We start from the raw sequence: 95,168 nt of genomic DNA, 5'->3' as shown, positions 1-95,168 counted from the left end.
GCCCTCCCCCGCCCCACGCGTCACGATGCCGGATCAGGACAGGGGAATCTTCATGCGAAAATTCGGAATGCTTGCGGCGCTCACGCTGGCACTGCTCGGCACCGCGGCAAACGCCAAAACCACCGTCGTATACGCCGGGCGCGTCATTACCGACGCCGACAAGCCCGCGCAGGGGCCATCGACGATCGTCATCACCGACGATCGCATCACCTCGATCACCCCCGGCCGCGCCGCCGCGCCCGCCGATGCCGAAATCGTCGATCTGGGCGACAAGACGCTGCTCCCCGGCCTGATCGACCTCCACGTCCATCTGACCGGCGATCCCGGCGGCGATTTCCGCAGCGAAGCGGTCGATCCCGACGAGTGGGGCGTCGTCGTCGGCGTCAAAAATGCCGGCATCACCCTGCGCGCCGGGTTCACCACGGTGCGCGAGGCGGGATCGGCGCAATATAGCGCCTTTTCGCTGCGCCGCGGCACCGCCGCGAGGTTCATCACCGGACCGCGGATCATCGCCGCCGGTCCGGCGCTGTCGATCATCGGCGGGCATGGCGACGTCACCGGCTTTCGCGAGGACGTCCATGACGTGCTCGATCAGGGCTATACCTGCACCGGCGCGCTCGAATGCGCCGAAAAGGTGCGCAAGGCATCACGCGCGGGCGCCGACATCATCAAGATCACCGCGACCGGCGGCGTCTTGTCACAGCAAGGCCGCGGGCTGGAGGGGCATTTCACCAGCCCCGAACTGCAAAGCATTGCCGACACCGCCCACTCGCTGGGGCTGAAGGTCATGGCGCACGCGCATGGCGCGCGCGGCATCGAGGCGTCGGCAGCCGCCGGGATCGACACGATCGACCATGGCACCTTCGCCGACGATGCGGCGCTGAAAGTGATGAAGGCGAAGGGCACCTATCTGGTCCCGACGCTGATGGCGTTCGAGGGCATCCGCGAGCGGCTGGGCAAAGGCATCTACACCCCGACGGTCGAGGAAAAGGTCCGCATGACCTTGGGCAGCGTCGGCAAGGCGGTCACCCGCGCCAAGGCGATGGGCGTTCCGGTCGCCTTTGGCACCGACGCCGGCGTGTTCGATCATGGCCGCAACGGCAGCGAGTTTGCGCTGCTGGTCAAGGCCGGACTGACCCCGCGCGAGGCGCTGGCGAGTGCCACGACGGTCGCGGCAAAAGCGCTGTCGATGGACAGCGAGATCGGCCGTCTGGCTCCGGGCATGTCAGCCGACATGATCGCGGTCAGCGGCGATCCGCTGGCCGATGTGACGGTATTGGAAAAGGTCGAGTGGGTGATGGTGCGCGGGCGGGTAGCGGATTGATTGTCCCACCCCGTCATCCCGGCGAAAGCCGGGATCTCGCCGATGCGTTTGTTCGAGAGGGTGAGATCCCGGCCTTCGCCGGGATGACGGAGGTGTTCAAGCCGCGCGCCGCACCGTTCCCCGCGCTGGTGTCACCGCCTTAGTCCCAAGCAACGCATCCATATCGACCGCCTCGGCAAATTTCACCCCGACGCGGTTATCTGTTGACCAGCGTGCCTCTGCATTGATGCTGTTGTCTGGGCCGAACTCCAACGTCAGCGGCGTCCCCGGCGGGACGTTCCACAATCCTTCGATCAGCGCGCCGCGCGGCGACATATTGCGGATAATCGCTTCATACTGATGCCCGCCACTTGCGACCTGGATCGTGCGGAAAATAGTCAGCCGCGGCTCGCGCGCGCTCTTGAAACCTTGCGCCTCGGCGCGTCCGCCGCCATCGCGCAGCAGCGCCAGCACCTCGGCCAGCTCCATCGGGCGCCCATAGATATAGCCTTGGACATGGCTGCACCCCAGCCCGCGGATCAGCGCCAGATCGTCATGCGTCTCGACCCCCTCGGCGGTCGTTTCCATCTTGAGCGCGGTGGCAAGCCCAACGATCGACGAGATGATCGCGGCGTTCATGCTGCTCGGATCGGCTGCGCCCAGCACAAAACTCTGATCAATCTTGATCTTGTCGAACGGCGCCTTCTTCAAATAACCGAGCGCCGAATAGCCGGTGCCGAAATCGTCGAGCGCCAGCCGCACCCCGGTCCGTTTCAATTTCTGGAACATCGCCAGATTTTCGGGGCTCTCGTCGAGGAACACCCCTTCGGTAATCTCGAGCTCCAGCTGTTCGGGGCGGATGCCCGCCGCCGACACCGCGCTCAGAATCGTCGCGGGCAGCTTTTCATTGGCGAACTGGCGCGGCGAGACGTTAACGGCAACCCGGTACCCGGGGCCAAGCAGCGCGATGCTGGCGCAGGCGGTGCGGATGATCCACTCGCCGATCGGCACGATCAGGTTCGATTCCTCGGCGATCGGGATGAATTTCGACGGGCTGATCATGCCCTCGGTCGCGTGATGCCAGCGGATCAGTGCTTCGAACCCGGTGATCCGCTCGCTCTGCACATCGACGATCGGCTGATAGAGAAGCCGCAGCTCGTCCTTGACCAGCGCGTCGCGCAGCGCATCCTCGATCGCCTTGCGCTCGCTCGCCTGATTGTGCATCGCATCGGCATAGAAACGATAGACGCCGCGCCCGGCGTCCTTGGCGGCGTAAAGCGCGAGGTCGGCGTTGCGGACCAGCGCCGACGCAGACACCCCCTGCCCGTCCGACACCGCGATCCCGACCGAACAGCCGATACGCACCTGCTCGCCCTCAATCGAAAAGGGCTTTGCCAGGCTCAGAATGATCGCATTGGCGATCCCCGCCAGCTTTTCAGGCTGGCTCAGCTGCGGCACGACGATCTGGAACTCGTCGCCGCCCAGCCGCCCGACCTGCCCCTTGTCGCCGACAATCTGGGTCAGCCGCCCCGCGACCTGTTGCAACAGCTGGTCGCCGACCGGATGCCCCAGCGTATCGTTCACCGCCTTGAAGCGATCGAGGTCCATCAACAGCAGCGCGCACGGCTGCGGCTGCCCGATATGGCTTTTGAGCGCGCGTTCGAGCAGGTCGGTGATGTGGCGCCGGTTGGCGAGGCCGGTCAGCGTGTCGTAACGCGCCAGCTGGTTGATCTCTCGCTCCGACCTCTTCTTGTCGGTCAAATCGGTGCCGCTGCCGCGAAACCCCTGAAAATTGCCCAGCGCATTGCTGATCGGCTGGCCCGAGATCGACCACCAGCGTTCCTCGCCGACGACCGCGGCCTGCACCGTCAATTCCTTGAACGGGGTGCGCGACGACAGGCTGAAGCCCAGCGTCCGCTCCTCGCTCTCGTCGTTGCCGATGCGTTTGCGGATGATGTCGGTGAACGGTCGGCCGACCAGGTCGGACGGCGCCTGCCCCAGCCGCGCGGCGACGGTCGCCGAAATATAGACGAGTTGGCCGTGGCGATCGGTTTCCCAGAACCAGCCGCGCCCGGCGCGTTCAAAATCGCGCATCAGGTTGAGCGCGCGCTGCTGGTCGCTGACCGACAACCGCTGCGCCCGCGTCGCGCGGCGCTGATGGCGGATGTCTTCGCGCATCATCACGATCAGCAGGCCCAGGAAGACAAACCCCGCGACCGCGAACGGCCAGGACGCGATGCCGATCGCACCGCCCAATGCCGTCGCACCGGCAAAGGCGAAAAAGGCGGGGCGGACGATTGCCACCGCCGAAGCGGCGACAAGCAGCGACCCGATCTGGATCGCGGTGAACGCATCGAAATAATCGCGACCGTCGGGAACCGCGACCGCCGCGAACATCGCGGCGGCATTGAACAGGCTGCCCAGCGCGATCAGCCCCGTGCCGACCATCACCACCGGCCGTAATCTTTGCTGCAGCCATGGGCGCGGCCGGCGCATCGCCTGCCCCATGATCGTCAGCACCAGATCGCAGAACAGGCCCGCCGCCATCACCAGCCATTGCGACGGGTGCATCAGGAAACCGGTAACCCCCGGCGCGAACGCGAAGGTAAAAAACGCCAGAACACGGCTGATCAGCACATAATGCCACAGCTGGGCCACGCGCAGCAGGCGCGTCACGAACTCGGGCGAATCGAACATCGATTCACCGGTCACCAACTCGCCGACCGCCGGCCGGATGATATTACGCCGAACCCCCAATTTCCCGCTTGTCCTGCTCGTCTGGTCCACCCGGTTCAGTGGCCAAATAGAGGTTGCCAAATCCTTACCACGGCGCGGGCGTTTACCCCGTTCTTGTGCCATTATGGACGCTATTCCGTTTCGCATCGCAACTTGTTATAGGGGCTTATGCCCGCCGTCCGCCTGCTCCCGCCCGACCGCTTTTTCGACCGCAGCCAATGGGCGGCGATCACCGCCGCATCGCGCTGGCGGGGCATCTGGCTGGTCGCCCATGCGTGGATCGTCAGCATCGCGCTGGTCGGGATCGCGGCATGGTCGCAAAACCCCGCCGCTTGGGCCCTCGCCGTCGTCTTTGTCGGGGGTCGCCAGCTCGGCCTCGCCATCCTGATGCACGATGCCGCGCACGGCCTGCTGCATCCGGTGCGCAAGACCAACAATTTCCTTGGCCAATGGCTGACCGGCGCCGCGGTCGGATCAGACCTGATCGCCTATCGCACCTATCATCTTCAGCATCACAAATTCACCCAGCAGGTCGAAGACCCCGACCTGTCGCTGTCGAAACCCTTTCCCGCCACCCGCGCCAGTCTGGGCCGCAAGATATTGCGTGATCTGACTGGGCGGACCTTTTTCAAGCAGCGGCTGGCGCAATTCGGCTTTGCGCTCGTCGGGCTGAAAGCCATGCTGCGCGGCGAAGCGGTCGAAAAGGGCCGCGCCAGCACCACCGCGGGAACGCCGTTCAACAAACAGTCCGACGACGGCATGACGTCACCGACGGTCGATATCGCGGGCGCGATGGCGGTGGCGCGCGCGGTCGGGCGCTTCCTGTTCGTCCAGGCGGTGCTACTTGCCGCCTCGCTCGCGCTCTATGGCTGGACGCCCTACCTGCTGTGGCTCGCGGGGCTGGCGACGACCTTCCAGCTTTATCTGCGCATCCGCAACATCGCCGAACATGCCTGCACCACGACCGGCAGCGACGATCCGTTCACCCATGCCCGCACCACCCACGCCGGCTGGCTCGCCCGCGCGACAGTTGCGCCATATTGGGTGAATTATCATTCGGAACACCATCTGTTCATGGGGGTCCCCTGTTACCGGCTGGCCGAAGTGCACGCGATGCTCGGCCGCGCCGGGCGGCACGAATCCATGACGATCGCCCCGGGCTACGCCGCGGTGCTGCGGCAGGTGACCTCAAAACCTTAGTCGGCAGCGACCAAAATTCCGTCCGCAAGCCAGATGCCGAGCCAGTCGGCAACGGTCGCCGCCGCACGATCGCCGGCGACGGCGATCGTGCGGGCGCAAAGAGCGGTGAAGCTGCAACCCGCCGCCAATTGGTCCAGCGCCGCGCCTTCGTCCATCGACAGGCTGCGAAAGCTGGGCTGCTGTCCGCAGCGCCAGATGAGCAGGCGCACCCGGCCGGGGAGCTGGGTCACCGGCGGCGGCTCTCGATCACCGTCAAGGGCGCTCCAGATTGCGGCGCTATTATAACGAAAATCGAGCAGCCGCACCGACGGGTGGAGCGACAGCGCTCTGTCGATCCAGCCGTCACCCAATGCACCGACGCGCGCGGCGTCGAGCGCAGCGACATCCGCCGCGTCGAACGCCGCGCGCAGCGCCCCGTCGAGCATGGCCAGTTCGGCAAGCTCGCCGTCCTCGGGAAAATTCTGAGCGAGAAACGCCGCAAATTCACCGCCATAATAGCGCAGGTTGCGCGTGCTCGATCGATGCGCGGCCACATAGGCGCGCGCCACCCGGCCGAACTGCTCGTCACCCAGATAGGCCAATAGCCGCGCAAAATGATCGGCCAGGACGCCGGTCAGGCTGGCGCGGTAATTGTGGCGATAGATGTCGAGCCGCTGGCGCGCGCCGACGATGTCGTCATCGACGATCAACGCCTCGGCAACGGCGGCACCATCGATCACCCCGGTCAGGAAACGCGCCTGCATCGCGCGCAGCGCCTCAGACATAATAGGGTTCGCACATCCGCGCCGCGACCGCGCGCGCATGGTCGAGTTCGGCGATCAGCGCGGCTAGCGGCGGGATGTCGTCATCGCGCTCGATCATCGTTGCGACCGGCCCGAACAGGCCGCAGGCGTCGGCATATAATTCCCACACTGCATCGCAGACGTCGGCGTCGTGGGTGTCGATGACATAATCACCCATGTCGCTGTGGCCGGCGAGATGGATTTGCTGAACGCGCCCGGCGGGCAGTCCAACCAGATAATCATGCGGATGAAAGCCATGATTGCGCGCACTGACATAGATATTGTTGACGTCGAGAAGCAGCAGGCAATCGGCGCGCGTCGCCATTTCGGCCAGAAACTCCCACTCGCTGCGGTCGGACGCGCGAAAGGTCACATAGCTCGACGGATTTTCGATCAGGATGCGACGGCCCAGATAGTCCTGGACCCGCGAAATATTGTCGATGACGCAATCGAGCGTCGGCGCGTCATAGGGGAGCGGCAACAGATCGTGGCTGTTGTGCGCGTTGATCCCGGTCCAGCACAGATGGTCCGACACCCACAAGGGTTCGACCCGTTCAGCCAAGGCCTTGAGCTCGGCAAGATAGCCTCTGTCGAGCGGTTCGACCGACCCGATCGACAGCGACACGCCGTGCAGGACCATCGGGTAATCGGCGCGGATGGCGTCGAGCATCGCCAGTGGCTTGCCGCCGGGCACCATGAAGTTTTCCGAAATGATCTCGAGCCACTCGACGGGCTGCGGCCCGTCCAGAAAATCGCGATAATGATCGGGGCGCAGGCCAAGGCCGAAGCCCGGGTACGCAAGTGTGTTGCGATCTTTGGTGCCAGGCATCGTTTTGGACATGGATCGCTTTCCGCGCGGCGTCACACGCCGCGCGGAAAGCGACGAGGTCAGCCGATGTCGCCGATGACGCCGCCGGCGGTCAGGCACTTCGCCGCGGCCATCGCCTTGAAGCCCTGGTTCTTGCATTCATTGTGACCCTTACACTCATTGGCGCTGGTCTTGCAGTCGGCGGTGCCTTTGCAACTGTTGACGCCATAGCAATGGACCGTGTCGCTGGCGCCGATGGCGGCACCCGAACTGTTGGCCGGACGATCGGCGGCAAAGGCGGCGCCGGCGAGCGCCAGCGCGGTCGCCGAAGCGGCAATGGCGGCGGCGAATTTGTTGTTGGTCATGATGATCCTCCGAAGACAGGATGGAGGGCAAGACGCGCCTCCATGCTGTGATATTCGGATGGGCGCCAAAGATGTTACAGCCGCGCCGCCTTTATTCGCCGCGGGCGACGAAGCGCGCCCCGGCGCGATCCTTCTCGGTCGTTGCGGGGTCAAAGATCATCCCGTTCATCGCGATATAGACCCCGGGCGGCAAAATCTGCGCCGCCGCCAGCGCAAAGCCGACGTTGAATTCGGCATCGCTGGCGCGCACCGACGCGGGCTGCATCGCCCCCGTCATCACGATCGTCTTGCCCGCTATCCCTGCCAGCGCGCGGCCGGTGAGGACCATCGTATCGGTGCCATGGGTCACCAGGATATGCGGCGCATCGCTCGCCGCGACCGCGGCGCGGATCGCGGCGCGATCCGCATCGTCCAGCTCAAGGCTGTCCTTGCGCATCAATTGCGTCACTCGGTGCGGGACATGGACATTATTTTCGCGGAGCAGGTCGGGGATCGCCGCGGGGCCGATCTGGAACTCGCTGAGCGCATCGAAATAGACTTTGTCGATCGTCCCGCCGGTGGTGAAAATTTCGATCATGCGCATTCGTCCTGGACCGGCAGCGCCGGGGTGCCGTCGGGCGCGACGAAAGGCTGTTTGAAGGTGAAAGCCTCCGCCGTCGGGCCGTTCGCCGCCAGCGTGTCGATCCGCGCGACGCCCTCGGCCACGGACGGACGATGCCCGGCGGGAATCCACCACAGCGCCTGAAACACCGCGATCGGATCGAACCATTCCTTGCGCCGCCGCATGATCGCGAGATGTTCGGGCGCGCGATACACGAAGCCCGCCAGCGCCTCGACGTCGCGCCACACCGACATATTCGCGATGACATGCGGGTCGTCGTTCACCGCGACATCGGTCGCGTCATTGCCCTCGCCGACCAGTCGCCAGACAAAACCGTCGCTCGCTTCCGCAATCGCGTTCACCGCGTCGAGCGCGTCCATGAAGTCACGGTTGGCGACATGATCGGCAGGCAGGCGGAAGCGTGCGATGTTGATCTGCGCCAGCTGGTAACCCGCCATGACGTCCTCCCTCAGGCCAAAGCCTCGGCGATCAACCGCCGCGTATTGTCGATCCCGAACAGCGCGATAAAGCTGCCCATCCGCGGCCCGGCGCTCGATCCGAGCAGCGTTTCATACAGCGCCCTGAACCAATCGCGCAGATTTTCAAAGCCATAGGCTTCGTTCTTGCCAATTTCATACACGATGTTCTGGATGTCATCGGCTCCGGCGTCGGCGGGCAGCGCCGCCAGCTTGGCGTCGAGTTCGGCCAGCGCCGCGCCCTCGCCGCCCGCCGGCTTGCGGCGGTTCAGCGTCGGCGCGACATAGTCGCGGTTATACGCCATCGCATTGTCGATCAGCCGGTCGAGCTCGGGGTAAGTCGCGGCATCGGCGCCGTCGACATATTGGCCCAGGTAGCGCCAGATCTGGTCCTTCGACGCGTCCGCCCCCATCACCCCGACCAGATTGAGCAGCAAGCCAAAGGTCACCGGCAATTCTGTGGCGGGAACATCCTGCCCGCGCGCGACATGGACATGGTGCACCGGATTGCCGAGCTTCTTGTCGGCATCCTGCGCCGGGTAATTGCCGCGCATCTGCAGATATTCGTCGACCGCCTTCGGGATCACCCCGATGTGCAGCTGCTTTGCCGCCTTCGGTTCGCGATAGGCGAAGAACGCCAGGCTCTCTTCGCTGCCATAATCGAGCCATTGATCGAGGCTGAGGCCATTGCCCTTCGACTTCGAGATCTTCTCGCCCTTTTCGTCGAGGAACATCTCGTAAATCAGCCCCTCGGGCTTGCGCCCGCCGAGCGCCTTGGCGATCTTGCCCGACTGGACGCCGCTGTCGGTCAGATCCTTGCCGTACATTTCATAATCGACGCCGAGGGCAACCCAGCGCATCGCCCAGTCGACCTTCCATTGCAGCTTGGCACCGCCGCCCAAAACGCTGTGCGTGATCGTCTGGCCGCCGTCCTCGAACGACACCAGCCCCGCATCGGCATCGACGACGGTCACCGGCACCTGCAGCACGACGCCCGACGTCGGGCTGACCGGCAGGATCGGCGAATAGGTCGCGGCACGCTCGGCGCGCAGCGTCGGCAGCATGATGTCGAGAATGTCCTGATTGTGGCGCAGGACATTCTTCAGCGCATCGTCAAAGGCGCCGCTCGTGTAGCGCTCGGTCGAGCTGACAAACTCATATTCAAAGCCAAAGCGGTCGAGAAACTCGCGCAGCATCGCGTTGTTATGATGCGCGAAACTTTCAAACTTGCCGAACGGATCGGGCACGACGGTCAGCGGCTTGCCGAGATATTCGGTGAGCATCGCGTGGTTCGGGACATTGTCGGGAACCTTGCGCAGCCCGTCCATGTCGTCGCTGAACGCGACGAGCCGCGTCGGCGCGCCGGTCATTTCCTCATAGGCGCGGCGAACCATCGTCGTGCGCAGCACTTCGTTAAACGTGCCGATATGCGGCAGGCCCGACGGACCATAGCCGGTTTCAAACAGCATCGGCGCGCCGCCGGGCTTGCCGTCGGGATAGCGCTTGACCAGCTTGCGCGCTTCTTCAAAGGGCCAGGCCTTGGACGCGAGGGCGGCAGCACGAAATTCGGTCACGACAATCTTCCGGTACACGGGTGGCAGGGGCTCCGCCCTTTCCCGCTTTTGCGCGTTTTTGCAAGCGCGCGATGCGGCGTAAGGGGCGCTAGCCCTGCGCCGCCGGGTCGAGCAGGATCGCCACCGAGCCGCGTTTGCGCCCGGTATCGACATAGGCGTGCGCCGCCGCAATGGCATCGAACGCATAGCTGCCGTCGACCACCGGACGCAGCACGCCGGATGCGGCCAGATCGGCCAGTTGCTGGACATGTTCGGGCGTTTCGGTCGCCGGGCCAGCGATGACGCGCCGCCCTTCGCGCCCCGGCGCCCCGATCGTCGCCAGCATGTCGGGCAATCCCGCCGCGATCGCCACAAACCGTCCGTAGGGGCGCAGCAGCGGCAGCGCATCGCGCGTGGTGATGCTGCCGGCGGTTTCGACGATGACGTTATAGGCGCCCGGATCGCCGAGGAAGTCGGTGGTGGCATAGTCGATCACCGCCTCCGCCCCCAGATCGCGCACCAGATCGGCGTTGCGCGCGCTGCACACCGCGGTGATATGCGCGCCGCGGTGGCGCGCGAGTTGGACTAGCGCCGACCCCACCGCTCCCGATGCCCCGATCACCAGCACCCGGTCGCCCGGCGCCACCGCCGCGACGTCAAGGAAATGCAGCGCGGTGCTGCCCCCGAAACACAGCGTCGCCGCCTTGGCAAAGCTCAGGCCTTCGGGCTTGGGCGCGATCGGTCCGGCTTCCGCGACGCAGCGATATTCGGCGTGGCACCCCATTGCCCCGCCCGGAAACGCCATCACCGCGTCGCCGGGGCGGTAGCGGGTGACGCCCGCGCCCACGGCATCGACGACCCCCGCGACCTCGGTCCCCAAAATCGGCTGCCGCGGCCCGCGCCAGCCCAGAAACGGGCGCGCGATCAGGCCCAGGCCGGGCGGAAAGCGCGCGGCGCGCATCCGGCTGTCGCCCGACGTCACCGATGTCGCCATCACCTTCACGCGCACCTCGTCCACGGCGGGTGCGGGCATCGGCACGTCGCGAAACTCCAGCACCTCGGGACCGCCGTAGCGGGGACAGACAATGGCTTTCATCGGCGAATCCTGAGCATGGGGAGCGGGCGGCGCCTTTCTGCATGTTTCCCCGCATCGCGCCAGCTACCGCCATGTACCGGGGCATCGCTGCCGCGCCGAAACATCGTTACCGGAAAATTTACCATCCGGGGCTTAGCATCGCCGCATGAATAGTCCGCGCATCCCGCAGCCCCGCCGTCAGGCCCGCACCGCCGTCGCCCTCGAGGTAACGGTCAACGGCGTCCTCAACTTTGTCGACGGCCAGATCACCGACCTGTCCGAAGGCGGCGCTCGGATCGACGGCGCCAGCATGCCGGCGCGCTCGCGCTGCGAAATCCACTATGGCGGCCAGGTCACCTATGCCGTCGTCATGTGGTCCGAGGTTGACCGCATGGGGGTCCGCTTTCCTTATGAACTGACCCACGGCCCGCTCTATAACGCTTTGAAAAGGGCGCGCAATATGGTGGCCGTCGACCCGGCGCAGATATTCCTGTCCAACCGCGCCCCGATTTTCGGCCGCCGCGGGCTGAACTGAAAAAGCCGACCAAAACCCCGTCCTCCCTCGTCATTCCCGCGAAAGCGGGAACCCAGCGAGCCGCCGTTGGACCGGGTTCCCGCTTTCGCCGGCACGACGAACGCGGGGAGCAACACTTGCCGCGTTCGCCTTTTGTCCCTAACCTTGTGCCATGCCCCCCGTATCTGTCCCCCTGCCCGCGATCCATGCCAGCCATGTCGGCATCTGGATCGCCGATACGCACGGGCGCGTGCAGCGGGTCGGGCGCGGTGAGGCGATTGCGGCGGTCGCAGCGACCCCGCACCTGCTGCTCAATGCAACGCTGACCGGCGACCGGCTCGGCTATCCCGAACTGTCGGGGCTCGACCTGCTCGAACTCTTCGCTTTCCTCTATCCCGCGCGCTTTACGGTGCCGACCCCCGCCGGGATTGCCGCGGCGATCGGCGTCACCCCGCCGAAGGCGGAGGACGACATCGCCGCTTTTCTGCCGCAAGCGACCGCGGCGATGCTGGCCGGGATCGACGATCCCGCCTGGGCGGAACGCGAGGGCGCATGGCACGGAATGCAGGCGCTCGCCCGCCAGCGCTGGCCGTGGGCGCCGCTGGTCCAGCCGCGGCTGACCACCCCCGACGCCAATGAGCGCTGGCTGTTCGCGCGCCTGCCCGAATGGGAAGAAGCGCCGCCGCGCCCCGCGCCGCGGCAGGTGCGCATCAATCCCGACGACGTTACCGCGCGGCTGGACCGGCTGACCGGCGACGGCGCCGAACGGCGGCCGGGGCAGCAGGAATATGCCAAAGCGACCGCCGCAATCTTCGAATCGCGCGAGCGCAAGGACGCGCCGCAGATGCTGGTCGCCGAGGCGGGAACGGGGATCGGCAAGACGCTCGGCTATCTTGCCCCCGCCAAGCAGTGGATCGACCAGTCGGCGGGCAGCGTGTGCATCTCGACGTTCACCAAGGCGCTACAACGCCAGCTGTCGCGCGAGACCGAGCGGCTGTATCCCGACGCCGCAACGCACCGCGAAAAGGTCGTCGTGCGCAAAGGCCGCGAAAATTACCTCTGCCTGCTCAATCTCGAGGATGCGCTGCAGGGCGGCTTTTCGGGCCGCGCCGCGATCCTCGCGCAGCTCGTTGCACGCTGGGCCGCCTATACGCGCGACGGCGACATGGTCGGCGGCGATTTGCCCGGCTGGCTGCCCGCGCTGTTCCGCCGCAACGGCACCACTGCGCTGACCGACCGGCGCGGCGAATGCATCTATGCGGGCTGCCCGCATTTCCGCAAATGCTTCATCGAACGCTCAGCGCGCGCCGCGACGCAGGCCGACATCGTCATCGCCAACCATGCGCTGACGATGGTGCAGGCGGCGCGCCCGCGCGACGGTGGCACCCCCGCGACGCGACTGATCTTCGACGAAGGCCATCATCTGTGGGACGCCGCCGATTCGATGTTCGCCGCGGCGCTGACCGGGCAGGAAGCGGTCGAAATCCGCCGCTGGGTGCTGGGGCCAGAGGGCAAGTCGCGCGGGCGGCGGCGCGGGCTCGCCGCGCGCCTCGCCGATGTCGCGAGCTATGACGAAGCGGGCGAGCGCGCAATTCAGGCGGCGATCGCCGCCGCCGCCGAATTGCCCGGCGATGGCTGGCTCGCCCGGCTGTCCGAAAACGACCCGTGGGGCGCGATCGAGCGGCTGCTCGCCGCGGTGCGTGGACAGGTGTATGCGCGCGCGGTCGATACCCGCACCGCCGACGCGGGCTATGGCCTCGAAACCGAGCTTGCCGATCCCGACGCGGCGCTGGTCACCGCCGCCGCGGCGGCGAGCGACGCGGTCGAGGCGCTGCTGCGCCCGCTGCTGGCGCTGGGGAAACGGCTCGACGCGCTGGTCGACGATCCGCCCGACTGGCTCGACGGGCAAGCGCGCGCGCGTGTTGACGGCGCGCGGCACAGCCTCGGCACCCGCGTCGATACGCTCGGCGGCTGGCTGTCGCTGCTCGGGCGCGTCGGCGGTCCGGCCAATCCCGATTTCGTCGATTGGCTGGCGATCGATCGCTACGACGGGCGCGAGTTCGACACCGGGCTGCACCGCCACTGGCTCGACCCCGCGCGGCCGATTGCCGACATCGTCTATCGTCCGGCGCAAGGCGTGCTCGTGACCTCGGCCACCTTGCGTAGCGGTCATGGTGCAAACGGCTGGGCCGAGGCCGACATCCGCACCGGCGCGCGCCACATGGACGGCGGCGTCCAGCATTTCGCGGTCCCCAGCCCGTTCGACTATGCGCGCCAGTCGGAGGTGCTGATCGTCACCGACATCGCGCGCGGCGACCTGCCCGCGCTCGCCGGGGCGTATAGCCGGTTGATCGAGGCATCGGGCGGCGGTGCGCTGGGGCTGTTCAGCGCGATAAGGCGGCTGCGCATCGTCCACGCCCGCATCGCCGACCGCCTCGCGCGCGCGGGCCTCCCGCTCTATGCCCAGCATGTCGATCCGCTCGACACCGGCACCCTCGTCGACATCTTCCGCGCCGACCCGCATGCCTCGCTGCTCGGCACCGATGCACTGCGCGACGGGGTCGATGTCCCGGGCGAATCGCTGCGGCAGGTGATCATGGAGGGGGTGCCATGGCCGCGCCCGACGATATTGCACGCGGCGCGGCGCGCGGCGCAGGGCGGCAGCGCCTATGACGACATGGTCATTCGCGGCCGCATCGGGCAGGCGTTCGGCCGCCTGATCCGCCGCGCCGACGATTTCGGCCAGTTCGTGATGCTCTCGCCCAGCTTCCCATCGCGGCTGCTCAGCGCCTTTCCCGAAGGCACCCCGATCCGCCGCCTGCCGCTCGACGAAGCGGTCAATCATGTCGCGGCGGCGAACGTCGAGCGCAGAAAAAGCGCCTTTCCAGCCTTTTCACCGTCATAAGTTTGCGGCACAAGGCGGCTCGAACGACGGCATAAGCGCGAACGCGCGGGGGAAGATTTTGAAGACTTTGACGATCCTGCGCCACGCCAAATCGGGTTGGGATGTCCAGGTCGAGCGCGATTTCGACCGCCCGATCAACAAACGCGGGGCGCGCGGTGCCGAACTGATCGGGCAATGGCTGAAGCGCCAGAAGCTGCCCGTCGACCGCATCATCGCCTCGCCTGCGGTGCGCGTCACCGAAACGCTCGACATCTTCCAGCCCGCCGCGGACCTCGACACGATCGAACCGCATTGGGACCGCCGCATCTATCTCGCCTCCGCCGCGACGCTGATCGACGTCATCCGCGACACCGGGCGCGACGCCGAGCATCTGCTGATTTCGGGGCATAATCCGGGGCTGGAGGATCTGATCCTGATGCTCGTGCCGGAAACGAGCGGCGACGAACTGCGCGGCGAAGTCGAGGAAAAGCTGCCGACGTCGGCGCTGGCGCGGCTCGAACTCGACATCGCCGACTGGCACGATCTCGACACCGGCATGGCCCGCTTCGCCGCCTTCATCCGCCCCCGCGACCTCGACTCGACGCTGGCACCCGCGATGGATCATGACTGACAGGTCATCCTCCCTGTGGCGAAGCCATGGGGAGGTGGCAGCGCGTAGCGCTGACGGAGGGGCAATAGTGCTGACGTTGCCGCCCCTCCACCATTTGCTTCGCAAACGGTCCCCCTCCCCATCGCTTCGCGACAGGGAGGATTTTCGCCTCATCGTCATCCCGGACTTGATCCGGGATCCATAGCTGCACCGTCGTCATGGATCCCGGATCAAGTCCGGGATGACGAGAGCCTGGAAACGACCACTTGCGGACATTGGCGGAATCTAGGAAGCTCCCGCGATGCAGAAGACGACTTCGACAATATCAAAAGCCTTGCTGGTCGTCCTTGCGTTTCCAGTTGCGGTATTTGCTGGGCTGCTATCTTGGTTCTTAAATTTGAAGGCGCAGCTATCAGCCACAGACGTCGCAAAATCCTTGCGGGACTACATTGAAGGAACTGGCGCAGACTGGGATTGGGACGATTTCACGTCGGTGCCAATCGCTAATCCGCAGCTCGACGATATCAGGCGCAGGGCGGCGGCTGTGACCGAGCCTCTCACAGGGGAGTCAGTTATCGTTTTGCGCGAATTGCTAATCGAAGCCGAGGGGCTGGCGGGGCAGGAAACCTAAGCAGACATTCTCGAACTTGCTGATACGTGACGCCAGTCGCGTCAATCCAGCGCTGCCGCCAATCGCTCGCGCAGCGCAATGAGCGCCGCGACCGGTACGCCATGCGCTTGCCCCATCGCGCCATTCCCGGTCGCGCGCTCGGAGCGGGTTTCGGCGGCAGGTGCCGGGGCAGCCTTCGCCCCCGGCTCGGACAACGCCTTGCGCGCGCCCTCGACGGTGAACCCTTGGACATGCAGCAGATGATGGATCCGCTCGGCCAGCGCGACATCCTCGGCGCGGTAATAGCGGCGGCGGCCCGAGCGCTGGAGTGGCTTCAGTTGGGGAAAGCGGGTTTCCCAATAGCGAAGGACGTGCGTCGGCACCCCGATCCGATCCGCCAGCTCGCCGATCGCGAGCATGGCGCCGGACGCCTTGCCGTTATCGTCCGGCACGTCAAACCCCACCATGGCCGAGGCCGGGATTATTTACCGGCAACGCGCGCACGCATCGTCTGGCTGGCACGAAAGGTCATCACGCGGCGCGGTAGGATCGGCACTTCGATGCCGGTCTTGGGATTGCGGCCGACCCGCTGCGCCTTGTCGCGCAGCACGAAAGTGCCGAAACCAGAGATTTTGACATTCTGCCCACCCGCCAGCGCGTCGGACATATGATCCAGAATCGATTCGACGATCGTCGCCGATTCGTTGCGCGACAAGCCGATCTGCTGGTTGATCTGCGTCGCGATATCGGCTCGCGTAAGCGTTCCTGCGGTCATGATGGTCCCTCCCCCACGTAAAGCGAAAATGGTCGAACCGGTCCCGGACGGCCCCCACCGTCACGAGTCCCGTGCCCCTATGTAACAAAAGCGAATTAATCCGCCAAACTGAAACGGATGGAGCGAGGAGTTAATGCGGTGAAGCCGATGCCCCAAGAGAGAAGCGGCACCGGCCCGCTCCCCCACCCGGCCTCCCATAGGCTACTATCGTTGGGGAGGCCGGGTGGGGGAGCGGGCCGGTGCCGCCTTCAAACCTAAACGCGCAGGACCGCGGCACCCCAGGTAAAGCCGCCGCCCATCGCCTCCAGCACGACCAAATCGCCGCGCTTGATCCGCCCGTCGCGAACCGCCAGATCGAGCGCCAGCGGCACCGACGCCGCCGAGGTGTTGGCATGCTGATCGACCGTCAGCACGACCCGTTCGGACGGCAGCCCTAGCTTTTTGGCGGTTGCATCGATAATCCGCTTGTTCGCCTGATGCGGCACGACCCAGTCGATCTGGTCGGGCGACAGGCCAACATCGGCCATCACTTCGCCCAGCACCGAAGCGAGATTTGTGACCGCATGGCGGAACACTTCGCGGCCCTGCATGCGGACATGGCCGACGGTGCCCGTCGTCGACGGGCCACCATCGACATAGAGCATGTCCGCATATTTGCCCTCGGCGTGGAGCCGGGTCGCGAGGATGCCCTGATCGTCGTCGACGTCCTTCGCCGACAGCACCACTGCCCCCGCGCCATCACCGAACAGCACGCACGTCGTGCGGTCTTCCCAGTCGAGGATACGGCTGAAGGTTTCGGACCCGATCACCAGCGCATGTTTGGCGGCGCCGGTGCGCAGCATCGCGTCGGCGACCGACACCGCATAAAGAAAGCCCGAGCAAACCGCGGCAACGTCGAACGCAATGCAATCGGGGGCGCCGATCAGCGCCTGCACCTTGGTCGCGCTGGCCGGGAAGGTGTTGTCGGGGGTCGCGGTGGCGAGGATGATCAGCCCGATGTCCGACGGTTCGAGCCCGGCGGCCGCCATCGCGGCCTGCGCGGCCGCGGCGCCCAGCGTCGCCGTTGTCTCGTCGGGTTCGGCAATGTGGCGGAACCGGATGCCGGTGCGCTCGACGATCCATTCGTCGCTGGTGTCGACACGGCTTGCCAGTTCGGCGTTCGATACCCGGGTGCGCGGCAGCGCCGATCCGGTGCCAGCAAGAATCGCCCGCACCGTCATGCCGCGTCACCGCGGCGGAAGTTCGCCAGATCCTCGGTCACCTGCCGCGTGATATCCTTCTCGATCAGCTCGGCGCACAGGTGGACGCAGTTCGCGACCCCCTTGGCATCGGCGCTGCCATGGCTTTTGAGGACGACACCATTCAGGCCCAGGAACACCGCGCCATTGTGATTGTTGGGGTCGAGGTGATGGCGCAGCAGCTCGGTCGCGGGGCGCGAAATCAAGAAACCGATCTTCGAGCGCGTCGAACTGGTGAAGGCGCGGCGCAACAGGTCGGTGACGAAACGCGCCGTCCCCTCGATCGTCTTGAGCGCGATATTGCCCGAAAATCCGTCGTGGACGATCACATCGACATCGCCGCGCGACAATTTGTCGCCCTCGATGAAACCTGCAAACTCCATCGGCAGCCCCGTGGCCGCACGGAGCATCGCCGCGGCATCGCGAATCTCGTCGGTGCCCTTCAACTCTTCGGTGCCGATATTGAGCAGCGCGACCCGCGGCCGCTCCAACCCCATTGCGGTGCGCGCATAGGCCGCGCCCATCACTGCGAACTGGGTCAGGTTGGTGGCATCACATTCGGTGTTGGCGCCCAGGTCGAGCATGACAACGTCATTGGCGCCCAGCGTCGGCAGCAGCGCCGCGAGCGCCGGCCGGTCGATCCCCGGCATCGTGCGCAGCGCCAGCTTGGCCATCGCCATCAGCGCGCCGGTGTTGCCCGCGGACACAGCGCCGCCGGCATCGCCGCGTTTCACCGCGTCGATCGCCAGCCCCATCGAGGTGCTTTTTGCCTTGCGCAGCGCCTGGCTCGGCTTGTCCGCGCCCGTCACGACGCCATCGGTGTGGATGATGTCCGACGCCGCGCGCAGATTCGGGTGGTTTTCGAGCGCCGCCTTGATCTGCACCTCGTCGCCGACGAGGATGAACCGCAGACCATCGTGCTTGTGGCGCGCCATCGCGGCACCGGCGAGCATCATGCGCACGCCGACGTCACCGCCCATCGCATCAATCGCGATTCGCGGTGTCAGTGCCATTGATTTGCGCTCCGGCTAGGGGTCAGGCGCCGACCGACAGCACTTCGCGGCCATTATAATGGCCACAGGCGTTGCAAAGATTGTGCGGGCGCTTCAGCTCGCCACAGTTCGGACATTCCTGAAAGGCTTCGACCTTCAGGCTGTCGTGGCTACGGCGCATGCCGCGCTTCGAGGGCGAGGTTTTTCGCTTGGGAACGGCCATGATATTTCCTGCATTCTCAATAGTGTGTCACGAATCGGCTACCCGGATTTGTCACCCCCGTTGCCGGAAATGGCTGGCCCGCCCGCCGTGCGAAACGCTGTCCCTGCCATGGTCTGGCAAGAAAATCGTCCGCCGAAGGGTGCCTCAACGCCAGAAGGTGTCGGGTGCCGGATCGGGCGGGGCTATAGCGTTTTTGCCCGCAAAGGCAAGCCCCGTGACGGCAGTATCCTGCCCTTCCTTCGTCACTCCGGACTTGATCCGGGGTCCATCGCGGCGGCGGCGTCATTGACCCCGGATCAAGTCCGGGGTGACGAGGGCGCGAAAGCCGCGCTTGCCCTGCCCTGTCAGCAATGCCACACCTCCGCGACCGCCGGGCGACCGGCCAACGAAATGGGGGACGCATATGATAATCTTGCCGATCAGCCTGACGATAGCCGCCGGCGCGGCGCTGCTCAACCTGTGGCTCTCGATGCGGGTCGGACGGGTGCGCACGAAAGAAAAGATTTTCGTCGGCGACGGCGGCAACGAACTGGTGACCCGCCGCATGCGCGCGCACAGCAATTTTGTTGAAAACACCGCTTTTGTCCTAATCCTGCTCGCGCTGGTCGAACTCGGTCTGGGGTCGTCGATGTGGCTATGGGGCGTCGGCGCGCTGTACCTGGTCGGGCGTATCCTGCACGCCTTGGGCATGGACGGCATGATGTGGGGCCGCATGGTCGGAACGATCATCACCATGCTGACCCAGCTCGGCCTTGCGCTTGGTGCCCTGGCGATCGTCTATTTGACGCCGATGAGCGTTACGACGACCGAAATCGACGAAACGACGGTGGTGACGCCGAAGTAAAAGCTCCGTCATTGCGAGCGTAGCGAAGCAATCTCCAGCAAGCGGCCCAGCGCAAGGCCGACAGCTGGGGATCGCCGCGTCGCTGCGCTCCTCGCAATGACGGCCGAACGATCCTCGGTTAACCCGCCGTCCCCAGCGCCATATCGCCCACAAACGGGTTCGTCCGCCGCTCGTGCGCGAAATTGCTGTGCGCGCCATGCCCGGGCAGGAAGGTCGTGTCGCCGCCAAGCGGCCACAGTTTCTGGGTAATCGAATCGAGCAATTGCTGGTGATTGCCGCGCGGAAAGTCGGTGCGCCCGATCGATCCCTGAAAAATCACGTCGCCGACAATCGCCAGCTTCGATGGCGCGTGGTGGAACACGACATGCCCCGGCGTGTGGCCGGGGCAGTGGATAACATCGATGGTCAGATTGCCGACCGTCACCGTGTCGCCATCGACCAGCCAGCGATCGGGCTCGAACGTCTCGCCGACCATGCCGAAGCGCGCGCCGTCCTCGGCAAAGGCTTCGATCCAGAAACGGTCATCCTCGTGCGGCCCCTCGATCGGCACCCCCAGCTCCTTCGCCAGCATCCCCGCCTGCCCGCAATGATCCATATGACCATGGGTGACCAGGATCTTTTCGATCTCGACCCCGGTCTGGCGCACCGCATCCTTCAGCTTGTCGAGGTCGCCGCCGGGATCGACGAACGCCGCCTTGTTGGTCGCGGTGCACCAAAGGAGGGTGCAATTCTGCTGGAAAGCGGTGACCGGCACGATCGCCGCGCGCATCGGAGGATTGGGAGCGTTCATGCGCGGTGATGTGGGGAAATGTAGCCGAAATGGCAAGCCACGGCGGCTGCATGACCCGTTGACCGGGCCACCGCGCCAATTTGACCCGCCGCTCCTGACGGCATATTGAATGGCACCATGACCAAGGCCTTTTCCCACGGAACCGTCCATGAGGCGCGCGACGACATGCAGGCGGCACTGGTGTCCAACCCCGAAACGCTGGCGCTGTGGGAAAGCCTGACCCCGCTCGGCCGCAACGAGTTCATTTGCTGGGTCGATGACGCCAAACAGGCCAAAACCCGCGCACACCGGATCGAGCGAACGCGCGAGGAACTGCACGAAGGAAAGCGGCGCCCCTGTTGCTGGGTGGGGTGCATCCACCGCACCGACAAGGCGCCGAGCCGCTGGCAACAGGCGGTATTGATCGACAAGAAAGCGAAATAGCGCACCTCAGCGCAGCGTCATCGTGTCACCTTCGACATTCACCGCGGCCAGCCGCGACAGATAGCTTTGCCCGAGCAGCGACACGCCCATATCGGCGTCGACCACTGCGGCTTCGACGCGCCGGACTTCCAGCCCGTCGATGTCGACGCTGTCGAGCATGACCGTCCGCATCGGAACGTCACCGCCTGCGGTGCGCGCGGTACCGGTGATCGGCAGGCGATCGACATCGATGCCGATCGCCTCGGCATCGCGCCGCGTCAGCGCGACGATCGACGCGCCGCTGTCGACCATCACGCGAATGTTGGTGCCGTCGATGTCGGCATCGGCATAGAAATGCGAATCGCTCGACCGGGCGAGCAGCGCCTCACCCGGCGGGCCCGAATTGCCCGCGACTTCGGCCGCGGCCAAAGACCGGTCCTTGCGCAGCTTGTGCGTCGTCCAATTGTCGTGATTGCCTGAAATAGCGGCGGTCGTTTCGACGGCATCGCTCGGCGCGGACCGGCTGGCGAGCCCCGCCATGCCGATCGATGCGACCGCGATGACCGCGGCCAAGCCAAGGAAACGCCCGAACATGCTGCGTCTTTTCGCAGCATAGGGTTGGGGATTGGTTAAGCGGGCGGCTGTTCGATGAACGCCCGCCACACCGGCGCGTCGCCGCGGATGCTGTACGCGATCCGCGCGCAGGCATAGCGGCGATCCGCCCGATTGTCGGCATCGGCGGCAGTCTTCGGCCACACGCCAATACCATCGCCGCCCGCCGACCAGCATACCAGCGCCTCGGCCTCGGTCCCGGCTTCGATTGCGGCGCGCTCGTCGATGCTCAGCGACGACGGGGCGCTCCAGCCCAGGATCGCACGGTGCCTGAACCCCTTGGAAAACAGCGCGTGGTACAAAGGCCCATCGCCGTCGCGGAGCAATCCTGCGACCCGCGCGCGATCGGCCGCCGCCAGCCATTGCCCGCCCAACAGCGGCGCCCAGCGCGCCTCGTCGCGCGAGCGCAGCGCCGCCGCCAGTTCGTCGGCGGCCGCGGCGAACCGCGGCGTCCAGGCCGAATCGGCGGCGAGCGGGACCAGCCGCGCCGGCGGTGCGGGCGCTTCGGTTTCCACCGACAATAATGGTGTAGGTGCGCCGGTCTCGGTCGCGAGAGCGGGCGTGGCGAGTGCGGCGGCCAGCGCCGACGAGATCAGGAAAGCGCGCATGGCCGCATCATAGCAGCAAACGCTGCGCCTGTCAGGCGCCCGTGGGCACCAGTGCGCTACGCATCCACGACGGCGCGGTGGCAGCGTCGATCGCCTCCACCCGCCGATGTTCGACCGACCAGCCGAGCGCGGGATAAGCGATCACTTGCCGCTTTTCGTCGGCATCGGCGATCGGCACCACGACCAGCCGCCGGTTGACCTTTTGCCGCCAGTTCATCCGCGCGGTATTCTCCTGCCCGACGTAGCAGCCCTTGGTAAAGCTGACCCCGTTCAGTTCAGCGGCATTGCATTCGAGCCACAGGGTCGTACCGTCGCCCAGCTCGGCGCGGCCCTCGCCAACGCCCAGCGCCAGCCGGTGCGCGCGCCAGGCATCGTCGGCCCCCGCGTCACCATCAGCCGGAGCCAGCCAGCGCTGGCCGAGTTCGGGCAGCCGCGGATCGACAACCCCGACACTGCCGCCCGGCGCCCAATGGACGCACAGATCGGGTTCACGTTCGATCGTAATCGCGCGGCGCAGGCGGTACAGGGTCAGGCGTTTCGCCAGATCGCCCGCTGCATCGCGCTCGCAGTCGATCAGGATGTCGTCGCCATCCGCCCAGATCAGGAAATCGAACAGCGCCTTGCCTTGCGCGGAGAGCAGCGCGGCCCACACCGGCAGTTCGCCCGAGGTATCGTTGGTGACTAGCCCTTGCAGGAAACCGCGGACGTCGTCCCCCGATAAGCGAACGAGCGCGCGGTCGACCAAAGTCGTCGAGAGGGTGGTATTGGCCATGGCGATAATCTAGGGACGCGGCAGCCAAAACCAAGCACCCATTTCTTCGCGAGACCCGCATGACCGACCGCCTGACGATCCGCCGCCCCGACGACTGGCACGTCCATCTGCGCGACGGCGCGATGCTCGATCATGTCGCGCGCTATACCGCGCGCCAGTTTGCCCGCGCGATCGTCATGCCGAATCTGTCGCCGCCGGTGACCACCGCCGAAGAAGGCCGCGCTTACCGCGACCGGATCAACGCCGCAGTCCCCGCCGATCTCGACTTCACCCCGCTGATCGTCGCCTATCTGACCGACGCCACCGACCCAGACGAGATCGCGCGCGGCCATGCCGAGGGGGTGTTCACCGCCGCCAAGCTCTACCCCGCCCACGCCACCACTGGCAGCGCGCACGGGGTTACCAACGTCGCCAACATCATGGGCGTGCTTGAGCGGATGCAGGCGATCGGCATGCCGCTGCTGATCCATGGCGAGGTTACCGACCATGATGTCGACATCTTCGACCGCGAGGCGGTGTTTATCGAGCGCACCCTGGAACCGCTGGTCCGCGCCCTTCCCGCGCTGAAAATCGTGTTTGAGCATATTACGACCGCCGAGGCCGCGCAGTTCGTCGCCGACGCCCCCGCCAATGTCGCGGCGACGATCACCCCGCAGCATCTCCACATCAACCGCAACGCGATGCTGGTCGGCGGCATCCGCCCGCACGCCTATTGCCTGCCGGTCGCCAAGCGCGAGCATCACCGCCTCGCGGTCCGCGCCGCCGCGACCTCGGGCTCGCCCAAATTCTTCCTCGGCACCGACAGCGCTCCGCACGCCGTGCACACCAAGGAAGCGTCGTGCGGCTGCGCCGGCATCTTCAATGCCCCCTTCGCGCTCGAAAGCTATGTGACGGCGTTCGATCAGGATGGCGCGCTGGCCCATTTCGAGGGTTTCGCCAGCGAACACGGGCCGCGCTTCTACGGCCTGCCGCTCAATGAGGGCATGGTGACGCTGGAACGTGCCGACGTCGTCGTGCCGGACAAGATCGGCGATGTCGTCCCGTTCCATGCCGGTGAGACGCTCGGCTGGCGGCTGGCAACCTAACCGTCGCCGCCTTTTCCTGCTTCGTCACCCCGGACTTGATCCAGGGTCCAAGCAACGACCGTGATCATGGATGCCGGATCAAGCCTGTCCTGAGCTTGTCGAAGGGTCCGGCATGACGAACAGATAGGCAGGCAATTCTACGCCACCGCCACCATCCGGTCCGCCCGCATCTTGCGCCACATGTCGAAACTGAACACCGCGATACTGGTCCAGATGAGCAGGAAGCTGAACAGCTGCGCCGGTTTCAGCGGCTCGTCGAACACAAAAAGCCCCAGCAAAAAGACGATGCTGGGTGCCAGATATTGAACGAAACCAAGCGCCGCATAGCTCATTCGACGCGCCGCGGTCGCGAACAGCAGCAACGGCACCGCGGTAACGACCCCCGCCGCCGCCAGCAGCCAGCTGATCTCACCGCTGGCCCCGAAACCGCGCCCATCGCCAATCCATAGATAATAGGCGGCCGCGGCGGCCGACAGCGGCAACAACAAGGTCGTCTCGATCGCCAGCCCCGGCAACGATCCGACCGGCACGATCTTGCGGATCAACCCATAGGTGCCGAAACTGAGCGCCAGCGTCAGGCTGATCCACAGCGTATCAAGCGCGCCCGCGAGCAGGATTGCGACGCCGATGCCCGCAATGACCACCGCGGCCGCCTGTAACCGGCTCAATCGTTCGCCGAGAAAGACCATTCCCAGCAGCACATTGATCAGCGGATTGAGATAATAGCCCAGGCTCGCCGCCAGCAGATGGTCGGTAAACACCGCGTGGATATAGACCAGCCAGTTGAGCGCGATCAGCACCGAACTGGCGAGCAGCAGGCGCAGGACGCGCCAATCCTTCAGCGCGGCCAGATAATCGCCGATCTGACGCCGGAACGCCATGATGACGAAGCACAGTGGCAGCGACCACACGATGCGCTGCGCCAACACCTCGACCGGCGGCACATCCGCCAGCAATTTGAAGAACAGCGGAACAAAACCCCATATCGCATAGGCGCCCAGCGCATAGGGCAAGCCGCGCTGCGGGGTGGCCGCGGGGGCGTTCGGCTGGTTCATGGAATGAAAGCTGCCTTTCGGCCGGAGATCAGATGATGCCGCCGCCCAGCATCAGGCGGACAACGCCGATGACGATGACAACGATGTTCAGATTACGGCCGCTGGTGCTGCTCGACATCGCACCGAGCGCCAGCCCGACGACGGCAAAGGGCACGATCACCCAATTCGCCCAGCCGAGCAGCGGGATGAAAGCAAAAACGGCCAAAACCAAAGCGATGGCGCCGATGACGAGCGAGGCAATATTCAGCATGGAGGATATGTCGCACGCCCGTTGCGATGCGGCAAGAGCCTTTCGGTTCATCGATGAAAACGCTCGCTTCGTCTTGTTGCCGGGCGTTCATGCAACGCGATCCGGGGATGGCTCGTTTTCCATCTCGAAGCGCCCAGAGCCGTTCGCGGCACAAGGCGCGGCACCAGGAAAGGATATAAGATGCGTAATTTCAACAAAGGCCTGATGGGCGCCATTGCCGCCGCCAGCGTCGCCCTCACCGCCCCGGCCTATGCCGGTATAGCGGCCCCGGCCAAGGCCGACGGTTTCCATCAGCTTGAGCAATCGAGCGGCTTTCACAAGCGCAAGAAGCGTCATTACCATGACCAGCGCGTCAATGCGAACACCCGCGTGTGGCGTGATGGCGACGGCCGTTATCGCTGCAAGCGCGACAATGGCACGACCGGCCTGTTGATCGGCGGCGCCGTTGGCGGCCTCGCCGGTAACGAAATCGCTGGCCGCGGCGACAAGTTGCTCGGCACCGTGATCGGCGCTGGCGCTGGCGCCCTGCTCGGCCGCGAGATCGACCGCGACAAATATCGCTGCCGCTAAGCGATAGAGACCCCGTTACGGGTGTGGGTCCGAGACCCCTCCGCCCGCACACGTGATGGAGAGGGCGCCAACCTGGTCGTTGGCGCCCTCGACCGCGTGCCCAATCCAGGCGCATCAGTTCGCGCTTGTTCCTCCCCTCAACTTGCCGCAAAGCAGGCGCCTGTCGCCGCGGCAAGGAGAGGATGATCATGCTCAACGGCCCCCTGCTCGTGACCGAACGGCTGATCCTGCGCCCACCCGCGACCGAGGATTTCGACGGCTTTGCCGAAATGTGCGCCGAGGCGGATACGATGAAATTCATCGGCGGCACCTGCCCGCGCGCATCGGCGTGGCGGATGTGGTGTACGCTGGCCGGCGCCTGGCACATTCGCGGTTTTTCGATGTTTTCGGTGATCGAGCGCGCGAGCGGCGAATGGGTCGGGCGGCTCGGCCCGTGGGAACCCGACGGCTGGCCGGCGCCCGAAATCGGCTATGGCGTGCGCGCCAAATTTGCCGGCAAGGGCTATGCCTTTGAAGGCACTGTCGCGGCCTGCGATTTTGCGGTCGAATTCCTCAAATGGCCCGAACTGATGCACAGCATCGATCCCGCCAACATCCGGTCGCAAGCACTGGCGACCCGGCTCGGCGCGACCAACAGCGGCCCGACCCGCCTGCCCGCACCGTTCGAGGATGCGCCCGTCGACGCCTGGACGCAGAGCGCTGACGCCTGGCGGATCAAGCGCAAGGAATTCCTGCCATGAGCGATCAGCATGTCGACCCCGAACGCGCGCAATTCGAGGCATTCAAGGCGCTGCCCCGCGACACCGTGATCCACATGCTCAACCTCGTCCGCTTCAAGGCGGCAGCGACCTACCCCGCCGATCATCCGCTTGCGGGCAGCGGGCTGACCGGTGCGGAGGCTTACGCGCGTTACGGCACCGACAGCGGCCCGATATTCCAGCGCGTCGGCGGCCGGATCGTGTGGCGCGGGACGATGGAGGCGATGGTGATCGGCCCGGCCGATGAGACGTGGGACGCGGTGTTCATCGCCGAATATCCGACCAGCGCGGCGTTTCTGGACATGGTCACCGACCCCGTTTACCGGCAGGCGGTGATCCACCGCCAGGCGGCGGTTGCGACCTCGCGGCTGATCCGTTGCAACCCGAAAACGTCTCGCTCCGAGACAGTTTTCGGCTAATAAAGTGTTACCCGTTAACGCATTTTCTTTGCGCCTTTTTAACCAGGATCGGGCAATCCGGTTCAAAGATTAAGGGAGTGTTAGCGATGATGTTGCGCGGAAAATGGCTGGTCACCGGCCTGCTGATGGCGGCGGCACCGCTTGCCGGTTGCCGGGACAATCCCGAAGCGAAGTCCGAACTCACGCCGCTTGACGACGGGCTGACCAGTGCCGACCCGGCGGTCAAGGGCTCGCTCGAAGACAAGATCATGGTCGATCCCAAGCTCGCCGGCCAGTCGAACCAGAATGCCGTCGGCCCGGGCAACAAGCCCGTCGACGGCGGGGTTCCCGGCGTTTCGGGCGGCAAGGCCGCGACCGCCGCCGAAGCCGCCGCGGCGCAGGCCGCGGGCAAATTGCTGACCGCCCCCAAGGCGCTGCCGTTCGAGGCCGGCTGCGACGGTTGCGACACCAAACAGCGCCCGGTCACCATCGGTGCGCTCGCCCGCGACCAGTCGAAGGGCGCGTGCGACGCCAAGCTGACCTATGGCAATCAGTGGGCCGACCGCCTGCCCGCCGCGTTCAAACTCTATCCGCGCGCGACGCTGCGCGAAGCCGCGGGCATCGCCGGCGGCAAGTGCAACATCCGCGTCGTCAATTTCCAGACCGCGGCGTCGATTCAGGGCGTGCTCGACTATTACCACACGATGGCGGTCCGCGCCGGCTACACCAGCGATCACCGGGTCAACGGCAGCGAACATATGCTGGGCGGCACCAAGGGCGACCTCGGCTATGTCATCATGGCGCGCCGCGACGGCGGCATGACCGACGTCGATCTGGTGGCGTCGGGCGGCAAATAATTTGGACCCTCCCTGTGGCGAAGCCATGGGGAGGAAACCAACAAAAAAGGCCCCGGTTTCCCGGGGCCTTTTTCTTATCGGACGAACAATTCGTCAGACCTTGTTGCCGAGCGCGCCTTCGACCTTGCCCTTCAAATTCTGGGCCTCGCCCTTGCGCTCCTGCGCTTCGCCTTCCTGGCGCAGACGCTCGTTGTCGGTCGCCTTGCCAATCGCCTGTTTGGTGTTGCCAGCGGCTTCGTTGGCGAGACCTTTGGCTTTTTCGGTGAGTTCACCCATGGAATTTCTCCTTGCTCTTGGCCGAGGCGACGATGCCTCTTGTCCAACCAACGGGCCATCGGCGCCAATGTTCCGCGCGTCCGACAAACTGTTCTGAAAAAAGGGTAATTGACCTGCGGCCGAAATCGAATTGAATGCCGGTATGACATTTTCACGCTCGATCCTGATCGCGGCAAGCGCGCTGCTGCTCGCCCCCGCCCCCGCCACCCTTGCCCAGCCCGCACCGCCGCAGGCCGCACCGCAAATGCAGCTGCGCGGCCTGACCGATGACGAGGCGAAGGCGCTGATCGCGAAAGTCGCTGACGCGCAGGCAAAGGTGAAAAAGCAGGACCAGGTCTTTTTCGAGCTGCTCTCTGGCGCGCCCGCATCTTATCCGATGACGCGCGTCGCGCCGCGCGACACGTTTCTCCGCCTGCCGCTCGCCAAGACATTCAGCGTCGAGCGCAAGGCGACCGACAACAAATTGTGGCAGCCGTATCGGATCGTCGTGCTGCCCGATGGCCCCGGCAAATTGCTATGGGATGTCGAGGTCGTGCTGGGCATCAATGGCCAGATCGAACGGATCGAAATGCTCTACCGCCCACCCGCGCCCTTCTGAGCACGGCTCAAGGCTTCAGCTCCAAAAGATCGCGCGCGTTCTCGGAGCGGATTTTGGCCTTTTCGGCGGGCGTGAGGTCCAGTTTTTCAAGCGCATCGAGCGTCTGTTTCAGCGAGAATTGCGGATAGTCCGACCCGATCAATATGTGATCGATCCCGACATTGCGCATCGTCCAGATAAACTCCTCCTCGATCGGCGCATCGGCGGCGAGTGTGACCATCGCCGAAATGTCGAAATAGATATTGTTGCCGAACAGCCCCTCGGCGGTCCGCGCCATTTTCAGGATATTCCAGAAGCGGAAATTCAGGCCGCCCATATGCGCAAACACGAACTTCGTCTTCGGCGCGGCCAGCGCAAGGTTGAACAGCTTTTCGCTGTCGCCGCCGGGGACGATATTCGCATTGTCCATGACGACCGTGATTCCAAGCTCGCCCGCGCGCCGGACCAGCGCCAGCACGCGCGGGTCGGCGGGATCGAATTTCTGCGTATGCGGATGAATCTTAAGCAGCCTGACGCCCAGTCCCGCGACACGCTGCAATTCCTCCATCGCCGCCGAACCGTCGTAAGGATGCACCGTCGCAATCGGCACCATGTTCGGATGTTTTTTCGCCAGCGCGACCAGCGCGTCATTATGCGCGCGGATGCTGTCCGGCTTGCCCGCGAGCGCCTGATTTTCCGGGCCACCGAACCACATGCCGCCGAACGCCGCGACCGTCAGCCCGGCGCCCTTCACCTGCGCCTCATATTCCGCGATCGACTTTTCGCCATTCCACAGATGGACATGGCTATCGATCGGCGCCTGCGCGGCCGCGGTCAGGGGAACGGCCAGCAGGACCGCGGCCAGCAACGAAGCGATTTTCATGGCGCTAGATCAGCCCCGCCAGCGGGCTCGACGGATCGGCGTAGCGGCGAACGCCCATGCGCCCCGCGAGATACGCATCGCGCCCCGCCTCGACCGCCAGCTTCATCGCCCGCGCCATGCGGATCGGATCCTTGGCCTCGGCGATCGCGGTATTCATCAGCACCCCGTCGCAGCCGAGTTCCATCGCCACCGCCGCGTCGCTCGCCGTGCCGACCCCGGCATCGACCAGCACCGGCACCGACGCGCCCTCGACGATCAGGCGGATCGTCACCCGGTTCTGGATGCCCAGCCCCGATCCGATCGGCGCGCCCAGCGGCATCACGGCAACCGCGCCCGCATCCTCGAGCTGCTTCGCGGCGATCGGATCGTCGACGCAATAGACCATCGGCAGGAAACCTTCCTTGGCCAGCACCTCGGTCGCCTCCAGCGTTTCGCGCATATTGGGATACAGCGTCTTCGCCTCGCCCAGCACTTCCAGCTTCACCAGATCCCAGCCGCCCGCCTCGCGCGCCAGCCGCAAGGTGCGGATCGCGTCGTCGGCGTTGAAACAGCCCGCGGTGTTGGGCAGGTAGGTGATCTTTTTCGGATCGATATAGTCGGTGAGCATCGGCGCCGCCGGATCCGACACATTGACCCGGCGCACCGCGACGGTGACGATTTCCGCCCCCGACGCCGCGACCGCCGCCGCATTCTGCTCGAAATCCTTATACTTGCCGGTCCCGACAATCAGCCGCGACGTGAATGTCCGCCCGGCAACGCTCCAAGTGTCGGTCAACAACCGCCTCCCACAAAATGAACAATTTCCAGGGCATCGCCCTCGGCCAGCGCCACATCGGCCAGCGTCGAGCGCGGCACGATTTCGCGGTTGCGCTCGACCGCGACCTTTTTGACGTCGAGGCCCAGCGAGGCGACAAGGTCGGCGATGCTGCCTTCGCGCACCTGCCTTGGATCGCCGTTGAGGATGACAGAAATCACCGCGTACCCGCCTTGCTTTGCCTTTTGCCGAGCAGCCCATATAGGGGGAGCGTCCCTTGCCGCAACCGAAAGCCCCAGCATTGACCGACAAGCCGACCGTTTTTGTGTTTTCCGGCCCCAACCTCAACCTGCTCGGCACCCGCGAGCCGGAGATTTACGGCCATGACACGCTGAACGACATCCACGCCCGGCTCGAGGCGCAGGCTGCCGCGCTCGGCCTGCGGGTCGAGTGCCGCCAGACCAACCATGAAGGCGTGCTAATCGACTGGTTGCACGAGGCCTATGTCGCGGGCGCCAAGGCGGTGCTGCTCAACGCGGGTGGCTATACCCACACCTCCATCGCGCTCCACGACGCGATCAAGTCGATCAAGGTGCCGGTGATCGAGGTTCATCTGTCCGATCCGATGCAGCGCGAAGCGTTTCGCCACATCAGCTATGTCGGCATGGCGGCGGTTCAGCATTTTGCAGGCCATGGCGCACACAGCTATACGCTGGCGCTGGACGCCGCCGCGCGTCTCTGACAAGAGGGCGCATCAAAAACGGGGTCTGAGCGTCCTTATCAATGGACGCCGCAACAACAGGAAAATTCTCATGGGTGACCATAAAGACGATGGCATCAATATCGATCCGGCCTATGTGCGCGCGCTCGCCGAACTGCTCGACGACACCAGCCTGACCGAAATCGAAGTCGAAGACGGCGATCGCAAGGTCCGCGTCGCGCGCAAGGCCGCGGTTGCCGCAGCGCCCATAGCGTATGCGCCCGCGCCTGTGGCGGCACCCGCCGCCGCCGTTCCGGCCGCAGCGCCCGCCGCTGCCGCCCCCGCCGCCGACAGCTTTGCGGGCGCGGTGAAATCGCCGATGGTCGGCACCGTCTATCTGTCGCCCGAACCCGGCGCGCCCAATTTCGCCGCCATCGGTTCGGCGGTGAAGGAAGGCGACACGGTCCTGATCATCGAGGCGATGAAGGTGATGAACCCGATCGTCGCGCCGACGTCGGGCACGCTGAAGGCGGTGCATGTCGAGAATAGCCAGCCGGTCGAATTCGACCAGCCGCTGTTCACCATCGGCTGATCAGCCTCATGACCATCGAGAAACTGCTGATCGCCAACCGCGGCGAGATCGCGCTTCGCATCCACCGCGCCTGCCACGAAATGGGAATCAAGACGGTCGCCGTCCATTCGACCGCCGACGCCGATGCCATGCATGTCCGGCTCGCCGACGAGGCGGTGTGCATCGGCCCGCCGGCGGCCAAGGACAGCTATCTCAATATCCCTGCGATCATCTCGGCGGCCGAGATTACGGGCGCCGACGCGATCCATCCGGGTTACGGTTTCCTGTCGGAAAACGAGCGTTTTGCCGAGATCATCGAAGCGCATGACATGATCTTTGTCGGGCCTAAGCCCGAACATATCCGCACCATGGGCGACAAGGTCGAGGCCAAGCGCACCGCGGTCGCACTCGGCCTGCCGGTGGTGCCCGGCTCGCCCGGCGCGGTCACCTATGGCGACGAATGCCGGAAAATGGCGGACGCCATCGGCTATCCGGTGCTGATCAAGGCCGCGTCGGGCGGCGGCGGCCGCGGCATGAAGGTCGTCCCCGACGAGGACAGCCTGGAAAGCCTGATGGGTCAGGCGTCGAGCGAGGCCGCAGCGGCGTTCGGCGATCCGACCGTCTATATGGAAAAATATCTCGGCAACCCGCGCCACATCGAATTTCAGATCTTCGGCGACGGCCAAGGCAATGCCATCCATTTGGGCGAACGCGACTGCTCGCTCCAGCGCCGCCACCAGAAAGTGCTCGAAGAAGCGCCCTCGCCGATCATTTCGGCCGAGGAGCGCGCGCGCATGGGCGGCATCTGCGCCGACGCGATGGCGGCGATGCATTATCGCGGCGCGGGCACGATCGAATTCCTTTGGGAAAATGGCGAGTTTTTCTTCATCGAGATGAACACCCGCATCCAGGTCGAACATCCGGTGACCGAGATGATCACCGGCTTCGATCTGGTCCGCGAACAGATCCGCATCGCCGGCGGCGCTGGCCTGTCGGTGCGCCAGGAAGACCTGGAGTTCCGCGGCCATGCGATGGAATGTCGCATCAATGCCGAAGACCCGCGCACCTTCTTGCCCTCACCCGGCAAAGTAACCAATTATCACGCCGCGGGCGGCATGCACGTTCGCGTCGATAGCGGGCTGTATGCCGGCTATTCAATCCCGCCCTATTACGACAGCATGATCGGCAAGCTGATCGTTTATGGCCGCACCCGCGAAAGCTGCATGATGCGGATGCGCCGCGCGCTCGAGGAAATGGTGATCGCCGGGGTCAAGACCAACATCCCGCTGCATCAGGCGTTGCTCGCCGACCCCGACGTTATTCACGGCGATTATACGATCAAATGGCTGGAAGAGTGGCTGGCGCGGCAGGATGCGGAGGCGAAAGCCTGATCCATCTTAGCTTCGTCATTGCGAGCGCAGCGAAGCAATCTCCCGCCCTCGGCCTTACGCTAGACCGAGGGCGGGAGATTGCCGCGTCGCTTCGCTCCTCGCAATGACGATGAGCTGTGGCTTAGCTCACTTTCACTACCGCCCATTATTGGCTATGGGCTTTAACCATGGCCAAAAACGCATCTTTTTCAGCGCGCCCCGCCGCGATTTTTCTCCTCCCGCTCAGCCTGCTGGCCGCGCCCGCGCTCGCCCAAACCGGGGTGAAGGAGGATTCGGTCGTCCTGCAACCCGACAAGATTGCCGACGATGCGCCGGTGATCGCGGCGCAGATGGAACTGCCGAACTGGTCGGAAGAAAACGCGACCGCGCTGCTCAGCGTTATCGAGAAAATCGGCGCCGAAGGCCTGTTTGCCAAGGATTATAACCCCGACGCCCTCGCCGCGGCGATCCTCGCGGGCGATCAGGCGCGGCTCAACAAGACGGCGACCGACACCTTCCTGCTGCTTGCGACCCATCTGCGCGATGGCCGCACGCCGAATGCGGCACGCAAACAATGGTTCATGGTCGACAGCGACGCCGACAGCGAACCGTTGCTGTCGCTGCTCGGCACCGCGCTGAACGCGGGTTCGATCCGCGAAACGCTGATGGCGCTCAACCCGGTGCACCCCGATTTCGCGGCGCTCAAGGCCTCGCTTGCCAAAACCAAGGCGACCGCCGATGCCAACGCGATCCGCGTCAACATGGAACGCTGGCGCTGGATGCCGCGCGCGCTCGGCGACCGCTATGTCGTCAGCAACGTCCCCGAATATCTGACCCGCGTCGTTCACGGCGGCACGATCATCGCGACGCACAAGGCCGTCGTCGGCAAACCCTCGACCGCAACCCCGCAGCTCAACCCGATGGCGACCGGCATCATCGTCAACCCGACATGGACGCTGCCGCGCAGCATCATCAATGAAGGCATCGGCGCCACGATCGCGCGCAACCCCGCCTCGGCGCGCGCGCAGGGCTATACCTGGACGGGCAGCGGCAAGACCTTGTCGGTGGTGCAAAAGGCGGGCCCGGGCAACGCGCTCGGCGTGATGAAGATGGAGATGCTCAACGAGCATGCGATCTACCTCCACGACACTCCGTCAAAGGGCGCCTTTGCCGCTGCAGCCCGCGCGTTCAGCCACGGCTGTATCCGCACCGAAAAGGCGCTGCATTTTTCGGGGCTGATGGCGGTGATGTTCGCGGGTCAAAGCCCCGAAGTCTTTGGCGAGGCGATCGCCAGCGGCAAGACGACGCGCTTCGGCTTTGAAAACCCCTTCCCCGTCTATGTCGCTTATTGGACCGTCATTCCCGACGGCAAGGGCGGGATCAAGAAACTCGCCGACCTGTACGGCCGCGATGCGCCGGTGGTGGCCAGCTTTGCCAAGCCGGGCCGTCCGACCGCCGCGATCATCGCGCCGGTGGCACCGCCGGTGGTCCCGACCGTCGAAACCACCGCCCGCGTCACGACGCCGGGGACGAGCGGGATTTATTGAGCGGCGGATGGCGGCGGATTTGTCGACCTGAACAGTCGTCATCCTGGACTTGATCCGGGATCCATCCGCGCTAGCAGTATAGAGCCGCGCCAGCGGTCGTGGACCCCGGATCAAGTCCGGGGTGACGAAAACATGGCGGCAGTTCCCTACCCGAAAGCCGACGCTCCGCCTAATCCGCGGTCGTCGGAAACGTCCCGCTGACCGAACCAGCGCGGCGGATATTGTCGGCGACCGGGGGCAGCTGGAATGGCGCGGGCACCGGCGGCATCTCGCTCAGCCGGTCGGCGAACAGCAGCCGCCCCGGGCCGAGTTTGTAGAGGATCATCGGCAGCAGGTCTTCGCCAAAGACGAAGCATCCTTCGCTGCGCCCCAGCTTGCCCTGGGTCGCGATCAGCGACGGGTCGGCGTACCACGCACCATGGACGACGATGGCGCGCATATCGGCGCTGTAATTATCGGGCTCCAGCCCCGCGAGCCGCATCGACGACCCGTTGGCGCCCCAATAATAATCGCCGGTGCGATAGGCGCCGCGCGATGTCGCCAGGCTGCCCATGCGGTTCGAAAAGCTCTTGAGCCAGCCGTCATGTTGCGGGTCGGAGCCTCGGCCGTGGGTGACCGGGAACATATCGACCCTACCCGCCACCATATCGACCAGCGCAAAGCGCGGCCGGGCCGATGGCAGACCGAAATCGACAACGCCGACGCGGTCGGTCTGCGGGATATTGCGGCTCTGCATCGCCAGCTGCTGGCGCGCGACGGCCAGATAATCGACCGGCGGCGGTAACGGCGCCACCGGCTGCTGGATCCAGTCGGGCAGTTGCGCGCGCAACGGCGCGGCGGCCAGCGCCCCGGCCCCGGCCAGCCCGGCGAGCATCGCCCTGCGATCGAACAATTCAGTCACGTTTAACCCAACCCCGCATTGGCCGCCTTTGGCGATCCTTCGACTTTGCATAAGTCGTATATTGGCCGCGAAAGGCAAGCGGGTGGTTCCCTGTCATGCGGGCAGATGTGCCATATATGCTATGAATAGCGGGTTTACGGTCCGCTAAGCCGAAGTTAGGACGCGGTCCATGAACGCAACCATCTGGCACAACCCCGCCTGCGGCACGTCGCGCAAGACGCTCGCGATCCTGCAAGACACGCCGGGCATCGACCTGACGGTCATCGAATATCTGAAGCATCCCTATGCAGCGGACAAGCTGCGCCAGCTGTTCGCCGACGCGGGCCTGACCGCGCGCGCGGCGCTGCGGCTGCGCGGCACCGACGCCGAGGACCGCGGGTTAAACGACGCCAGCGAGGAAATCATCATCGCCGCGATGGCCGCCAACCCGGCCTATGTCGAACGCCCGATCGTCGAGACCGCCAAAGGGGTGCGGCTGTGCCGGCCGCAGGATTTGGTGCGCGAGATTCTTTAAGCGGCGGCGATCCGCCCGCCGCTGATCCAGAATCGGGTCACCGGCCCCGGCATGTCGGTGAACAGCGCCGCCTCGGTACCGGTCAGCCACGCCTGCCCGCCCTGCCCCGCGAGCCGCTCATAGAGCGCGCCGCGCCGCAAGGGATCGAGATGCGCCGCGACCTCGTCGAGCAGCAACACCGGCCGCTGGCCCCGCGCCCGCGCGACGCAATCGCTATGCGCCAGCACCAGCGACAACAGCATCGCCTTTTGCTCGCCGGTCGAACAGCGCGCCGCGGCGCGGCCGGTCGCGGCATGAACCGCGATCAGGTCGTCACGATGCGGACCGGCGGTCGCCCGCCCCGCCGCGGCGTCGATCCGCCGCCGCGCCAGGAACAACGCCTGCAACGCTGCGCCATCGTGCGGCGCCGCGCGCGCCGCACCGTCGCTGTCGACCAGCGTCAGCAGCGGGCGGGCAAAGGGCGCATCGGGCTGTTCGGCCAGCTCGGCCGACAAGGCCGTCAGCATATGTTGCCGCGCCGCATCCATCGCGGCGCCATGTTCGGCGAGCTGCGCCTCCAGGCTGGCCAGCCATTGCGGGTCGGCGCTGGCAGGGTCGGCCAGCAGCTTGCCGCGCGCGCGCAGCGCCGCCTCGTACCGGTTGCTGTGCTGGGCGTGGCGCGGATCGAGCGCGAGCACCAGCCGATCGAGAAAGCGGCGCCGATTGCCCGCGGTCTCCACAAACAGCCGGTCCATCGCGGGGGTCAGCCACAGCACCGCCAGCCATTCGCCCAGCGACGCCGCGGCGGCGGCGCTGCCGTTGATCCGCACGATCCGCCGCCCCGGGTGCGCAGGCTCGATCCCGGTCCCCAGCGACACCGGCGCCAGGTCGGCGGCGGCCGAAACCTCGGCGAACACGGCAAAACCGCCAGCCGCCCCGTCGCGCACCATCTCGCCCAGCGCCGCCCGGCGCAGCCCGCGGCCGGGCGCGAGCAGCGAAATCGCTTCCAATATATTGGTCTTGCCCGCGCCATTGTCGCCGTGGAGCGCGACCAGTCCCGGCCCCGCCGCCAGCTCGGCACCGGCATGATTGCGAAAATCAGTCAATGAAAGGCGGGTCAGCGTCATCGCCTATGCCGCTACCGCAGCTGCTCCCGCCACGCCAGCCCACAGCCGCCCGTGCCATCCCCGGCTGGGCGAACCACGCCATATCGATCACGTCGCCCAAAGCGCCGCTTGGTGCGTGACAATTTTCAATTATCGGTAATTTTGACCAATTCACCGCAATTATTGCGCTGAAATAATCTGTCGCAATGCCACAAACCCCGCTTAACCGCCAATGAATGAATTTGGCACGGTCCCTGCAGTAGTGTCGGCATCCACCGAATGGTTCGGATGGAAGGTTCAAGGAAGGAAAATATCATGGCCCATTTCAACGTCGACTCGTTCAAGAGCTATGCGATTGCCGCTGTTGCTTCGCTGTACTGCTCGATCATGTTCCTCGCCGCCGTCGGCCCCAGCAATCTGATCGCCTGATCAGCCGCGGCGCACAATCAACGCCGGCCATGCGGCCGGGATGGAAAGGAAAGAAATGAAACAGGGTTTTCGCAAGAATCGTCGCAATGGTGTGATCTTCGGCGTCTGCGCCGGGATGGCAGACCAGTTCGGCTTCGACGTCTTGTGGACGCGCGTCGGCTTTGTCGCTTTGACGCTGCTCGGCTTCGGCCTCCCACTGCTGCTGTACCTCGCGGTCGCGATCCTCGCGCCTTAAGGGCAGAGCATCAGGGCCGGACGCCTTTCAGGCGCAGTCGCACCGGCCCGCCTATCCCCAAGCAACCAAGGGCTCACCGGCCACCCCGGTGGGCCCTTTCCTATTTCGGCCGCACCGTGAAGCGATACGGAATATACAGGAACACCTCGGTCGCGCTCGCCTGTGCCCAGCTCAGCTGCTCGTTCAGCCCCTGGACCTCGACCCCATAATCGGGCCCAAAGGCGGTCGCACTCTTCAACGCTTCGGCCGCTACCAGCCGGACGATCTCGCCGCGATACTGGTCGGGGTTGATGATCGTCAGCGTGATGCCGCTGCGCCGCTCGATCAACGCGCGTCCCTCTGCCGGGACCGCCTTGATAAAGCCGTCGATCCGCGATTGCGCGCTGCCGACCGACCCCGCCAGCTTGGCCTTGACGAACACCGCAATCTCGCTGGTATCGGGTCGCCCGCCGCGGCCGAACGCAAGGTCGCGATAATTGGCGAGCGTGACCTTGCTCAGTTCGAATTCACCGGTGACCAGCTCGACGCCGGCCGCATCGGCGCGGCGGATCGCCGCGTCGATCATGGCATGGATTTCGCGCTTGCGAACCTCCTCCTCGCGCGAATCCGAAGTGAATTTAACCGGTTGGATCGCGCTGTCGGCGGGGCGGCGCAATCCGATGACGGTTTGTTCGTCCGACAGATAATCGGCCGAGGCGCGCTGGCCGGTGACGATCACTTCGCCTTCGATGTTGCTGTTATCCTGCGCGGCGGCCGCGCCGCTTGTCGCGGCCAGAACCAGTGCGGCGCCTGCCAGCCATGATCTGCTCATCCTGATATCCCTCCATCCCGAAATTCACTTGATGGACAAAGGCGTATCAGGTGGCGTGCCGAGCGGGAACGGGCAAAATATACCCGGTCATCGCGTGCATCGGAAACGCGCGCGCCCAAAGCAAAGGGGCTCGCCAGTCACCCGGCGAGCCCCCTTTTGTCTCAGGCATCGATGACGAGGCGGCTTATGCCTCGCTGTCACCTTCCGGACGATCCTCGACCATCACATCGTCGGCCGTGAAGTCTTCGCCCTGGACCTTGCCCAGCGGATCGTCGCCGATCGCCGCTTCGGGGCCCTGCGCCAGTTCGGCGGCATGCTCTTCGGCGGCGGTCGTCGGAGCGATCAGATGCTCCTGGTTGGCGGCGCGCATCGCAGCGCGCAGCGCGGCATCCTTGCTCGACGCGGTAACGCGGACACGGTTCATGGCAGCGCCGGTACCCGCCGGGATCAGGCGGCCGACGATGACATTTTCCTTGAGCCCGATCAGCGAGTCAACCTTGCCCTGCACCGACGCCTCGGTGAGAACACGCGTCGTCTCCTGGAACGATGCCGCCGAAACGAAGCTGCGCGTTTGCAGCGACGCCTTGGTGATGCCCAGCAGGACCGGACGGCCCTCCGCAGGCACGCCATTCTTCGGCAGCTTGGCGTTATATTCCATCATCTCCAGATAATCGAGCTGTTCGCCCGGCAGCAACGTGGTGTCGCCGCCAGCGGTGATCTCGACCTTCTGCAGCATCTGGCGAACGATCACCTCGATGTGCTTGTCGTTGATCTTCACGCCCTGCAGTCGGTACACTTCCTGGATTTCGGCGACCAGATATTCGGCCAGCGCCTCGACGCCCATGACGTCCAGAATGTCGTGCGGGTTCGGCGAACCGCTGATCAGCGCGTCGCCGCGCTTGACCTGGTCGCCTTCCTGCACTTCCAGCACCTTCGACTTGGGGATCAGATACTCGATCGGATCGCCTTCTTCCGGAACGATCGCAATCTTGCGCTTCGCCTTGTAATCCTTGACGAATTCAATGCGGCCGCTGATCTTGGCGATGACGCTGTTGTCCTTCGGAATGCGTGCTTCGAACAGCTCGGCCACCCGCGGCAGACCGCCGGTGATGTCGCGCGTCTTCGACGCTTCACGGCTGACACGGGCCAGAACGTCACCCGCCTGCACCGTCTGACCGTCCTCGACCGACAGCATCGTGCCGACCGCGAGCAGATAGCGCGCGGCTTCGCCCGAAGCATCGTCGAGCAGGGTCAGGCGCGGCTGAAGGTCTTCCTTCTTGGCGCGGCCCGCCGAACGATATTCGATCACGACGCGCTGGGCGATGCCCGTCGCTTCGTCGACCTGTTCGATCAGGGTCTTGGTATCTTCCAGATCCTGATATTTCACGACGCCCTGCTTTTCGGTGATCAGCGGCATGGTGAACGGATCCCATTCGGCAATCCGCTCGCCCTTCTTGATCTTGTCGCCGTCCTTGTGGAGGATTTGCGCACCATAAGGCAGCTTGTGCGACGCGCGCTCGCGGCCTTCGCTGTCGATCACCGCGACTTCGCCCGAACGCGCCAGCGCCAGGCGGCGCCCACGCTGATCGACGATCGTCGGCATGTCACGATATTCGATCGTCCCGTCCGAGATGGATTCGACGTTCGACTGTTCGTTGACCTGCGCCGCGCCACCGATGTGGAAGGTACGCATGGTCAGCTGGGTGCCGGGTTCACCGATCGACTGGGCAGCGATGACGCCGACCGCTTCGCCGATGTTCACCGGGGTCCCGCGGGCAAGGTCACGGCCATAGCATTTGCCGCACACGCCCAGCACCGCTTCGCAAACCAGCGGCGAGCGGATTTTGACCGACTGAACTTCGGCGTCTTCGATCCGCTGCGTCGTCGGTTCGTCGAGCAATGTGCCGACCGGCGCGATGACATTGCCGTCCTTGTCGACGACATCTTCCAGCGTCGTGCGACCCAGGATGCGCTCGCCCAGCGAGGCGATCGTCGAACCGCCCTGGATGATCGCGCGCATTTCCATGCCGCGTTCGGTGCCGCAATCTTCCTCGATCACGACGCAATCCTGCGACACGTCGACCAGACGGCGGGTCAGATAACCCGAGTTTGCCGTCTTGAGCGCCGTATCGGCCAGCCCCTTACGGGCGCCGTGGGTCGAGTTGAAATATTCAAGGACGGTCAGGCCTTCCTTGAAGTTCGAGATGATCGGGGTTTCGATGATCTCGCCCGACGGCTTGGCCATCAGGCCGCGCATCCCGGCGAGCTGCTTCATCTGCGCCTGCGAACCACGGGCACCCGAATGCGCCATCATATAGATGGAGTTGATCGGGGCCATGCGGCCGTCGGGCAGGATCGGCGTGGCACGGATTTCGTCCATCATCGCGTTCGCGACCTTGTCGCCGCACTGCGACCAGGCGTCGATCGCCTTGTTGTACTTTTCCTGCTGCGTGATCAGGCCGTCCTGATACTGCTGCTCGAAATCCTTCACCAGCGCGCGGGTTTCGTCGACCATGCCGACCTTTGACGCCGGGATGATCATGTCGTCCTTGCCGAACGAGATGCCCGCCTTGAACGCGTTGCGGAAACCCAGCGCCATGATGGCGTCGGCGAACAGCACGGTCTCTTTCTGGCCGGTGTGACGATACACCTGATCGATCACGTCGCCGATTTCCTTCTTGGTCAGAAGGCGGTTGACGACGTCGAACGGCACGGTGTGCGATTTCGGCAAACATTCGCCGATCAGCATACGGCCCGGGGTCGTTTCAAAACGCTTGAAATACTCCTTGCCGGCTTCGTCGGTCTGCGGAACGCGGCTGATGACCTTGCTGTGCAGCGTCACGGCACCAGTGAACAGCGCCTGATGCACTTCGGCCATATCGGCCAGCAACATGCCTTCACCGGGTTCGCCATCGCGTTCCAGCGACAGATAATAAAGACCCAGCACCATGTCCTGCGACGGCACGATGATCGGCTTGCCGTTCGCGGGGCTCAGGATGTTGTTGGTCGACATCATCAGCACGCGCGCTTCGAGCTGAGCTTCCAGCGACAGCGGCACGTGGACGGCCATCTGGTCACCGTCAAAGTCGGCATTGAACGCGGCGCAGACCAGCGGGTGAAGCTGGATCGCCTTGCCTTCGATCAACACGGGCTCGAACGCCTGGATGCCCAGGCGGTGAAGCGTCGGGGCGCGGTTCAACAGGACCGGGTGCTCGCGAATGACTTCGTCGAGGATGTCCCAGACTTCCTTGCGTTCCTTTTCGACCCACTTCTTCGCCTGCTTCAGGGTCATCGACAGACCCTTGGCGTCGAGGCGGGCATAGATGAACGGCTTGAACAGCTCGAGCGCCATCTTCTTGGGCAGGCCGCACTGGTGCAGCTTGAGTTCGGGACCGGTCACGATGACCGAACGGCCCGAATAATCGACGCGCTTGCCGAGCAGGTTCTGACGGAAGCGGCCCTGCTTGCCCTTGAGCATGTCGGACAGCGACTTCAATGGACGCTTGTTGGCGCCCGTGATCGTGCGGCCGCGGCGGCCGTTATCGAACAGCGCGTCGACGGCTTCCTGCAACATGCGCTTTTCGTTGCGGACGATGATGTCCGGCGCGCGCAGTTCCATCAGGCGCTTCAAACGGTTGTTACGGTTGATCACGCGGCGGTAGAGATCGTTCAGATCCGACGTCGCAAAGCGGCCGCCGTCGAGCGGCACCAGCGGGCGCAGTTCGGGCGGGATCACGGGAACGACTTCCAGGATCATCCATTCGGGGCGGTTGCCCGAATCGATGAACGATTCCACGACCTTGAGACGCTTGATGATCTTCTTGGGCTTCAGCTCCGACTTGGTCGTCGCCAGGTCTTCCATCAGGTCGACACGTTCCTGCTCCAGATCGAGATTTTCAAGCAGGACGCGGATCGCTTCGGCGCCGATACCGGCCGAAAAGGCGTCTTCGCCATATTCGTCCTGAGCGTCGAGCAGTTCGTCCTCGGTGAGCAGCTGGAATTTCTCGAGCGGGGTCAGGCCGGGCTCAAGGACGATATAGGCTTCGAAATACAGCACGCGCTCAAGCTGCTTGAGCTGCATGTCGAGCAACAGGCCGATGCGCGACGGCAGCGACTTCAGGAACCAGATGTGCGCGACCGGCGCGGCCAGCTCGATATGGCCCATGCGCTCGCGGCGGACCTTGGTCACCGTGACTTCGACACCGCATTTTTCGCAGACGATGCCCTTGTATTTCATGCGCTTATACTTGCCGCACAGGCACTCATAATCCTTGATCGGGCCAAAGATGCGGGCGCAGAACAGGCCGTCACGCTCGGGCTTAAACGTGCGATAGTTGATGGTTTCGGGTTTCTTGATCTCGCCGAACGACCACGAACGGATGCGCTCGGGGCTCGCGATGCCGATCTTGATCATGTCAAAGGTTTCGGGCTTGGCGACCGGGTTCATGAAGTTGGTAAGCTGGTTCATATTCTAGCTCCACTCTTCCCCCCTCGCGCTGGGCGAAGGGGGTGAGGATAAGATCTTATTCGGCGGCTTCGGGAAGGGCGTCGGGCGCCTCGTCGGGGTCCTGCTCCGCATGCGAAGACAGTTCGACGTTGAGGCCCAGCGAGCGCATTTCCTTGACGAGCACGTTGAAGCTCTCCGGAATGCCGGCCTCGAAGGTGTCGTCGCCCTTGACGATCGCTTCGTAAACCTTGGTGCGGCCGATCACGTCATCGGACTTCACCGTCAGCATTTCCTGGAGCGTGTACGCCGCGCCATAGGCCTGGAGCGCCCAGACCTCCATTTCCCCGAAGCGCTGGCCACCGAACTGCGCCTTACCGCCCAGCGGCTGCTGGGTGACGAGGCTGTAGGGGCCGATCGAACGCGCGTGGATCTTGTCGTCGACCAGGTGATGGAGCTTCAGCATATAGATGTAGCCCACCGTCACCTTGCGATCGAAGCGATCGCCGGTGCGGCCGTCGTACAGGTCCGACTGACCCGATTCATGCAGCCCCGCGAGGGTCAGCATGTTGGTCACATCGGCTTCCTTGGCACCGTCGAACACCGGGGTCGCAAACGGCACGCCAACCCGTAGGTTTTCGGCCATTTCAACGATGTTATCGGCATCGCGCGACTTGATGTCATCGGCATATTCACTGCCATAGACATGCTGAAGCGCGTCGCGGACGGCTTCGGGCATCTGACCGCCGGTCACATCGGGATTGGCATCGCGCCATTCGTCGAGCGCCTGCGTCACCCGCTGCCCCAGACCGCGCGAAGCCCAGCCAAGGTGGGTTTCCAGGATCTGCCCGACGTTCATGCGCGACGGCACGCCCAGCGGGTTCAGCACGATGTCGACATGGGTGCCATCCTCCAGGAACGGCATGTCCTCGACCGGCAGCATCCGCGAAATGACGCCCTTGTTGCCGTGACGGCCGGCCATCTTGTCGCCCGGCTGCAGCTTGCGCTTCACCGCGACAAAGACCTTGACCATCTTGAGCACGCCCGGGGCGAGTTCGTCGCCGCGCTGCAGCTTTTCGACGCGATCTTCATATTTCGCGTTGATGCGCTTGATCGCGTCATCATACTGCGCCTTGATCGCTTCCAAAGCGGTCTGGCTGTTGTCTTCGACAACCGCCAGCTTCCACCAATCGGCGCGATCAAGTTCGACCAGCATCTCTTCGCTGACGACGTCGCCCTTCTTCAGACCCTTCGGCACCGCGCTGGTCGTCTGACCGATCAGCAAATCTTTTAGGCTCGAGAAGGTCGCACGGTTCAGAATCGCGCGCTCATCGTCGGCGTCCTGCTTCAGCCGCTCGATCTCTTCGCGTTCGATCGCGATCGCGCGCTCGTCCTTGTCGATGCCGTGGCGGTTAAAGACGCGGACTTCGACGACGGTACCCGACACGCCCGGCGGCAGGCGAAGCGAGGTGTCGCGGACGTCGCTGGCCTTTTCGCCAAAGATCGCGCGCAGCAGCTTTTCTTCCGGCGTCATCGGCGATTCACCCTTGGGGGTGATCTTGCCTGCCAGAATGTCGCCCGGGCCGACTTCGGCACCAATATAGACGATGCCCGCTTCGTCGAGGTTGCGGAGCGCTTCCTCGCCGACGTTCGGGATGTCGCGGGTGATGTCTTCAGGGCCAAGGCGGGTGTCGCGCGCGGTGACTTCAAATTCCTCGATGTGGATCGAGGTGAAGACGTCGTCCTTCACGATGCGTTCGCTGATGAGGATACTATCCTCATAATTATAGCCGTTCCACGGCATGAACGCGACGAGCACATTCTTGCCCAGCGCCAGCTCGCCCAGCTCGGTCGACGGACCGTCGGCGATGATATCGCCAGCACGCACGATTTCGCCCACCTTCACCAGCGGACGCTGGTTGATGCAGGTGTTCTGGTTCGACCGCTGGAACTTCTGGAGGCGATAGATGTCGACGCCCGACTTGCCGGGTTCGACCATATCGGTCGCACGGATAACGATACGCGTCGCATCGACCTGGTCGATCACGCCGCCGCGGCGCGCCGCGATGGCGGCACCGGAGTCACGCGCGACGGTTTCTTCCATGCCGGTGCCGACGACGGGCGCCTCGGCGCGCAGCAAAGGCACCGCCTGACGCTGCATGTTCGATCCCATCAGGGCGCGGTTGGCGTCATCGTTTTCCAGGAACGGGATCAGCGACGCGGCGACCGAAACCAGCTGCTTCGGCGACACGTCCATCAACGTGATCTGATCCTTGGGCGCCATCAGAAACTCGCCCGCTTCGCGCGCCGAGATCAGCTCGTCGATAAAGCTGCCGTCGGCGTTCAAATCGGCGTTCGCCTGCGCGACGGTGTGCTTCTGCTCTTCCATCGCCGACAGATAGACGACCTCGGTCGTCACCTTGCCGTCGATGATCTTGCGGTACGGGGTTTCGATGAAACCATATTTGTTGACGCGCGCAAAGGTGGCGAGCGAGTTGATCAGACCGATGTTCGGGCCTTCCGGCGTTTCGATCGGGCAGATACGGCCATAATGGGTCGGGTGAACGTCGCGGACTTCAAAGCCCGCACGCTCGCGGGTCAGACCGCCCGGCCCAAGCGCCGACACGCGGCGCTTGTGGGTGACTTCGGACAGCGGGTTGGTCTGATCCATGAACTGCGACAGCTGCGACGAACCAAAGAATTCGCGCACCGCGGCGACCGCGGGCTTGGCGTTGATCAGGTCGTTCGGCATGACCGTCGACACATCGACCGAGCTCATGCGCTCCTTCACCGCGCGCTCCATGCGGAGCAGGCCGACGCGATACTGGTTTTCGAGCAGCTCGCCGACCGAACGGACGCGGCGGTTGCCGAGGTTGTCGATATCGTCGATTTCGCCCTTGCCGTCCTTCAGGTTCACCAGCTCCTTGACGACCGCGAGGATGTCGTCGCTGCGCAGCGTGGTGACCGTGTCCTCGGCGTCGAGGCCAAGGCGCATGTTCAGCTTGACGCGGCCCACCGCCGACAGGTCGTACCGCTCGGGGTCAAAGAACAGGCCGCCGAACAACGCTTCGGCGGTTTCGCGCGTCGGCGGTTCGCCGGGACGCATGACGCGGTAGATGTCGCTCAGCGCCTGGTCGCGATCCTCGGCCTTGTCGGCCTTCAGCGTGTTGCGGATCCACGGACCGGTGTTGTTGTGGTCGATGTCGAGCAGCACCAGCTTCTCGATACCGGCGCTGTCGATCTTTTCGAGATTTTCGGCCGACACTTCGTCACCGGCTTCGATGTAAATCTCGCCGGTCGCGTCATTGACCAGGTCATAGGCCGAATAGCGGCCAAAGATTTCCTCGGTCGGGATGAGCAGCGTGTCGAGACCGTCCTTGGCCGCCTTGTTGGCGAGGCGCGGGCTGATCTTGTGCCCGGCGGCGAACACGACTTCGCCGGTCTTGGCGTCGACGACGTCGAACGCCGGCTTCGACCCGCGCCAGTTTTCGACCATGAACGGCACTTTCCAACCATTCCCGGCGCGCTCAAAGACGAGGCGGTCGTAGAAATGGTTGAGGATTTCCTCGCCCGACATGCCCAGCGCATAAAGCAGACTGGTCACCGGCAGCTTGCGCTTGCGGTCGATACGGACGTTGACGATGTCCTTGGCGTCGAATTCAAAATCGAGCCACGAACCGCGATAGGGAATGACGCGGGCAGCGAACAGGAACTTGCCCGACGAGTGGGTCTTGCCACGATCATGGTCGAACAGCACACCCGGCGAACGGTGCATCTGCGACACGATGACGCGCTCGGTGCCGTTGACGAAGAAGGTGCCGTTCTCGGTCATGAGCGGCATGTCGCCCATGTAAACGTCCTGCTCCTTGATATCGAGCACCGAACGGGTGTCGGTTTCGCTGTCGACTTCAAAGACGATCAGACGCAGCGTGACCTTCATCGGCGCCGCATAGGTGATGCCGCGCTGGCGGCATTCGTCGACGTCATATTTCGGCGATTCGAGTTCGTAATGGACGAAGTCGAGCTCGGCGGTGCCGGCGAAATCGCGGATCGGAAAAACGCTGCGCAGCGTCTTTTCCAGGCCCGAAACATAGCCGACCGAGGGGTCGGACCGCAGGAATTGTTCATAGGATTCGCGCTGCACCTCGATGAGGTTAGGCATTTCCACCGCTTCGTGGATGTTGCCGAACAGCTTGCGGATCCGCTTGCTTGCGGTTGCTTCGAGGGTCTTGCCCACCGACTTCGCCTTGGTCGCCATAAGTGATTGTCTCGCCTGTCAAAAATCCAAATCGCGGGCGCTCCGACGCGAAAAAAGCCGCAGGCAACCGTTGCCGGTTTACCGCAGCTTTCCAACGCCTGTCGAAATCCCCGCCGACCTATCCGTACAATCCGCTGCGCAAGGCGGACTCTATCTCGAACGATGGGGTGTGACGGCGATATAGGATTTGCGGGGCAAGGTGTCAACGCTGTTGGGGCGGTTGTCGATGATCGCGGCCGTCCGTTTTGGGGTGGGGCGCGGACGCCAAATCCTCTCCCCTTGAGGGAGAGGATAGCGCAGCTTGCTCCGCAGGAGCTAGCGAAGCTTGGAGAGGGGATGAGCCGCAAGCGGGCGTAAACCCCCTCTCAACTGCGGCTAGGCAGCAAGCTGCCAAGCCTTCGTATCTCTCCCTCAAGGGGAGAGAATAAGAACATCCTACGTCCGCAATCGGTCGCAAGCTACCGTTTCCTCTTTTCGTCACCCCGGACTTGATCCGGGATCCAGACGCCTAAAACACCCCCTTCAACAACCCCGCCGGATTGCGCCGCAGCGCCGCTTCCTCGCCCGCCATATAATGGAATATGCCCTTTAACGCCTGCTCGGTCACCGACCGGGTCAACCCGTCGCGCGTCAGTCCCGCCGACGCCATCAGCGAATTGCCCTTCGCCAGCTGGTCGAGCTGGCGATAGGCGCCGACATTCTCCAGCGCCGATCCGATCAGCGGCGACACTTTTGTGAACAGCACGCCGCCCGCGCTCGTCTGCAGATAGCGCGTCGCGCCATCCTTTTTCGACACCAGAGCCGGCGCATCGGTCCAGCGCAGATTGTCGATCGCGGCGCGAAAGATCGGCTTCGCCTCGCCCGCCGCCTGCCCGCCGGCATCGTTCAGGCTTTTGGTCAGGTTGGTGGTGAGCCCCAGCTTGTCGCCAACGCCGAACAGCTTCGACGCCAATTTGCCGCCCGCCCCCGGCAACAGGATACGCACCGCGGTGTCGCGGTAAAATGCGCCCGGTTGCGCCAATTTGTCGAGCGCCCCGTCCGACGCGCCGCCGATCAGTCCCTTCACCCCGCCGCGCGGCAATTTCGCCAGCGCCCACGGCGCCTGCGCCAGCGCCGCCATGCCCACCGCGGCCGCCAACACCATCCGCCGCGCCATCATCGCATCGCCTTGCATGGCATCCTCCCTTTCGCATGATCCGCCCGCAGACCTAACAGCATTGGCGCCGCCACCAAAGCAGGTTGTCGGCGCCCAGATCGCCCCCGGTCGCGGGTATGCCGCTGATCACGCCCTATTTATTGATAAGCGATATATTCTTGACGAAAAGCGATATACAGCATATTGATATTCAATATATCACATATTGGAGTTCGATATGACAAGCCCATCTAGCCAACCGGTCCTGCTGATCACCCGCGCGGTGATCCTCTTGATCATGGGTCTCATCGCCGTCGCCGCGACCATTCTCGTCGCCACGGCGGCAATCCTGCCCTTTTACTGGACCGAGGTGGCGCAGCAGATCGCGGTCGAAAAGCCCGGGCTCGATGCCGCGGCGCTCTATCCATGGCTCTATGTCGTCTTTGCGCTTGGCCTGGTGGCGCTGCTGCTCATCCTGACCATCATGCGCAAATTGTTGGCGATCGTCGGCAGCGTCGCGCTGGGCGATCCGTTCGCGATGGCCAATGCGGTGCGGCTCAAAGCCATCGGCTGGCTGATGGTCGCCCTGCAACTGATCGGCATCCCGCTGTCGCTCGCCGCGGGCGAGGCGGCCGACCTGTTCGGCCGTAATAACGTCGGCTTCGACTTTTCGCTCAACGCGGTCTTGTCGATCCTGCTCGTTTTTGTCCTCGCCGGCATCTTCGAACAGGGCGCCGCGATGGGCGACGAGCTGGAAGGAACCGTCTGATGCCCGTGATCGTCAAGCTCGACGACCTGCTCCACGACCGGCGCATGACGCTGACCGAACTGGCCGACCGCGTCGACATCACGCTCGCCAATCTGTCGATCCTGAAAACCGGCAAGGCCAAGGCGATCCGCTTCTCGACCCTCGCCGCCATCTGCACCGCGCTCGAGTGCCAGCCCGGCGACCTGCTGACCGTCGACCCGGGGGGCTAAGCCGCCAACGACCAAGGCGGGACGCCTTTTACGCCGCCATGCGCAACCGGTTCCGTCCGTCGCGTTTTGCCATATAGAGCGCCTTGTCGGCGCGCTGGAGCAGGTCTTCGACGCTTGCCTCGCCGGCATAGACCGCCAGCCCGATGCTGACCGTGACCCCCGGCAAACCAGCGGCCGCGCCGTCGGTATCGGCCTGAACCGCCTTGCGCACCCGTTCGGCGACCAGTTCGGCCGACAGCGCGCTGCGACCCTGCAAGATGCAGACAAATTCCTCGCCGCCGAACCGGCCGACCATGTCATCCTCGCGCAGCGACGCCTTGGCGCGCTGGCCGACGCGGCGGATCACCTTGTCGCCAGTGGCGTGGCCGTGCAGGTCGTTGATCTGCTTGAAATGATCGATGTCGAAAATCGCGACCGCCAGCGGCGCGCTGTCCTGCGTCGCGTTCCGCAATGCCTGGTCGAGGAACGCCAGCGTGTGGCGGCGGTTCGGCAGCCCGGTCAGCATGTCGGTGTTGGCGACCCGTTCGGCCGCGCTGCGCGCCGCCTCCAGCACACGGGCATTTTCGACCGTCTCGGTGACGTCCTGGACGGTCCCGAAAATCCCGATCGCCTTGCCGCCGCGGCTCTTGTCAATCGACCCGTGCGATTTCACATGCCGGACTTCACCGTCGGCGCGCAGAATCCGGCCCTGAAACACGAACGGTTCGCCCGACCGGACCGCGTCGGCCAACGTCTTTTGCACCGCCACCCGGTCGTCGGGCAGATATTGCGCGACGCTGTAATCGACATCGACCGGCATCCCGGGCTCCAGCCCATGGACGCGATAGGTCTGGTCCGACCACTGGATCGTCCAGCGCACCAGGTCGACGCGCCAATGACCGACCAGCGCCGCCGCCTCGGCCTGCAACAGCCAGCGGTTGCTCTGTTCCAGCCGCTTCGCCAGCCGCCGTTGCACCACCAGCAGCGCGGCGAGCGGCAGCGCGACGAACAGCATCGTCACCAGATAGAATTGCAGGAACAGCACCTCGACCTTTTGCGTCGCGTCCATCGCGGCAATCGGTCCATGGCCCTGCCCGGTCAGCAACGCCGCGATGATCGCGACGATCAACATCCCCGCCGCGGCGCCGAACGGCCCCAGCCGGTACGAGGCAACAATGACCGCGACGCACGGCGCGAAAGTGGCGGGGAATTCGGACTGCGAAAAGGACACGCCGGTAACAAAGGCCGCCACGGTCAACAGCGCGATCGCTTCGGCTTTCATCGCCGTCGGCACATTGTTCAGTGCGTTCGATCGCACCATCCGCGCCAGCATCACGATCGGCGGGGTGACGATCAGCATTCCCAGCGCCACCGTCGTCATCCACGACAGAAAGAAATCGAGCCCGTTGCCGGTCAATATCGCGGCCATGCCCGCGCTCGCCGCGCTTGCGATCAGGGCTGCGAAGCAAAAACTCCCGACCGCGCGCGGCCCCATGAACGATATTTCGCCGGGTTCGCGGCGCCGCACCAGCCACAGCGCAATCGCCGCCTCGGCGGCGTTTGCGGTGGTGTAGGCGGCGGCGGTCGCCGCCTCGATCCCCTGGGTCATGTTGGCGCCGATGCTCGCCGCCGCCATGCCGGCAAAGGCGGCGAGGCGCGCGTGCGCCGGCATCAACAGCAACAGCGCCAAAAGATAGCCGCTGGGCGGCCAGATGGCGGCGATATTGTCGGCGCCCTTGGTCGCGTGCAGCGACAGGTTCGCGAGCAGGAAATATCCGGCTGCGGTCAGGAGGAACCAGAATATCGCCTCGACGCGGGGGGATAGCGACCGGGTCATCAGACCAGATAGCCGAAAAGAGGGAAAGAAACCGCTAACATATCGCCGCCTCCCCCTGTTTATCGCGCGATCAGTTCGCGTCGCCCCTCAATCGATGCCGCCAAAGGTCAGGCCGACCACCTTGTCGACCATCGCTTCGTCCCATTCCAGCCGCCGGTCGAGGATCAACATCGCCAGGCCATGGACCAGCGCCCAGGCGTGCAGCGCCGCCGTATCGGGGTTTTCGACCCCCGGCAACGCCTCTCCCACCCCGGCGCGGAGCAGGTTATAGGCCACTTCGCCGCCGTCGCCGCCGACATTGGCGTGGCGCGCCGACATCTGCCGCGTAAAGCTCAGGCGGAACAGCGCGGGCTCGTCGTGGGCAAAGCGGACATAGGTTATGCCCGTTGCCTTGAACCCATTGCGCCCGCCCCCGGCCTTCAGCCACGCCTGTGCCTGCCGCGCGCCGAGGCGCCGCAGCCCTTCGTCGGCGAGCGCGTCGAGCAACGCTTCCTTGTCCGGAAAGTGGCGGTAAAGCGCGGTTGCGCTGACCCCGACGTCGCGCGCCAGCGCGCGCAGGCCCAGCTCGCCATCGTCGCCCGCCTCCAGCCGTTTCAGCCCCGCCGCGATCACCGCCGCGCGCAGGTCGCCATGATGATAAGCGCCCGCCGCTTTCGCGCCGTCGCTTTTTATGTTGACACTGTTATCTTGTTCGATCATGTTGTCACCGTAAACATTACGAGTCGCCAGCGCAACCCCCACGCTGGCCGGAGGCCAGTTTATCCCGAGCGGCCGGCCTGCCGGCCAGCCGAGGGGCGGCACTTTCGCCAACATCCGTAAGGAGCAATATCATGGCAAGCAACGTCGAAACCCTCATCCGCGGCGCGGTGACCAAAGGCATCGGCAAGGTCGCCGACTTCAACCGCAAGCGCCTGCCCCGCCCGACCGACGCGCACCCCTTCCTCACCGGCATCCACCAACCGATGACCGAGGAACTGACGCTCGAAGGGCTGCGCGTCGAAGGCGAGATCCCCGCCGCGCTGACCGGCCGCTATCTGCGCAACGGCCCCAACCCTGCCGTCGCCCCCGATCCCGCCAGCTATCACTGGTTCACCGGCGCGGGCATGGTCCACGGCATCCGCATCGAAGGCGGCAAGGCCGACTGGTATCGCAATCGCTGGGTGCGCGGCGCCGAAGCCTGCGAAATGCTGGGCGAGGCGCTGCCCCCCGGCCCGCGCGAAGGGCGCAACGATGCCCCGAACACCAATGTCGTCGGTCTCGCCGGCCGCACCTTCGCGATCGTCGAAGCGGGCGGCAAACCTGTCGAGCTGGGCTATGAGCTGAACACCATCGCGCACAACCCGTTCGACGGCACCCTCGTCGGCGCCTACACCGCCCATCCGCACCACGACCCCGTCACCGACGAAACGCACGCGATCACTTATCGCGGCGACGAGCCGAACAAGGTCTGGCACGTCGTGATGGACAGCAACGCGCACGTCATCCGCGAAGAGGCCATCGCGATCAGCGACGGCCCCTCGATCCACGACTGCGCGATCACCGCAAATTACGCGTTGGTTTTCGACCTGCCGGTCACCTTCTCGATGAAGATGCTGCTCGCGGGCTATCGCTTTCCCTATGCGTGGAATGACGCCCACCCGGCGCGCGTCGGCCTCCTCCCCAGGAAAGGCAGCGGCGATACGATCGTCTGGGTGCCGGTCGAGCCCTGCTATGTCTTTCACCCCGCCAATGCGTATGAAACCGCGGACGGCAAGGTGATCGTCGATGTTGTGGCGCATGAGACGATGTTCGCGAGTTCCAAGCGCGGCCCGGACAGCGAGCGGTCACGGATGGAACGCTGGACGATCGACCCCGCCGCCGGAACGACGACGCGCGCCGTCCTTCACGATCATCCCCAGGAATTCCCGCGCTATGACGAGCGACTGACGACGCGGCCCTATCGCTACGCCTATTCGGTTGCGCTACCCGATCGCGCGACCACCGAGATGGAAATTGCCGACACCAGATTGTTTCGTCACGATCTCGATCGCGGTACGACCGCCATCCACGATTTCGGCCCCGGCCGCCACCCCGGCGAATTCGTGTTCGTCCCGCGCAGCGCCAATGGCGCCGAGGATGACGGCTGGCTGATCGGCCTGGTCGTCGACATGAACGACCAGACGACCGCGCTGGTTATCCTCAACGCCGATGATTTTACCGGGTCACCGCAAGCTGTCGTGCATCTGCCGCACCGGGTTCCGCCCGGCTTTCACGGCAACTGGGTTGCGGACTGACGCGCACCATCAGCGCCTCGGTCACGCGCAGCGACCGTTCATTGTCGACATCGATCGCCGTCGCCCCGTTGCTCACCAGCAGCGGGGCGACTTCGAGATTCAGGTGCCGCGAAATACGCGCGAAGATATGGTGGATCGGTCCGAGGCCGAAACGAAAGCGCAGCAAATTGATCAGCCCGAAAGCCTGCATCACCCGCAGCGGCTTTTTGACGAACTGGCCGCCGCCGCGAAACGCCTCGGTCGCCTTCAGCGCGCCAGGATGACTGATCCAGTAAGCATTGCAGTTCGACACCGCGACGTCCGAAAATTCGTAAAAGCGCCGCTGGCCTTCGGGGTGCACCGCAAGGACATCCTCGCGCCGCGCCAGCGCCACCCCCGCCTCGACGTAGAGACGCGCGGCCTCGGCGCCGATTTCGGCGATCGTTTCGGGCGTCAGCAGACAATTGTCGGCGGTCGTGATCAACAGCGGGAAACTGGCGACGCCTGCCACCGCCAGAACCGAGTCCGCCAGATTGTCCGCGGCGGGAACAACGATCAGGCGGTTGCCCAACAATTTGATCACCGGGTCATTCAGCTCGGCGAGCAAACCCAAGTGGTGGGTGGATATGAATATCTGCTTGGCCGCGCTACGCGCCGCGCTGCTCAGCACATGCGCGATCATCGGCCGCCCGGCCACGGGGACGAGGCATTTGTCGGCGACGCCATGAGCCGCAGCCAACGCATCGACCGCCCCCGGCCGACGACCCGCGAGGATCAGGATCGCGCCGATCATGCCGCGTCGCGCCGCGCGATCGCCGGAGCGATCTGACGGATCATGCTTTCGGCGACGATCGTTTCGATCAGCGCCGCGTGGGTGAAGCCCGCGATCGCCGCAGAGCGCGCGAACAGCTTTTCCGACCACAGGTTACAGTTGAGATTGACCTCGAGCAGCCGCACGTCGCCGGTCGCCTGATCGACGCGGAATTCGAAGCGGCCATAGTCGAAGGGACGAAACACATCGGCCATGCGGCGGGTATATTCGACGACCTGGCGGCTGATCAGCGGATCGTCGAGGCGCTTGATGCAATAGCCGACGTTACCGACCAGATCGCGCTTTTCCTGATAGGTGCGCAGCTGGGTGGGATCGTCTTGCTCGAAAATCATCATCGGCAGCATCGCGGGCTCGTCGTCCAGCGTGATCACCGGCACTTCGATATCGCTGCCGTCGATGAAGGGTTCGACGAGCGCGTCATGGTCGAGCGCGTGGATCTCGGCGATCGACTGCGCCAGTTCGACGCGGTCGTGCGCGTCGCGGACGCCCCATGACGCCGAGCTGTTGTTCGGTTTGATCACCCAGCGCCGGGCGGGCGGACAGCGCGCCACGTCGATCGGCGCGCCGCGGCGGAACAGCGCCCACGGCGCGGTCGGCACCCCGCGTGCCGCGGCCTCCAGCTTGGTCAGATGCTTGTCGTCGGACAGCCCCCGCACGATCGGCGAAGCGCCCAGATAGGGCAGGCCATGCTGGTTGCACAGCAAGGGCAGCAGCATTTCCGAATTGAAAAAGCCGCCGCGATTGAGCAGCGGGAAGACGAAATCGGCAGCGGGCCGATCGAACAGTGCGGCATAACTGTCCGCGATCAGCAACTCGATCCCCAGCTCCTCGAGCGTCTCGCGCATTTCGCGGTGATACAGCGCGTGATTGCCGTCGTCGGCATGCAGACCGCCGGTCCAGCGGGCGTGCTTGGCGATGAACAACAGGCGCTGCGTTTCACGCAGATGGGTCGGCAGCCGGGTGGGTGCAAGATCGGTCGTTTTCATGGCCCGCGTTGACCATGGCGAAGTTGCGCCGCGATGACGAAATGGTGACGCCGGACGACGCCAAACCGCAAAGCCATTGTCATTTTTGTATTTCACACCTGAAAAACTTGGCCTTTTTCGACCTATCGCTCCACGGCCGCGCCATGCGTCCGGTCGCAAACCCGGTCGCTGCGCGCGACCAATAGCGGCGGAATCTTCGCCATGCCGTTCGGCAGCCACGGCTCGTCCCGGAAAGGGAGACGCTCGGGCAGCGGTTTTCCGGCGCGGTTCGTTCGTCCTTCACTATGATGAAAAATATCGCCCTCTCCCGCCCCGCCACGAGCGCGATTGCCGCGTTCCTGGTTCTGTCCACCCCCAGTGCTTTCGCTCAGGAAGCGCCCACCATCACGATGACCCCGCCGGTCGCTGCGCCGACGGCACCGACACCGCAAACCCCGCCCACCGTCGCCGAGCCGAGCGCGCCCGCCCCCGTGGCGGCGCCGCAGACCGCTGCCCCGGCGCCGGTCATCCGGGTGCCGCTCGACATCGCACCGGTTGAAAGCACGGCAACGCCGCCGCCGACGCCGCGCGCGGAAACGCCCGCTCCGGCCCGCACGGCGCGTACCGCTCCGCGTGTTCGCCCCGCTGCCGCCGCGCCGGTGGCCGTTGCGGCAGCCGCCGCGCCGGTAGCCGACACAGCGCCGCCCGCGAACATCACGCCGATCGCCGCACCGATGGCGCTCCCTGCCGAACCGGCGGTTGACGCCGCGCCGCTGCCCGCCGAAACGGCGACCGCAGCGACCGCAGCGACGAGCGATTTCCCTTGGGAGATCGCTGGCGGCGCCGCGGCGCTGCTCATCGTTGGCGGTGCCGGCCTCGCCTTTGCCCGTCGTCGCCGTGCATCCGGCGCGGTTGCTGAGGACGCTCCGGTTCAGCGCCATGCGCCAGTGATGGCGGCTGCTCCGGCGGCCAGCGACGCCGAGCCCTGGATCAGTCCCGCCTATGCACCGACGCCGCGTGCGCAGACCCCCTCGGCCCCGCGCACCACCCCGGCATTTGCCGCCGCGCCGAGCGGCAGCATGGGACGTCACGAAGCCATGGCCATGGCTGGCCCGACGCCGGACAATCCGTTCGCGACGCTGAACAAGCGTCTGAAGCGCGCCCGCTTTCTCGATCGCCAGGAACGCGTCGCCTACGACGATACGCTGAGCGCGCAGAAGGATATGACGCGCAAGCCGGTTAGCGCGTGGGAGATCGCCCAGCGCCCCGCCCCAGCGTTGCAGGAACAGGAAGTGCGTCGTCCCGAACCCACGCGCGGCAGCGTCACCACGACGTTCCGTCCGGGATATTCCAACCGCTAATCCCGATATTCCGCGGCGGTCCCTCGCCGCACAAAAAAAAGGGCGGTGCCTCGCGGCGCCGCCCTTTTCTTTTGTCCTGGAGCCCGGCCGGATGAACCGGCCGGTTCCTGCCAACCGAATTACTTCAGTTCGACAGTCGCGCCGGCTGCTTCGAGACGCTTCTTGAGCTCCTCAGCTTCAGCCTTGTTGACGCCTTCCTTGATGGCCTTCGGTGCGCTTTCGACGAGCGCCTTGGCTTCGCCGAGGCCCAGACCGGTGATCGCGCGAACTTCCTTAATCGCGTTGATCTTGTTGCCGCCGTCACCCGTCAGGATGACGTCGAATTCGGTCTGCTCTTCAGCAGCCGGGCCAGCAGCGGCAGCAGCCGGAGCGGCAGCAACGGCAGCAGCAGCCGAAACGCCCCACTTTTCTTCGAGCATCTTCGACAGGTCAGCCGCTTCGAGGACGGTCAGCGTCGACAGTTCTTCAACGATCTTTGCAAGATCAGCCATGTTCATTCTCCATCAGAACCGGGATGTCCCGGCAGTAAGTTTCAAAGGTAGTTCGAAATCACGCTGCTTCTTTGGCGGCATATGCGCCAAAAACCCGCGCCAACTGGCCCGCCGGAGCTGCGGCAATCTGCGCAACCTTGGTAGCCGGAGCCTGCACCAGACCAATGATCTTGGCGCGCAGCTCGTCGAGCGAGGGAAGCGAAGCCAGCGCCTTCACGCCATTCACGTCGAGCACCACGTCGCCCATGCCGCCGCCAACGATTTCAAGTTTGTCGTTGGTCTTGGCAAATTCCACCGCGATCTTTGCCGCCGCGACCGGATCGGTCGAGGTTGCCAGGGCGGTGGGGCCGGTCAGCAGTTCGCCGATCCCGCCATAGGACGTGCCGTCGAGCGCGATTTTGGCAAGACGGTTCTTCGTGACGCGAAAGTCGGCTCCTGCGTCGCGCATTTGCTGGCGCAGCACCGTCGACTGAGCGACGGTCATGCCCAGGTTGCGGACGACCACAACCGAGGCAGCTGATGCCAGCGTAGCGTTCAGCGAGGATACGGCTTCGGCCTTTTCCGTACGATCCATGCCTATACTCCACTCTGTGCCCGGATGCGCCCACGCCGAAACGCACGCGCCGCCGGGCGGCTAAAAAACGCAGATACAGGCGCGAGCCAAGGCTCACCTGCATTTGCGTTGGCGATGTCCGAAGGGGTCGGTCAAGACGCGTCGCCTGAACACGCAGGCGGGCGACCGAAAAAGACTGTTCCCCGTCTCGGCTGGAAATTAAGCAGGGCAAATCCCCTGCACCAACTGTCTCGGACGGAATTGCCACAAGCGAACCCGCGGCAACACGGGGGCGCTATTAGCCGGAAACGGCCGGAAGTCAAGGCGCGGGGCGGAAGTTGGCGAAAGTGTCGCGCAGCGTGCAATCGCCCTCTTGCAAAGTTCGCTTTAAGATATATCGTAGACGCATCAAGAATCACTCAAAAGGAATGATAATGATTTTTTATGCGAAAATGAATGGCCGCGGTTGTGGCGGGCGGCATGCGATGCATCGCGGCGCCGGACGCGGCTTTGGCCATGGCTTCGGGCACGGCTTTAGCGGCCGACGCGGTGGCGGCGGCCGGGGCGAGCGCGGCGGACGGCAACGGATGTTCGACAGCGGCGAGCTGCGGCTGGTGCTGCTCAAGCTGATCGCCGACGAACCGCGCCACGGATACGACCTGATCCGCCAGATCGAGGAGTTGACCGGGGGCGCCTATGCGCCCAGCCCCGGGGTCATCTATCCGACGCTGACGATGCTCGATGACATGGGCCAGATCGAAGCGCAGCAGAGCGAGGGCGCCAAAAAGCTGTTCGCGATCACCGATGCCGGACGCGCCGAGCTGGCAGCCAACACCGAAACCGTCGATGCCGCGATGGCGCGGCTGACCGCGGTCGGCGAAGAAACGCAGCGCACCGATTCGGCATCGATCCGCCGCGCGATGGGCAATCTGCGCCAGGTACTGCTCGACCGGCTGAGCGACCGCGACCTCGACAAGGCGGCGCTGCACGACATTGTCGCGCTGATCGACGAGGCGGCGCAAAAGATCGAGCGGCTGTGATGGCGGTCAGCGCCATCGCGGCGGTGCCGACCGCCCACGCCAGCAAATATCTGCAACAGCTGTGCAAGCACTGGCAGCATAATTTGCCCGTCAACTTCACCGCCGACCGCGGCACCGTGACCTTTCCGAAGGACGCCCGCGGCGCCGACTGGCCGGACGATGCGCTGGTGACTTTCGACGCCGGACCCGACGCCCTGTCGGTCCGCATCGACGCCAGCGTCGCCGCGCAGCTGGAAGGATTGCAGGGCGCCGTCGCGCGGCACCTCGACCGCTTTGCCTTTCGCGAGGCACCCTTGCCGTTTGACTGGAAAACGCCATCTAGGTGAGGCGGAACGCGCGGCGCCCCTGCTGCGTTGAACCCGGCGTTACCCCCCGAAGGAAAGGAAAATCCGTGACCGATGCCCCAGGGCTGCTTTGCCCGACCTGCCGCGTGAATTTGACGATGTCGGAGCGACAGGGAATCGAGATCGATTATTGCCCGCAATGCCGCGGCGTGTGGCTGGACCGCGGCGAGCTCGACAAGATCATCGAGCGCAGCGAAGCGGCGGCGGCCCCTGCCCCGCGCGCGTCGGCACCGCCACCTCCGCCGCAGCAGCCCTATCAGCAGCCGCCGCAGTATCGCGAGCAGGGGCACGACGACCGCTATTACGGCAGCAAGCCGTACAAGAAGAATTACAAGAAGAGCTTTTTGAGCGAGTTGTTCGACTGAGCGCGGACCCCAAGCCTCGACGAACCTCTTCTACTCTCTCGATTCGTCATTGCGAGCGAAGCGAAGCAATCCAGAGCGGTTTACGCCACCTCTGGATTGCCGCGTCGCTTCGCTCCTCGCAATGACGAAGATTTATGCTCCAGCTACCCGACCACTGCATTCCGCCGGGCGTAGAGAAAATAGACCCCCAGCCCGCCGACATTCCACACCAGGAACCACAGCTGCGTCTGCGCCGGCAGGCTGTAGAAGAGGTAGAGGCAGCCGCCGATCGCGCCGAGGCCGACTACCCATGGCAATGGCGCACGGAAGGTGCGCGGCGCATCGGGCGCCCGGACGCGCATGATCAGCATGCACAGCGACACCGCGATGAACGCCGCCAGCGTTCCGGCATTGGCCAGCGCCGCCAGCTCGCCGAGCGGGATGAAGCCCGCCAGCACCGCGACGACAAGCGCGGTGAAGATGGTGATCCGCACCGGCGTCCCGCGCGACGACAGCTTGGCCAGGCTGGCGGGAAGCAACCCGTCGCGCGCCATGGTGAAAAAGATGCGGCTCTGGCCATAGAAAAAGGCGAGGATGACGGTCGGCAACGCGATGATCGCCGACACCGCGAGATATTGCGCCGCCAGCGGGCTGCCCAGTTCGCGCAGGATCAGCGCCAGCGGTTCGGGGCTGTTGGCAAAGCGGGTGTAGGCGATGGCGCCGACCGCAGCGACTGCGACCGCGATATAGATGACGACGCAGACGAACATCGACCCGACGATCCCGATCTTGAGGTCGCGGTCGGGGTTGCGCGTTTCCTCAGCCGCGGTGGCAATGGCGTCGAAGCCGTAAAAGGCGAAAAAGATGATCGCCGCGGCGGCCATCACACCGCGCTCTACGCCGTCGGGGCCCATATGCTTGGCAAATCCATAGGGGCTGAAGGGTTCGAGATTGGCGGCGTTGAAGGCGGGGAGCGCGACCGCGACAAAGATCACCAGCGCGATGACTTTGACGACCACGAGGGTCGCGTTGAGCGTCGCGCTTTCGCGCGTGCCGACGAGCAGCAGGCCCGCCACCACCGCGATGATCGCGATCGCGGGCAGATTGACGATACCGCCAAGTTCCGGCCCCTGCATCAACGCCATCGGCACCCCGGCCCACGCCTCCAGCAACGGCGCGGCATAGCCCGACCAGCCGACCGCGACCGCGCTGACCACCAGCGAATATTCGAGGATCAGGCTCCACCCGACCACCCATGCGATCAGTTCGCCGATGACGACATAGCTGTACGTATAGGCGCTGCCCGACGCGGGGATCATCGTCGCCATTTCGGCATAAGCGAGCGCGGCGCAGGCGCAGATCAGCCCGGCGATCGCGAAGGACAGGATGACCGAGGGCCCCGCCTTGTCTGCGCCAACCCCGATGAGGGTCAGGATGCCGGTGCCGACAATCGCGCCGACGCCGAGCGCGATCAGATGCGGCCAGCCAAGCGTGCGGGCGAGCCCATGCCCCTCCTGCTGTTCCGGAACGATCGGTTTACGGCGCAACAGGCTGTTGGTCATGTAGTCGGCTCCCCATTGTTACTTTATTGCGGTCGTTTGGAACGGATCATGCGCGAAGGCAAGGCCCGAGCGATGGGCCTATACGGTTCGCCGGACGATCCAGCCCGCGCGGAGCGCGAGCGCCGCGGCCAGCCCCACCGCCAGCACATAAGCCAGCGGCGGCGACCAGAGCACAGCGCGCGCGCCAAGCAACGCGCCGCCGACCAGCGCCGCCCACAAACCGAAATGGTGCAGCCAGCGGCGATCGCCCTCGCCGCGCAGGGCATTGGCCATTTTCTGCCCCATCTGCACCAAAGTGCCGGTCATATAGGTGACCCCGACCACCGCCCCGTCGCGGCCCGCGATGGCGGCATTGGCAATACCCATCGCGAGCGCGAGCGACAGGATTGCTCCCCAAGCCTCACCGTCGAGCCGCAGCGTGGTTGCAATTGCCAGCAAGATGGTCACGCCGAGCAGCACGGCGGGGGTCCGCCGCCGTCCGGCGTGCGCGCCAACCAGCGCCCCCGCCACGACGCCCGCGACAAAGACCGCGATGATGATCGCGGCGACGAGCGCCGCGTGCTGTCCCTCGGCCAGCCCGACCGCGAGCCGGGTAGAATTGCCGGTCATGAACGACACAAAAAAACCCGCCGATTCGACGAAACCGATCGCATCGACAAACCCCGCGAGGATCGCGACCCCGACGGCGAGCAGCTGATGCGACGGGTCAAAGCGGATCATGCGATCAGAGCAGCCGCTCGATCGCTTCGGCCAGCCGCGCATCGCGTTCTGACAACCCATCGGCGTCGTGCGTCGTCAGCAATATGTCGACGCGGTTATAGATGTTCGACCATTCGGGGTGATGGTCCATTTTTTCGGCGATGATGGCAACGCTGGCCATAAAGCCGAACGCCTGCGCGAAGTCGGCGAATTTGAAGCGGCGGGTGATCGCGTCGCGCGCCGGTTCGTGCGCCCAGTCGGGGAAACGCGCGAGCAAGGCGGTGCGGGCGTCGTCGTCGAGTTTCTGGACCATGATTGTTCTCCCGCTGGTAAAGGCCGTGCGCCCGCCATAAGGAAGGGCGCGATGAGCGACAAGTCTGCCCTGCCCCCCGCCCTGTCTGGCATCTGGACCGGAACCGCGCCCGACGCCGATGCGCTGTTCGCCATGGCCGAGGCGGCGCTGGCGACGATGCCCGATGTGTTCAAGCCGCATATCGAGGGCGTGGTGATCGCCATCGAGGAGTTTGCCGACGACGCGGTACTGAAATCACTCGACATCGAGCATCCTTATGAGCTGACCGGCCTGTACGAAGGCCGCCCGCTGACCGAACGCAGCGTCAGCGAAAGCGGCGGGATGCCCGACCGGGTGACGCTGTACCGCGTGCCGATCCTGGTCGAGTGGATCGAGACCGGCGAGCGGCTCGACCGGCTGGTCCGCCATGTGCTGATCCACGAGATCGGACATCATTTCGGCTTTTCGGACGATGATATGCACGCGCTGGAAGATATGGCGTGAGCGAGTTGCTGCGGCTCGACAATGTGGCGTGTATTCGCGGCGACCGGCTGCTATTTGAAAATCTGTCGCTGGCGCTCAATCCCGGCGCGGCGCTGTGGCTGCGCGGCCCCAATGGCGCGGGCAAATCGAGCCTGATCCGTCTGGCCGCGGGATTGCTGCACGCGGCGGCGGGGACGGTCGAGCGCCGCGGGCGCAGCGCGCTGATCGACGAAGCCTCGGCGCTCGACCCCGAACTGCCGCTGCGCCGCGCGCTCGATTTCTGGGCGCGGGTCGATACCGTCGATGGCCATGCCGTCGACCGCGCGATGGCGGCGATGGCGCTGGCGCCGCTGAGCGACGTACCGGTCGCAATGCTGTCGACCGGGCAACGCAAGCGCGCCGCGATGGTGCGCGTGATTGCGAGCGGGGCGCCGATCTGGCTGCTCGACGAGCCTGCCAACGGCATGGACGATGCGGCGCAGGCGCGGCTCGTCATGGCGATCGCGGCGCATCGGGCGAATGGCGGCGCGGTGCTGCTAGCGTCGCATTTTGCGCTGGGGGGCGATGATCTGGCTGAGCTCGATATGGGGGCGACGGCATGACGATTCATCCGTCATTGCGAGCGAAGCGAAGCAATCCCCAGCTGTCGATCTTGCACGAGGTCGATAGCTGGGGATTGCTTCGTCGCTACGCGCCTCGCAATGACGAGGAATGCGCATGACCACCCTCCTCGCCCTGTTCTGGCGCGACCTGCGTCGTGCTTGGGGCAGCGGGGCGCTGTGGTTGCCGGTGCTGTTCTTCTTGCTCGTCGCCACCGCCTTTCCTTTTGCGGTGGGACCGGATGCGCCGTTGCTGCGCCGCGCGGGCGGCGGGATGGTGTGGGTCGCGGCGTTGCTCGCGGCATTGCTACCGATCGACCGGCTGGTGCGGCCCGACCGCGATGCCGGAGTGCTCGACCAGCTCGCGGTGCGCGGGATCGCCGACGAAGTGATTGCGACGGTGAAGATCATCGCACACGCCATCGCTTTTGGGCTGCCGTTGATGATCGCGCTGCTCCCCGCAGCGGCGTTGCTGGCGCAGGATGCGGCGCGGGTGGACGTGCTGGCGGTCGGCATTGCGATTGCGATCCCGGCGCTGGCGTCGCTGGCGGTGCTGAGCGCGGCGCTGACCGCGGGGCTGAAAGGAGGGAACGCGATCGGCGGGCTGCTGGTGCTGCCGCTCGCGGTGCCCCTGCTGATCTTTGGCGCCGGAATGCTCGACCCGTCGGGACGCGGGGCGATGAAGTTGCTGGCCGCGACGAGCTTGCTGCTGACGATGATCGGGCCGTTCGCGGCGGGCGCGGCGATGCGGGGGCTGCGCGAGTAAACGTCTCTCTCAATCCCGTTCGCATCGAGCGAAGTCGAGATGCCCCTCAGGCGCGGCGCTATCTCGATGGGTGTCTCGACTTCGCTCGACACGAGCGGAAATGGGGCGTGGCTGCTTTCGACCGATCACAGACCTCCGATTTCGTCATCCCGGACATGATCCGGGACCCATCCGCCCTCGCGGCATAGCGCGGCGCAAGAGGTCATGGACCCCGGATCAAGTCGGGGGTGACGACGGCAGGATGTCCGCTCCCCACCCCAAAGCAGGCGTCGCCTTCAAAAAGGCCTTTCCTACATTATTCCGCTGTGCCAGCCTTCATCCCGCTCTTTCATTTGGTGGATAAAGCGGTCGCTGCCCGGCTTGCCGGTACGACCATGGCGGGGCGTGTCGGCGCGTCCAGCACGACGCGAGGTCCAAATCGGGGTGCGCACAGGGCTGAACTTTACTGAACTTTGGAATATCACGCAGCCCTTGCGCCGACCGGACCGGCCCCGCGACGACAAAAGGAGGCCATGGCCGTCCGCCACCCCCAGACCAGCCCATAAGAAAAGGGCCGGAGTTTCCCCCGGCCCTTCCCTAAATCATGTGCGCTTCGATCAGGTGCCGGTCACGTCGGCCGTATCGACCTTCACGCCCGGGCCCATCGACGACGACAGCGCGATCTTGCGGACATATTTGCCCTTCGCGCCGGCCGGCTTCGCCTTGACGATCGCATCGACGAAGGCGTCGAAGTTCTGGCGGAGCTTTTCCTCGCCGAACGACAGCTTGCCCAGGCCGGCGTGGATGATGCCGACCTTTTCGACGCGAAATTCGATCTGACCGCCCTTGGCGGCCTTCACGGCTTCGGCGACGTTCGGGGTCACGGTGCCCAGCTTCGGGTTCGGCATCAGGCCCTTCGGACCCAGCGTCTTGCCGAGGCGGCCGACGATGCCCATCATGTCCGGCGTCGCGATGACGCGGCCATAGTCGAGGTTGCCCGCGAGCATGTCTTCCATCAGGTCTTCGGCACCGACCTTGTCGGCGCCGGCGGCCAGCGCCTTGTCGGCGTTGTCGCCGCGTGCGAACACGGCAACCTTGACGTCCTTGCCGGTCCCGGCGGGCAGCGTCACGACGCCGCGGACCATCTGGTCGGCGTGGCGCGGGTCGACGCCCAGGTTCATCGCGATTTCGAGCGTTTCGTCGAACTTGGCCGAGGCCAGCTCGCGCACGGTCTTGAGCGCTTCGTCGACGGTGTGCAGCTTGAGGCTGTCAACCTTGCCCTCGAGGGATTTCTGCTTTTTGGTCAGCTTTGCCATCGGATCAGCCCTCCGTCACTTCGAGGCCCATCGAGCGCGCGCTGCCCTCGATGATCTTCGTCGCTTGTTCCAGATCGTTCGCGTTGAGATCCTTCATCTTGATCTCGGCGATTTCGGTCAGTTTCGAGCGGGCGATCTTGCCGCCGCTGATCTTGCCCGGCTCTTTCGAACCCGACTTCAGGTTTGCGGCCTTCTTGATCAGATAGGTCGCCGGGGGGGTCTTCGTGACGAACGAAAAGCTCTTGTCGGCGAACACGGTGATGATGGTCGGGGTCGGGGTGCCTTTTTCCATGCCATCCGTCGCGGCGTTGAACGCCTTGCAGAATTCCATGATGTTGACACCGCGCTGGCCGAGTGCCGGCCCGAGCGGCGGCGAGGGGTTTGCGGTCCCTGCCGGAACTTGCAGCTTGATGTAGCCGCTGATCTTCTTAGCCATGAAGGCCTCCTATCTTTCTGTCGCCCCGGACCCGGTCCGGGGCTCAAAATAAGCGGTCGAACAGAAGGGCATCACCCCTTCCTCCCGCGCGGAATCACGCCCGTATCTGACGCGAAGCGGCGCGCATAAGCGCAAACACCGCGAAAAACAAGCCTTATGCGGGCGGATCGTAGCGCAACAACCCTTCCTGCACCGCCGAGGCGATCAGGGTGCCGTCGCGGCGATAGATCGAACCGCGGTTGATCCCGCGGCTGCCGCCGGTCCAGTCGCTGTCCATCACGAACACGAACCATTCGTCGACGCGGATGTCATTGTGAAACCACATCGCATGGTCGAGGCTGGTCGAAAACAGCCCCGGGGTCGACCAGTTGAGCCCGTGCGGCAGCATCGCCGACGACAACAGCCCCATATCGGAGGCAAAGGCGAGGAAGGCGCGGTGCACCAGCGGGTCGTCGCCGATCGATGCGGCGACGCGGAACCATTGATAATGCTGGGTCGCCTTCGCCGATGCAGGCGGACGGTGGTTGCGCAGCTCAAAGGGCCGCCGCCGCGCCATATGCGCGAACGCCTGATCCGAAATATTCGGATCGGCGGCGATCGTCTCCAGAAAGTCGCGGCATTCCTCGGGCGGCAACAGGTCGGGCATCGGCACCTGATGCGCCAGACCCAGCGCCGGCAGCTGGAACGAGGCGGTGAGGTTGAAGATGACCTTGCCGTCCTGCCGCACGACGACGCGGCGGTTGGCAAAGCTGCGCCCGTCGAAATCGCGGTGGACGCGGAAATGCAGCGGCTTGGTCTCGTCGCCGCCGCGCAGGAAATAGGCGTGGAGCGAATGAACCTCTTTGCCCGCACCGACGGTGCGCGCCGCGGCGACCATCGCCTGCGCGATCACCTGCCCGCCGAAAATCCGCTCGCGCGCGGTGGTCGCGAGCGCCGGAAACGTAAATTCATCGGGTTCGTCGGCGGGGCTCAGATCGAACAGCCGCGCGACCGCGCCGACGACTTTCGCCGCGTCGACGCTGGCGTGAATCTCTCGCGCGCGCTCGATGCGGTCCTGGATTTGATCGGGGGAGAGGATTGTCATCGTGCGGCCCCCTTACCCTCCCCCTTCATGGGGGAGGCAGCGAAACTTGCCAGCTTTGCTGGCTAGTTGCAGCGGAGGGGGTGCGGCTTCAGCCTGAAGCGACGGTGCCAGGACGCACCCTCACCCCCATCCAACTTCGCCTAATCGCTGCGCGATAAGGCTGCGTATCCTTCCCCCATCAAGGGGGAAGGCAAAATCATTTGAAGCGTTCGACCTGTTCGAAGTCGAGCTCGACCGGGGTGGCGCGGCCAAAGATCGACACCGACACCTTGACGCGCGCCTTTTCGAAATCGAGTTCCTCGACCAGCCCGTTGAAGCTGGCGAAGGGTCCATCGAGCACCTTGACCTGATCGCCGATTTCGTAATCGACGCGGATTTCCTGCTTCGGGCGGGCCGCAGCCTCTTCCTTGCTGTTCAGGATGCGCGCGGCTTCGGCTTCGCTGATCGCCTGCGGCTTGCCCATCGAGCCCAGGAAGCCGGTGACCTTCGGCGTGTTCTTGACGAGGTGATAGACATCGTCGGTCATCGTCAGCTTGGCGAGGACGTAGCCGGGGAAGAATTTGCGTTCGGCCTGAACCTTCTTGCCGCGCTTGACCTCGGTGACGGTTTCAACCGGCACTTCGACCGCTTCGACAAAGTCGGTGAGGCCCATGCGTTCGGCTTCGGAAAGCACCGAATCGCGCACCTTGTTTTCGAAACCCGAGTAGGCGTGAATGATGTACCAGCGCGCCATGTGTGTCCGTGTCCTGTCCCTGAAAGCCGCGGCGTTTAGCGCGCGAGCGACGTCAGCCAGCTGACGATCGCGTTGAAAACCGTGTCGACGCCGAAAAAGAACAGCGACAGGATCGTCGTCATGATGAGCACCATGATCGTCGTCTGCACCGTTTCGCGTCCCGTAGGCCAAACGATTTTCCGGGCTTCGGCGCGCACCTGATTGATAAACTCAGCCGGGCTGGTTTTCGCCATGTCGATCGTCCTGTCCTAATATTATTCAGCTTCGGGCCAGATGGGTTGCCATGCCCCGCGCGTCAAGCACGCTTTGGGCAATAGTCCGCCCACCCTCCCCGAGCGTGTCGGCGAAAGGCGGAACGAAAACGGCGCATCTGTCCGAATGACAGCGGCCTTTACTGGCGCGGCGAAGCGATTGCAAGTGCGGGGTCGGCTTCTCGCGCCAGCGCCCGCCGCATCAAGATCAGCAGGCCGACCATGACCATCCAGCTGGCAGTCGGCTGAAGCGCGAACAGCAAATGCAGCTCGCGGGCCGCGGCATCACCGCGGAGCGGGTCGAAGCCGACGAGGTCGAGCAACAGATAGCTGACCGCGATCGCGGCGGCGACGCCGAATTTCTGCATCAGGTTGAGCAGCGCGAACAGAAAGGCCGACCGGCTGCGCCCGCAGCGCGCGGCGTCGCGCGGGATGAGGTCGGCGAGCATCGAATGGGTGAACAAAAGTCCAACGAAACCCGTGCCGAGCATGATCGAAAATCCCGCCGCCTGGCCGACGCCCTTTGGCGGCTGAAACAGCGTCGCGATCAGTAGGCTGGAGATCAGCAACCCCATGGCGATCATCATCGGCGGCTTGCCGTAGCGCCGTGCCAGCACCGTCCAGATCGGCGACGCGATCGCCCCCCCGATAAAGCTGGCGAACAACAGCACCGCGCTCTGCCCGTCGAGATCGAGCACCGCGGCGGCGAAGAAGACGAAGAGCGAGGTCAGCGACCCAAAAGCAAAGCTGTTGAGGAACTGCACCCCGAGCAGCAGCATCAGCGGCGGAAAGGACAGCGATGCGCGAATTTCCTGGCGCCAGCCGATCCCCGGTTCAGCAATCACCGGTCGCGGCGGCACAATGCGGATCGCGATCAGCGCAATCGGCACCATGAGCAGGAACAGGCTGGCATAGGCCATGATCCGCCCCTGCAGGCTGACCCCGGGGATCAGCAACTGCGCCGCCGCCGGTGCGGCAAAGGCGAGGATCAGCGCGATCTTGGCGAACCAGTCGCGCATCCCGTACAGCAGCGCGCTGTCGCGCGGCGTACGCACCAGCGCCGAGCCCCACGACAGTTGCGCGACCTCGTACAGGCTGAAGCTGGAATAAAAGAGCACCATCATCAGGAACAGCGCCGCAAAGGGCAGCTGGTCGCCCACCGTCACCAGCGCGAGCAGCAGCAGCGCCAGCGGCGCCAGCGCCAGCAGCATCCAGCGCCGATGCGCGCCGAGCCCGGTGCGGACGCGGTCGACCATCGTCCCGATCAGCGGATCGACGACGCCGTCCCATATGGTGGTGAGCGAAAAGAGCAGCCCGACCAGCGCCACCGAAATCACCCCGCCCTCGGCAATATAGGGCGGCAAATAGACGCTGAACGGCAGGCCAAGGATCACGGTCGGCCCCGCCGTCGCGGCATAGGCCGCCACGCTCCGCGGCCGCAAGGCAGCGGCTTCGCCGGGCCGGCCAGCCGATGGCAGGGCAGTCGTCGCCAAGTCGCGTTGCTCCCGAAGCGGAAAGCAGCAGGCTTTCAGTTATTGACAGTCATGTCAATAGATGCTGCGGCGGGCAACCTAGCTAAGCGATCTTGAAATGCGACAGAAACGGCTGGAGGCGCCAGTCTAGCTGGTCGTTGTCGAGCCACTCATCCTCGAGCCCAGCCAGTGTGTGGAGCATCGAATCGCCGATCACGATGCTGAGCAGCAGTTTTGCGGCGGCTTCGGGATCGTCGATCCTGGCCTCGCCCGCGGCGGCCCATTTGGCAAACAGCGCCGACATTTCGTCGACCGCCGGGATGTGCAGGTCGCGGTAGATTTGCAACGCGAACTCGCGGTCGCGCAAACTTTCGGAAATCAGCATCCGCATCAGCGCGACGGCGCGCGGCGAGCGCATCATTTCGCACTGGCGGCGTGCGTAGCGGGTCAGCACTTCGGCGTTCGAATGGTGCGGCACCGCGTCGCGATCGACGGGTTCAAGCGCGGTTTCACTGCCCCATCTCGATGCGATGGCATGGAGCAGCCCCTGCTTGTTGCCGAACAATTCATACAGCGTTGCCAGCGATCCGCCCGACCGTTTGACGATTTCAGCGAGGCTGGTGCGTTCATAACCCTGTTCGAGGAACAACGCCTCGGCTGCGTCGAGGATTGCGCCCTGGCGCCGCTCGCGCAGCGACGGCGCCGCCGCCTGACAATCCATCAGTTCGGACTTTATCATCCGTCATTCTCTCCCTTGCGCTTTTCTGTAATCTAAATTACACGCTGCGTTATGCAACGCATTTTTTGCGCCATTCCCGTTTCATAATACATCGATATTCAGAGGTCCTTATGAGTCGCGCTCGTTCCTTTGCAAGCGCCAGCGTCGCCGCGCTGGCCCTGTTTCTGGCATCCTGTTCGGGCGAAGCGCCCCCAGCGCCGCCGCCGCCCGAGGTCAATATCGTGACGATCAGCACCCAAGCGGTGCCGAATGTCATCGAACTGCCCGGCCGCGTCCAGGCGTATCGCACCTCTGAAGTGCGCGCGCGCGTCGATGGCATCGTCGAGCGGCGATTGTTCAACGAGGGCAGTTTTGTATCGGCGGGCACCGCGCTGTTCCGGATCGATCCGCGCCAGCTGAGCGCCAGCGCCAATGCCGCGCGCGCGCAGCTGGCCCGCGCCCAGGCGACCGCCGCCAACGCCCGCCAAGTCGTGAAACGGTACCAGCCGCTGCTCGCCGATCTGGCGATCGGCAAACAGGAATATGACGCCGCGATCGCGCAGCAGCGCACCGCCGAGGCCGATGTCGCGGCGGCGCGCGCCAATCTGGAATCGGCGCGGCTTAACCTGGGTTATGCGACCGTGACGGCGCCGATTTCGGGCCGGGCGCGGCGCGCCGAAGTGACCGAGGGGGCGCTGGTCAGCGCCGGAGCGGGCACCTTGCTGACCACCATCGAACAGATCGACCGCGTCTATGTCAATTTCGGCCAGTCGAGTTCGGACCTGATGGCGATCCGGCGCGATATCGAGGCCGGCAAGCTGAACATTCCGCAGTTCGAGCGGGTCGAAGTACAGCTGATCCTCGAGGACGGCACCCCCTATCCGGTGGTCGGCCATCTCGATTTCCTTGATCTATCGATCGACGAAGCAACCGGCACCGCGGCGTTGCGCGCCGAATTTCCCAATCCGGCCGCGCGGCTGGTCCCCGGGCAGTTCGTGCGCGCGCGCATCCTGGCGGGCAGCCGGCCGAACGGCGTCCTTATCCCGCAGCGCGCGGTCAAGCTGACCGCCGACGCCGCGACGGTGATGGTGCTCGACGCCAAGAACATCGCGACGCCGCGTCCGGTCAAACTGGGGATCATGCAGGCCGGCCTGTGGTCGATCCTGCAAGGGCTGAAACCCGGCGACCGGGTGATCGTCGATGGCCTGCAAAAGGTGCAGCCGGGCCAGCCGGTGCGGGTCGCCAAACCAAAAACCAAAGCCGCGCCCGCCGCCGCGCCGACAAAACGCTAAAGAACGGCCCGACCATGACCCCCCGCTTTTTCATCGATCGCCCCATTTTTTCATGGGTCATCGCCATCGGCATCCTGCTGTCGGGCATCATCGCGCTGCGCGGCCTGCCGGTCGAACAATATCCCTCGGTCGCGCCGCCGTCGCTGACCATCGGCGTCACCTATCCGGGCGCCGACGCCAAGACGCTGGAACAGAATGTCACCCAGGTCATCGAACAGGAACTGAACGGGGTCGAGGGTTTCCTCTACATGGCCTCGACCAGCGAATCGAACGGCACCGCGTCGATCACCCTGACCTTCGAGGCGGGAACCGACATCGATAATGCACAGATGGAAGTGCAGAACCGCCTGCGCCGCGTCGAACAGCGGCTGCCCGAGGATGTCCGCCGCCAGGGCATTTCGGTCACCGAAGCCAATTCCGGGTTTCTGCTGATCGTCGCGATCACGTCGAAAAGCGGCGAGACCGACCCGATGGAGGTCAATAATTTCGCCAACACCCGTGTGCTTGACGAGCTGAGGCGGGTGAACGGGGTCGGCAATGTACAGGCGTTCGCACCCGAATATGCGATGCGCATCTGGCTCGATCCGCAAAAGCTGGCGTCCTATAATCTCTCCCCCGCCGAGGCGCTGGGCGCGGTGCAGGAACAGAATAGCCAGACTCCGGGCGGCCAGCTGGGCGACCAGCCGCTAGGCAAGGGCGCGCAACTTAACGCTGTCATCACGACGCAGGGCCGCTTCACCACCCCCGAGCAATTTGCGAGCATCATCCTGCGCGCCAACCCCGACGGGTCGGCGGTGACGCTGGGCGATGTCGGGCGCGTCGAGCTGGGGTCGGCGAGCTATTTGTTTTCCTCCGAGCTCAACGGCAAGCCGATGGCGGGCATGGCGGTCCAGCTGACCCCCGGCGCCAATGCGCTGTCGACCGCCGCCGGGATCCGCGAGCGGATGGAGATGTTGTCCAAGGGGTTCCCGCCCGACATCACCTGGTCGATCCCCTATGACACGACGCCGTTCATCCAGCTGTCGATCGAAGAGGTCGTCATCACGCTGGCCGAGGCGATGGTCCTCGTCTTTCTGGTCATGTTCCTGTTCTTGCAGAACTGGCGCGCAACCGTCATCCCGACGATCGTCGTCCCGATCGCGCTGGCCGGCGCGTGCCTGGGACTGTGGATGTTCGGCTTTTCGATCAACGTGCTGACCCTGTTCGGCATGGTGCTGGCGATCGGCATCCTGGTCGACGACGCGATCGTGGTGATCGAGAATGTCGAGCGGATCATGAACGAGGAACATCTGTCGCCCTATGAGGCGACGGTGAAAGCGATGACCCAGATCACCAGCGCGATCATTGGTATCACGCTGGTGCTGATCGCGGTGTTCATTCCGATGGCGTTCTTCCCCGGATCGACCGGCGGCATCTATCGCCAATTTTCGCTGACGCTGGCGATCTCGATCGCCTTCTCCGCGCTGCTCGCGCTGACCTTGACCCCGGCGCTGTGCGCGACGTTGCTGAAACCGCATGATCAGGCCAAGCGCAGCGGCCCGATCGGCGAGCGCGCCGACCGCTTTTTCGGCTGGTTCAATCGCTGGTTCGGGCGCACCACCGACCGCTATCAGGGCAGCGTCGGCAAGATGCTGTCGGCGCCGCTACGCTGGCTCGGCGTGTTTCTGGTGCTGGTTGCGGTCACCGCGCTGCTGTTCACCCGCCTGCCCGGTTCGTTCCTGCCGCAGGAAGATCAGGGCTATCTGATTACCGTCGTCCAGGCGCCGCCGGGCGCAACGACCCAGCGCACCAACGAAGCGACCAAGCAGGTCAAGGCGTTTTTCGCCGAACAGCCGCAGGTCGCCAACGTCGTGCTGGTCAACGGGTTCAGCTTTTTCGGGCAGGGTCAGGCGAACGCGATCATGTTCACCCCGCTCAAACCATGGGACGAGCGCACCGGCGAGGGCGACAGCGCCGACGCGATCGCCGGCAAGGCGATGGGCACATTCAGCAACATCAAGGAAGCCTTTGCCTTCTCGCTCAGCCCGCCATCGATCCCCGAACTGGGCACGTCGAGCGGCTTTACCTTCAAGCTGCAGGACCGGGCCGGTAACGGGCGCGAGGCGCTGATCGGCGCGCGCAACCAGATGCTGGGCGGCGCGATGCAGAGCAAGCTGCTCGCCAATGTCCGCCCCGAAGGTCAGGAGGATGCGCCGGTGCTGAAGGTCGATATCGACCGGATCAAGGCGCGCGCGCTGGGGCTGTCGATCGGCGACGTCAACGCGACGCTCGCGATCACCTTTGGCAGCGCCTACGCCAATGATTTCACCCGCGAGGGCCGCGTTTTGCGGGTTTTGCTGCAGGCAGATGCGGCGAGCCGGATGACGCCGCAGGACGTCGTCGATCTGCGCGTGCGCAGCGCCAATGGCGACATGGTGCCGTTCGGGTCGTTCAGCACCGCCGAATGGACCGCCGAAGCGCCGCAGTTGCAGCGGTACAACGGCTATCCCGCGATGACGATTTCGGGCGAACCCGCACCGAGCCAGTCGACCGGCGAAGCGATGGCCGAGATGGAGCGGCTGGCCGCGGCGCTGCCCGCCGGATTCTCGTTTGAATGGACCGGCATTTCCTATGAGGAAAAACAGTCGGCGGGGCAGATCGGGATGTTGCTGGGGCTGTCGCTGGTCGTTGTCTTCCTGCTGCTCGCTGCGCTGTATGAAAGCTGGTCGGTGCCCGTATCGGTGCTGCTCGTGGTGCCCTTGGGCGTGCTCGGCGCGGTGCTGTTTTCGATGCTGCGCGGCCTCAGCGCCGACATCTATTTCAACGTCGGGCTGATCACGATCATCGGCCTCGCCGCAAAGAATGCGATCCTGATCGTCGAATTTGCGATCGAGCAGGAGGCCGAGGGCAAATCGACGCTCGATGCGGTGATGGAGGCGGTCAAGCTGCGCCTGCGCCCGATCATCATGACCAGCCTCGCCTTCATCCTCGGCATGGTGCCGCTCGTCATCGCGAGCGGCGCGGGGGCGGCGAGCCGGATCGCGGTCGGGTCGGGCGTGATGGGCGGCATGATCGCCGCCACTTTGCTCGGCATCTTCTTCATTCCGCTCTTTTACCTCTCGGTGCGCAAATGGATCAGCCGCAAGCGGCCGCCGTCGCCCGCCGAAAAAGGCCATCATGAGGAGCCCGGACATGCGTAAGCTGATCGCGCTGCTCGCGGCGACGACCCTCGCCGGCTGCGTCAACATGGCGCCGCCGCACGAGCGCCCGGCGCTGCCCACCGCACCCGATTACCCGCCGGCGTTCGTCGGCGATGTGACGCTGGGCCAGCGCGCGAGTGATGTCGCCTGGCGCGATTTCTTTGCCGACCCGCAGCTCGGAGTGCTGATCGCGCAGGCGATCGAGCGGAACCGCGACCTGGCCGTCGCGGTCGCGCAGATCGCCGAAGCGCGCGGGCTGTACCGGATCCAGGACGCCGACCGCCTGCCGACGGTGGGCGCGAGCGCCGATGCGGCGCGCAGCCGCGGGCCGTCGCTGACCGGCACCGGAACCGACACGACCAGTCGCTATTCGGTCGGGGTCGGGGTGACGTCGTTCGAGCTCGATTTCTGGGGGCGGGTCAAGAACCTCTCCGAAGCGGCGCGCAGCCAATATCTGGCGACCGAGCAGGCCGAGCGCGCCTTCCGGCTGACGCTGGTCCGCGACGTCGCGTCGACCTATTTCGCCTCGCGCGGCGCCACCGAACAGATCGCCCTCGCCGAAGCGACGGTGACCAGCCGCAAGGAAGGGTTGCGCATTGCGAAGCGGCGGCTCGACGCGGGGGTGACCTCGGCGCTCGATTACCGCCAGTCGGAAACGCTGCTGACGCAGGCCGAAACGCAGCTGGCGAGCCTGAAGCTCGGCAAGGCACAGGCCGATAATTTCCTGACCGTGCTGACCGGCGGCCCGGTGCCCGGCCCCCTGCCCGCGCCGCTGCCGCTCGTCGCGCAGGGGCAGTCGCCGGTGCTGACCGCTGGCCTGCCGTCGGACCTGCTCGTCGCCCGCCCCGACGTCTTGGCGGCCGAGGAACGGCTACGCGCCGCGCGCGCCAATATCGGCGCCGCCCGCGCCGCGTTCTTCCCGGCGATCTCGCTGACCGGCAGCCTGGGTTTCGCGTCGAATTCGCTGGATAATTTGTTCAGCAACAACGGCATGAATTGGAGCTTCGGCCCGTCGATCAGCCTGCCGATTTTCGATTTCGGTCGCAACAAGGGCAATCTGACCGTCGCCGAAGCGCGCGAGAATATCGCGATCGCGACCTATGAGCGCACCGTCCAGGGAGCGTTCCGCGAAGTCGCCGACGCGCTCGCCGGGCGCCGCTACCTGGCCGAGCAGGTCGACGCGCAGGAGCGCGGCACGCTGGCGCAGCGGCAGATCGCCGACCTCGCGCGCAAGCGGTACCGCGAAGGCGTATCGACCTATCTTGAAGTGCTCGACGCCGAACGCAATCTGTTCGCCGCCGAACAGACGCTGATCGAACTGCGCCGCGCCCAGGTCGACAATCTGGTGACGCTGTACGTCGCGCTGGGCGGCGGGTTGGTCGAGCGCCGCTAAGGATCACGTCGATTTCGGACAGTGCCACCACCCCCGCCCTGCTGAAGGACATCCTCGGTCCGCAGGCGTTGACGATAATCGCCGACGCCGGCGTAGCCGCTTCGCCGCGCTTCGATCGACCGGCTTTCCTGAACGCGGCGTCGACCGGCCTCGATCCGCTGTCGATCATGGAACGGGTGCGCCATATCGCCGGCGCGCTGCGCCCCGCGCTGCCCGCCGACTATGGCGCGGCACTCGACGTCATCGGGGCAATGGCGCCGCGGCTGACGTACGGGTTTCAGGCGGTGGCGGTGACCGAGTATGTGGCGCGCTACGGGCTGGACGATTTCGACCGGTCGATGGACGCGCTCGCCAGTCTGACGCGCTTTGGCACCGCCGAATTCGCGATCCGGCCGTATCTGGCGCAGGATGCCGATCGCGCGCTGGCGACGATGACGCGGTGGACCGGCAGCGACGACGCGCATGTCCGCAGGCTGGCGAGCGAAGGCGGCCGTCCGCGCCTGCCATGGGCGGCGCGCGTTCCGGCGCTGAAGGCCGATCCGACCCGCGCGGCGGCGATCCTGGAGGTGCTGAAGGCCGATCCCAGCCTCTATGTCCGCAAATCGGTCGCCAACCATCTGAACGATATCGCGAAAGACCGCCCCGACTGGCTGCTCGATCGGCTGGCGGACTGGCCGCAGGACGATCCCCACACCGTCTGGATCGTCCGCCACGCGCTGCGCACCCTGATCAAGCAGGGCGAGCCGCGCGCGCTGGCGCTGATCGGCGTCAGCCATGGCGCGGCGGTGACGATGCGGGGGTTCACGGTCGATCCGCCGGTGGTGCGGCTGGGCGAGCGGATCGTGATGAGCACCGAAATCACGTCAGCTTCGTCTGATGCCCAGCGGCTGGTGGTCGATTACCGGGTACATTATGCGCGCGGCGGCGGCAAAAGCGCGGCGAAGGTGTTCAAATGGAAGACGTTCGACCTCGCGGGGCGCGACACCATTGCCCTAAGAATCAGTCAAATCATCCGCGATTTCAGCACCCGGCATCATCATGCCGGGCGGCACGAGGTCGAGCTGATCGTCAACGGCCAGACGATGGCGACGAGCGGATTCGAGCTGTTGGCGGTCGGCGAATAAAGGTCGCCCGATGACTTGAACCGTAGCCCTGAGCCTGTTGAAGGGCGCTTGCCAGATAGGCGCCCTTCGACAGGCTCAGGGCTACGGTCACGGGGGTCCGCCCCCGTCAACACCGGACTGCACCGCCGTCCCCTCACCGCGGCTCGGGCACCGGCGCCGCGGGCGTTTCTTTCGGGATCGGCAGGCGCAAATCGATGCGGCTGCCGTTGATTTCGGTCGAGATCACCGCGTCGCCGCCGTCGATCCCGACGCTGCTGTTGTCGCCGATCGGAATCTCGCCGATGTCGGGAATGTCTTGCGGTTCGACCGGGCCGCGCGGGTTGGTCGGGCGCGGCGGCGCGGCTTTCTGTCCCGATGCCTGGGTCATGAAATCGCGCCACATCCGCGCCGGCAGCCCGCCGCCCGAAATGCCGCGTAGCGGCGAATTATCGTCGTTGCCGATCCACACCCCGACCACCAAGCCATTGGCATAGCCGACGAACAGCGCATCGCGATTGTCCTGACTGGTCCCGGTCTTGCCGAAATTCGCCTGCGGCAGCCGCGCGGCGCGGCCGGTGCCGCGGTTGACCGCGGCGCGCAGCATCTGTTCGATCGCGTCATGGACGCCCGACCCAAAGCGGCTCGGCCCCGAAATCAGATTTTCGAACCAGCCCTTGTCCTCGCCCGCGAACGCATGCGGGACGACCGGATAGCTGTTCGCGGCGACCGCGGCATAGGCGGCGGTCAGTTCGAGCAGGGTCATGCTCGACGTGCCGAGCGCCAGGCTGGGGTCGCCCTTGGTCATCGGCGCGGTGACGCCCAGGTCGCGCGCCATGTCGATCACCTTGTCGTCACCGACCTCGCGCAACAGCCGCACCGCCGCGACATTGCTCGACGTCGCGAACGCATCCTCCAGCGTGATCGTTTTCGAATAGGCGCCGCCCGAATTTTTCGGGCGGTACGAGCCGGTTTCGATCGGCTGGTTGTCGATCACGTCGTCGGGCTCCCATCCGGCGCGCAGCGCGGCGAGATAGACGAAGAGTTTGAAGGTCGACCCCGGCTGGCGCCGCGCCTGCGTCACCCGATTGAACGGCGACGCCGCATAATCCTTGCCGCCGACCATCGCGACGACTTCGCCATTGGGGCGCATCGCAACCAGCGCCACCTGCGCCTGCCCGACCCCGGCGCGACTGGTGACGCGCCGCGCCACCGCTTGCAATCGCGCGTCGAGCGTCGTCTTGATCGTCTGCCGCGAATAGCCGACGTCGCTGAGCTTGCGCGCCTCGGGCAGTGCCCAATCGGCGAAATAGGTCCCCGTTGGCAAGGTGTTCCGCGACCGCACATCGATGCGCGGGGTGCGCAGCGCCTTTCGCTCCTGCTCGGACAGATAGCCGGTTGCGACCATCGCATCCAGCACCAGCTTCATCCGCTTTTCCGCCAGATCGGGGTTCTTGGTCGGCGCCAGCCGCGACGGCGCCTGCACCAGCCCCGCCAGCATCGCGGCCTGCGCCGGGGTCAGTTTCTCGGGCTGACGATAGAAATAATGCAGCGACGCAGCGCGCAAACCATAAGTGTTGTCGCCGAAATAGGCGTTCGACAGATAGCGTTCGAGGATCTCGTCCTTGGTCAGCCACGCTTCGAGCCAGAAGGCGATCAGCGCCTCGCGCGCCTTGCGCCCGAGCGTGCGTTTCGGGGTCAGGAAGGTGAATTTCGCCAGCTGCTGGGTGATCGTGCTGCCGCCCTGCGTCCGGCCGCCGGTGACATTGCTCCATACCGCGCGCGCGATGCTGCGCGGATCTACGCCCCAATGCGTGTAAAAGCGCCGGTCCTCGATCGCGAGAAACGCGCCGGTGACATGCCGGGGCAGCGCGCTCGCCTTGACCGGCGTATCGACGATCGCCCCGATCCGCGCGATCGGGGTGCCGTCGGACGCGAGCAGGGTGATCTGCGGCGGCGCGATCGGTTCGAGCGATTTGGACAAAGGCGCGGTGAGCGCCAGCCAGCCGATGAGCAGGATGAAGATGATGCAAAAAATCGCAAAACCGCGCGAGATCCGGCGCAGCCATTTGCGCCGCCGCGTTTCGGGGACGACCGGCGGCGGCGCGTCGAAAACGGGCGCGCCCGGCGGCGCAAGGGGCGCCGCGACGACGATCGGATCGGGACTATCGGGTTTGCGAAACCAGGTCATGCTCACCCGCCGTATTAGAGGCTTAACACAGCATAAGCAAATATCTTATGCTGGCGCTGACCATGACAGCATAGCGGCGGAACGCGCAAGAACGGGAATATGGTGCGCTTACAGGACCGACTTTTAGACCTTAGTTAATTGAAATATAGTGTAATTTTTCGGCTAGAATTTTTTGGCCCCCGTAGCCGAGGACTGACCGAACTAAGGACTCACATCTCGTCCGGCGCCATTTCGGAGAAAAAGTCGCTGAAAACCGTGATCGCCGATTTTAAATACCGTCCGTCCACAGCCGACATGTTTTGGGCCAAATTTCGTTGCTAGGACTCACATTTACGCAATGCACGGTCTTAAAAGCGTTGTTATTCAGCGTTGTGCCCGCTCGCGCGCGGTATTGCGTTGGCAAATTTGGGGGCCAATTTCGCCGAAATTCGGGGCCCCTAAGGATCACCTTTCCTGAGCCGGGGCCCCCAGGGCCGAAGTCTTTTGGTTGTGGCTGGGGGCTGGTTAGGCAGGTTGCAGTCAGTTGCTCGCAGTGGGGAGCGCCACAACAGCAAGGCGGGATGCGTCGGTAATTAGCGATCGATGCTCGATTGGCTCGGGAATGATGCACCGACGACTGCCGTTTTGTGAGTAACCTCCGCGAGTGTTGCGGTGAGGCGGTTGATCTGAGACGCAGATTCAAGGCCGTCGGGGCAATACCTGGTAATTAGATACTCACGCGAATCGCTCAGAGAAGCGAGATGCTCGTTCGTCCGTTTCCGCAGTTGCAACCCAGCTGCCGCCGCTGCTTCCGCCCTCAATCCAAGATGGTGCCCCATGCGCCTCACCTCGATCGCGCTGCAGCCGCGATGGAGAAGAAACGCTGTCAGATATAATTCAATCGCCTGCACGGCGGTGAGGCGGAAAGGTGCCCAGCTCATCGGTTGACCACGCTGACCGCTGTCTCGAAGTACTGCCGCGGCTCGTCGATATTGGTCCGCGAGCAATCGAAGTGAAATTGGACCGGCGTTCTCGCCGGGATATGATTTGACGTCGTTCGGCATGTCGCGCCCATATCAAACATTTGTTTGCGTCGAATGAATCCCTAGACGCCACCGATATGGTGATTGGTGTAACCGCCCAGCAGCGCCACCTTCCCGCATAGTCGCTCATATACCGGGCTGCGGCGGATTGGGAGTCGTCGTCTTTTCGACGCCCAATGAGTGTTGGTTGCGCAAGAGCACATAGGAGTGTCTATTTCTCGCCCGGTTGCTGGCAATTCCTGAAAATCGAGATACTACGGCGGGATGCTGGGAGGGTATTTTGCCGAGAATTTTTGATAATATCGATAAGGCTCTGCTGCCCGAACTCAGCAAGGTTCTGTCCGTATCTGAAAGGGCCGATTTCTGTGTTGGCTACTTCAATCTACGAGGATGGCGCAAAATCGACCAACATATTGAACGTTGGTCGGGTCAGGATGGCAATGCTTGTCGCCTTCTAGTCGGCATGCATAAATCACCTGAGCGGGGACTGCGCGAAAAGCTGGCAACCGCTTATCATGATGATGGGATCGACAACGCTCGAGCCTTGGAATTGAAAAAGGAACTGGCCGAGGAGTTCCGCGCACAGCTTGCTCTTGGCGCACCTAGCAATGATGACGAAGCCGGTCTGCGGCGACTGGCTCGGCAAATTCGCGGCGGGAAAGTGACCGTAAAGCTATTCTTAAAGCATCAGCTACACGCCAAGCTCTACCTGCTGCACCGTTCGGACCCGATCAATCCGAAAGTGGGGTTTGTCGGCAGCAGCAATCTGACCTTTGCCGGCCTTTCGCTACAAGGCGAGCTGAATGTTGATGTGATGGATCACGATGCTTGCGACAAGCTGGCGGCATGGTTTGAAGATCGCTGGAACGACCGCTGGTGCATCGACATTTCGGAAGAGCTTGCGACGATTATCGAAGAAAGCTGGGCGGGGGAGAAGCTACTTGAACCTTACCATGTCTATTTGAAGATGGCTTATCACCTCGCGCGAGAGGCGCGGCATGGTCAATCGGAGTTTCGCATTCCCCGGATTTTTGGCGACAAGCTGTTCGATTTCCAGACCAGCGCCGTTAAAGTGGCAGCCCACCACCTAAATAAGCGTGGTGGCGTGGTGATTGGCGATGTCGTCGGCCTTGGCAAATCCATAATGGCGTCAGCCCTTCTTAAAATCGTTGAGGAGGTTGACGGCCGTAGCCTGATTATCTGCCCCAAGAACCTCCTCGATATGTGGCACGACTATGTTGAGACATATGAACTCAACGCCAAAATCATCTCGCTTTCGCGCGTCGAGTCCGAATTGAAGGAATTGAAGCGTTACCGAACGGTCCTGATCGACGAGAGCCACAACCTGCGTAATCGTGAGGGCAAACGCTACAAAGCAATTGAGGATTATGTCCGATCCAATGACAGCCGCTGCGTCTTGCTGTCTGCCACGCCATACAACAAGTCGTTCATCGACCTTTCCTCGCAGCTCAGGCTGTTCATTGAGGACGACCAAGATATCGGCGTTCGACCCGAGGCGATGATCCGCGCCATTGGCGGGGAAACCGAATTTGTCCGCAAGCATCAATGCGCGGTGCGCTCACTCCCGGCGTTCGAGAAAAGCGACCAGATCGACGACTGGCGGGAGCTTATGCGGCTTTACATGATCCGACGCACACGCGGATTCATTCTGCAAAACTATGCCCAGACCGATGAAGCCAATGGCCGGAAATTCATCACCTTTGCCGACGGCACACGATCATATTTCCCGGTGCGCCAGCCTAAATCCGTGAAGTTTGAAATTGACGATAGCGATCCCGACGATCCTTATGCCAGAGCCTATTCGGATGCGGTGGTATCGGCGGTCGATGGACTGAAATTGCCTCGCTACGGCCTTGCGAACTATCTGGCCGCAGACCCCGCTCATCCGCCGACAGCCGATGAAGGCCGGACTATGGACGGGCTTGGCCGAGCCGGTATCCGGTTGATGGGTTTTTGCCGGACAAACCTGTTCAAGCGGCTTGAAAGCGGCGGACCCGCATTCATCCAGTCGATTGAACGCCACGTCATGCGCAACCTCGTTTATCTTCACGCGCTTGAAAATGACCTGCCTGTCCCGATTGGGACGCAGGACGCAGAATTGCTCGATTTGACAGACGAAGACGCGGACTCTGAAGCCGCTGGCACACTGTTCGAGAATGGTGAGTTTGCGGAAGGCGAGGAAGAAACGACCATCGCCTCTACAGAAATGGACCGGCTGCAGGCGCAGGCCGCGCACATTTACGGCGTCTATTCTAATGCGAAAGCCCGCCGCTTCAAATGGTTGAAGGCTGCCCTCTTTCACCGCTCACTCCACAGCGACCTCGTAGCCGACGTTGATGCACTGCGCGAAGTGCTGCGTCATTGTGGCGCTTGGGCAGAAGACCGCGACACCAAGCTCCGCGCTTTGATTGATCTTGTCCGTGTCGATCACCCCCACGACAAACTGCTGATCTTCACTCAGTTCGCTGATACCGCACGCTACCTTGAGACTGCGCTCAAAAAGACGGGTGTTACGGCCATCTCTGCTGTCACGGGCCAATCCGAGAGCCCCACTCGGCTGGCATGGAGATTTAGTCCTAAATCTAACAAGAAAGAGCATGTAGCAAACGTCGACGGCGAGCTTCGTATCCTGATCGCCACTGATGTTCTTTCAGAAGGTCAGAACCTTCAGGATTGCTCCACCATCGTCAACTTTGACCTGCCTTGGGCAATCATTCGGCTGATCCAGCGTGCAGGTCGCGTGGATCGGATCGGGCAGCAGGCCAATACGATCAACTGTTATTCGTTCCTGCCGGCCGAAGGCGTGGAACGGATCATTCGTCTTCGCGCCCGAGTCCGTGAAAGACTCAAGGAGAATCAGGAAGTCGTCGGCTCAGACGAAGCGTTTTTTGAGGACGACGATCACAAGAACCCTATCCAAGATCTGTATAGTGAGAAATCTGGCATTCTCGATGGTGACGATGATGGCGAAGTCGATCTCGCTTCCTACGCTTTTCAGATTTGGCAAAACGCGATCAAGGACAATCCAAAGCTTCAAAAAGCTGTCGAGGATATGCCCGACGTCGTTTTCGCCACTAAAGCAATTCCGCAGCAGCCCGACGCTAAAGAAGGCGCGTTGGTCTATCTCCGCACTCCGGATGACAATGATGCGTTGGCATGGATGGCGCGGGATGGCGAAATCCTCACCCAATCCCCGCTGGCGATTCTCCGCGCTGCAGAGTGCGGCCCTGAGGAACCTGCGCTGGAGCGCACCGATTTCCATCACGACATCGTGCGGAAAGGAGTGGAGCATTTGATGCAGGAAGAGCGGACTACACACGGCGCGCTTGGTCGCCCGTCTGGCGCACGCTTCAAGACCTATGACCGCCTGAAACGCTGGGTTACCGACCAGGGCAACGCGCGCAGTCTGTTCGTTACCGAACACTTCGTTCGCGATGTAGAAAAGGCGATGGGTGATATTTACGAGTTTCCCTTGTTTCAATCGACAATTGATGCGCTCAATCGCCAGCTAAAAACCGGGATCAGCGACACCAAGCTCGCCGAAATGGTCATCGCCTTCCGTGAGGATGGTCGCTTGTGCATGAAGCAGGACAAGGGTGACACACAGAATGACATGCGGATCGTCTGCTCGATGGGATTAAAGGGCTAATATGGCACTCAATAAAGCGGCAGCCACTACGCACCTTAGAGCGTTCGATTTCGCGACCCTATTTATCGAAGAGCTGGGCTGGGACCGTCCAGCATCGCGCCACAGCGAAGTCGTGGAAGTGAGCGGCACACAATATGCGCTGGCTCCTGTCGCCGAGAAACGCGGTGTCCGCATCTTTGTCTGTGCCACCGAACCGGATCGCAATACCCGCCAGCGGATTGAGCGCGAGATTGCCAAGCTCGCCTACGAGCATCTGATTATTTTCGCCGACCCGGCGAAAACCAAACAAATATGGCAGTGGGTTGCGCGCGAGAAGGGCAAGCCTGCCGCGTTCCGCGAACATACTTGGCTTGCCGCAAGTGCGCCCGATGCTCTGATCCAGAAACTCGATCACATCGCGTTTGCACTCAGCGAGGAAGAGGGTTTGACCCTCGCCGGAACCACACTTCGGATGCGCGATGCGTTCGACCGTGAGAAGATTACCAAGCGGTTCTACGAAGCCTTCAAGCAGCAGCATGACCGCTTCCTTGGTTTCATAGACGGATTGGCAAACGTGTCCGACCGGCAATGGTACGCCTCGTTGATGCTCAACCGGTTGATGTTTGTCTATTTTATCCAGAAAAAGGGCTTTCTGGATGGCGACATCAATTATCTGAAAAACCGCCTTACGTCCGTCCGCGCCACCAATGGCGAAGATCAGTTCCACAGTTTCTACCGCGCGTTCCTTCTCAAACTCTTCCACGGCGGCCTTGCCACGCCGAAGGATGCGAGAGACGCGGAAACGGCCAGGTTACTCGGCAACATCCCCTATCTGAACGGCGGCCTGTTTGAGCCCCACGCGTTGGAAGTGGATGGCAACACTATCGCCATCGCCGACGCCGCGTTTGAGGGCGTATTCAACTTCTTCGATCAATATGAATGGACGCTCGACACCCGCGCGATCGAACGTGCCGATGGGCGCGAGATCAACCCCGACATCCTGGGCCATATATTCGAGAAATATATCAACCAGAAGCAGATGGGGGCTTATTATACCAAGGAAGACATCACCGACTATATCACCAAGAATACCGTCATCCCCTGGCTGTTCCAGAATGCGTTGACCCACGACAAAGTGGCGTTTGATGCCGGGAGCTCGGTGTGGCGGATGCTGTCCGAAAATGCCGACACCTATATCTACAAGTCAGTAAAGCACGGGGCAAATGAACCGCTGCCCGCGAACATCGCGGCGGGCATGGCTGAAGTGGCAAAGCGTGGCGACTGGAACAAGACCGCGCCAGCAACGCACGGCCTGCCTAGCGAAATTTGGCGCGAAGTCGTCGCGCGACGCGAACGTTACGAAGCAATTAAGGCTAGAACAGCAGCTGGCGAAATTGCCTCTATTGAAGATTTCATCACCCATAACCTCGATATTCGCCAGTTCGCCCGCGATGCGATCCAATATGCCGAAAGCCCCGATCTTGTCCGTGCATTCTGGAAAGGCATATCGGCGATCAAGGTGCTTGATCCCGCCTGCGGATCAGGGGCATTCCTGTTCGCCGCGCTCGGCATCCTCTATGATTTGTATGACGCCTGCCTTGAACGGATGGAGCAATTCGTTGACTCAGCGCCTGAGGGCGGAGGGCCGCGCCAGCTCTATTCCGATTTCCGCAAGGTGCTGGAACAAATCGAGCGTCATCCCAACCGCCCCTATTTCATCTACAAATCAATCATACTCGATAATCTTTACGGCGTCGATATTATGGATGAGGCGGTTGAGATTTGTAAGCTCCGTCTGTTCCTGAAACTCGCGTCGCAGCTAGAGCGCGCCGACCAGATCGAGCCGCTGCCCGATATTGATTTCAATATCAGGGCGGGGAACACGCTGATTGGTTACACGTCGATTGCCGACGTCCGCCGCGCGACCGAGGCATCGGGATTCGACTTTGATGATCGTGCTGGGAAGATTGAGGCGGCGGCGCGAGATTTGGACGCCGCGTTCCGCCTGTTCCGCGACCAGCAGACGGCGCTTCATGGCGCAGTTGGCGCGGATCACAAAGCCGAACTGCGTAACCAGCTTGCGACTCTTGAAGCGCAACTGGATCGTTTCCTTGGTAGTGACTACGGCATTGATGCGGGCGTCGATCTAGCTGCGACTGCCAGCCTCGCAGCATGGAAAGAGAGCCACAAGCCCTTCCATTGGTTGATCGAATTTTATGGGATCATCAACGGCGGCGGATTCGATGTATTGGTAGGAAATCCGCCCTATATCGAGGTTAGCAAGGTTAAGTCCTACAGCCTTTTGCCGAAGGCGTATGAAACCTTGTCTTGCGGAAATTTGTATGCGCCGTTTGTAGAGCGCGCATACCAACTCACTCGACCGGTCGGGTGGTTAAGTTTGATAGTGCCGCTAAGCCTTGTTTCGACAGCGCGTACCAACGATCTGCGCGCATATACTAGCAAATTTACTGCTTGGATTTCGTCGTATGATATGAGGCCCGGTTCACTTTTTGAGGGCGTCGCTCAGAGGTTATCCATTCTGATTTCACAGAAGAGTCCAAATGAGCGAGAGACCATCTTTGTTGGTGATTACAGGCGCTGGAAATCAGTCGAGCGCCCTGCATTGATTGAAAATACCAAATACACAGAGGTTGCACCGACTTCGGCGGATGCGATTATTTCCAAATTCTCAACCCCGCTGGAATCGGAAATCCGCTTAAAAATAGACGGTCCACGTCTCGAAAACTTCAAAAGCGGTACCGAGAACCCGTTCCTCGTCCATCGGATAGTGCGATACTTCATAAAAGCATTGAGTTTTACGCCAAAATTCGTTGATCCAACCGGCACCATCGGCAAATCCGACGATTACAAAGAATTCAAGTTTCTCAAAGATCACCAGCAACCCATTATCGCATTGCTGAACAGCAGCTTATTTTACTGGTTTTGGAGAACGACTTCGGATGGATTTCATTGCGGTTATGCTGATGTGTATGCGATGCCATATGTCGCGATTCAAGATGCCCAAAAGCTAAAGAAAATCACCTCGCTCAACGCAGAATTGATGGCCGAAATGGCTAACACTTCGGTCGAAAAATCTATCACGACCAAAGCAGGGAAAATCATTTATCAGGAGTTTTCTTCAGGTCAGGTGAAGCACATCCTCGACAAAATCGACGCCGCCTTTGCCGATCATTATGGGTTTTCCGAAGAAGAACTCGATTTCATCATCAATTATGACATAAAGTTCCGCATGGGAGCAGAGGAGGACGATGCCGAGTGAGCCGTCCATCGCGAGCGATATTGCGTCGGTGTTGGCCAGCGAGCCCATAGCTCTTTTCTGTTCCAAGGCTTCCGACATCCGGTCACATTCGTCCGCCAGGGCGAGGAAGAAAAAACGCAAATCCAGAACTGCCTATCTCGAACATGACCAGCTCGTAACGGGCCATTACAAGTCCTGTGAAAATGATTTGAGCATTTATCGGGAACGCACAAAGACCGTGGACATACCTGAAACCGAATATGGCTTTGTAAAGCCAAGACGGTTAAGTAATATTCCTGCGATTCAAGCAGGTTGACGTTTAAATATCTTATAGAATAAGAATTTTTTGATATTTTACTAATCCATCAGAGGATATGCAAATCATGTATAAGCCGGGGGGTACCATTGCCGCAGCGCTGGAGAAAATTCAGACAAAATCATATGTTCTGCCGGCTATTCAACGTGAGTTCGTCTGGAAGCCTGAGCAAATCGAGCGACTTTTTGACAGCCTTATGCAGGGCTATCCATTTGGTACGTTCCTTTTTTGGACTGTCGGACAGGAAACCAGCGGAAAATTCAAATTCTATGATTTTGTGTTGAATTATCATCAACGCGATGCGGCACACTGCCCCGAACTGCCAAAGTTGCATAATCAGACAGTAACTGCCGTATTGGATGGTCAGCAGAGATTGACTGCGCTAAATATCGGCCTTCGCGGTTCTTTGGCCTTCAAGCAACCATACAAGCGCATGAACAATTCTATGGCCTTCCCAAAAAAGACATTGCACCTGAATTTACTGGCAACTCCGCAGCCCGATGAGGACGGGGTAGTGTATAAATTTCGCTTCTTGTCTGAAGATCAAATTGTTCGCGATGATGCGTCCTTATGGTTCCCAGTGCCGGATATTCTCGGGATGAAGGGTGGGCCGCCCATGCTGGCGTGGCTGACCGCAAACAAGGTTGAGGGAGACGCACTCAATGTTGCGTACACTAATCTCGACCGGCTCCATCAAGTCGTTCATAACGAACCCTGCATCTTCTATTACGAGGAGGGATCGCAAGACATTGAGAGAGTTTTGAATATATTCATCCGATTGAATTCGGGAGGCACCGTTCTATCCTATTCCGACCTTCTCTTGAGTATCGCGGTCGCACAATGGAAAATTATTGACGCGCGTCAGGAAATCCATTCACTTGTAGATGAAATCAACGACGTTGGCGCAGGCTTTAGCCTGAGTCAGGATTTTGTTCTCAAGGCAGGGCTAATGTTATCTGACATAGCCAGCGTCGGTTTCAAGGTCGAAAACTTCACACAGACAAACATGCAGAAGTTGGAGAAAAATTGGACAGAGGTCCGAAAAGCCCTCGTCAGCGCTGCCGAGTTAGCGGCCAATTTTGGCTTGAGTTGGCAAACACTTAGAGCGGACAGTGCGTTGCTGCCCATCGCCTATTATTTATACATGCGGGGTAGCCCAAAGAACTTTGTGACCGCCGGAAAATATGCCGCCGACCGCGAGGCGATTCGATCTTGGCTGATGCGGTCCCTTCTCAAAACATCTGGCATTTGGGGCAGTGGCTTGGATACCCTGCTGACTGCACTGCGAGATGTTCTCAAAAAGAATGGTGATGCAGAATTCCCGGTTGAAAAGATCGAGAAGGTTATGGATCAAAGAGGAAAATCTCTAACCTTCAGCGATATCGAGATCGATGACCTACTTTCGGTTAATTACGGGGATAAAAGGGCGTTCCCACTTTTGACGATGCTATTTCCCTTTGTTGATTTGCGAAATCATTTCCATGTTGACCACGTTTTTCCAATTTCGCTCTTCACAACAAAGAAACTGAAAAAGGCAGGTTTCTCGGTAGACCGAGCAGATGAACTTTGGAACCTCGCGAACGAAATCTCTAATCTCCAACTCCTTGAGGGGCATTCTAACATTGAGAAAAAGGACAAACTTCCGGCTGACTGGATCACATCACAGTTCGCAAATTCTAAAGAGCAAAAGCACTATTGCGAAAAATATGTCCTCGGAAAAATCCCGTTGGGTATCGATGGGTTTGAGAAATTTCATATCGCCCGGCGCGAGCGTTTGAGGACGATGATCAATTCAGTCCTTGGTGTCGAGAAAGTTTAGCCATTTGCCAAGGCGGAGCATCACTGACGCGGAAATAGGCCTGATCAAAGCCATGCTGGCGCGCGGCATGGCGAACAAGGCGATCCAATTCTATTTCAACCGGCAGGATCGTGCGGTCAATTCGGGCCGCATCAGCGGGATCAAGCACCGTGATTATGGCCCCGAAGTGCCGAAGGCCAGCGATGAAGCCTTGTCAGCCTTCATCGCCAACTTCGCGTCTCCCGAACTCTCTGCCCCTGGCATCGTCGTCGAAACCACGCCCGCCGCACCGCTGGATGCGATGGACGAAAAGATGCTGCGATCCTTCTTTGCCAAGGATGCAAACGGCGTATGGCGCTGCACCGCAGGCGAAACCGACGAGTATGAATGCAAGGAAGGGTTCAGCCTCCGCAACTTTAGCAAGCCGCTGCGCACTATAGCCGGATTCGCGAATAATCGCGGCGGTTATCTGTTTTTCGGGGTGAAGGACAAACCGCTCGGCTTTGCCGTTAGCGGTCTGGCGGACGGCCGTTTCACCGATACCGATCAGAACAAATTCAGCCAGACCATCCGTTCCGTGTTGGAACCCACACCGCGCTTCCGCGTCGCCAGCCTCAAACTCGACGCCATGACGGTCGGCGTGATTCACGTTGAACCGCATAGCGCCAAGCCAGTCATCGCCAGCAAGACCGAGGGCGATGTTGCCGAAGGCGCAATTTATTATCGCTACTCTGGCGAAACCAAAGCCATTTGTTACGCTGATCTGCGCGCCATCCTTGATGAGCGCGATCAGCGCAGCCGTGAGGCGATCTTGCCGATGGTGCAGCGATTGCTCGAACTTGGCCCCAAGGATGCGATGGTCGCCAACCTGGCCGATGGCCAACTGGAAGATGGAGGGCGCCCCATCTTGATTGACCCGCAATCGCTTGAACGGATCAAATTCATCCGTGAAGGGGAGTTTGATGAGGTGGACGGGGCGCCTACGCTCCGCGTCATCGGCGACGCACAGACCGTTCCCACCGAGATACTCGCGCCAGTGCGGACCGTGCGCGAGGAAGTGACCGTCGATGCGATCTTGCGAAATTTCATAAACCGAAATCCAGTGGAGCAACCGCTATCATATTTCAGTCAAGTCAGCCATGAGGCAGGCTGGATTTTACCGATCTTCTATTATCTCCATTTGGCCGGGCAATCTCGGAAGGGCGCGGTTGCGGCTTTGAAGGCGAGCAAGATTGCGAAACCAAAAACGCGAGACGAGCTTATCAAATTGCTCAATGCCAAGCGCACGCTTTATTCTAGGCTAGGCGGGCATCGCGGCGCGGCGTTCAATCACATAATACACACCCGCAACATTTCGATCTCGACCGAGCGTCAAGCGAAAGAAGTCTGCTCGGCGCTGACCGGCATGGGGGAATCTGATCGAACATCTTTCGATCTTTTTCACGATCTGTTGGGAGCGAGCTTAGCAGTGTGGGAAGCCAGCGACGGTGATCGAAATTTGCTGGGCTATATCCGTCGCGCGGCCTCGCGCCTTGATGAGTTGGAATATGGCGCCTTGATTGAGTAACCGAATGCCACGCCGTGGCCACGGTGCCATTATCCATAGCTGGTTTCGAAGCGGGCACTCGCGCTCCACGTTGATGTCAGGGGCATTGCTGACGCCTGTTACCAGCAGTGCAAACGGCCGGTTTCGGGAAGACATTCGCGGACCGGCTACGTTTGAGATCGAGCGCCGCCCGGCCGAGTTGCGAATGTTGCTGTCCTTTTCGGTTGCTGTCGTCAGCAGTGTAATTTGCTCATGAAATGGCGGTGAGCATTCTTTGCTGGTCAAAAGCACCTCAAGTTAGAATCATCATAATCTGTTGAGAAATTCGCTGCAGGTTCCCGCTGAGGTTCGGACGCCGTGCCCATTTATAAGGCTATGACCTTGATGCCCACGCGGCGCCGAATCTCACCGGCGGGAGGGACTTATGAGCAAACGGATTTGGGTAGGCCTCGACGTAGGCGTTCACACAACGGCTATTTGCATCCTCAACGCCACTGGTGAGGCCGTCCGAGAGGCCGAGTTCCCCACCTCTGTCGAAAACATCGACGCCTTCGTTCGACCAATGCGACGCGGAAATGTTGCCGCAATTGCAATGGAGGCGGGATCGACAAGTATCTTTCTAGCGCGCGGGCTAGAGCGTCTCAAATATTCGGTCGTGGTTTTCGACTGCCGGCAGATTTCGACCTACCTTGCCATCAAACAGAATAAGACGGACAGAAACGACGCGCGGAATATCGCGGAGGTTGCTCGAAGCGGCCGAGGATCCGTTTCTGAAGTAGTGCTTAAGACCGTCGAGTGTCAGAGAATCCGATCCATGCTGGCAACGCGCCAGCAAATGATCAGGATCAGGGTCGCGACAGAATCAGCGATTGGTTCGCAATTCCACCTCTATGGCGGGAAGCTATCCCGAAACTGGTCCGCGGCAATCCTTCGCCGCAACGCGCATTTGGAAATGGCACGCTTACGCAAGGAGCAAAAGATCGACTTAAGAGGGGATATTGAACCTGTGCTTTCAATTTGTGAGAGCCTGCGCGCTTACGTCGAGCATCTTGATCGCACCATTGCGGAAATGGCTGCACGCATCGAGGTCTGCCAGCGCTTTATGGAAATCCCTGGGGTCGGGCCGATAACCGCTCTGTCGTTCTACAGTGCGATCTGCAATCCCCAACGGTTTGAAAAATCAATCGACGTAGGTCCATATCTTGGTCTCGTGCCACGTGTTCGGCAATCGGGTGGCACAGTCGCTCGCTTGCGGATCAGTAAGATGGGAAACACGATGACGCGGCGACATTTGACCACGGCCGCCATGATCTTGCTCCGCCCCACGACCAAGGATAGTGGTATAAAAAGATGGGGCTATGGAGTCAGCGACCGGAGAGGTCCGGCGCGAGCAAAAGTCGCAGTGGCGCGCAAGTTATCGACCGTTATGCTCGCCATGTGGAAAAGCGGCAATACGTTCGAGCCTTTCCCTGAACCATCGACCAGCGAGCCTCTTGTCGCGACGGCAAAAAGTTCCCTCCTGGGAACGGCAGGCCCGGAAACCGGATTCGATTTAGGGCTCTGACCCTGTATAATCATACGGCCGGGCCTGCTGATGCTAAAGGCAATCGCGTCTTCGACAAAGCTATCCCTGCACGTCGATTGTCGAATTTTGAACCCCTTCCGATTTCTTCCGCTTTCGGCAGATGGCAAAACCTTCACCTGAGAGCGAGGACCAATGCTAGATGCCGGTGCGCAATCTGAGCGGAAGCAAAAGACTGCGGCGGAACAACAAAGATCGACGCGCAAGATAGGCGCTTCACACACGCGTTTTTCGACGGCGGTCAATTAAGGCGCAGAGGCTTTCGGTCAGCACAAGAGTTGCGGCTCCGACCTTCACGGTTTCGATCTCTCCCGTGGCAACGAGAACATAGAGGGTGCTACGACCGAGTCCGATGAACCTACACGCATCCGGAACGCGCATGGCGATCGGTGCCGTCGTGGAGCGGTCTGTACCAATGGATTTAGTTGGGAAAGACATGAGACCTCCTGCTATCTGCAGCAGCTATAACGATGTTGACGGCGCAAGCTCGCGACGCGACATCCAATTATCCGCAATCCGTATGGCAATCGCCAGCCGACGTTTGTGCGCCATCGCTTCTAATTTTACGACAAAACGCACGCCTGCCGTTCAGATACACGCGGACGTGACCACTCGGCGACGAATTTTGGAGCTCACCAATTTGCCGCGCCGCTGACCGATGCCAGACATTAAAATGACGGAAGCTCCGGCTGTGAGGCCGTCGCGTATGGCCAATTTTGGCTGTGCCATACGCCCAATGCCGCAGAAGACCGACCATTACGTGCCCGAAGCTGGCACGGCTTTTATCTTGCCCTCCCCAGACCGCCCACTTTTAACCCTGCCTACCGATCAGTTGGAATGCCATTACGAATTGATCATGCATCCACCCGCGCTGCAAAACGCGAACATAGTGCCGAAGTAAATCTTGGAATCGTCATTGCTGGCGGGTGCGAGCAGAACACGTTACATTCGCGCAATGATCAGTCGAATTTTTAGACGGCGCCCCACCTCGGAGGGGCCGCCGCCTCCTTCCCTTGAAACGCCAGCGCTCTCACCCGGGGACGGGGGAAGCATGGGTGAGCGAATTGAACGCGTTCCTGTTTCCCGCGACACATATGAGAAACTTGACCTGCGCCATCGCCGCTTCGTAGACATGAACGCTTATCAGGCGAGATTTGTTGACTGCGACTTTTCGTTCTCGATCTTCGAGCGTGCGTACTTCCGGTCAGCGGTGTTTAGCAATTGCACGTTCACCGGGTGCCGCTTCTATGATTCAAATCTTCGCGGAGCATCCTTTCCCGGCTCAGATTTCAAATATTCAACGTTCCATCGGACTCTTATCGAGCCGAGGGAGATGATTGCGCTTCTTCCTCAAGAAGCGAATCTCAAGCGCGATTCTCTGCAAAACTTACGGGCCAACGCGGCAGAAATCGGTGACTTTTCTAGCCAGCGAGATTTCGTACTAGCAGAGATCGGGGCGGCCGTTGATCACCAATCGCGCGCTTGGAAGGGAACTGAAGACTATTATCGTAGGAAGTATCCCGGCTTTCTCAACAAGACGAAAGCTGCTTTAGCCTACTTGGGTCTCCGATTTGGCGGGTTCCTTTGGGGACATGGGGAGCGTCCCCTGCGCCTTGTCGGAAGTGCGGCTTTCTTCATCCTTCTTCTGAGCCTGATTAATATGTGGTCCGTGGTGCCGAACGTAGGCTGGCAAGAAAGTGGCTCTGGTCTAAAGATTCTTAAGTACTGTTTCGATCAGTTCTGGGACTCTGGCCCCGATAGTTCTTTCAAAGGCTACATCCTAGTCGATTATGCGTTGATTGGGATGCGCTACCTGTACATTGGGCTCTTTATCTCTGTGTTGTTCAAATCGATTTCTCACCGCTGATGGGCGAGGTTCTCGGTGTTTACATATTTGGCTCGGTGGCGCGCGGTGACCGCGATGAACGAAGCGATCTGGACCTGCTGGCGGTCGTCTCCGATGGGCGCGGCAAGGTGGACGATCGGGAGGTGTACGCTCACGTACCGAGGCAGCTTTCAGGGTTAGAACCTTCGATCTCTTGGTACGGTCGGCGTCGGCTTGGCGAAATGTTCAAAAATGGCGAGCTTTTCGGGTGGCACCTGTATCACGAAGCCGTTCCTCTCTTTGAAATCCAACCAGTCATTCAGAGCCTTGGCGAGCCTTCGGCTTACCAGGATGCCGCAGCCGACGTGGAGTCCTTCGAGAATATTCTTTCGCGGATTCCTGTTCAGCTACAGGCGTCGCCCGAGAATGCTTTTTACGAGTTGGGATTGTTGTATGTGTGCCTCCGCAACATTTGCATGGCGGCGTCGTCAAAGCTCTGCGATCGCCCGGATTTTTCGCGGTACTCGCCATTTCGACTTAGCGGCGTGTCCGTAGTGCCACTTTCCCAGTCCGAGTACGACTTAGCCATGTCGTGCCGAATGGCAGGGCAGCGTGGACTAATTCCACCTGCACCGTTCCCTCCATCGATGGTAGCTGACATTTATGGTAGACTAGAACCTTGGATTGCCGAGCTTCGACTTAGGCTGGAGGAACACTGATGGATGCATCAACGCGCAGGACCAGATTTCAGGAACGGGTGAGGATCGAACGAGAGTTTCTCATCCCGGTAAATCGCCGTGTCGGTTCAGTCGTCCCGCTCGCTGGAATGACTGCCGCAGCAATCGAATCTTGGCGGCAGCGGGCTGCTGGCGTTGATCTCGGAGTGGACGTCGAGCGTGTTGCGGCTCTCTTGCTTGAGGCTGCTGCCCGAGCGGAACTTCTTGCAGACAACTCACGCGACGTGTTCGAAGCTGACATCCGTATTGCACCCGACGCGTTGAGTGAGATTAGAGTCTCGCTAGAAATGATCCTCGGAAACCCTGTTCACGACCCTTCACCCGATACCCCGATACAAAACATCGAATAATGGTGAAGAGCTTTCCAATAATAAAGCTTTGGATCGTGTCGTACCAACTTTGAGGCGCTGGTGTTTCGTCGGGTGTAGCAGGGCCGCGATGCTACGCATCGGACCCACATTTTGGATACACACCTCACGCACGGGTGAACGCAGGGTTTCCGCCACTTTTTGAGGGTGCGATCCGACTACACTCTAGCAGCGCCAGAAGGAAATCACCGTTTTTAGCGTAACCGTGTCCTGAAGGCCACCTTGCGGGAAGCTGCTGCGGGGTGCTGATAGCCGCTCTTTGCGAGGAGCGGTGATGAGCGAGGATATCGGAGCGTCGGGAGCGAGTGT

The 95,168-nt window shown here is 63.0% G+C and carries 92 protein-coding genes; 44 read left to right on the top strand and 48 right to left on the bottom strand.

Annotated features, from left to right (window positions below; all coding sequences use genetic code 11):
- Positions 1-1,324 (top strand): amidohydrolase family protein (locus FFS68_RS09660; protein WP_349290380.1); only part of this gene is annotated, 1,324 nt, incomplete at its 5' end.
- Between the two features lie 96 nt (positions 1,325-1,420).
- Here the strand turns inward: FFS68_RS09660 and FFS68_RS09655 are convergent.
- Positions 1,421-4,015 (bottom strand): EAL domain-containing protein, encoded by a 2,595-nt coding sequence (locus FFS68_RS09655; protein ID WP_249340107.1) that lies wholly within the window; start codon positions 4,013-4,015, stop codon positions 1,421-1,423.
- A 192-nt stretch (positions 4,016-4,207) separates the two neighbouring features.
- Between FFS68_RS09655 and FFS68_RS09650 the strand changes: the two genes are divergently transcribed.
- The gene (locus tag FFS68_RS09650; protein ID WP_137752977.1) at positions 4,208-5,239 is read left to right on the top strand and encodes a fatty acid desaturase family protein; all 1,032 of its coding nucleotides are present in this window, start codon (positions 4,208-4,210) and stop codon (positions 5,237-5,239) included.
- Here FFS68_RS09650 and FFS68_RS09645 read toward each other — a convergent pair.
- The 7 genes from FFS68_RS09645 to FFS68_RS09615 all read right to left on the bottom strand — a co-directional run bounded on the left by FFS68_RS09645 (position 5,236) and on the right by FFS68_RS09615 (position 10,920).
- The gene (locus tag FFS68_RS09645) at positions 5,236-6,003 is read right to left on the bottom strand and encodes a DNA-binding domain-containing protein (RefSeq protein ID WP_171003803.1); all 768 of its coding nucleotides are present in this window, start codon (positions 6,001-6,003) and stop codon (positions 5,236-5,238) included. The two genes, FFS68_RS09650 and FFS68_RS09645, sit on opposite strands and share 4 nt — an antisense overlap.
- On the bottom strand, positions 5,996-6,862 hold the full coding sequence (locus FFS68_RS09640; protein WP_249340106.1) for a DUF692 domain-containing protein: 867 nt from the start codon (positions 6,860-6,862) through the stop codon (positions 5,996-5,998). The genes FFS68_RS09645 and FFS68_RS09640 overlap by 8 nt, the downstream gene beginning before the upstream one ends.
- A gap of 47 nt (positions 6,863-6,909) precedes the next feature.
- Complete coding sequence (locus FFS68_RS09635; protein ID WP_137752975.1) at positions 6,910-7,194, bottom strand: hypothetical protein; 285 nt, start codon at positions 7,192-7,194, stop codon at positions 6,910-6,912.
- Positions 7,195-7,285: 91 nt separating this feature from the next.
- Complete coding sequence (locus FFS68_RS09630; protein WP_137752974.1) at positions 7,286-7,771, bottom strand: asparaginase domain-containing protein; 486 nt, start codon at positions 7,769-7,771, stop codon at positions 7,286-7,288.
- On the bottom strand, positions 7,768-8,253 hold the full coding sequence (locus FFS68_RS09625; RefSeq protein WP_137752973.1) for a DUF3291 domain-containing protein: 486 nt from the start codon (positions 8,251-8,253) through the stop codon (positions 7,768-7,770). The genes FFS68_RS09630 and FFS68_RS09625 overlap by 4 nt, the downstream gene beginning before the upstream one ends.
- Before the next feature lie 11 nt (positions 8,254-8,264).
- Positions 8,265-9,851, bottom strand: a complete 1,587-nt coding sequence (locus FFS68_RS09620) for a lysine--tRNA ligase (RefSeq protein WP_137752986.1) — start codon at positions 9,849-9,851, stop codon at positions 8,265-8,267.
- Positions 9,852-9,933: 82 nt separating this feature from the next.
- Complete coding sequence (locus FFS68_RS09615) at positions 9,934-10,920, bottom strand: NAD(P)-dependent alcohol dehydrogenase (RefSeq protein WP_137752972.1); 987 nt, start codon at positions 10,918-10,920, stop codon at positions 9,934-9,936.
- A gap of 145 nt (positions 10,921-11,065) precedes the next feature.
- On the opposite strand from FFS68_RS09615, the gene FFS68_RS09610 reads away from it, so the two are divergent.
- The 4 genes from FFS68_RS09610 (at position 11,066) to FFS68_RS09595 (ending at position 15,538) form a co-directional block, all read left to right on the top strand.
- Positions 11,066-11,434, top strand: a complete 369-nt coding sequence (locus tag FFS68_RS09610) for a PilZ domain-containing protein (RefSeq protein WP_137752971.1) — start codon at positions 11,066-11,068, stop codon at positions 11,432-11,434.
- 151 nt (positions 11,435-11,585) lie between these two features.
- Positions 11,586-14,318: an ATP-dependent DNA helicase gene (locus tag FFS68_RS09605; protein ID WP_137752970.1), complete on the top strand. Its 2,733-nt coding sequence runs from the start codon at positions 11,586-11,588 to the stop codon at positions 14,316-14,318.
- A gap of 58 nt (positions 14,319-14,376) precedes the next feature.
- The gene (locus FFS68_RS09600) at positions 14,377-14,928 is read left to right on the top strand and encodes a histidine phosphatase family protein (RefSeq protein ID WP_137752969.1); all 552 of its coding nucleotides are present in this window, start codon (positions 14,377-14,379) and stop codon (positions 14,926-14,928) included.
- Between the two features lie 280 nt (positions 14,929-15,208).
- Positions 15,209-15,538: a hypothetical protein gene (locus FFS68_RS09595; RefSeq protein ID WP_137752968.1), complete on the top strand. Its 330-nt coding sequence runs from the start codon at positions 15,209-15,211 to the stop codon at positions 15,536-15,538.
- A gap of 41 nt (positions 15,539-15,579) precedes the next feature.
- Here FFS68_RS09595 and FFS68_RS09590 read toward each other — a convergent pair whose 3' ends face one another.
- The 5 genes from FFS68_RS09590 to rpmF all read right to left on the bottom strand — a co-directional run bounded on the left by FFS68_RS09590 (position 15,580) and on the right by rpmF (position 18,745).
- Positions 15,580-15,936 carry a MerR family transcriptional regulator gene (locus FFS68_RS09590; RefSeq protein ID WP_249340109.1) on the bottom strand — a complete coding sequence of 119 codons (357 nt, stop codon included), beginning with the start codon at positions 15,934-15,936 and terminating at the stop codon, positions 15,580-15,582.
- Between the two features lie 62 nt (positions 15,937-15,998).
- A complete protein-coding gene (locus tag FFS68_RS09585; protein ID WP_137752966.1) occupies positions 15,999-16,292 on the bottom strand; it encodes an integration host factor subunit alpha in 294 nt (97 codons plus the stop codon).
- Positions 16,293-16,546: 254 nt separating this feature from the next.
- Complete coding sequence (locus FFS68_RS09580; RefSeq protein WP_137752965.1) at positions 16,547-17,512, bottom strand: beta-ketoacyl-ACP synthase III; 966 nt, start codon at positions 17,510-17,512, stop codon at positions 16,547-16,549.
- Positions 17,509-18,543, bottom strand: coding sequence for a phosphate acyltransferase PlsX (gene plsX, locus FFS68_RS09575; RefSeq protein WP_137752964.1), 1,035 nt, complete (start codon positions 18,541-18,543; stop codon positions 17,509-17,511). Before plsX ends, FFS68_RS09580 begins: the two co-directional genes overlap by 4 nt.
- A gap of 22 nt (positions 18,544-18,565) precedes the next feature.
- Positions 18,566-18,745, bottom strand: coding sequence for a 50S ribosomal protein L32 (gene rpmF, locus FFS68_RS09570; protein WP_137752963.1), 180 nt, complete (start codon positions 18,743-18,745; stop codon positions 18,566-18,568).
- Positions 18,746-19,148: 403 nt separating this feature from the next.
- On the opposite strand from rpmF, the gene FFS68_RS09565 reads away from it, so the two are divergent.
- Positions 19,149-19,589, top strand: coding sequence for an MAPEG family protein (locus FFS68_RS09565; RefSeq protein WP_171003802.1), 441 nt, complete (start codon positions 19,149-19,151; stop codon positions 19,587-19,589).
- Positions 19,590-19,707: 118 nt separating this feature from the next.
- Here the strand turns inward: FFS68_RS09565 and FFS68_RS09560 are convergent, their stop codons facing one another.
- Complete coding sequence (locus FFS68_RS09560) at positions 19,708-20,379, bottom strand: MBL fold metallo-hydrolase (protein WP_137752962.1); 672 nt, start codon at positions 20,377-20,379, stop codon at positions 19,708-19,710.
- Between the two features lie 117 nt (positions 20,380-20,496).
- On the opposite strand from FFS68_RS09560, the gene FFS68_RS09555 reads away from it, so the two are divergent.
- Entirely contained in the window at positions 20,497-20,802 is a 306-nt protein-coding gene (locus FFS68_RS09555) for a YdeI/OmpD-associated family protein (protein WP_137752961.1), read from the top strand.
- 6 nt (positions 20,803-20,808) lie between these two features.
- On the opposite strand, the gene FFS68_RS09550 is transcribed toward FFS68_RS09555, so the two are convergent.
- From FFS68_RS09550 to FFS68_RS09540, 3 genes are read right to left on the bottom strand one after another with little or no spacing between them, the layout of a single operon-like run.
- The gene (locus FFS68_RS09550; RefSeq protein WP_137752960.1) at positions 20,809-21,375 is read right to left on the bottom strand and encodes a TIGR02281 family clan AA aspartic protease; all 567 of its coding nucleotides are present in this window, start codon (positions 21,373-21,375) and stop codon (positions 20,809-20,811) included.
- A 35-nt stretch (positions 21,376-21,410) separates the two neighbouring features.
- Complete coding sequence (locus tag FFS68_RS09545; RefSeq protein ID WP_137752959.1) at positions 21,411-22,001, bottom strand: hypothetical protein; 591 nt, start codon at positions 21,999-22,001, stop codon at positions 21,411-21,413.
- A 31-nt stretch (positions 22,002-22,032) separates the two neighbouring features.
- Complete coding sequence (locus tag FFS68_RS09540) at positions 22,033-22,773, bottom strand: folate-binding protein YgfZ (protein ID WP_137752958.1); 741 nt, start codon at positions 22,771-22,773, stop codon at positions 22,033-22,035.
- 59 nt (positions 22,774-22,832) lie between these two features.
- Here FFS68_RS09540 and pyrC point away from each other — a divergent pair, with 59 nt between their 5' ends.
- Positions 22,833-23,858, top strand: a complete 1,026-nt coding sequence (gene pyrC, locus FFS68_RS09535; protein ID WP_137752957.1) for a dihydroorotase — start codon at positions 22,833-22,835, stop codon at positions 23,856-23,858.
- Between the two features lie 137 nt (positions 23,859-23,995).
- Here pyrC and rarD read toward each other — a convergent pair whose 3' ends face one another.
- Together rarD and FFS68_RS09525 are read right to left on the bottom strand one after the other, a co-directional pair.
- On the bottom strand, positions 23,996-24,913 hold the full coding sequence (gene rarD, locus FFS68_RS09530) for an EamA family transporter RarD (RefSeq protein ID WP_137752956.1): 918 nt from the start codon (positions 24,911-24,913) through the stop codon (positions 23,996-23,998).
- Between the two features lie 28 nt (positions 24,914-24,941).
- Positions 24,942-25,163 (bottom strand): hypothetical protein, encoded by a 222-nt coding sequence (locus FFS68_RS09525; RefSeq protein WP_120216747.1) that lies wholly within the window; start codon positions 25,161-25,163, stop codon positions 24,942-24,944.
- Positions 25,164-25,343: 180 nt separating this feature from the next.
- Here FFS68_RS09525 and FFS68_RS09520 point away from each other — a divergent pair, with 180 nt between their 5' ends.
- From FFS68_RS09520 to FFS68_RS09505, 4 genes are all read left to right on the top strand, one after another.
- Positions 25,344-25,733 (top strand): glycine zipper 2TM domain-containing protein, encoded by a 390-nt coding sequence (locus tag FFS68_RS09520; RefSeq protein WP_137752955.1) that lies wholly within the window; start codon positions 25,344-25,346, stop codon positions 25,731-25,733.
- Positions 25,734-25,921: 188 nt separating this feature from the next.
- Positions 25,922-26,473 (top strand): GNAT family N-acetyltransferase, encoded by a 552-nt coding sequence (locus tag FFS68_RS09515; protein WP_137752954.1) that lies wholly within the window; start codon positions 25,922-25,924, stop codon positions 26,471-26,473.
- Positions 26,470-26,910 (top strand): DUF1330 domain-containing protein, encoded by a 441-nt coding sequence (locus FFS68_RS09510; RefSeq protein WP_137752953.1) that lies wholly within the window; start codon positions 26,470-26,472, stop codon positions 26,908-26,910. Before FFS68_RS09515 ends, FFS68_RS09510 begins: the two co-directional genes overlap by 4 nt.
- A gap of 86 nt (positions 26,911-26,996) precedes the next feature.
- Entirely contained in the window at positions 26,997-27,746 is a 750-nt protein-coding gene (locus tag FFS68_RS09505) for a hypothetical protein (protein WP_137752952.1), read from the top strand.
- A gap of 93 nt (positions 27,747-27,839) precedes the next feature.
- Here the strand turns inward: FFS68_RS09505 and FFS68_RS09500 are convergent, their stop codons facing one another.
- Positions 27,840-28,022 (bottom strand): CsbD family protein, encoded by a 183-nt coding sequence (locus FFS68_RS09500; protein WP_137752951.1) that lies wholly within the window; start codon positions 28,020-28,022, stop codon positions 27,840-27,842.
- 142 nt (positions 28,023-28,164) lie between these two features.
- On the opposite strand from FFS68_RS09500, the gene FFS68_RS09495 reads away from it, so the two are divergent.
- Positions 28,165-28,620: a hypothetical protein gene (locus FFS68_RS09495; protein ID WP_137752950.1), complete on the top strand. Its 456-nt coding sequence runs from the start codon at positions 28,165-28,167 to the stop codon at positions 28,618-28,620.
- A gap of 7 nt (positions 28,621-28,627) precedes the next feature.
- On the opposite strand, the gene FFS68_RS09490 is transcribed toward FFS68_RS09495, so the two are convergent.
- Genes FFS68_RS09490 through thiS form a run of 3 tightly spaced genes read right to left on the bottom strand, consistent with a single transcriptional unit; the run spans position 28,628 to position 30,457 of the window.
- Positions 28,628-29,482, bottom strand: a complete 855-nt coding sequence (locus FFS68_RS09490) for an amidohydrolase family protein (protein WP_137752949.1) — start codon at positions 29,480-29,482, stop codon at positions 28,628-28,630.
- Positions 29,483-29,486: 4 nt separating this feature from the next.
- Positions 29,487-30,257 (bottom strand): thiazole synthase, encoded by a 771-nt coding sequence (locus tag FFS68_RS09485; protein ID WP_137752948.1) that lies wholly within the window; start codon positions 30,255-30,257, stop codon positions 29,487-29,489.
- Positions 30,254-30,457, bottom strand: a complete 204-nt coding sequence (thiS, locus tag FFS68_RS18260) for a sulfur carrier protein ThiS (RefSeq protein WP_137752947.1) — start codon at positions 30,455-30,457, stop codon at positions 30,254-30,256. Before thiS ends, FFS68_RS09485 begins: the two co-directional genes overlap by 4 nt.
- 80 nt (positions 30,458-30,537) lie before the next feature.
- Between thiS and FFS68_RS09475 the strand changes: the two genes are divergently transcribed.
- The 4 genes from FFS68_RS09475 (at position 30,538) to FFS68_RS09460 (ending at position 34,424) form a co-directional block, all read left to right on the top strand.
- Positions 30,538-30,978 (top strand): type II 3-dehydroquinate dehydratase, encoded by a 441-nt coding sequence (locus FFS68_RS09475; RefSeq protein ID WP_137752946.1) that lies wholly within the window; start codon positions 30,538-30,540, stop codon positions 30,976-30,978.
- A 70-nt stretch (positions 30,979-31,048) separates the two neighbouring features.
- Positions 31,049-31,528, top strand: a complete 480-nt coding sequence (gene accB / locus FFS68_RS09470) for an acetyl-CoA carboxylase biotin carboxyl carrier protein (RefSeq protein ID WP_171003801.1) — start codon at positions 31,049-31,051, stop codon at positions 31,526-31,528.
- 8 nt (positions 31,529-31,536) lie between these two features.
- Positions 31,537-32,898 (top strand): acetyl-CoA carboxylase biotin carboxylase subunit, encoded by a 1,362-nt coding sequence (gene accC / locus FFS68_RS09465; protein WP_137752945.1) that lies wholly within the window; start codon positions 31,537-31,539, stop codon positions 32,896-32,898.
- A gap of 167 nt (positions 32,899-33,065) precedes the next feature.
- Positions 33,066-34,424 (top strand): L,D-transpeptidase family protein, encoded by a 1,359-nt coding sequence (locus tag FFS68_RS09460; protein ID WP_171003800.1) that lies wholly within the window; start codon positions 33,066-33,068, stop codon positions 34,422-34,424.
- Positions 34,425-34,593: 169 nt separating this feature from the next.
- On the opposite strand, the gene FFS68_RS09455 is transcribed toward FFS68_RS09460, so the two are convergent.
- Positions 34,594-35,325 (bottom strand): murein L,D-transpeptidase catalytic domain family protein, encoded by a 732-nt coding sequence (locus FFS68_RS09455; RefSeq protein WP_249340105.1) that lies wholly within the window; start codon positions 35,323-35,325, stop codon positions 34,594-34,596.
- Between the two features lie 169 nt (positions 35,326-35,494).
- On the opposite strand from FFS68_RS09455, the gene FFS68_RS09450 reads away from it, so the two are divergent.
- On the top strand, positions 35,495-35,839 hold the full coding sequence (locus tag FFS68_RS09450) for an arsenate reductase family protein (protein WP_137752944.1): 345 nt from the start codon (positions 35,495-35,497) through the stop codon (positions 35,837-35,839).
- Here FFS68_RS09450 and recF read toward each other — a convergent pair.
- Positions 35,836-36,945: a DNA replication/repair protein RecF gene (recF, locus tag FFS68_RS09445; RefSeq protein ID WP_137752943.1), complete on the bottom strand. Its 1,110-nt coding sequence runs from the start codon at positions 36,943-36,945 to the stop codon at positions 35,836-35,838. The two genes, FFS68_RS09450 and recF, sit on opposite strands and share 4 nt — an antisense overlap.
- Before the next feature lie 463 nt (positions 36,946-37,408).
- Between recF and FFS68_RS09440 the strand changes: the two genes are divergently transcribed.
- Positions 37,409-37,588, top strand: a complete 180-nt coding sequence (locus FFS68_RS09440) for a PspC domain-containing protein (protein ID WP_137752942.1) — start codon at positions 37,409-37,411, stop codon at positions 37,586-37,588.
- 100 nt (positions 37,589-37,688) lie between these two features.
- On the opposite strand, the gene FFS68_RS09435 is transcribed toward FFS68_RS09440, so the two are convergent.
- The 4 genes from FFS68_RS09435 to FFS68_RS09420 form a co-directional block, all read right to left on the bottom strand.
- Positions 37,689-38,399: a TonB-dependent receptor gene (locus tag FFS68_RS09435; RefSeq protein WP_137752941.1), complete on the bottom strand. Its 711-nt coding sequence runs from the start codon at positions 38,397-38,399 to the stop codon at positions 37,689-37,691.
- Positions 38,400-38,583: 184 nt separating this feature from the next.
- On the bottom strand, positions 38,584-42,867 hold the full coding sequence (gene rpoC, locus FFS68_RS09430) for a DNA-directed RNA polymerase subunit beta' (RefSeq protein ID WP_137752940.1): 4,284 nt from the start codon (positions 42,865-42,867) through the stop codon (positions 38,584-38,586).
- Positions 42,868-42,922: 55 nt separating this feature from the next.
- The gene (gene rpoB / locus FFS68_RS09425; RefSeq protein WP_137752939.1) at positions 42,923-47,101 is read right to left on the bottom strand and encodes a DNA-directed RNA polymerase subunit beta; all 4,179 of its coding nucleotides are present in this window, start codon (positions 47,099-47,101) and stop codon (positions 42,923-42,925) included.
- A gap of 508 nt (positions 47,102-47,609) precedes the next feature.
- Positions 47,610-48,275 (bottom strand): DUF4197 domain-containing protein, encoded by a 666-nt coding sequence (locus FFS68_RS09420; protein WP_249340104.1) that lies wholly within the window; start codon positions 48,273-48,275, stop codon positions 47,610-47,612.
- A gap of 199 nt (positions 48,276-48,474) precedes the next feature.
- Here FFS68_RS09420 and FFS68_RS09415 point away from each other — a divergent pair, with 199 nt between their 5' ends.
- Together FFS68_RS09415 and FFS68_RS09410 are read left to right on the top strand one after the other, a co-directional pair.
- Positions 48,475-49,005: a DUF2975 domain-containing protein gene (locus FFS68_RS09415; RefSeq protein ID WP_137752938.1), complete on the top strand. Its 531-nt coding sequence runs from the start codon at positions 48,475-48,477 to the stop codon at positions 49,003-49,005.
- Positions 49,005-49,214 carry a helix-turn-helix transcriptional regulator gene (locus FFS68_RS09410; RefSeq protein ID WP_137752937.1) on the top strand — a complete coding sequence of 70 codons (210 nt, stop codon included), beginning with the start codon at positions 49,005-49,007 and terminating at the stop codon, positions 49,212-49,214. The genes FFS68_RS09415 and FFS68_RS09410 overlap by 1 nt, the downstream gene beginning before the upstream one ends.
- Before the next feature lie 28 nt (positions 49,215-49,242).
- Here the strand turns inward: FFS68_RS09410 and FFS68_RS09405 are convergent, their stop codons facing one another.
- A complete protein-coding gene (locus FFS68_RS09405) occupies positions 49,243-51,030 on the bottom strand; it encodes a diguanylate cyclase (RefSeq protein WP_137752936.1) in 1,788 nt (595 codons plus the stop codon).
- An 87-nt stretch (positions 51,031-51,117) separates the two neighbouring features.
- Positions 51,118-51,729, bottom strand: a complete 612-nt coding sequence (locus tag FFS68_RS09400; protein ID WP_137752935.1) for a TetR/AcrR family transcriptional regulator — start codon at positions 51,727-51,729, stop codon at positions 51,118-51,120.
- Between the two features lie 131 nt (positions 51,730-51,860).
- Here FFS68_RS09400 and FFS68_RS09395 point away from each other — a divergent pair, with 131 nt between their 5' ends.
- Entirely contained in the window at positions 51,861-53,303 is a 1,443-nt protein-coding gene (locus FFS68_RS09395; protein ID WP_137752934.1) for a carotenoid oxygenase family protein, read from the top strand.
- Here FFS68_RS09395 and FFS68_RS09390 read toward each other — a convergent pair.
- Together FFS68_RS09390 and FFS68_RS09385 are read right to left on the bottom strand one after the other, a co-directional pair.
- Positions 53,224-54,075 (bottom strand): NTP transferase domain-containing protein, encoded by an 852-nt coding sequence (locus FFS68_RS09390; protein WP_137752933.1) that lies wholly within the window; start codon positions 54,073-54,075, stop codon positions 53,224-53,226. The genes FFS68_RS09395 and FFS68_RS09390 overlap by 80 nt on opposite strands.
- The gene (locus tag FFS68_RS09385; RefSeq protein ID WP_137752932.1) at positions 54,072-55,100 is read right to left on the bottom strand and encodes a phosphoribosylglycinamide synthetase; all 1,029 of its coding nucleotides are present in this window, start codon (positions 55,098-55,100) and stop codon (positions 54,072-54,074) included. Before FFS68_RS09385 ends, FFS68_RS09390 begins: the two co-directional genes overlap by 4 nt.
- A 14-nt stretch (positions 55,101-55,114) precedes the next feature.
- Here FFS68_RS09385 and FFS68_RS17870 point away from each other — a divergent pair, with 14 nt between their 5' ends.
- Positions 55,115-55,285: a hypothetical protein gene (locus tag FFS68_RS17870; protein WP_171003799.1), complete on the top strand. Its 171-nt coding sequence runs from the start codon at positions 55,115-55,117 to the stop codon at positions 55,283-55,285.
- A gap of 204 nt (positions 55,286-55,489) precedes the next feature.
- The gene (locus FFS68_RS09380; protein WP_137752931.1) at positions 55,490-56,440 is read left to right on the top strand and encodes a hypothetical protein; all 951 of its coding nucleotides are present in this window, start codon (positions 55,490-55,492) and stop codon (positions 56,438-56,440) included.
- Between the two features lie 119 nt (positions 56,441-56,559).
- Here FFS68_RS09380 and rplL read toward each other — a convergent pair whose 3' ends face one another.
- Both rplL and rplJ read right to left on the bottom strand, forming a co-directional pair.
- Entirely contained in the window at positions 56,560-56,931 is a 372-nt protein-coding gene (gene rplL / locus FFS68_RS09375) for a 50S ribosomal protein L7/L12 (protein WP_077032120.1), read from the bottom strand.
- Positions 56,932-56,989: 58 nt separating this feature from the next.
- On the bottom strand, positions 56,990-57,505 hold the full coding sequence (rplJ, locus tag FFS68_RS09370; RefSeq protein ID WP_137752930.1) for a 50S ribosomal protein L10: 516 nt from the start codon (positions 57,503-57,505) through the stop codon (positions 56,990-56,992).
- Between the two features lie 413 nt (positions 57,506-57,918).
- On the opposite strand from rplJ, the gene FFS68_RS09365 reads away from it, so the two are divergent.
- The 3 genes from FFS68_RS09365 to FFS68_RS09355 all read left to right on the top strand — a co-directional run bounded on the left by FFS68_RS09365 (position 57,919) and on the right by FFS68_RS09355 (position 59,233).
- A complete protein-coding gene (locus FFS68_RS09365) occupies positions 57,919-58,524 on the top strand; it encodes a PadR family transcriptional regulator (RefSeq protein WP_249340103.1) in 606 nt (201 codons plus the stop codon).
- Positions 58,524-58,850: a DUF2218 domain-containing protein gene (locus tag FFS68_RS09360; protein WP_137752928.1), complete on the top strand. Its 327-nt coding sequence runs from the start codon at positions 58,524-58,526 to the stop codon at positions 58,848-58,850. The genes FFS68_RS09365 and FFS68_RS09360 overlap by 1 nt, the downstream gene beginning before the upstream one ends.
- 65 nt (positions 58,851-58,915) lie before the next feature.
- On the top strand, positions 58,916-59,233 hold the full coding sequence (locus FFS68_RS09355; RefSeq protein ID WP_212742340.1) for a zf-TFIIB domain-containing protein: 318 nt from the start codon (positions 58,916-58,918) through the stop codon (positions 59,231-59,233).
- Positions 59,234-59,376: 143 nt separating this feature from the next.
- Here FFS68_RS09355 and FFS68_RS09350 read toward each other — a convergent pair whose 3' ends face one another.
- From FFS68_RS09350 to FFS68_RS09340, 3 genes are all read right to left on the bottom strand, one after another.
- Positions 59,377-60,774 carry an amino acid permease gene (locus tag FFS68_RS09350; protein ID WP_137752927.1) on the bottom strand — a complete coding sequence of 466 codons (1,398 nt, stop codon included), beginning with the start codon at positions 60,772-60,774 and terminating at the stop codon, positions 59,377-59,379.
- A gap of 78 nt (positions 60,775-60,852) precedes the next feature.
- Positions 60,853-61,494, bottom strand: a complete 642-nt coding sequence (locus FFS68_RS09345) for a YoaK family protein (protein WP_137752926.1) — start codon at positions 61,492-61,494, stop codon at positions 60,853-60,855.
- 4 nt (positions 61,495-61,498) lie between these two features.
- Complete coding sequence (locus tag FFS68_RS09340; protein WP_137752925.1) at positions 61,499-61,786, bottom strand: 4a-hydroxytetrahydrobiopterin dehydratase; 288 nt, start codon at positions 61,784-61,786, stop codon at positions 61,499-61,501.
- A 51-nt stretch (positions 61,787-61,837) separates the two neighbouring features.
- Between FFS68_RS09340 and FFS68_RS09335 the strand changes: the two genes are divergently transcribed.
- The 3 genes from FFS68_RS09335 (at position 61,838) to FFS68_RS09325 (ending at position 63,613) form a co-directional block, all read left to right on the top strand.
- Positions 61,838-62,269, top strand: coding sequence for a metallopeptidase family protein (locus FFS68_RS09335; protein WP_137752924.1), 432 nt, complete (start codon positions 61,838-61,840; stop codon positions 62,267-62,269).
- Entirely contained in the window at positions 62,266-62,850 is a 585-nt protein-coding gene (ccmA, locus tag FFS68_RS09330) for a heme ABC exporter ATP-binding protein CcmA (protein WP_137752923.1), read from the top strand. The genes FFS68_RS09335 and ccmA overlap by 4 nt, the downstream gene beginning before the upstream one ends.
- Positions 62,851-62,965: 115 nt before the next feature.
- A complete protein-coding gene (locus FFS68_RS09325) occupies positions 62,966-63,613 on the top strand; it encodes a heme exporter protein CcmB (protein WP_137752922.1) in 648 nt (215 codons plus the stop codon).
- Between the two features lie 596 nt (positions 63,614-64,209).
- On the opposite strand, the gene rplA is transcribed toward FFS68_RS09325, so the two are convergent.
- The 7 genes from rplA to FFS68_RS09285 form a co-directional block, all read right to left on the bottom strand.
- Complete coding sequence (rplA, locus tag FFS68_RS09315; RefSeq protein WP_137752921.1) at positions 64,210-64,908, bottom strand: 50S ribosomal protein L1; 699 nt, start codon at positions 64,906-64,908, stop codon at positions 64,210-64,212.
- 4 nt (positions 64,909-64,912) lie between these two features.
- Positions 64,913-65,344, bottom strand: coding sequence for a 50S ribosomal protein L11 (rplK, locus tag FFS68_RS09310; protein ID WP_120218097.1), 432 nt, complete (start codon positions 65,342-65,344; stop codon positions 64,913-64,915).
- 154 nt (positions 65,345-65,498) lie between these two features.
- Positions 65,499-66,428, bottom strand: coding sequence for an acyl-CoA thioesterase domain-containing protein (locus tag FFS68_RS09305; RefSeq protein WP_137752920.1), 930 nt, complete (start codon positions 66,426-66,428; stop codon positions 65,499-65,501).
- Positions 66,429-66,624: 196 nt separating this feature from the next.
- Positions 66,625-67,161 carry a transcription termination/antitermination protein NusG gene (nusG, locus tag FFS68_RS09300; protein ID WP_037516051.1) on the bottom strand — a complete coding sequence of 179 codons (537 nt, stop codon included), beginning with the start codon at positions 67,159-67,161 and terminating at the stop codon, positions 66,625-66,627.
- A gap of 35 nt (positions 67,162-67,196) precedes the next feature.
- The gene (gene secE, locus FFS68_RS09295) at positions 67,197-67,394 is read right to left on the bottom strand and encodes a preprotein translocase subunit SecE (protein ID WP_137752919.1); all 198 of its coding nucleotides are present in this window, start codon (positions 67,392-67,394) and stop codon (positions 67,197-67,199) included.
- Positions 67,395-67,552: 158 nt separating this feature from the next.
- Positions 67,553-68,905, bottom strand: a complete 1,353-nt coding sequence (locus tag FFS68_RS09290; RefSeq protein WP_171003798.1) for an MFS transporter — start codon at positions 68,903-68,905, stop codon at positions 67,553-67,555.
- Positions 68,906-68,987: 82 nt separating this feature from the next.
- Complete coding sequence (locus tag FFS68_RS09285) at positions 68,988-69,623, bottom strand: TetR/AcrR family transcriptional regulator (protein ID WP_137752917.1); 636 nt, start codon at positions 69,621-69,623, stop codon at positions 68,988-68,990.
- Between the two features lie 110 nt (positions 69,624-69,733).
- Here FFS68_RS09285 and FFS68_RS09280 point away from each other — a divergent pair, with 110 nt between their 5' ends.
- The 4 genes from FFS68_RS09280 to FFS68_RS09265 all read left to right on the top strand — a co-directional run bounded on the left by FFS68_RS09280 (position 69,734) and on the right by FFS68_RS09265 (position 76,590).
- Positions 69,734-70,894, top strand: a complete 1,161-nt coding sequence (locus FFS68_RS09280) for an efflux RND transporter periplasmic adaptor subunit (RefSeq protein ID WP_137752916.1) — start codon at positions 69,734-69,736, stop codon at positions 70,892-70,894.
- Positions 70,895-70,908: 14 nt separating this feature from the next.
- Positions 70,909-74,073, top strand: a complete 3,165-nt coding sequence (locus tag FFS68_RS09275) for an efflux RND transporter permease subunit (protein WP_137752915.1) — start codon at positions 70,909-70,911, stop codon at positions 74,071-74,073.
- The gene (locus tag FFS68_RS09270; protein WP_137752914.1) at positions 74,066-75,466 is read left to right on the top strand and encodes an efflux transporter outer membrane subunit; all 1,401 of its coding nucleotides are present in this window, start codon (positions 74,066-74,068) and stop codon (positions 75,464-75,466) included. Before FFS68_RS09275 ends, FFS68_RS09270 begins: the two co-directional genes overlap by 8 nt.
- A gap of 68 nt (positions 75,467-75,534) precedes the next feature.
- A complete protein-coding gene (locus FFS68_RS09265) occupies positions 75,535-76,590 on the top strand; it encodes a DNA alkylation repair protein (RefSeq protein ID WP_249340102.1) in 1,056 nt (351 codons plus the stop codon).
- A 133-nt stretch (positions 76,591-76,723) separates the two neighbouring features.
- Here FFS68_RS09265 and FFS68_RS09260 read toward each other — a convergent pair whose 3' ends face one another.
- Positions 76,724-78,757 carry a transglycosylase domain-containing protein gene (locus tag FFS68_RS09260; RefSeq protein ID WP_137752912.1) on the bottom strand — a complete coding sequence of 678 codons (2,034 nt, stop codon included), beginning with the start codon at positions 78,755-78,757 and terminating at the stop codon, positions 76,724-76,726.
- Positions 78,758-79,329: 572 nt separating this feature from the next.
- Positions 79,330-79,800 (bottom strand): hypothetical protein, encoded by a 471-nt coding sequence (locus FFS68_RS09255; protein ID WP_137752911.1) that lies wholly within the window; start codon positions 79,798-79,800, stop codon positions 79,330-79,332.
- Positions 79,801-80,059: 259 nt separating this feature from the next.
- Here FFS68_RS09255 and FFS68_RS09250 point away from each other — a divergent pair, with 259 nt between their 5' ends.
- From FFS68_RS09250 to FFS68_RS09230, 6 genes are all read left to right on the top strand, one after another.
- A complete protein-coding gene (locus tag FFS68_RS09250) occupies positions 80,060-83,449 on the top strand; it encodes a helicase-related protein (protein WP_137752910.1) in 3,390 nt (1,129 codons plus the stop codon).
- A 1-nt stretch (position 83,450) separates the two neighbouring features.
- Positions 83,451-86,708 carry a DNA methyltransferase gene (locus FFS68_RS09245; protein WP_137752909.1) on the top strand — a complete coding sequence of 1,086 codons (3,258 nt, stop codon included), beginning with the start codon at positions 83,451-83,453 and terminating at the stop codon, positions 86,706-86,708.
- Entirely contained in the window at positions 86,698-87,003 is a 306-nt protein-coding gene (locus FFS68_RS17865; protein ID WP_171003797.1) for a hypothetical protein, read from the top strand. Before FFS68_RS09245 ends, FFS68_RS17865 begins: the two co-directional genes overlap by 11 nt.
- Before the next feature lie 67 nt (positions 87,004-87,070).
- A complete protein-coding gene (locus FFS68_RS09240; RefSeq protein ID WP_137752908.1) occupies positions 87,071-88,822 on the top strand; it encodes a DUF262 domain-containing protein in 1,752 nt (583 codons plus the stop codon).
- A 52-nt stretch (positions 88,823-88,874) separates the two neighbouring features.
- A complete protein-coding gene (locus FFS68_RS09235; RefSeq protein WP_137752907.1) occupies positions 88,875-90,368 on the top strand; it encodes an ATP-binding protein in 1,494 nt (497 codons plus the stop codon).
- 403 nt (positions 90,369-90,771) lie between these two features.
- Positions 90,772-91,911: an IS110 family transposase gene (locus tag FFS68_RS09230; RefSeq protein ID WP_137752906.1), complete on the top strand. Its 1,140-nt coding sequence runs from the start codon at positions 90,772-90,774 to the stop codon at positions 91,909-91,911.
- Between the two features lie 234 nt (positions 91,912-92,145).
- Here the strand turns inward: FFS68_RS09230 and FFS68_RS09225 are convergent, their stop codons facing one another.
- The gene (locus tag FFS68_RS09225; RefSeq protein ID WP_349290381.1) at positions 92,146-92,310 is read right to left on the bottom strand and encodes a helix-turn-helix domain-containing protein; all 165 of its coding nucleotides are present in this window, start codon (positions 92,308-92,310) and stop codon (positions 92,146-92,148) included.
- Positions 92,311-92,980: 670 nt separating this feature from the next.
- Here FFS68_RS09225 and FFS68_RS09220 point away from each other — a divergent pair.
- The 3 genes from FFS68_RS09220 to FFS68_RS09210 are packed head-to-tail and all read left to right on the top strand — an operon-like array spanning position 92,981 to position 94,841.
- Positions 92,981-93,796, top strand: coding sequence for a pentapeptide repeat-containing protein (locus FFS68_RS09220; protein WP_171003796.1), 816 nt, complete (start codon positions 92,981-92,983; stop codon positions 93,794-93,796).
- Positions 93,796-94,473, top strand: coding sequence for a nucleotidyltransferase domain-containing protein (locus tag FFS68_RS09215; RefSeq protein WP_137752903.1), 678 nt, complete (start codon positions 93,796-93,798; stop codon positions 94,471-94,473). The genes FFS68_RS09220 and FFS68_RS09215 overlap by 1 nt, the downstream gene beginning before the upstream one ends.
- A complete protein-coding gene (locus FFS68_RS09210; RefSeq protein ID WP_137752902.1) occupies positions 94,473-94,841 on the top strand; it encodes a hypothetical protein in 369 nt (122 codons plus the stop codon). Before FFS68_RS09215 ends, FFS68_RS09210 begins: the two co-directional genes overlap by 1 nt.
- Positions 94,842-95,168 lie beyond the last annotated feature (327 nt).

The organism is Sphingopyxis sp. L1A2A, from assembly GCF_005502465.1.
Lineage (GTDB): Bacteria > Pseudomonadota > Alphaproteobacteria > Sphingomonadales > Sphingomonadaceae > Sphingopyxis.
Note: the sequence above shows the minus strand (reverse complement) of the source record. Positions and strands in the feature narration are given on the sequence as shown.

Excerpts from the sequence above, each read along its gene's own strand:
- FFS68_RS09650 (WP_137752977.1), top strand. The coding sequence starts at position 4,208 with ATGCCCGCCGTCCGCCTGCTCCCGCCCGACCGCTTTTTCGACCGCAGC.
- FFS68_RS09645 (WP_171003803.1), bottom strand. The coding sequence starts at position 6,003 with ATGTCTGAGGCGCTGCGCGCGATGCAGGCGCGTTTCCTGACCGGGGTG.
- FFS68_RS09640 (WP_249340106.1), bottom strand. The coding sequence starts at position 6,862 with ATGTCCAAAACGATGCCTGGCACCAAAGATCGCAACACACTTGCGTAC.
- FFS68_RS09635 (WP_137752975.1), bottom strand. The coding sequence starts at position 7,194 with ATGACCAACAACAAATTCGCCGCCGCCATTGCCGCTTCGGCGACCGCG.
- FFS68_RS09630 (WP_137752974.1), bottom strand. The coding sequence starts at position 7,771 with ATGATCGAAATTTTCACCACCGGCGGGACGATCGACAAAGTCTATTTC.
- FFS68_RS09625 (WP_137752973.1), bottom strand. The coding sequence starts at position 8,253 with ATGGCGGGTTACCAGCTGGCGCAGATCAACATCGCACGCTTCCGCCTG.
- FFS68_RS09615 (WP_137752972.1), bottom strand. The coding sequence starts at position 10,920 with ATGAAAGCCATTGTCTGTCCCCGCTACGGCGGTCCCGAGGTGCTGGAG.
- FFS68_RS09610 (WP_137752971.1), top strand. The coding sequence starts at position 11,066 with ATGAATAGTCCGCGCATCCCGCAGCCCCGCCGTCAGGCCCGCACCGCC.
- FFS68_RS09605 (WP_137752970.1), top strand. The coding sequence starts at position 11,586 with ATGCCCCCCGTATCTGTCCCCCTGCCCGCGATCCATGCCAGCCATGTC.
- FFS68_RS09595 (WP_137752968.1), top strand. The coding sequence starts at position 15,209 with ATGCAGAAGACGACTTCGACAATATCAAAAGCCTTGCTGGTCGTCCTT.
- FFS68_RS09590 (WP_249340109.1), bottom strand. The coding sequence starts at position 15,936 with ATGCTCGCGATCGGCGAGCTGGCGGATCGGATCGGGGTGCCGACGCAC.
- FFS68_RS09585 (WP_137752966.1), bottom strand. The coding sequence starts at position 16,292 with ATGACCGCAGGAACGCTTACGCGAGCCGATATCGCGACGCAGATCAAC.
- FFS68_RS09580 (WP_137752965.1), bottom strand. The coding sequence starts at position 17,512 with ATGACGGTGCGGGCGATTCTTGCTGGCACCGGATCGGCGCTGCCGCGC.
- plsX (WP_137752964.1), bottom strand. The coding sequence starts at position 18,543 with ATGGCACTGACACCGCGAATCGCGATTGATGCGATGGGCGGTGACGTC.
- rpmF (WP_137752963.1), bottom strand. The coding sequence starts at position 18,745 with ATGGCCGTTCCCAAGCGAAAAACCTCGCCCTCGAAGCGCGGCATGCGC.
- FFS68_RS09565 (WP_171003802.1), top strand. The coding sequence starts at position 19,149 with ATGATAATCTTGCCGATCAGCCTGACGATAGCCGCCGGCGCGGCGCTG.
- FFS68_RS09560 (WP_137752962.1), bottom strand. The coding sequence starts at position 20,379 with ATGAACGCTCCCAATCCTCCGATGCGCGCGGCGATCGTGCCGGTCACC.
- FFS68_RS09555 (WP_137752961.1), top strand. The coding sequence starts at position 20,497 with ATGACCAAGGCCTTTTCCCACGGAACCGTCCATGAGGCGCGCGACGAC.
- FFS68_RS09550 (WP_137752960.1), bottom strand. The coding sequence starts at position 21,375 with ATGTTCGGGCGTTTCCTTGGCTTGGCCGCGGTCATCGCGGTCGCATCG.
- FFS68_RS09545 (WP_137752959.1), bottom strand. The coding sequence starts at position 22,001 with ATGCGCGCTTTCCTGATCTCGTCGGCGCTGGCCGCCGCACTCGCCACG.
- FFS68_RS09540 (WP_137752958.1), bottom strand. The coding sequence starts at position 22,773 with ATGGCCAATACCACCCTCTCGACGACTTTGGTCGACCGCGCGCTCGTT.
- pyrC (WP_137752957.1), top strand. The coding sequence starts at position 22,833 with ATGACCGACCGCCTGACGATCCGCCGCCCCGACGACTGGCACGTCCAT.
- rarD (WP_137752956.1), bottom strand. The coding sequence starts at position 24,913 with ATGAACCAGCCGAACGCCCCCGCGGCCACCCCGCAGCGCGGCTTGCCC.
- FFS68_RS09525 (WP_120216747.1), bottom strand. The coding sequence starts at position 25,163 with ATGCTGAATATTGCCTCGCTCGTCATCGGCGCCATCGCTTTGGTTTTG.
- FFS68_RS09520 (WP_137752955.1), top strand. The coding sequence starts at position 25,344 with ATGCGTAATTTCAACAAAGGCCTGATGGGCGCCATTGCCGCCGCCAGC.
- FFS68_RS09515 (WP_137752954.1), top strand. The coding sequence starts at position 25,922 with ATGCTCAACGGCCCCCTGCTCGTGACCGAACGGCTGATCCTGCGCCCA.
- FFS68_RS09510 (WP_137752953.1), top strand. The coding sequence starts at position 26,470 with ATGAGCGATCAGCATGTCGACCCCGAACGCGCGCAATTCGAGGCATTC.
- FFS68_RS09505 (WP_137752952.1), top strand. The coding sequence starts at position 26,997 with ATGATGTTGCGCGGAAAATGGCTGGTCACCGGCCTGCTGATGGCGGCG.
- FFS68_RS09500 (WP_137752951.1), bottom strand. The coding sequence starts at position 28,022 with ATGGGTGAACTCACCGAAAAAGCCAAAGGTCTCGCCAACGAAGCCGCT.
- FFS68_RS09495 (WP_137752950.1), top strand. The coding sequence starts at position 28,165 with ATGACATTTTCACGCTCGATCCTGATCGCGGCAAGCGCGCTGCTGCTC.
- FFS68_RS09490 (WP_137752949.1), bottom strand. The coding sequence starts at position 29,482 with ATGAAAATCGCTTCGTTGCTGGCCGCGGTCCTGCTGGCCGTTCCCCTG.
- accB (WP_171003801.1), top strand. The coding sequence starts at position 31,049 with ATGGGTGACCATAAAGACGATGGCATCAATATCGATCCGGCCTATGTG.
- accC (WP_137752945.1), top strand. The coding sequence starts at position 31,537 with ATGACCATCGAGAAACTGCTGATCGCCAACCGCGGCGAGATCGCGCTT.
- FFS68_RS09460 (WP_171003800.1), top strand. The coding sequence starts at position 33,066 with ATGGCCAAAAACGCATCTTTTTCAGCGCGCCCCGCCGCGATTTTTCTC.
- FFS68_RS09450 (WP_137752944.1), top strand. The coding sequence starts at position 35,495 with ATGAACGCAACCATCTGGCACAACCCCGCCTGCGGCACGTCGCGCAAG.
- recF (WP_137752943.1), bottom strand. The coding sequence starts at position 36,945 with ATGACGCTGACCCGCCTTTCATTGACTGATTTTCGCAATCATGCCGGT.
- FFS68_RS09440 (WP_137752942.1), top strand. The coding sequence starts at position 37,409 with ATGAAACAGGGTTTTCGCAAGAATCGTCGCAATGGTGTGATCTTCGGC.
- FFS68_RS09435 (WP_137752941.1), bottom strand. The coding sequence starts at position 38,399 with ATGAGCAGATCATGGCTGGCAGGCGCCGCACTGGTTCTGGCCGCGACA.
- rpoC (WP_137752940.1), bottom strand. The coding sequence starts at position 42,867 with ATGAACCAGCTTACCAACTTCATGAACCCGGTCGCCAAGCCCGAAACC.
- rpoB (WP_137752939.1), bottom strand. The coding sequence starts at position 47,101 with ATGGCGACCAAGGCGAAGTCGGTGGGCAAGACCCTCGAAGCAACCGCA.
- FFS68_RS09420 (WP_249340104.1), bottom strand. The coding sequence starts at position 48,275 with ATGCAAGGCGATGCGATGATGGCGCGGCGGATGGTGTTGGCGGCCGCG.
- FFS68_RS09415 (WP_137752938.1), top strand. The coding sequence starts at position 48,475 with ATGACAAGCCCATCTAGCCAACCGGTCCTGCTGATCACCCGCGCGGTG.
- FFS68_RS09410 (WP_137752937.1), top strand. The coding sequence starts at position 49,005 with ATGCCCGTGATCGTCAAGCTCGACGACCTGCTCCACGACCGGCGCATG.
- FFS68_RS09405 (WP_137752936.1), bottom strand. The coding sequence starts at position 51,030 with ATGACCCGGTCGCTATCCCCCCGCGTCGAGGCGATATTCTGGTTCCTC.
- FFS68_RS09400 (WP_137752935.1), bottom strand. The coding sequence starts at position 51,729 with ATGATCGAACAAGATAACAGTGTCAACATAAAAAGCGACGGCGCGAAA.
- FFS68_RS09395 (WP_137752934.1), top strand. The coding sequence starts at position 51,861 with ATGGCAAGCAACGTCGAAACCCTCATCCGCGGCGCGGTGACCAAAGGC.
- FFS68_RS09390 (WP_137752933.1), bottom strand. The coding sequence starts at position 54,075 with ATGATCGGCGCGATCCTGATCCTCGCGGGTCGTCGGCCGGGGGCGGTC.
- FFS68_RS09385 (WP_137752932.1), bottom strand. The coding sequence starts at position 55,100 with ATGAAAACGACCGATCTTGCACCCACCCGGCTGCCGACCCATCTGCGT.
- FFS68_RS17870 (WP_171003799.1), top strand. The coding sequence starts at position 55,115 with ATGGCGAAGTTGCGCCGCGATGACGAAATGGTGACGCCGGACGACGCC.
- FFS68_RS09380 (WP_137752931.1), top strand. The coding sequence starts at position 55,490 with ATGACCCCGCCGGTCGCTGCGCCGACGGCACCGACACCGCAAACCCCG.
- rplL (WP_077032120.1), bottom strand. The coding sequence starts at position 56,931 with ATGGCTGATCTTGCAAAGATCGTTGAAGAACTGTCGACGCTGACCGTC.
- rplJ (WP_137752930.1), bottom strand. The coding sequence starts at position 57,505 with ATGGATCGTACGGAAAAGGCCGAAGCCGTATCCTCGCTGAACGCTACG.
- FFS68_RS09365 (WP_249340103.1), top strand. The coding sequence starts at position 57,919 with ATGATTTTTTATGCGAAAATGAATGGCCGCGGTTGTGGCGGGCGGCAT.
- FFS68_RS09360 (WP_137752928.1), top strand. The coding sequence starts at position 58,524 with ATGGCGGTCAGCGCCATCGCGGCGGTGCCGACCGCCCACGCCAGCAAA.
- FFS68_RS09350 (WP_137752927.1), bottom strand. The coding sequence starts at position 60,774 with ATGACCAACAGCCTGTTGCGCCGTAAACCGATCGTTCCGGAACAGCAG.
- FFS68_RS09345 (WP_137752926.1), bottom strand. The coding sequence starts at position 61,494 with ATGATCCGCTTTGACCCGTCGCATCAGCTGCTCGCCGTCGGGGTCGCG.
- FFS68_RS09340 (WP_137752925.1), bottom strand. The coding sequence starts at position 61,786 with ATGGTCCAGAAACTCGACGACGACGCCCGCACCGCCTTGCTCGCGCGT.
- FFS68_RS09335 (WP_137752924.1), top strand. The coding sequence starts at position 61,838 with ATGAGCGACAAGTCTGCCCTGCCCCCCGCCCTGTCTGGCATCTGGACC.
- FFS68_RS09325 (WP_137752922.1), top strand. The coding sequence starts at position 62,966 with ATGACCACCCTCCTCGCCCTGTTCTGGCGCGACCTGCGTCGTGCTTGG.
- rplA (WP_137752921.1), bottom strand. The coding sequence starts at position 64,908 with ATGGCAAAGCTGACCAAAAAGCAGAAATCCCTCGAGGGCAAGGTTGAC.
- rplK (WP_120218097.1), bottom strand. The coding sequence starts at position 65,344 with ATGGCTAAGAAGATCAGCGGCTACATCAAGCTGCAAGTTCCGGCAGGG.
- FFS68_RS09305 (WP_137752920.1), bottom strand. The coding sequence starts at position 66,428 with ATGACAATCCTCTCCCCCGATCAAATCCAGGACCGCATCGAGCGCGCG.
- nusG (WP_037516051.1), bottom strand. The coding sequence starts at position 67,161 with ATGGCGCGCTGGTACATCATTCACGCCTACTCGGGTTTCGAAAACAAG.
- secE (WP_137752919.1), bottom strand. The coding sequence starts at position 67,394 with ATGGCGAAAACCAGCCCGGCTGAGTTTATCAATCAGGTGCGCGCCGAA.
- FFS68_RS09285 (WP_137752917.1), bottom strand. The coding sequence starts at position 69,623 with ATGATAAAGTCCGAACTGATGGATTGTCAGGCGGCGGCGCCGTCGCTG.
- FFS68_RS09280 (WP_137752916.1), top strand. The coding sequence starts at position 69,734 with ATGAGTCGCGCTCGTTCCTTTGCAAGCGCCAGCGTCGCCGCGCTGGCC.
- FFS68_RS09275 (WP_137752915.1), top strand. The coding sequence starts at position 70,909 with ATGACCCCCCGCTTTTTCATCGATCGCCCCATTTTTTCATGGGTCATC.
- FFS68_RS09270 (WP_137752914.1), top strand. The coding sequence starts at position 74,066 with ATGCGTAAGCTGATCGCGCTGCTCGCGGCGACGACCCTCGCCGGCTGC.
- FFS68_RS09260 (WP_137752912.1), bottom strand. The coding sequence starts at position 78,757 with ATGACCTGGTTTCGCAAACCCGATAGTCCCGATCCGATCGTCGTCGCG.
- FFS68_RS09255 (WP_137752911.1), bottom strand. The coding sequence starts at position 79,800 with ATGCCGAACGACGTCAAATCATATCCCGGCGAGAACGCCGGTCCAATT.
- FFS68_RS09245 (WP_137752909.1), top strand. The coding sequence starts at position 83,451 with ATGGCACTCAATAAAGCGGCAGCCACTACGCACCTTAGAGCGTTCGAT.
- FFS68_RS17865 (WP_171003797.1), top strand. The coding sequence starts at position 86,698 with ATGCCGAGTGAGCCGTCCATCGCGAGCGATATTGCGTCGGTGTTGGCC.
- FFS68_RS09240 (WP_137752908.1), top strand. The coding sequence starts at position 87,071 with ATGTATAAGCCGGGGGGTACCATTGCCGCAGCGCTGGAGAAAATTCAG.
- FFS68_RS09235 (WP_137752907.1), top strand. The coding sequence starts at position 88,875 with ATGCTGGCGCGCGGCATGGCGAACAAGGCGATCCAATTCTATTTCAAC.
- FFS68_RS09230 (WP_137752906.1), top strand. The coding sequence starts at position 90,772 with ATGAGCAAACGGATTTGGGTAGGCCTCGACGTAGGCGTTCACACAACG.
- FFS68_RS09225 (WP_349290381.1), bottom strand. The coding sequence starts at position 92,310 with ATGCGCGTTCCGGATGCGTGTAGGTTCATCGGACTCGGTCGTAGCACC.
- FFS68_RS09220 (WP_171003796.1), top strand. The coding sequence starts at position 92,981 with ATGGGTGAGCGAATTGAACGCGTTCCTGTTTCCCGCGACACATATGAG.
- FFS68_RS09215 (WP_137752903.1), top strand. The coding sequence starts at position 93,796 with ATGGGCGAGGTTCTCGGTGTTTACATATTTGGCTCGGTGGCGCGCGGT.
- FFS68_RS09210 (WP_137752902.1), top strand. The coding sequence starts at position 94,473 with ATGGATGCATCAACGCGCAGGACCAGATTTCAGGAACGGGTGAGGATC.